Genomic DNA, 115,343 nt, shown 5'->3' with positions numbered 1-115,343 from the left:
CATCCCTTTCCTCGTAGAGTTACATAACGCCGACACATAATTTACGGTATATTATTGCCAAACAACCGACTCCCGCTCAGTCTTCCCGCACGCGGTACACGCCCTTCGTTTCGCACACAAAGCGTTCTTCGAGCAAACGAAGGGCGGCTTTTTCCAAGCGTGAAAGAGAGATGCCCTCCGAGCGCGCGATTTCCGAAAGCGTGGCCGATTTTTTTTCGGTAAGTTGCCGAACGATGGCGCCGCGCGCTTCGCGGAGAGAGCCGCGAAAAGGAGACTGCCGCACGTAGTGCGTACTTTTTTGCGACGGATTTTGCACGCGTTTTTTAAGCTCGGCTCCGTAATCCATGAGAGCGTAATACCATTCGCGTACATTCGTTTTGTCGAGCGTCAGTTCGACGAGAGGAAGAATTTCCGCATCGGATACTTTTTCGTTTGTGTTTCCGAAAAAGAAAAAAATAAACACGGAGCGGATATTCGTTTCGATAAAGACTTCGGCTTTGTTAAACGCAAAGGCCGCTACGGCGCCCGCCGTATACGGTCCGATCCCGGGAAGAGATTCGAGGAGTTTTCTCTCGCGCGGAAATTTTCCGCCGTAAGAATCACACACTTCCCTGCACGTTTCCTGCAGATACTTCGCCCGCCTGTTGTAGCCGAGTCCGTTCCAATACGCAAGCACATCCGAAAAAGGCGCCGAAGCGAGAGAGGGCGCATCGGGAAAGGCTTCGATCCACGCTTCGTATTTCGGAACGACGCGAAGCGTCTGTGTCTGCTGCAGCATCATTTCCGAAACGAGTATTTTGTACGCGTCGCGCGTTTTCCGCCACGGAAAAACCCTCGCACGCTCTTTATAGTTTTTAATAATCGCCGCTCGAAAATCGTCGACCGCGTCTTGAGTTAATGTCATGCGTTTTTCGTCCCGCAGCCGCTCAATCGATTTTTTCGACAAAGCCGCGCGATACCAGCTCTAAAAGGATATCGTCCGCGATCTCTTCAGGAGTTTTACGTTCGGTGTCGATAACGATATCGGCTACTTTTTCGTAGGCGTCGTTGTCGATACCGTAGATTTTTTTATAGCGCTTCGTATCTTCTCTGTCGCGCATCGCGGTAAAATCGGCGATGCTCTGCAAATCGCCTCCTTCGCGTTTGAAGATGCGCCGAGAACGCGCGAGGTCGCTCGCTTTGAGATAGACTTTTATGTCGGCTTTTTCGAGCATCCAAATCGCAAGGCGAGAGCCGAGTACGCAGGATTCTTTTTCGGCGAGTTCCACTTGATGCGTGTCGATATATCTGTCATAGCCGTCGTCGCTTTTCGCGTTTTCGATAACTTGTTCGAGCGTAAGCCCTCTTTCTTCGGCGAGCTGACGGAACGTATAATTGACAAGTTTGATGCCGAGAGAACGCGCAAGGAGCGAGCTCACCGTCGTATTGCCGCAGCCGGATTTTCCCGAAACTGCAATGCGGAGTTCCCTGCCGTCTTTAATTTTATACCGTGCCATACATTTTCCTTATATTTTCCTTTTGTCGATTATTAATTTATTCGACGTTTCGCGCCTGCTCGCGTATGTTTTCGAGGGCGTCTTTTGCGGCGATCACTTGGGCGCTGACGTCGGCAAATTGGCTTTTGCTGCCGATCGTATTGATTTCCCGGTTTATTTCCTGACACAAAAAATCGATTTTTTTGCCGGGAGCGGCGTTCGTCAGCATTTCATTTTTAAGCGCTTCGAGATGGCTTTGCAGGCGGACGACTTCTTCGTTTATCGTATACTTTACGATCATGGCGGCCGTTTCGGTCATGATGCGCTGCTCGTCGGCAGCGTCTCCCAAAAGCTCGTTGAATTTTTGCGCAATTTGCTTTTTAAAAAGAAACTCCATTTCCGACTGTCGGTTTTTAAAAAAATCCGCGGCTTGGAAAAGCGTTTCGAGTTTTTCTTTTATGTCGCAGGCAAGGTTTTCTCCTTCCCGCTTTCGGTCATTGCAAAAGGATTCGAGAGCGTCGGTAAAGACCGGAAAAATCATGTTCCGATATTTTTCCATGTCATAGGTCATTTCGATTTTGAGTACGCCTGGCTGCGAGGCGACGATGGAAAGGATGTCATTCTTTTGCGCACCGACAGCCGATGCAATATCTAAAATCGCACGGGCATAAAACTTTGCGGCGGGAATATCGGCGGTAACGATGCAATCGGGATCCGTTTCTTTTACGCGGATAAAGACATCGACTTTTCCGCGCACGACTTTTTCGGCGATCGCTTCCCGAAAACACTTTTCAAGCCGATTCAAATACGGCGGGAGGTTTATCGTCACATCCAAAAATCGCGCGTTTACGGATTTTATTTCGACCGAAACGGAAGAGTCTTTATTTTCCGCTTCACTGTAAGCATAGCCGGTCATGCTCGTCATAGCGCATCCTTGCACGCGGCAAAAAGAGCGGTACCGAGTTTCCAGTTGTCGCCCGCGCCCATCGTTACGAAAAGACAGCCGTTCGGAAAATCGACTGAAAGCGGTTTTGCCAATTCTGAAAGCGCAAAGTCTTTCGCGTCGAGCACTTCTTCAAAATAATGAACGTTTCCGTGATGCGCTTTTGTTTTTTCGAAAAGCGTTTTTCCGGTAACGCTCCTTCCTTCGGCGCTTTCGCGCGCGGAAGCGTATATTTTATGCAGGATCACTTCATCGGCATCGGAAAAAGCCGAAGCGAATTCTTCGAGGAGAGATGCAGTGCGCGTATAGGTATGCGACATAAAATCGACGATGATTTTTCTGCCGCCGTAAAATTCGCGGAAACCTTTGAGCGTCGTTTTGATCGCCGTCGGGTGATGACCGTAATCGTCGATAAAGACGACGGAGTTTTTACCTGCGAACGCTTTTCCGATAACTTCGCTCCGCCGCTTTCCGCCTCTGAAATTTGCAAGGCCGCGTACGATCCGTTCGCGATAGAGATCGGGATCTTTTCCGTCGCTTTTAATAATTTCCCGCACGAGGGCGGAAGCCGCGCACGCGTCGAGCACTTCGTGTTTTCCGGGAACGTAAAGTGAAGCCTCTCCCAAAAAGCCGATCGAAAAATGCTGCGCTTCGTTTTCGGTTTTACCGATCGTCAAGCGGTAATCGCCCTCTGCGCTTTCCCCATAAGGGATCATTTCGATGTCGCCCCTCTTTTTATATGCCGCTTCGGCCGCTTCGACGGCGCCCCTGTCGTCCGCGCAGTATATGAGGGTGCCGCATGAGGGCAGCTTGCAGATAAAATCGATAAAGGCGTTTTTTATGTCTTCATAGGTCGGATAATAATCCTGATGATCGCTTTCGACGCTCGTCAAAATTATCTTTTGAGGATGGAAGGACATAAAGTGGCGCCGGTATTCGCAAGTTTCCGCGACAAAATAATTGCGAGATTTTTTTATGTCGTAAGTTTTCGTCGTCATCGTGCAGCTTTCGCCGAACGACGCGATAGACGAGCCCGCAAGCACTTGCACGGGGATATCCGTTTCTTCGAAAATCGTTCCGACGATTCCGGTCGTACTCGTTTTACCGTGCACGCCCGAAATCGCGGCGCTGTAAGACTGCGCGGAAACTTCTCCGAGCGCTTCGGTGTATAAAAGGCAGGGGATGCCGTGCGAGCGCGCTTCGATCAAGTCGGGATTTTTTTCAGGATCGTATGCCGACGAATAGATGACGTAATCGATATCGCCTGTGATGTTACTTTCCGAAAACGCTTGGGCGCGTATGCCGAGCTTTTCGAGGACGGCGTCGGTGTAAAACCTTTCCGCAACATCGCTCCCGGTTATAAGGGCGCCGCGTTTTTTGAGGATTTCGACGAGGGCCGCCATACCGGTGCCTTTTATGCCGACGAAGTGAACGCGAACGCCGGTAAAATCTTTCGGAAGAAAAATCGATGACATGGCGCTATTTTAGCACAAGCGCAAAAAACGCACAATGCGGAGAAAATGCGAAGATGCGAATAGAATAAAATATATGTACAATAACGCTTGCCCCTCAGCGCAAAATCTTCATATCCATGCATGAACATTATAAATAGTTTTTTATGTCTTATTTTATATTATTTCTTATATCTTTTATTAAGTTTGACAAAGGACGAACATAATCTTTTGTTCCTTCATTTTTTGAATACTTTATATATGCTTGACTGTCATCTAAAAGATAAAATCTTTGTCGTTGACTACCAAGCGTAACAATTTTGTCGTCAGATAAGTCATTATCTAAGGTAATCAAATGCCATATTTCTTTTATTTTCTTTTTAGACAAAATATCAGTGCTTAATGAAATTTGCTTCCACCGTTCTCGCAATGTCCTTTTGCAGCTAATCCCTATAGTCCAGCCGTCCTTACATTTAAACCATTTATCGACTTCAAAATCAAAATCCAAATGTTTAGGTCCTTCTGAAGACTTAAATTTATAAAAATCAAACAAAAAACTTGTTACATCCTCTAATGACTTCCCTCCGCGAGATTTTCTTTTTTGCCCTAATCTCCTTTCAAATTCCTGAACAAAAGCTGTCATAATAATACTATCGTCTACGCTGTCATGCTCAATTTCAAGCAAATTAATCTTATCAATCAAATTACAAAAAGTTTCAACGACCTCTTTTCTTTCAATATCAAGACAGCCTTTTATACCCAAATCATCCCATACTGAAATAATTAATCCAACTTTTTTCTCTCCTTGTTTTTTTAGCAAAGACGACGCTATTGCTTGAGAAAATTCTTTATCATCAGACGGGATATTCTCCAAAGATCTATTAATTGGGCTTATGACATATTTAATAGTCATACAAAAAACGATCAAATCATCCGTTGTTTTAAGTTCTTCCTGTATTTTCGATATAAAATTCTCATACAACAAATACCTCTTTGAATTTTGCGAAGAAAAAGACTTTATTTGTTCAAAACAATAGGAGGTCGCCATCAAAACTTTATCATCATTTGCCAACGTTGAAGTTTTAAGAAGATTCTCGATATATTCGGCTATTTTTATTAACTCTTTTTCTTTATTTTTACCAATTCCACCGTATTTATCCGTATCTATTAAGTAACGAGCAAACCAATAAATATTTCTAAAAGGAGATTTCTGAATTTTTTCATCAAAGGTAATCAGTATGTTATCATTTAACATTTCTCCAATCTTCTCCTTCAATGCGAGCTTTAGCCATACGGCAATATAATTCCGATTTTTCGATTAAAATAAATTTTCGAGTGAATTTTTTTGCACAAACACCGGTGGTTCCAGAACCACCAAAAGGGTCTAATATTATTTGTGCATCAATACTTGAAATTATCCTATCAATAAGAGCCTCTGGGAAAGGAGCTGGATGAGGATTTTTCATCTCTTGAGTTATTTCCCATACATCTGTAAATTTATTTGCCCCTTTTGCTAATTTAAATTTCTTATTACAGATCATATATATCTGTTCTGTTGTCGGCAGGAAATACCCTTGATTAAAATTGATTGCTCCACTTCTTTTCCATGTAATTATTTGTCTAAGAGGAAAGTCTTTCACAATAATGCTTCTATCTTGAAGCAATCCGGCTTGAACGCGATTTTTATTATTGTAAAAAATTACCCCATCATCTTTTATTAGCCGATACATTTCAGAAATGCATTCTTTTTGCCAATTAATATATTCATCATACGGCATATTGTCGTCATAATCTTTATATCCGTCTTTTATTGCTGCATTAACCCACTTTCCTGTACGAGTGTTTTTTTTGAAACCATTACCGGTACTATTAAGTAAATTATACGGAGGAGAAGTAATAATGGCATCTATAGATTTAGCGGGTAATTTTTTCATTATTTCTAAGCAGTCACCATTAATAATGGTATCAAGAATCGCCGTAAGATTCAAATTATTAATACTATACAGTATATCCATATCTCATCCCACCTCGAGTAAATATTTCTTTAAATGTTGATCTATTTATATCATTTTTCCGGATTTTTGACTATTAGTAATTATCAGTATGCGGAAATTAGATTTTGAAAAATTATATTATTGGTAAATAGCTTTTATATAACTACAGTATCTTATAATTAACTGTATGACAATTTAATTGCGCTTACGCCTGCACGTTGAGCTGCAAGTACACTTGATCCGCCAAACCGAAACCAGCGTTTTTCGTAAGCTGTGTCGCGTATTCGTCGTACATCATGTCTTCGTACATTTGAGAAGCAAAGCTGTCGCCGCCGAAAAGAGAGGTTTTCGTAACGGTGCTGCGCATCGACGATACCATGATTTTAACGATATAGGATTCGAGTTCGAGCGATTTTTCGTAGAGTTTGCTTGTCCTGTCGATCGTCTCGCTTTTTGCGTGAACACCCGCGCCGTTTGCCGCAGCTCCTACGGGAAGCGCTTTTTTATCGCTTTCGTTCGTAAACGTATTTGCAAAACCCGAAGCGAAGTCTCCGTTCAACCGCCCTTCTTCGACAACTTTTTCGGATGCGACGGATGCGCTGTGAAAAGGAGCGGAGGAGCGTATGCGTTTTACCAAATCGGAAAAAGAAGCGCCCTCGCCCGCTTCCCGCGCTTTTTGCATCGTTTCCGTTCCGTTCAATAACGACGAGTTGACGCTGCTTATTTTCATTTTCCCTCCAAAAAACTTTTGCAGAAAACTTCAGTTTTCGAAAAAGTTTTTTGACGTGCGCATAAGCGCACACGTCGAATAATCGAGTTTGCCTTGCAAACTCGAGATAAAAAGCGGCGGCGATATCTTAGACACCGCTTTTTATCGTTCCTCCAAAAAACTTTTGCAGAAAACTTCAAGTGCACGGTTTAGCGCTTTAAGCTCACCGCAGTGCCGAGCATGGTGTCGGACGTTTGGATCGCTTTGCTGTTGAACTCGTACGCTCTCTGCGCGACGATCATCGCGACCATTTCGTTGACGACGGATACGTTGCTCATTTCAAGGAATTTGTGTTCGAGTTTTCCCATGCCCTCAAAGCCCGGGCGGCTTGCGATCGGAGCGCCGGACGCGTTCGATACTTTAAAGAGGTTGTCGCCGTCGGCTTCGAGTCCGATTTCATTCGGAAAGCGGTAGAGTTCGAGCTGTCCCACTTCCGTCGGTTCCGTCTCTCCGTTTATCTTTACGCCGACCCTTCCGTCCTGGCTGATGACGAGGGTCTGCACATCGTAGCCTTCCGGTAAAATGATCTCCGGCATAACGCGGTTACCGTCGGATGTGAGGAGCTGGCCGGTCGAATCGACTTGAAACGAACCGTCTCTCGTATAGGCGTAGCTGCCGTCGTATTTTTGTACGCGGAAAAATCCGTCTCCGACGATGGCGACGTCTGTGGAAACTCCGGTGTGCTGGAGCGATCCCTGGTGCATGATGCGCTGCGTCGCGCCGACTCTGACGCCGTGTCCCTGCTGGATGCCGACGGGTGTCACCGTGTCTTCGGTCGCGGGCGTACCTGCGAGCTTTGCCGTTTGATATATCAAATCTTCGAATTCGACGCGCTGCTGTTTGTAGCCGGTCGTATTGACGTTTGAAAGGTTGTGAGAAATCGCATCGATATTCGTCTGCTGACCGTTCATACCCGTCGCAGCCGTCCATAAACTTCTGACCATATCGTCCTCGCTTTTTTTGCTCAAGGCTTTTACTTTTACACGCCGGAAACCTGCAGTACCGGCAAAATCGATATTTACGAACTTCTAAAAACAGTAGTTTTCAGCAGCCCCTTATCCGTGCTGATAGAGCGCGACGCGCGACCACAGCGTTTCCATCATCGAGTCTTCGCTTTGAATCGTCTTTTGATTCGCTTCGTACGCGCGGTTCACTTCGATCATCCGCACCATTTCGTTGACGACGTTTACGTTCGACGTTTCAACGTATTCCTGCAAAACGCGAGGGCGTTCGTTTCCTTCGGCGATATAGGCACGACCTGCGATATCGTTCGTGTTGTACAGGCTTTCTCCCATCTTTTTCAAATAGCGCTCATTGTCGAAGCGCACGATTTTCAGCCTGTCGATTTCATTGCCCTCTTCGTCGATTATCTTTCCGTCTTCCCGCACGGTAAACCGATCGTTTTCAAGCGTGATGATGCCTTTTTCGCCCATAACGGGATAGCCGTCTTTCGTTTCGAGGATGCGCTCTTTCCCGATAAAAAAGTTTCCGTTGCGCGTATAGCGTTCGCCGATCGGCGTCTGCACGGTAAAAAATCCCTTGCCGCCGAGCGCAAAATCGGTTTTCGTACCCGTCGTTTTAAATGAACCCTGCTCGAAATCGGTAAACTGTTCGTTCGTTTCGATACCGAGTCCGAGTTTCCCGATAATCGGAGCGGCGTCCGCACTGCCGAAGGGCGTTTCGTAAACGCCGTCAGCGTTCGTCCGCCGTAAAAGGAGTTCCGAAAACGATTTGCTCACGCGGACATCACGTTTATAGCCCGTCGTATCCACGTTTGCAAGATTGTTCGAAATCGCATCGAGTCTGTTCTGCTCGCCGTTCATGCCGCTTGCGCCTATATACCAACCGCGTATCATAAATATCCTCTCATAAAAACTTTTTTGGAAGTTGCAACTTCCGAAAAAGTTTTTGGCCGTGCGCGAGAGCGCACATGTTAAATAATCGAGTTTGCAAAATAAAGTGTATCGTATTCATATAATTTGTATCAAAACGATATATACACGTTTTCTGCAAACATCCGCGCAAACTCGAGATAAAAAGCGACGGCGATATTTCAGACGGTGCTTTTTATCATTCCTCTCTTATTGTATCGGCGGGGAAAAAGGCCGTGTTTAGCAAAAATAATTTGCCAAATAGACATTCATGCTTTATACTGATAAAAAAGCAAAAGGGGAATACCATGTCGGATAACAAAAAAGATTTATGCGTTCTTTCGATTATTCTGGGAGGCGGAAAGGGAACGCGGCTTTTCCCGCTCACAAAAGTCCGCTCGAAGCCGGCCGTTCCGTTCGGCGGAAAATTCCGTATCGTCGACGTGCCGATCTCGAACTGCATCAATTCGGATTATAAAAAAATATACCTGCTCACGCAGTTCAATTCGTTTTCGCTGCACATGCACATAAGCAATTCGTACAACTTCGACCGCTTTTCGCACGGCTTTGTCGAAATACTGGCCGCCGAACAGACGCTCGAACACACCGGCTGGTACGAAGGAACCGCCGATGCGGTGCGGAAAAATTTCCCGCACTTTAAGCCGCAAAATCCGACGCACTATATCATCCTTTCAGGCGATCAGCTGTACCGCATGGACTTGCGCGCCTTTATGGCGTCTCACCTCGAAAGCGGTGCCGACGTGACGATTGCGACGACGGCGGTAAACAGGAGCGACGCGTCGGGCTTCGGCATTATGAAGATCGACGGCGGAAACCGCATCACTGAATTCATGGAAAAGCCTGCACGGGATATGAATATCGACGATTGGAAAATTCCGGAAAACTCGCGCGGCAATCTGCCGCCGGAAAAAGAATACCTCGCGTCGATGGGTATCTATATATTCAACGCTCCCGTCATGGATGAAATGCTCGACAACGATATGACCGATTTCGGAAAAGAGATAATTCCCGCAGCGATAAAAACGAAAAAAATCAATTCGTATATCTTCGACGGTTATTGGGAAGATATCGGAACTATCGGCAGTTTTTACGAAGCGAATATCAATTTGACCGAAACGACTCCGCAGTTCAACATCTACGACGAAAACGAGCCGATCTATACGCACATTCCGAATCTCCCGCCGTCGAAAATCAATAAAGCCGATATAAACGCTTCGATCACTGCGGAAGGATGTATCATCACCGAAAGCAGCCTCAATCACTGCGTCATCGGCATCCGTTCGATCATCGAAAAAGGAAGCACGCTCGACGGAGTAGTCACGATGGGCGCCGATGCCTACGAAACCGAAGCGTCCAAACGCTGGAATGCCGAACACAATATACCGGATCTCGGCATCGGAAAAAATTGCCGCATCGCGCGCACTATAATCGATAAAGACGTGCACATCGGCGACAACTGCTCCATCAACGTCAGCGGAAAGCAATACGAAGAAGGCGACCACGGATTATTCCATTGCGCAGACGGCATCATCGTCATCAGAAAGGGCGCGGTCATCCCTTCGGGTACGGTGATTTAAGGCGGCTCGTTTTCGTGACGGATTCGATGTACGATAAGCTCGGCGATTTGCTCAAAGCCGCGCTCGAAAAGGGGGATATCCCGAAAAGCGGTGAAAAAAAAGCCGAAACGAATGCAGCTACGGACGAGCGTTCGTACACTTTCAAAACGAGGAGCAAAGCCGGCGCGGAGGATATGCTTCGTGCGTCAAACGGCAGCGCGCAGACAAAAAACAAAACGGAAGCGCGGCGTAAGACAATGCACAGCGGGCAAAGAGGCGGCACAAAGGTCAAGCTCGAAAATATTTTACGTACAAAAGATAAAAAAAATATCGGCGAAGTGTTCAAAAGCGGAAACGGAGCCGAGAGGGCGCGTCCGTTCGAAGTGCTGCCGGATCACATCAAAAAAGCCTGTGAAACGCTCGGCGTAAAAGCGGGTGCGGATGAAAACGAAATACGGAGCGCGTATCGTAAAAAGCTCAAGCTTTTTCATCCCGATTCGAATACCGAAAACGAAACGGTGCAGCGCGTCGCGCACAAAAAGACCGAAGAAATCGTCGAAGCGTATAAAGCGATACTCGCGTATAAAAATTCGATCCGTTAAACGCGACGCACGAACGACGCAGCCCCTTGAACCGCTTAGTTTTTCGACAGCCGCGTCCCGTTAAACGCACCGCACGAACGACGAGCCGCTTAGATTTCGCTTTCCCCTATGCCGTATTCCTGCAATTTGCGATGCAGCGTTTTCCGGCCTATGCCGAGAATGTCGGCCGTTTTGCTTTTGTTTCCCTTGTTCGCCGCGAGGTTTTCGCAGATGATCGCTTTTTCCGCATCGTCGAGCGTCGTACCGACCGGTATCGTAATCGAAGGCGCGGCGATCGATGCGCTCACCGTCGGCGGTAAATCTTCCGGAGTGATTTCGTTTCCGCCGCACATAACGACGGCGCTTTCGATACAGTTGCGAAGCTCTCGGATATTGCCCGGCCAATCGTATTTGTATAAAAGCGCTCGGGCGCGGTTGTCGATGCCCGTGACGTTTTTGCCGTTTTCCTTCGCGTATTCTTTTAAAAACGCATTCAATAAAAGCGGAATATCGTCACGTCGTTCGCGAAGCGGAGGCACGGCGATGTGCACGACGTTGAGCCGGTAATACAAATCTTCGCGGAATCTTCCTTCTTTTACTTCTTTTTCCATATCGCGGTTCGTCGCGGCGATGACGCGCACGTCGATGTCGATCGTTTTTTCTCCGCCGACACGGATGATTTTATGATCCTGCAGAACGCGCAAAAGTTTTACCTGCACGTTCGCGTTGACTTCGCCTATTTCATCGAGAAAGATCGTGCTTTCGTGCGCGAGTTCGAAACGCCCCTTTTGCATTTTTTCGGCTCCGGTGTACGCGCCTTTTTCGTGACCGAACAGTTCGCTTTCGAGCAGCGTTTCGCTCAAAGCCGCACAGTGCACTTTTATCATTTCGTGAGCGCTTCTCGGAGAGAGATTGTGGATCGCGTCTGCGACGAGCTCTTTTCCCACGCCGCTTTCGCCCGTTATCAAAACGGACGCTTTCGTCGGTGCGACTTTTTTAATAAGCGTAAACACTTTTTGCATTTCGCCGCTTTTACCGATCATATTGTCGAGCGTATGGGCGCTTGAAACTTCGGCTTTCAGCTGCGTGTGCTGAAGCGAAAGCTCTCTCCGTTCGAGCGCGCGCTTGACGAGGATCGAAAGGCGATCGAGGTTGAGCGGCTTTGTTAAAAAATCGTAAGCGCCGTTTCTCATCGCATCGACGGCCGCATCGATACTTCCGTGTCCCGTAAGCACGATGACCGGTATGCCGGGCGTTTCCGTCGTCACGCGGCGGAGCACTTCTTCGCCTGAAATACCGTCCATGCGGAGATCGGTGATGACCAAATCGATGTCGCCCTTTGCAATAAGGTCGAGCCCTTCTTTTCCGTTTGCCGCGAGTCGCACTTCATAGCCTTCCATTTCGAAGGCGGCGCCGAGACCTTCGCGGATATTTTTTTCATCGTCGATGATAAGGATCGTGAATTTCATTTTTTCGCCATCTTGTCCGCAATCTTTGCCGAATCGTCTTCGATCCGTTTCGTTTTATGTTCGCCGAGCAGTTTTCTGTCCGTCTGCGGCACGGGAAGCGTTATCGTAAAAACGGTACCTTCGCCCGCGACGGATGAAACTTGAATATCGCCTGAAAATTCCTTAATAATTTTATACGTGATCGTCATGCCGAGCCCCGTCCCCTTCGCTTTCGTCGTAAAATAGGGTTCGAAGATGTGAGAAGCGGTTTCTTCGCTCATGCCGATCCCGTTGTCCGAAATCGTTATGATATAAGCGTCGTCTTTTACAAAGGTTTCGACGGCAAAGAGTCCCGGACATTGAGCATCCGATCTTGCCGATGTACAGTCGGAATATTTTTCCCGTATCGCCGAAAGAGCGTTTTGCGCCATATTGATAAACACGTCTTTAAAAAGTTTTTCGTCGATAAGAAGGCGCACCGTTTTCTCACTTACGCGGACGCTCACCGTAATGCAGCTGTCGTGAAATTCCGGCGCGATAAAAGCGGACACTTCTTTAACAAGTTTTCCGATATCGATAAGTTCGAGCTTTGCGTTCACCGGACGGACTGCCATGAGAAAGTCGGTCACTTTTTTATTGAGGTTGTCGATTTCTTCGTTTACGATATCGAGGTGCGCTTCGAGGAATTTTTTATCGGGCAGCATGCCGCTTCCCTCTCTCTCTCTTTTTACCGCTTTTTGCACGAGCTGTACGTGAATGCCGATGGCGCCGAGCGGGTTTTTGATTTCATGCGCCATGCCCGCCGCAAGGTTCGTCAAGCCGGCAAGATTTTCCATGCGGCGAAGCAGTATTTCCCGATTGCGTTTTTCGGTGATATCGCGCACGGTAACGATGGAACCGGACACTTCTCTCTTTTTAACAAGAGGCAAAACAGTAAGCGTTATAAAACGCACGCTGCCGCCCGCCGTCTCGGTCGTAAATTCGTCGGAAACGTTCGAGCGGTTGTGTTCTCTGCAGTCATTTAAAAAATCGGCGATTTCGGCGTTGTCGACGAGGCGCGGGAGCGGAATGCTTTCCGCTTTCGGATCGTCCGGGCGGATCGAAAAGGGCACGTAGCGTTCGGCCGCTTTATTCGTCAAGATCAATTTCCAATCTTTATCGACGATGACGAGTCCCGTCGAAAGAGACTCCAAAACCGAATCGAAAATTTCGTTTTCGCTGCATACGTCTTTTAAGAATTCTTTTACCTGCTCGGAAGGAAGCTTTGCGATTTTTTCGCTGACGCGCCTGAAATAATCACTCATAGGCGGCCTTGAAGACGAAATCGTGCGTTTTGTTAATTTTAAAAAACGTCCGCGTGAGGTTTTCCAATGCGGCAAGAGGAGACTCGTTGTAGACGGAAACGGCGAGCCAGCACTCCCTGAGAGATGCCATACATTCGGCAGAACTTTCGGCGCCCGAAGCGCTTTTTACAAGCGGTCTTTGCGTCCGCGCGATGCCGTCGAGGAAGATGCGGAACATGAGACGCACTTCGAATGAAGCGCAGTCTTTTAATATCTTTGCGCAGTCGGGAATCGCGTTCGATGCAACGCTCTTAAAAAAAGATGCCGCACAGTCTCTGATTTTTTCGGGAGCGACGGGAAGAAAAGTTTCAAAGTATTCGCCGAGAGTTCCGTTCCACGCATCGTCGTGAAAAATACGGCGCACGACTTCAAGCTGTTCGGCTTTCGTCCGCTCGCGGAATCGATACGGTCTTACGCGGGAGAGGATCGTCGGCATAACGGACGAACGTTTTTCCGTCGTCAAAATAAAAACCGCGTCTTCCGGCGGCTCTTCGAGAATTTTCAACAGCGCGTTCCGCGCGCTTTCGTTCATGCGCTCGGCGTTTTCCAAAACGATCGTCTTTTTTCCTTCGGACGATTTTATATGCGCCCATGCGGATACGGCGCGTATGTGTTTGATCGGAATCGCGTCCGGCAAAAAATCGGATTCGAGTTTTCGGCACAGCTTTTGTATTTCTCCGCACGTCTTTTCAAGCGTTTCGGCGTCCGGTAATTCGTGCGGAAAATCGATCGTCTCCATGTATTCGTCTATGGAAGCGATGATGGGCGCGATTTTCGAAAGCTTGTCATCATCCTGCAGCACGACGGGATTAAATCGCATAGTCAATTTTCTCACGCTGCGCAAAAAAAGATAGCGGGCGCTTCGTTCATAGGGTGCGCTCTTTTTGTGCGCCGAAAGGAAAACCGAAAGGCACGAAGCGATTTCAAGCGTGCAGTCGCGCGGGCCTGCGAGTATCGTATTTTGATGAACGAGGGCTTTATGACGGAGACACGAAGGACACGTACACTGCCACGCGCCTTTTTCTTCTCCCGTGCACGAAAGAACGCGGGCACACTCAAGCGCGCACGAAAGTTTTCCCGACGACGAGGGACCGTAAAAAAGAAGGGCACCCGGAAGGGACGATGAACGTATGTCGTTTTCAAGAAGCGAAGATGCTTCCTGTCGGATAATGTTTTCAAACATCAGGCAGGCAGCTCCTGAAGCTTCGTTTCCGAAACTCTGATAATGCCGTCGAGCAGCCGGTAAAAGATACTCGACTCGAAAAGCGGACGGATGTTGAACCACGGCTGCACTTTGAGTGCGACGATGATGAGGGAGATGACTGCGAGCCCTTCGACGATGCCGAACACGAATCCGAGCGCGCGGTCGAGTCCCTGCAAAATTTCACCGGAAAAAATACGGCTGACGATTTCCTGAACGATCTTTACGATGAGGAATGCGATGATAAAAATCAATAAAAACGAAACGACTTTTGCCAAAAGCGCGTTACGGATGCCGTCGCGGACAAAGGGCTCGAGAAGCGGCGTACACAAAACCGCAGCGACGATGCCTGCGACAAAGGCGGCTTTATCGAAAAATTCTTTTATCAAACCGCGGGAAGCCGCCGTTATGACGAAAAAAAGCAAAATCAATAAAAAAACGATATCGACCGGCGCATAGGAATACGGCATCGCTCATGATCCTCCGAACATCGCAGTATACACGATTTCGGCAATATTTTCACCAGGCTTTCCGCATCCGGCAAGAGCGGCGCAGTTTTCGCTCATGAGACGCCGCTCTTCGCTCGACAAAAGTTTTTCAAGAGCACGCAAAAGTTCTTCCGAATTCGCTTTCTCCCGTGAAAGCACGACCGCCGCTCCCCTCTCCGCAAAATAGCGCGCGTTGTCTTCCTGGTCGCCTCTCGTACCGGAACCCGTAAGCGGGATGAGCACGAGCGGCTTTTTTAAAACGGCGCATTCCCAAATCGAATTCGCTCCCGCGCGAGAAAGCACGATATCGCTTGCAGCGATGACGTCGCTCATTTCGGAATACAAAAACGGATACTGCACGTAGTCCGCGTGCCGGACAGTGTCGGCGTTTTTTACTCCCGTCTGATGTACGACGAAAAATGACGCACACAAGCGGTCGAGATTTTCTCTGACAAGTTCGTTTATCTGCACGGCTCCGGAACTTCCGCCGAGTACGAGGAGAACGGGCTTTGTATTGCCGGAGCTATTTAAAAACGCGCGGCCGCGTTCGGAAGAAGCGCGGTAAAAAGCTTCCCTGACGGGATTCCCCGTTACGATTATCTTTTTGCGATATGCCACTTTAAAAAATTTTTCGGTTTCTTTATACGACACGAGGATGCGCTTTGCCGCGATGCTGTTGATTTTCGTCGCAAGCCCCGGCGTAAAATCGCATTCGTGCGTATACACGGGAATGCCGAGCAGCTTTGCAGCCGCGCACGGCGGGACGCTCACAAAACCGCCTTTGGAAAAGAGGACGGCGGGTTTTAATTTTATTAAAATCGCAAGAGAAGCAAAAAATCCTCCGACGACTTTAAACATATCGGAAACGGTTTTCAGAGAAAAATAGCGGCGAAGTTTTCCCGCAGGAATTCCGTAAAACGCGTCCGCACTTTTCCGCCCCGCTTCGTCGACGTTTTTTTCGACGACAGTTTTATCCATGCCGGAAGAAGATCCGATCCAGCAGATGGTAAGGGCAGCTCCTCGCGCCGCAGCCTTTTTGCGCAGCTCGTCCGCGACTGCAAGTCCCGGATAGATGTGTCCGCCCGTACCGCCGCCCGTAAATACCGCTGTAATCGATTTATCGTTTTTCATATAGTTTTAAGCGAGCGTATGCATAAGATCGCGAGATAACCCTCCGCACGAATAAAAAAAACGGCAGCCGTGCTGCCGTTCGTATGCCACCAGTTGGAATCGGACCAACGACACATGGATTTTCAGTCCATTGCTCTACCAACTGAGCTATAGCGGCATATCGACTACTTTACTCGATTTGCATTTTTATGTCAAGCGCATTGTTGACGATCCCCATGCAATCGATTATTATCGTAGCAATGAATATCTCAAAAAAACTTTCGGCGTTGCCGCTCGTTTTTGCGCTTGCATACGGCAGCATATCCGCACAAGAGACGTTAAAATCGATCGAAGAAAACTATTACGATTTTCTCTCGCTGCAGGGTCTCGTCGAGCGCCCTACCCTAAACTACAGAACTTTAAGCGATTCGGTATGGGAACTTTCCGAAGAAGCGCAAAACGATGCGCGCAATATATGGCAAAACAACAATCTCGGGACAACTCGCTTTATCAACGGAAATAAAAACCTTTCGTGGAAAATCTACGGTCCCGAATGGTACCAGAGTGTCAATACGGCCGCTCCTTACGGGCAAAACGACGGCGCACTGTGGCAAGGGCGCGGCTATAATACATCGTTGACCGGCGGTGCGCGATTGCAAGCGTACGGTGTCGAGCTCACGCTAAAGCCGCAGCTTTCTTTTTCGCAAAATGCGGCGTTTGAACTCAAAAATCGTGAAGTTACCGATCCGAATGCCAGTGAATACGGCTATTTTTGGGGATATAAATTATCCGACGGAAGCTATGCCGGCATAGATGCGCCACAGCGGTTCGGAGACGCACCGTTTTTTACGTTCGATTGGGGAGATACGGAAATCCGCTATACGTGGAAAACCCTAACCGTAGGCTTCGGGACGCAGTCGCCGTGGCTCGGCCCCGCCCTCCTCAATCCCATGCTCGGCAGCAACAATGCCGCAAGCTATCCGAAAATCGATTTCGGTGTGCGCCGCACGAGCATACGGCTGCCGTGGCTCAAATGGTACGTCGGCGATATCGAAGCGCGTATGTGGACCGGGATGCTGACCGAATCGGATTATTTCGATAAAGATGCTTCGAACGATCATACGATGATAAACGGTATTTCATTGAGCTATGCGCCGTCGTTTATACCGGGTCTTACGGTCGGACTCAACAGAATTTTTTTGACAAAATGGAATTGGAAAAATCTCAAATATATCGGCAGACTGTTTACGACATCACACGCAAACGACGTAAGCGGTGACGGAGAAGATCAAAAGATCGCGTTTAATGCTGCGTGGCGTTTTCCGCAAATCGGTTTTACAGTCTACGGTGAACTCGGCATTGACGATTATACAACAAGTGAAACAAGAAATCCCTTCCACACGGCTGTCTATACCGTCGGGCTTCATCAATATATTCCATTGCCGCTCTATAAACTGTTTCCGAACAAACTCGCGGGCGTAAATCTGCACAGCGAGCTTTTGTTCGAATGGAACAATTTCGAAATGTCGCAGGATTTTCAACTGCAATGGGAATACATGGGCTATTATGCACATCACCAGATGAAGCACGGGTATACGAACCGCGGACAGTCGCTCGGCGCAGGATCCGGGTACTTCGGGAACAGTCAATTTTTAGGATACCGGGTATATTATCCGCGCGGAAGCACGATGGTGTTTTTTCACCGCTACTGCCCCGATATAAATTACATTCTCAATAAAGCCGTATATAAGAGTGCCAAACCCGGTGACAGCACAATAAAAAAAGATTATTGGGCAAATTACGAAGCCTATCTCACGTGGGGTGCCGAAACGTCGTTTTTCTTTTTCAAATCGCTGTGTCTCACCGGTACCATCGGGTATACGTATATTTCCAATCGGAACTATATACGGAAAAACTACGTATACGGCTTTGAATTTTCGCTGAGAGCGAAATACAATTTTTAATTACCGTTCTCCTGAAGTATTTCAAGCGTTCGGGATACGCCGTCTTTTAGACTAAAGCGCGGTTTCCAGCCAAGCGCTTCCAATTTTGTCGAATCGAGGGACGAATTTTCCATAAGATTATAGCTTTTTTTCTCCGCATCCGTCGCATTTTGAAAGATGATTTTTGTTCCCGACGCATCGGCGAATTCCTGCGCGAGACGCCGAACGGTAACCGTTGAATTCGGATTTGCGATATTATATGCGTTTCCCGTTTTCCCCGCCAATAAAACCGTCAATAGAGCCGATGCACAATCCATTACATAGCAATACGAACGCAACTGCGCTCCTCCGCTTTTCATTACGATATCTTTTTTTGCAAGCGCATCCCGGGTAAACTGTGCCGAAGCGCGGCTGTCGGTTTCAGTGATAGTCGGACCGTAAATATGTCCGGGTCGTACAATGACCGTATCAACGGCATATTCTTTTGTATATGAAATACATAAATTTTCAGCGGCACGCTTTGAGCACGGATAACATGCACGCGCATTTAAAACATCGATATAACCGTAATCGTCTTCTCGATACGGCTCGCCGTTATTTTTTATCCCGTAAATTTCGCCGGAAGAAATATACAGCAAACGTTTTATTTTTTTTTCAAACGAGTATTTCAAAAGCGAATGCAATCCGATAATATTTGTTAAAACCGTTTCCACGGGATATCTATTAAGTGAAACCGGATCGGCATTGCTTGCACCGTAAATGATATAATCCGTAGCGGTATCAAGAGAAACATCCATCGTCGCATCAAATCGAATGAATTCGAAATCGGTACTGCATTTAAACGGTGCAAATCGCTTTACTATACGCTCTCGATTTCTTCCTGCAATATGAATCTTTATGTGAGCATCGTATTTTTTATTCAACGCAAATAATATATCTATCACCGGCGAACAGATCATACCGGAACTGCCGGTGATCAATATGCTTCGGTGAAACAATTTTTCTTTGCAATTTATTGCAGAAATCGCCGTATCGATATCGTTCAAATATGATGCAGTATAGTTCATGTGTCTTTTAACCGTGCGGCGCTCTGTTCATTTAACAGCGCTTTAAAGATATCGATATCTTCCAATGTCGTCAGTTTTATATTTTTTTCCGATCCTTTTGAAAAAAATATTCTCTTTCCCATTTCAATCATCAAAGTACACGATGCAATACTGTCGGTAATTCCTTTTTTTTGCGCGAGTCTATGTACGGCACAGATAGTTTCCAAATAAAAACCTTGCGGCGTCTGTGTCCGTTTTAATTTATCTCTCGGATAACTTGCGTCCGAAACCAATCCGTCTTCCGTTACAAGCATTGCTTCGGCACAGGGAATAACGGCAACAGCACACCCATATTCTTTTGTCTTTGCTATACAGTCTGAAATTATCTCACTTGAAACCAACGGACGAATAGCGTCGTGAATTAAAACAACGGTATCTCCTGCATAATGGCGCTCAAGTTCAAAAACGCCGTTTTTTATCGATTCATGTCCGCAATTGCCTCCCGATACAATATGGTACAATTTCGTAATATTGAATTGCTTTGCATACTCTTCGAGTGTATGTTCCCACCCTTTAATGCAGACTACCGCAATCGCATCGACACCGTTGTGATTTTGAAACGTTTCAAGCGTATATACAATTACCGGCTTTCCGTTTACGACGATAAATTGTTTCGGAATACTTTGTCCCATCCGCTGTCCGGATCCGCCGGCTATGATTAGCGCCACTACACCCATTACATCCTCACTCTAATTTTATTTATACCATGCTTTAAATTGATGGCGTAAAACTCGTTTATCTTCAGGCGGCAATTGCATATAATTGCCATAAAGGCTGCAAAGATACTCATCGTATCCTGAAAAAGATTTAAATAATTCGCCTTCAAACGGAACATCGATGTACGAATCAAAAACTGTTCTCCTGATTTGTTCCTTTATTCCATAACCCGCTACGGAACAGGCGACATATTCGGATGTCGCAAAAGGGTTTTGCATCGCCAAGTTGTTGATTTTTTTTGCAAGCGAAGATTTTGATTTGAATCGATATAAAAAGAAAACCGATTTGCGAAGCAGACGTTTCGGCAATGATTCGCCATCCACCGTTCTCTGATATACCATAGTATTAAGCCGTTTCCAAATACGGATTACATTCCAATACGCGTTACGTTTTTTTTCATCGTTCGGGAGCCCGTCACAGGGAAACAGATCGACATATATACCCAACCCGTCAAAAAGCCTGTCACAGCGTTCTTCCAGAATCGTCGTCGTATCTACAAGTTTGGCAAACGGGTAATAGTAATCAGGCTTATTAAAACATGTATATACCGCAAGATTATCCGGCAAACGCTTTTCAGCAATTTCAATAAATTGTTCATAATCACCGCGCGGGAAAATAACATCAATATCATCATCCCACGGTATATATCCCTTATGACGAATCGCACCGATAAGCGTTCCGCCGCACAGAGAATAGTGTAAATTATTCTCAACACAAATAGTGTTTATACATTTGAGAAGCCGCAACTGTATCTGTCGTAATGTTTCGATAGGTATCTCTTTCATTTTCTGTTCAAATAGTATACCAACTAAATTTGGCTTTGTACATACTCCGCATTGCGTACTGTGTATATATTCGGAGGTTTCTTATCGCGCTATAAGACCGACCGATTTTTACCGAGTAAATTTCAGCCGTAAAGCTGTCAAGCGTAAACTTGTCGGCTCACGCAAAATCTGTTATCATAAAATACTATGACGCAAAAATCGTTGAAAAAGAATGCGTTTTATAATTTCATACGTTCGTTTATGAATCTCGCATTTCCGATTATTTCATTTCCGTATGCATCGCGCATATTGATGCCGGATGGAATCGGTAAAATAAATTTTGCGAACTCCGTCATCGATTATCTCGTCATGCTCGCGGGACTCGGCATCAGCTCCTATGCGGCACGGGAAGCGGCAAAAATACGGGACGATCCTTTCAAGCTGAATAAATTCTCGCGTGAAATTCTCCTCATAAACGGCGTTTCAACGATCATCGCCTATATTTTGTTCGCGGTAAGCCTTTTGTGCATCCGGAAATTTCATGACTATCAAATTTTGCTTATCGTCTGTTCTTCCAAAATACTGTTTATCACCATGGGTTTGGAGTGGCTGTATGCCGTTGAAGAAGAATACCGATATATAACACTCCGCTCCGCTTTTTTTCAAATAGTGAGCTTAGCCTTTTTATTTATCTTCGTGCGCAGCAAAAACGATTATGTAGCGTATGCGGTTATGGGCATCATTTCAAACGCCGGCATGAATGTCTGTAATATTGTATATGCAAGAAAATTTATCAATATTTTTGAAAAAACGACGCTTGAAATAAAAAAACATATTAAACCAATATCGGTTTTTTTCGGTATGGTATGTGCAGTAAAAATTCATTCGGCTATGGATACCGTTATGCTCGGCTTTATGATGGACGACAGCTCCGTCGGCTATTATACCGCAGCAAGTAAAATACGCAGATTGGTCGTGCAGATGATCACCGCGATTACCGGCACGCTGCTTCCGCGCAGCTCCTACTATATAGAACTGGGGCAAATGCAAAAATACGACGATATGGTAAAAAAAGCTATAGGCGTCGTATCGTTTTTTTCGTTTCCGGCGACCGCAGGTCTTATCGTCATCGGAAAACCGCTTATAACAGTGTTCAGCGGTGTACAGTATTTGCCGGCGCTCCCTGTTTTGTATTGCATGGCGCCGATAATCATCGCCGTTTCGTTTGCGTCTTTTTTAAATAATGTAATCCTAACGCCGAACCGCAAAGAGCGTTTTATTTTATATTCGCAGATTTTCGGTACCATTCTCAACATCGTCTTGAATTATATCTTTATTCCGCTCTGGGGCGTTTTCGGTGCGGGCATCTCAACGCTGATCGTTGAATTCTCGATCACCGTCATTCAATTATTCTGCTCATTTTCTCATTTAAAAAAACTTCTTTCATATTTAGGGAAACAGATCCTTCAAAGCGCTATCGGAACAATCGCTATGTACGTTTCCGTCTGTTTTTTAATTAAGATAATTCCAAGCGCACTGCTTCAGATAGCAGCCGGTCTTGCAACAGGCTCGGCAATATATGCTGCAGTGGAAATTCTACTGCAAAACGACACGGCAAAACTTTTGCTCGCATCCGTCTCTCGAAGGATACATAAAAGATAATAAAAATATAAAAAAATTTCGGCTACTTGACATCAATAATATGCAACTATTATGATAAATAATATGATTCCATTTAATATTCCTCCGGTAGTTGGAACTGAAATAAAATATATTCAAGCGGCGATACATAATCGTAAACTTTGCGGCGACGGCCCGTTTACTAAACGATGTACCGAATACCTTCAAAAAAAATTTAACAGAAAAATATTACTCACAACATCCTGTACTTCCGCGCTTGAAATGGCGGCTCTGCTTTGTCATGTTAAAAACGGCGATGAAGTGATCCTTCCCTCTTACACATTCTGTTCGACAGCCGATGCATTTGTACAACGCGGAGCGAAGCTCGTTTTCGTTGATATCCGCCCCGACACGTTGAATATCGATGAAAATAAAATCGAAAAAGCAATTACGCCAAAGACAAAAGCTATCGTAGTCGTACATTACGCCGGTGTCGTCTGCGAAATGGATACTATTATGGATATAGCGCGCCGACACAACATTTTTGTTATTGAAGATGCGGCACAGGCAATATTTTCCACATATAAAAACCGGCTTGCAGGCACGATCGGTGATTTCGGCTGTCTATCGTTTCACGAAACAAAAAACCTTAGTATGGGCGAAGGCGGTGCTCTCATCATCAATCATGACAAAGATTCGGAAGAAGCGGAAATGATCCGTGAAAAAGGAACAGATAGAAGTAAATTTATCCGCGGTGAAGTAGATAAATACACGTGGCGCACTTACGGGTCTTCTTATTTACCGAGTGATTTAAATGCCGCTTATTTATGGGGCCAACTAGAAAGTGCAGAGATAATACAAAATTATCGCATGAACGTATGGAATACCTATTTTAATGCGTTTACAGGTGACGCCGTAGAGTCCGTACTCCGCTTGCCCTTAGTGCCCTCTGAATGTAAACATAATGCGCATATCTTTTACCTCATCGCAAAAGATCCTGTAATGCGAAATGACCTCATAGCATATCTTAGGAAAAAAGAAATTCAATCTGTTTTTCATTATATTCCGTTGCACAGTGCTCCTGCAGGGATAATTTACGGTCGTTTTGACGGGAAAGACATCTATACGACACAATACAGCGAACGGCTTATACGCTTACCCTTATATTACGGTATCCGTCCTGAAGAACAGGACGCGGTTATTACAGCAATACGACAATACGGCAGCAACCGATAAAGGTATTATAATATGGCAGAAGAAATGTTCCAAAAAGAAATCAGTATTGTTATTCCCGTTTATAACAGCAAAGATTGTATTGCAGAACTCACCTCACAAATTGCAGACGCGTTAAAAGGAATCGATTACGAGCAGATTATGGTCAACGACTGCAGTCACGATAACAGCTGGGATGAGATAAAAAAAATAATAAAAACAAACCCCGTAATGATCGGTATCAATTTAAGAAAAAACGCAGGACAGGACAGTGCCATTCTGGCAGGTCTCAATTATGCAAGCGGCAAATGGATCATTGTCATGGATGATGATCTGCAGCATTCGCCGTATGATATTTTAAAATTATATAATGAAGCGAAAAAGGGCTATGACGTCTGCTATGCAAACTTCTCTGTAAAAGAACAAAAACTTTGGAAAAACATCGGCAGCTGGCTTAACGGAAAAATAAGCGAAATTACGATTCAAAAACCGAAAGATATCTATCTTTCACCTTTTAAAATAATTCATTCATCAGTCGTAAAAGAAATAATAAAATTTAACAATCTATTTCCGTACATCGACGGCCTTATCTTTCAAATAACGAGAAATATTACACAGATATCGATTAAACATCACAAGCGTACAACAGGAAAAAGCAATTACAATTTAATAAAGTCCATACAAGTATTTTTCCGTATGCTATTCGGATTCTCTACCGTCCCGCTCAACATAGCATCTTGTTTGGGATTTATTTCTGCATTTATCGGATTGATTTTGGCTGTCTATTATGCGGTCGTATATCTACGCGGTAAAGCCGATGTTGCCGGCTGGACAACGATTGTCATCCTTTTACTTATACTTGGAGGAATGATACTTGTTTCGTTGGGTATAATCGGAACATACGTCGGCCGGATATATTTGACTGTAAATGCTACTCCGAAATTTACTATAAAAGAAATAAAATCGGAAAATACCCATGCAGCATCAAAAGAATAATATAATTTACATCTTATTGATGCACTTTGCTTTCCTCATATACAGTCTCTATGCCGTTATCGGAAAATTCGCCGTACGGGAAACTTTTCTTTCAACAAAATTTATTTTGTTATATTGCCTTATATTTTTTATTTTATGTGTCTATGCGATTATCTGGCAGCAAGTATTGAAAGCGATCCCCCTGTCGATTGCGACGGCAAATAAAACGGCGACGATCATTTGGGGAATCGTCTTCGGCTCCTTGATCTTCAAAGAAAAGATTTCCTATACGATGATCATCGGCGCCGTTATGATACTGTGCGGCATCGTAGTCTTATGCATGGAAAAAAACGATGCATGACATGATCTTTTATATAGCCCTGCTTTTTATATCGGTTTTCATTTCGGCGTGTTCTCAAATTATTTTAAAAAAAGCCGCCGGGAAAAAATACGGTTCCGTATTTGCCGAATATTTTAACGTTCCCGTCATTTCCGCATATACGATTTATTTTATTGCCGTTTGCATCGATTTAATCGCACTGAAAAAGGTACCCGTCTCGTATATTCCCATCGTTGAAGCGTCAAGTTATATATTTGTCATTCTGCTCGGTAAACTTTTTTTAAAAGAACACTTGAGCAAACGAAAACTGATCGCAATGAGCATAATCTTTGCGGGTGTTGTAATCTATTTTTTATAATGGAATAAATATGAATTTAATTACGAAATCGAAGATACTGTTTCAACAAAAGAACTACAAAGATCTGATTCAAAAAATAATCGCTTATCTGCGTTTTCTTTGTTTAAAATGCTGGTTTATATTCACCGGCAAATCGCTCGATCCCGATTTGAAAAAAACCAATAAAGATTGGATTATATTCACCTATCTTAAGTATAAATATAAAAATTTTACCGTAAACTCTCCTGTTCCCGGCACAGGTACTGAGCAAAATAATATAATTTGGTGGTGTTGGCTGCAAGGAATTGAAAATGCGCCGCCGCTTTGTAAATGTTGTCTAAAATCGTTACATAAAAATATGCCGAATAATAAAATTATTATAATTACCTATAAGAACATATACGACTACGTCGATTTTCCGGAATATATAAAAGAAAAATATCGAAAGGGGGTTATATCCGATACTCATTTTTCAGACCTTTTACGATTACAGTTATTGATAACCTACGGCGGAACATGGATCGATGCAACCGTATTTTGTACAAAATATCCTGAATATGCATTTAATGTACCGCTTTTTGTATTTCAAACACGAGAGCGAAATGATCCCGGTATTGCAGCACAGAACTGGTTTATCCATTCTGAAAAAAACAACCCTATCTTAACGTTGACCAGAGACTATCTATTCGATTATTGGAAAAGTCATAATTTTTTACTGCATTATTTTGTCTTTTATTTCTTTTTCAAACTGGCAACCGAACGATATCCGAAAAACTGGAAAGCCGTTCCGTGGTTTCCCGATTTGCCGCCGCATATCCTTCAAAGAGAACTGAGTACGCCGTATTCGGAAACACGTTTTAATCAAATACAAAGAATGTCGGACATACATAAACTTTCATATAAACTGTCTGAAAAAAAATCTGCCGAAAAAACGTTTTTTGACCATATTATGTGTATGTATGAAAACCCGAATTGACAACAATATAATTCCAAATTAAAATTATACGTTATGACGGTAAAACATAAAACCGTGTTATTTGCGTACGCCGTAATCGCTATAACCGCTTTGCTGCTTTTTAACAATCTGTTTTACAGTTTTTGCTGGTCTGACGAAGGGTTTTACCTGTCTACGGTAAACCGTATGATGACCGGCGAACGGCTGTTCATCGACGATTGGTCGCCGACGCAAAGCTATGAACCGCTTTTATATCCGCTGTATGCGCTTTTTATTAAAATCGTCGGAAGTACGGACGGAATATATCTTTTTTTTAGAATCGCAACGTTGTTCTTTCAAGCGTTGACGGCAGTCGCGGCGTATTGTATTTTTTCAAAAAAAATGCGCCGTTCGGCTTCATTGACTTTAGCGCTTGTCGCTTTGATCTTTGCACGCGCGTGTATAAACGGACCGTCGTATTATGTGATCGGCTGCGAAACCTATCTTTTGGGTATCGTCGCGTTATACGCATTCTTTGAGCTGCACCGGCATAGGTTGTTTCTTTTTATATCCGGCATTTTTTTTGCGCTGGCGGTACTGTGCAATCCTTACCTTGCGCTCGTATACATTACAGTATCGGCTGCGCTGCTGATCTTTTCTGCGACGAGAAAAAGATGGAAACTCTGGCTTTGTATTTGGGCAGGTACGGTTTTCGTAGCCGTGATATATATCGCTGCGGTACTGTACAAAACGGATCCTGTAAGCATTTTGAAATCTTTAAAATATATTTTCAACGATCCGGCATACGGACGAAAGCCGATCCACACGATAAAGCGCCTCTATAAATGTCCGCGTCTCATTCTCTTTCCGTATGTAATCACGAATCTGCCGATAATCGCCGCATATATTGCCGTTTTAAAAAAACGTATCGCGCTGACGCCGAAGACAAAACCGCTTTTATTTTTACTTAATACCATCCTGCTCGTCGTAAACGGTATCGTAATCGAAAAAGATTGCGGAGCTTTTATCATGGCATTTTTTCATTACGGTATCTTTACGGCGTTGCTGTTTTCTCCGTATACCCTAAAAAAAGCCGCCGTCGAATACAAAAGAGAATTACTGTACTTTATCATCCCCGGATTAATTTTATCGTATTTTTTTTGTTACGCATCCGATACGAGTTTCGGTGTCTGTTCCATAGGAATGGTTGTAGTTTCCGGCGGCATAGCATCCGTTTATATACAATCGTTCGAAAATGCTTTTCCGTCTGAAAAACTTTCCAATCGATTATTAAAATATCTTCCGCTTGCGATTATCGTGTGCGGTACTTTTTTTTATCGAGTCAATCTGACGTATAGAGATATCCGCCTTTTTCCGCATATTGCGTTTATTCCCTCACGCCATCCGGCAACAGAAAAAATAACACAGGGGCCGGCAAGTGGGCTCTATACCGGCAGTATATACAAACGGCAATACGACAGCATCCTGCATACGCTTGAACGTATCGATACCGAAAAAGGCGATACAATTTTTATTTCGCAGCTTGCGCCGTGGGCGTATCTGGTCGATAAGAATCTTGCATGCGGCGCACCGACAACGTGGCGGCTGCCGCCGAGCGACTACAGAATCGAGCCGTATTACGAAGATTTCGCCGGTCACAGACTGCCGGATTACATCCTCTTTCTCGACAAATCGATACGCGATAACGATAACGAGATATCGGGAAACGAATGGATTATTCGGCGATTAAACGAATGCGGTTACGTACAGACATCGGTCGCCTGCGGTATTTTATATGCGGCGAAACGCAAAGGATATGCCGAATGAAGTATGTATACGTTTTGGTATCGAGTCCGAACGATCTCTATTACGAACAGGCGCTTATGTCCGTCTATTCGCTCAGGCGTCACATGAAAGATGCCGACGTCGTTTTTCTTGTCGACGATACAACGGCCGCTTCTTTTTTCGGCAAGCGTTCCGAGCTCAAATCCTACGCAGCGTCGGTCATCCCCGTTTCATTCGACGATACCGTGAACGGCGTCGCCCGCTCGCGTATATTGAAGACGACGATTCCCGATTATATTCACGACGATTTTTTATATATCGATTGCGATACCGTAATAACCGGCGAACTATCTTCAGTTGAAAAGCATACAGCCGATATAGCCGGCGTACTCGACGGTCACGTTATGCTGGGCGACCATGTGCACAAAGATTATTTTTTAAAACGCGATAAAAAACTCGGCTTTTGCGGAACGAAAAAAAACGGTTTCCATATAAACAGCGGCGTATTCTTCGTTAAAAATACCGAAACGAGTAAGCAATTTTTTAAATTATGGCACGAACTGTGGAAATACGGCTATACGGTAAAAAAAGATCATCACGACCAAAGCGCATTTAATGAAGCATGGTATCGGATGCGATTCGGAAATGCGTTTTTGGACGGCGAATGGAACTGCCAGCTGAGCCACGGGGGGCTCGCGTATCTGAAAGACGCAAAAATCATTCACTACTATTCGTCCGAATTCGGCGGAAAAAATTACGTTCCCTACTACAAACTTGCGGACGCATCTCTTCTCAAAAGAATAAAAGAGGCGGGAACGATTCCTGACGATATAAAAACCATGATCGAATCTCCGAAGTTTCAATTTAATAAAGTGCATCTCGTAAACGACAAGCGCATCGTAAGCATCATGCAGTCGCCGCTTTTGTTTACCATCGCCGATATGAAAGCCCACGCACCGCACGTCTTTAAATTCTTCGAAATGCTGGCAGGGGGCATTCGTGCATTGGCAAAAAAAGTAAAACGACTCAAACGATAATGTGTATGCTGTTGCAAAGCGGCGCCGAGCAGGATATTTTTATCCGTATTTTTTGAAAGATTTTTTTACGGGAGGTTTTTGCTATGAAAATAGCTGTTGCAGGAACTGGATATGTAGGGCTTTCAAACGCGATACTTTTGGCCGAACACAACGACGTATATGCCGTCGACATCGTTCGGGAAAAGATCGATATGCTCAATAACAAAAAATCTCCGATCGTCGATAAAGAAATCGAAACCTATCTTGCAAAAGGGAATCTTTCGCTCACGGCGACGCTCGATGCCCGACTCGCATACGAAGGAGCCGACTTTGTCATTGTTTCGACGCCGACAAATTACGATCCCGAAAAAAATTATTTCGATACGTCGTCCGTCGAAGCCGTCATCGACCTTGTAAAAAAAATAAATCCCGACACGGTGATCGTCATAAAATCGACGGTTCCCGTCGGCTACACGGAAAAAATCAGAAAAGAAAAAGAATTCCCGAACATACTCTTTTCTCCTGAATTTTTACGCGAAGGTCATGCGCTCTACGACAACCTCTACCCGTCGCGTATCGTCGTAAGCTATCCCAAAGACTGTGAAGCGCTCAAAGAAAAAGCTGAAACCTTCGCTTCGCTTTTAAAAGCGGGCGCAATTAAAAAGGATATTCCCGTGCTTTATCCGCACTGTACCGAAGCGGAAGCAATTAAACTGTTTGCAAACACTTTTCTTGCGTTGCGTGTCGCGTATTTCAACGAACTCGACACGTACGCGGAAGTCCGCGGGCTTGACACGCGATCGATTATACGCGGCGTATGTCTCGATCCCCGCGTCGGCGACTTTTACAACAATCCGTCGTTCGGTTACGGCGGATATTGTTTGCCGAAAGATACGAAGCAGCTGCTCGCAAATTACGACCGCGTTCCGAACAATTTAATCGGCGCGATCGTCGAATCGAACAGGACGCGCAAAGATTTTATCGCCGATCGGATAATCGCAAAAAAGCCGAAAACGGTCGGCGTGTACCGTCTGACGATGAAAGCGGACAGCGATAATTTCCGTCAATCGTCGATTCAAGGCGTTATGAAGCGCATCAAAGCGAAGGGCATACGGGTCGTCGTCTACGAACCGACGTACAGCGGAGGCGATTTTTTTAATTCGGAAATAATTAAAGACCTCGACGAATTTAAAAAGCAATGCGACATCATAATCGCAAACCGATCGGCGCACGATTTGGACGATGTAAAAGAAAAAGTCTATACGCGCGATTTATTTTCGAGGGATTGATGATAAAGCCGCAATTGAATTTTGACCGATGTATATATTATACTTGAATGGCACATTATGATCTTTTAGTTCGGCGCTTTGCCGGTAAAACAATCGCCGACCGGTCGCAACTTACCGGTTCAATTCAAATGGAAATATAAAGGAGCAAATAGAAATGAACGCTTTTTCAAAAAAAACGGATATAACCCTTTTAATTGTATCTACAGCAGCTCTTGCAGTGAGCGTAGCTTTGATCGCATATTCCGCACAGATTTTCACATATATTCAAACCGTTGTCGAAACACAAATGTTACATCGTCCTATAAATCCTGCAAAGGTTCGGCAGACAATTGCTCCGCTTATCGGATTTCCGATTTTTACGGTTATTTTTTTTGACGCTTTGTTTTTTCTTAAATTTTCAAAAAAAACGAAGATAATTTTGATCGTGCAGTTTTTTATCGCAGCTGTGATTTTGACAGAATTCTGTGCTTTTGCGCGCTGCATACAAAACATGGACAGCGATATGGCATCTGAACTCATGCTTGCCAAAGAATGCTTTACGCATAAAACATTTTGGCCGCGCTCATGGCATTATTCGACGGAATTGCGCCTTTTAAACACGCAGCTTGTTACATCGTTCCTCTTTGCATTTACGTCGAGTTGGCTTACGGTAAAAGCCGTCTCTGCGATTATTTTGTGTTTCGCGTTGCCGCTCTCGTTGTGGTTTTTGCTCGGAACTCTCGGTGTAAAAAACCGATGGATAAAGCTTCTGTGTGCACTGTTTATTTTTATACCTTGGTCGCGTACGATGTGGAATATTGTGCAATTCGGAAATTATTATATTCCGCACATCACGATAAGTTTTATATATACGGGGCTTTTTCTGTCACTCGCATATTCGGAGCTTTCGGCAAAAAAAAGAAAAACGTTTGCGATAGTTTTTTTCACGCTTGCCTTTATTTCAGGAGCGTCGGGTATACGATACATTTTGAATTTTCAGTTTCCTATTGCACTTGCAATTGTCGCTTTTTCCGTTTATCGTCTTGTAAACCGAAAAGAAGCATTTGATTTTTCCCATTTTTTTATAAAAGACAGGCCGACGTTCTATGCCGTGATGAATATTTTTTTAAGCGGTTTCGGATATATTGTAAATTCATTGGTGCTGAAGAGGCTTTTTTCATTTTCAACATGGAACGATATACGATTCAATACTATCGGAGACGTCAGTTTTTCAGATGTTCATCGATCGATATTTGAGATATTCGGTTATCATAACGGTGTGCTTGTTTTCGGACCTGCAGGGATAAACAACGTTATGCTATATAGCGCGTTTATATTTTTTATCGTGTGTTTTGTCGTATGCATAAAAAAACATGAATCGGAACATAAACGATTTTTCTTTATCATAGCTGCAGTTATGATTGTTTTAAATTCATTTGCAATAATTCATACAGAATACAAGGATCGATATTTTATTCCGTCTCTTGTTTATTGTGTCCCATGCTTTGCGCTGTTTCTAGAAAGCCCAAATCTTTCCGTGCTGAAAAAATACCTTGTCGGCGTGTCGTTTTCTGTTGCCCTCATTTTAGGGGCATTTACCACTTATATCGATGTTTTAACTTCAGATGGGAATCTTGATAAGCGCGCCGTATGCCGCTTTCTCGACGACAACTACGATTTCGGTTATGCGACGTTTTGGAATGCAAATGTTTTTACGATGATGACGGACGGCAGAGTTGAATTCGGAAATCTTTATTATGATACGATAGACGGCGTCAAATATATTCCAACTAAATTTAAATGCGATTTATGGCTGACACCCGAGCGTTTTTATCGCGATGATTACAAAGCGAATGAGCCGATTTTTTTCCTTGTAACTCAAAAACAATACAACGATGCTTCCCAGCGTGCCGTATTTAAAAACGGGACTCAGGTCTATTCGGACAATTTTTATCGTGTGTTCGAATTCAAAAACAAAAAAGCGTTTATCGATGCGTTTTAATAAGTCTGATAAAAAAGCTTCGGAATTAGGATGAGCGATATTTTCTGCCGCGCAACAGTTCGCAGTTGAAAACCGTACGCGCGATTTATTTTCGAGGGATTGACGGCGAGGATTTTCAGCAACGAAGCGAATGCGACGCTCATGCGAACGTTGACTTGCGCGGCACATTGCTCAAACAACATAAAATCGCTACAATCGTACGCATGAAACCGACGCTCATAAAAGATCTGCTTGCATCAAAGCCCGACGGAAAAGCCGTCACCGTGTGCGGCTGGGTGAGAACCGTGCGCGATTCGAAAAATCTCGTATTCATTCAAGTAAACGACGGCAGCTCGTTTGCATCGATCCAGCTGACTTTCGACCGTACGTCCCCTTCCGCCGGAGCCGACGTCAAAGCGATAGAAGAAAATATTGCAAAAGCGAATACCGGCGCTTCGGTGCGCGCCGAAGGGCTCCTCGTCCCTTCGCCCGCGTCGGGACAGGCCGTCGAAGTGACGCTCGAAAAGCTTATCGTTCTCGGAGAATGTCCAAGCGACGCTTATCCGCTTCAAAAAAACAAGATGTCGATGGAATATCTCCGCGAAAACGCTCACCTCAGAGCGCGGACAAATACTTTCGGTGCGGTATTCCGTATGCGCAATCAGATGGCCTTCGCCGTTCACTCATTTTTTCAGGAAAACGGCTTCCAATATATCAACGCACCGATCATCACGTGCAGCGACGCCGAAGGCGCGGGCGAAATGTTTCAAGTGACAACGCTGTCTCTCGAAAAGATCGCGGAGATCGGTGTCAAAGCGGGGAATGCCGGCAAAAAGGCCGAAAGCGCTTCATCCCTCGTCGATTATTCGAAAGACTTTTTCGGCAAAAAAGCGAGCCTCACGGTGAGCGGACAGCTCGAAGCGGAAACGCTTGCGACCGCCCTTTCGCGCGTGTACACATTCGGACCGACGTTTCGCGCAGAAAATTCGAATACTCCGCGCCACTTGTCCGAATTTTGGATGATAGAACCCGAAATGGCCTTTTTCGATTTGGACGACGATATGGATTTGGCCGAAAGCTTTATCCAATACCTTTTGCGCTGGGCGCTCGAAAAGTGCCGGAGCGATTTGGAATTCTTCGACAAACGTATTCAAAACGGTCTCATCGCAATGCTCGAACACGTCGCCGAAACGCCGTTTAAGCGGATTTCGTACACCGAAGCGATCGAAGCGCTCGAAAAACACGCCGATAAATTCGAATACAAGCCGTTTTGGGGCTGCGATATTCAAACCGAACACGAGCGCTACCTCACCGAGCAAATCTACAAATGCCCCGTCATGGTTTACAATTATCCAAAAGCGATCAAAGCGTTTTATATGAAACAAAACGACGACGGCAAAACGGTAAAAGCCCTCGACGTCCTCGTTCCGGGCATCGGCGAAATAATCGGCGGAAGCGAGCGCGAAGAAAATTACGACAAACTGCTGGCTGCATGTAACGAGCGCAATATGGATATGTCGAATTATACGTGGTATCTCGACTTGCGCAGGTTCGGCACGGTACCGCATTCGGGTTTCGGCCTCGGATTCGAGCGCCTCCTCCGCTACGTTACCGGTATGTCGAACCTCCGCGACGTCATCCCCTATCCGCGCGCGCCGAAGCTGGCGGATTTTTAAAAAGCGCGCTATAATAAGCCGTTCATGAAAAGACGGCATAAAAAACGCTCGGCAAAAAATACGGTCGGTCAGCTCATCTATTTGACGGCGTCGTTTTACGCGCGGAACAATCTCTACACGTGCGCGGCTTCCTGTGCGTTCGGTTTTCTCTTTTCGTTTATCCCGATCGTGATGACGGTACTCGCCGTCCTCGTGCGCATCACCCATGCCTCGCCGGAAATCATCGATTCGGTTTTATCGCGTATTTCCGAATACAAAACGATGTTCGACGCCGAATCCTTTATCGACGGTATACTGAAAGTAAAAACCTTCGGCCGGATCGAATTCGTACTCGCCCTTTTTATCGTGCTGATGTCGAGAAAATCATTCGCAGCGGTCATGCAGGGCATGCGCCGCATTTTTCATAAAAAAATAAAATCCCGCGCGATCTTCAACCATGCGCTCATCGTCACCGGAGAGCTTGCGCTCGTCGTCATCGCGACGATCATCGTACTTGCGGTTTTTGCGTTCAGAAATTTTTTTATGCTTTCCCCTCTTGCATCGCTGTCTGAAACGCTTCATCCCTTTTTCGGAGTCGCGCCCGGCACATTCATCACCGCAGCCGAGTTCGCACTCATCTTTATCATCGTGCTGCTCGCCTACCGCTATGCGTCGGAAACGAAACCCCGTGCAAAACTCTGCGCAGCCTGCTCCGCGCTGTGCACGCTTTCGTTTTTTGCAGCGGCAAAATTGACGAATGAATTTTTAAACATAGCGAATTACAATATCATTTACGGCGTTTTGAGCGGGGTTATGATTTTTTTATTTCAAACGTATATTTTCTTTACGCTGTTTTTTATCTTCGCGCAAGTGGTATATATAGTACAATTTTTTGATCCGCTGCTTTTAAGCGAATTATATCTTCTGCCCGACCGCGACGACACGAAACTCAATTCGATCGTAAAGCGCACCCTCTTTATCACGCCGTCGGCGATTATGAACAAGAATAACGTCGAAAATTATAAAGCGGGTTCGATCATCTATGCAAAGAACGACCGCTCCGACGATTCGTATTACGTCGTCAGCGGCGCAGTGCGAATCAACAGAAACGGAAACCTTTCCTACTGCGATACGGGATCTTTTTTCGGAGAAGAGACGTGCATACTCGATCAGGTGCGCACATCGGAAGCAAAAGCGGAAACCGACTGCAAACTGATGAAGATTTCGGCCGAAGAGTTTCGGAGCCTTCTCGAAATAAATCACAAAACGGCCGAAAAAGCGCTGTCGCACATATCCGAATATGTTTCGCGAGTTTATGGACGAACGGAAACTTTCCTGCTATAATAATAAAAATGGCTAAGTATATATTCATCACCGGCGGAGTCGTTTCGGGACTCGGCAAAGGCATCGCTGCGGCATCTATCGGGCTCATCTTAAAAAGCCGAGGCTACAAAGTCGTCAATCAAAAATTCGACCCGTACTTGAACATCGATCCGGGAACGATGAATCCCTACCAGCACGGCGAAGTTTTCGTCACCGACGACGGAGCCGAAACCGACCTCGACTTGGGGCACTACGAGCGCTTTACCGACGCTTCTCTTTCCCAATCATCGAATACGACCGCAGGTCGCGTCTACCTCGCCGTTTTAAACAAAGAGCGCGAAGGCGGATTTCACGGCGGCACGGTGCAGGTCATTCCGAATATCACCGAAGAGATCCTCCGCCGCATGATGCTTTCGACGGAAGAGACGAAAGCGGACGTCATCATCACGGAAATAGGCGGTACCGTCGGCGACATAGAATCGCTGCCGTTTATGGAAGCGATCCGCCAGATGAAATATAAAGTCGGCGAAGAAAACTGCTGCTACATTCACTTGACGCTCGTGCCTTACATGAAAAAATCGCATGAGCTCAAAACAAAGCCGACGCAGCACTCGGTAAAAGAGCTGCAGGAGCTCGGCATCCAGCCCGACATCATTATGCTCCGAACCGAAGAGCCGATCGATACGGCGACCCGCGAACGGCTCGCATCTTTTTGCAACGTCGACACGAATCACGTCATACAAAATCTTACCGCGCGATCCATCTACGAAGTGCCGCTTCAAATGGAAAACGAAGGACTCGGCAAAGCGGTATGCGAAGCGCTCTCCCTTAAAAACCCGGTACCCGATCTCGCCGATTGGCAAAAGATGGTCGACAAATTCAACAACCCGAAACGCAAAGTGACCGTAGCGCTCGTCGGAAAATACGTCGAACTCCACGACGCATACCTTTCGGTTGCCGAATCGCTCGTGCACGGCGGCATCCACAACGAAGCGGACGTAACGATCGATTGGATCGGATCCGAAACGCTCCCCGACGATAAAGCCGCCCTCGCGCGTTTAAAGGCCGCCGACGGCATCATCCTTCCGGGCGGCTTCGGCGGACGCGGTATCGAAGGTATGGTCTACGCCGCGAAGTACGCGAGAACTCACAAAGTGCCCTACTTCGGCATATGCCTCGGCATGCAGATTCAAGTCATTGAATACGCGAGAAACGTGCTCGGCTTAAAAGACGCGAACTCTTCGGAGATGGATAAATCGACGAGCGATCCCGTCATCGATTTGATGCCCGATCAAAACGGAAAGATTCTCGGAGGTACGCTGCGTCTCGGAAAATACGAATGCAAAGTAATGCCGGGTACGCTTGCCGAAAAAGCGTACGGGGCTGAAACGATTTGGGAGCGCCACCGCCATCGCTACGAATTCAACAATGCCTACCGCGACAGATTGATACAAGCGGGTCTCGTCGTCTCGGGCGTAAATCCCGAGCGCGATTTAGTGGAAATATGCGAAGCTCCCGATCACCCGTGGATGGTCGGCGTGCAGTTTCATCCGGAATTCAAAAGCCGCCCGAACCGCGCGGGTCCGCTCTTTCGCGAATTTATTAAAGCCGCGTGCGAGTATTCGGCAAAAAAATAGATCGTAAAAACAAGTCTGATCGAATATGTTCATTTCATAAAAAAAATCCGTTCTCACATCGGAGGCGCTATCCGTGCTGTGTATGGCATATGTATAAGCGGCGACGATCGCGTAAACAGTTTATTAATTAATAATAAACAATGAAAAACAATTTTAAAATCAATACGATATTGTATATAACCTTCGCGATCAAATGTTGTTATAAAACGTACGGAATTTTGTAACCTATACTGCAAAAATAGAATTTCGCAAATATTGACTTAGTTACAGCCGTATGCTATCCTTTATTTGATTTGCCCGTAATGTACATCGTATTTCAAGCGATGTACAGGTGCACACGGCAAAACGGAATTATTTATTATTAAATTTATTACGATAACGGATAATAAATTTTGGGAGATGAAGTATGAGTACAATGAAACGAAATCGCATTGCGATCCTTTCGGTTTCCGTTTTTTTTGTTTTAACAAACTGGTCGGCTTTTGCCAAAAAGGCGGAACCCGAACTGGTAAAACAGGAAGAAGGTTATTACTACGGCTACGGTAAAGGAGCTACCGCGGCGGAAGCGGAGTTTGCGGGAAAACGCGACCTCGTCGAAAGCGCGCTGACAGCCGCGCTTCGCTCCGTAAATCCGAAAGCGCCGAGGGTACAGGTAAGCGACGCATCGGTCAATGCCCGCATTACCGACATCAAGCCCTATTCTCAATCGAAAAAAAATGAGCCGCCTGCTGTCACCTATCGAATGAAAATAGTCGATTGGGATAAAAAGGAAAAGCTCTATACCGATGCGCTTCGCACCGATTTGAGTGCACGCCTCGCCGCGAGCAAGAACAAGAAAAATCCCGCCGATCAGCTTGCAGGCGCGATCGCGATCCTTGCAAAACTGGTCGATGAAGGTGAAACGGAGCTGCTTTCGGCCGTGCCCGACGGCACGGAACTGCTTTCGCGCAGAGCGGAAACGCTGTGTACCGATGTCGCCAAAAATCTGGGCTTTACGTTTTCGGTAAAAGACGGCATCGTGAACGCATCCACGAAATTTTCGGTAAAAGTCGCCGATGCTTCCGGCAACGCGGCAGGAGGACTTCCGGTTGCCGTCACGTGGGAAGCTGCAGACCTTCCGACGGATGCAGGGGAAGTCGCAGACGTTCGCGTACTGACCAAAGCAGACGCGCTCGGAAATATTGCGATCGATTTCCCTTCCGATGAAAATTTCCGAAGCCGTCCGGTAACGCTTACGGTACAGACCGCATTGGCAAAGTCCGTCCCGTCATCGGTCGTTTTGAAAAAGCTCGACTCGCAGATAACCGCCGACGCGCGCTATGTGCGATTTGACGACATCGACGCGGCATTTCCGTCGGTCGTCGTTCCCGAAGGCGAGTTCAATGCGGGAGCCGTTCCTCAGGACACCCGCGCACAGAAAACAGAAGCCGCTCACACGGCTTCGACCCTTTCATTCGCCATATGCTTAACACCAGTGACGAATGCCCAGTATGCCTCTTTTATTCACACGACGAGAGCCGAAAACGCCCCCGATTATTTCGACAATTCCGATTACAATCAGGGAAAACAGCCGGTCGTCGCCGTCAGCTACAGCGATGCCGAAGCATACGCCGCATGGCTTTCAGAACAGACGGGTTCGACCTATCGCCTTCCGACTGAAGAAGAGTGGGAAAAAGCCGCCCGCGCGGGTGCCGATATCATCTATCCGTGGGGTGATGAAAATCCGACGGACGGAAAGCGGGCGAATTACAAAGGCAACGGTAAATTTACAAAGACTTCTCCCGTAGGTTCGTTTGAAAACGGCAACAACGCATGGGGTCTTGTCGATATGTCCGGCAACGTCGCCGAATGGACATCGTCGAATCACGGTATCGAAGGCGAAACGAATCTTCGTACCGTCAAAGGCGGATCGTGGATGGACGGTCCGACGGAATTACGCATTTCCAATTACCGCAATATCAACAGCAAAAACGGATATGCCGACGTCGGCTTCCGTTTAGTTAAGGAGGTTTCAGAATGAAAAAATACGCTCTTATCGTTTCGGCAATTTTAGCCGTTATGCTCGTCTCCTGCGCCACGGGAAGTAAAGAAAATCCCGATGACAGGGCTATCGCTGCCGGTGTCAAAGCGTGGAACGATCGCGAGCCCGAAGCGGCAGCTCCGTATTGGAACGAAATTAAAGACGAAAAAGTAAAAAAGCAATATCAGAACTATGTCGCCGCATACAAAGCCGGATCGGATGCTCTTGAAAGTACCGATTCGACGAAAAACGAAGCGAAACTGCTTGCAGCCTGCAATACGGCTCTCGACAAATTCGGCTCGCTCGATCCCGCGCTGAAACTTCCGTCGGACGTCGCCGAAAAAGGCGCTTCGCTTTCGGCAAAACGTATCGACGCTTTGGTTGCAGGAGGAAAAATCACCGCTGCGAAAAAACTCTATGCGTCCGCAGTAAAAGTATACGGAAGTACGGACGAACTCACGCAGGCGAACAAAGAAGCCGATGTCGTAAGCTCACTCTTTGCAAAGAGTTCCGCGCTCAACAGTGAAATCGAAAAAGTCCGTGCTATTCCGACTTTTGAAGAAAAAGTTGCAGCTTACGATTCCGTATTGGCTTCTTATGCGAGTGCCGAAAAAGAAATCGACGCTGCGGCGAACAATGCGGGCGTCGCAAAAACACAAGGCGTTTCCGCAAACGTTCGCTCTTTCAAAAAGACGCGCCAGGATTTGGCGATCGAACGCGCTTCGGTTATCCGCGATCGCGCATACGAATACAAAACGCAAATCAACGAAGAATTCGCGCGCACTCCCGAAAACGCGGGCGAAAACGGTAAGATGCCGCTTGAAGCGATCCTCGCTCACTATCAGTCGGTTCAAAAAAATATCGACGGTATATATCAAAACCTGCTCGGCTTCGCCGCAAAATATCCGAACGATATCGGACAGGATATTCTTGACGATATAAACGCGCAGAAAAAAGACCTCGAAGCGAAGATCGCACAGGTCAACTCGGAAATCCGCACTGCACAGGAAATCGCGAGCCGCGGCAAAGTCGTCTTCCCGCTCATGATCGGTCTGTTCAACCCCGATCCGCGTTCGACGGCGGAAAGCAAAAGGAGCCGCCCTGCGAAATTCAGCGCGAAGAACGCAAAAGGTAACGAATACTGGTGGGGTATGGTTTCCATTCCGAAAGGACAGATGAACGACCTCGTCGTCACGCTGAAGGATAACCGCACCGTCCGCGTTTTCGCCGAAAACACGAAGAGCGGAAAACTCATCGAAAAAAACAATATGAAAGACCTCGTCAACCGCAGCGCCAAAATCGGAAACTCATGGCCGGTTCTCAACGCGGGCGGACAGCTGACGAGCAACAAATATTTCTTTGAAATACAAAAGGGCAAAACGCCCGACTATGAAGGCGAAGTGGTCGTCTACAGTTCATTCATTGTGAGGATGCGTTAATGAAGGTCAACAAAAAAGGCATTATTGCTATTATTATCATCGCGCTTATCGTACTCATATCGGCGGGCGCGTTTATCGTGTGGAGAGCTCAGCCGAAGGGCGCGGTCATCGCCGTGTCTACGCTGCCGGATTCTTTGAACCCCGTGCTTGAGCAGAATACGTCGGGATTGAACGCCGCCGAACTCCTGTTCGACGGTTTGGTCAACTTTGAAGTCGATAAAGCCAGCGGTTCGCTTTACTCAGATCTCGCGCTTGCCGAAAGTATCGTGCAGAATCCGGGAGACAAAAAAACGTATACGGTTACCCTCAACGATGTAAAATGGCACGACGGTAATCCCGTCACGTCGGACGACGTCGTGTATTCGTTTGAAGCGTATACGGACGAAGCGAACAATTCTCCGAAGCGTGACTACCTCATGTCGTTTATCAAAAGTGTTACCGCCGAAGACGACAGAACGGTAAAGATCGAATTTGTCAATCCGATACCGGAATTCCGCGCCTATCCCGTACTCACGTTTAAGATCGTTCCGTCGAAATACAACGGACAGAAAATGCAGGTCAATATGCGTTCGGGCGAAAACGAGCGTAAATTCGCAACCGCACCTGTCGGAACGGGCCCCTTTAAACTCGCTTCGTGGGAAATCGGCAAATGGGTCACCTTCGATGCGAACGGCACTTATTTCAAATCGAAGCCCCAGACATCGAGCCTCGTCATGAAGCGCATCATCGACCCGATCATCCGCATGAACGAAATGCGCAAAGGTCGCGTCAACGTCATCCTCGAAACGAACCCGATGGACAGAGCCGAAGTTGCAAAGATTCCGAACGTCGACATCAATTCGTACATTCCGTACGCATTCTATGAAGTCGCGATCAATACGAAGTTGTTTCCGAATGCCGAAGGACGCCAGGCTATGGCAATGGCGCTCGACCGCGAAGTGCTCATTCCGTCGATCACCGATCAAAAATCGGGCGTCATTTTAAACTACGGTCCGTTCCCGTCGAATCTCTTTTCGGCGAATATCCCCGAATATGTCGACAAACCCATGCCGACATTCCTTGCATACGATATTAAAAAGGCAAAGAGCCTCGCTTCTTCGGGCGGTATTTCCGGACAAAACGCGATCCTCCTCTACCCCGACTCCATGGGCGAATTCGGTACCAAAATGGCGGAAGGTATCGTCAAACAGCTTGCGGAAATCGGCTTGAACGTTGAAGCCAAGCGTACCGGCGACAGGGTCTTCGACCGCATGGTACATACCGAAAAATCGTTCGAACTCGCGCTCATGTATTGCGAAGGCTTCGACAACCTCTATTCAAGCTTGGGCGATTGGTACCGATCGAACGGTTCGAAAAATGTCACCGGGATCGCGGACAGCAAATTGAACAGCCTCTTCGACGCATGGGAAAAAGAGATCGTCACCGCAAATTGGATCGATCTCACGCTCCAAATCGATAAGCGCATCTGCGAACTTTCGCCCGCGCTGTATCTGTGTTCTCTGGAAAAAGACGTTTACTCCCGCAGTTTGGATAACGTTGCGATCGCTACGGACAATCCGTTCCTTTCAGCGGAAAATTGGAAAATTAAATAGGGAGTGCTATGCGTTTTCTGCGCTTTTTAATTCGAGAATTCATCATCCACGGCATCGTATTTGCCGTGGCGGGAACACTCGTGCTTTCGGCATTTTACCTGCTTTCGATCGGTGCCTCACCTGAAAGCTATGCCGAAGCCGCACGGTCGTTCTTACTGCTTATTTCGGGATCGGAAGATTTTTCCATAGCGCATCCGGGTTTCAGCTCAGGTCAGATTATCGCGTCGGGAGCGGCCGTCACCTTACCGCTGACTCTGCTCGCGCTCTTTATTTTGACCGTCATCGCCCTCGCCTCTTCCGCGTACGCCGTAACGGGACAGTACATGGCCGAGCACCACGAATATGCCGGAGCCGAACGCTTCAGCGGATTTTTGGGCTTGGTCACGTCCGTTCTCGCAGCGGTACCGCTGTTCGTCGGCTTTTGGGTTTTGGCAAATGCTTTCGGAAGCGACGCCCCGTTTATCATCATCGCGCTTATCACGGTCGTGCTCGGCGGGCTTTCATGGGATGCAACGAACTTCCTCAAAGCCGACATGCTTAGGCAGGTCAATTCCACACACGCGGTCGTGTTTTCAACGCTCGGCCGCAATTTGGGACGATTTTTTCCGCTGCCGGAAACCTATTCGGGCTACCTCTTCTCTTCGAGTCTGCCGCGTTTTATCCCCTACCTTGCGGGTAAAGTGCCGGCGATCATCGGAGGAGTTACGATCGCGGAAATCGTATTTTCATTCCCGGGACTCGGCAGTACGCTGCTCGACGCGCTGCTCGCGACGAATACCGATTTGCTCGTAGCGTCGGTGTTTATCCTTTTGTGCGTCAACGCGGTCGTAGCCTTTTTGGTAAAGACCGTTCTATTCCTGATTTATCCGAGGTGGTATGAAAAAGCTATTTAATATCCTCAAAATACTGTGCATCGTTGTTTTGATATCGCCTCTCGCACTTTCATGGCTTCCGTCGTCGTATTTTGCAGGTCTCGCGCCCCAAAGGATTGTCGACTCCGGTTATTTTACGTCTCTCGTCTCGTCGTTCAAAGAGCTTTCGATTACCCTTGCGGCGACCGTGCTTTTCGCGATGTTGCTGAGCTTTATACTCGGCTACATAAGCGTGCTTAATATGCACGTCGGACGAAGTTTTGCAAATATCCTCAACGCTGTGGAATCGATTCCGGCGATCCTCGTAGCGCTCTTTTGCTACGCTCCGGTATCGGGTTACCTTGCGCGGCACACGAGTGCGGCATCGACGATGATGTCGCTCGTCGTATTCGTGCTCGCCGCCACGGTGACGACGCTGCCGGAAGCCGTGCGGAGCATCGCGATCCCGCTCATCGATCTGTACAACCGAAAATACAGCTTGTCGTTCCGTTCATACGGATTTCCGAAGATGCGTATTCTCGCCATTTTGATGACGACCGATCTGATGCGCAGTACGTTCCGCCGCGTTGCCGCGGGCATTTTGCTGAAAACGCTCGTCCTCGACTGTTCGTTCGGTTTTATCATTCAGCTCGGCTTCGGCAGCTACGGTACCCCTGCTCACTTGAGCCCGGGCGCTTTGATTGCCGCGCACCGAGATGCGCTATTTGAAGGAGGCGACCCGATCCTCTTTTGGATCCCGTCCGTCGTGCTCATCGCGATCAGCGTCGCCTTTTTGATCGTGCTGAACGAAAAAGAGGGAGGAAACGCATGACACCCATTTCGCTTGATAATTTTTCGATCCGTCTCGGTGAGCGCGTGCTCCTCAAAAATTGCAACTTTTCACTTGAAGCGCATGCTTCGGCCGTCATCATGGGGCCGACGGGCACCGGCAAATCGGTATTTTTGAAATCCGTTGCGGGCATTCTCTCTACGAAGATTTTTACGTTCGAAGGAGGCATGAAAGTAAACGGGATCCCCGCGTATTTCAACCACAAGCTCGGCTTCAGCGAATGGTCGCAGATCGCACAGTCGGGGCTGATGTTCATACCCGCGGAAACCGCACAGGTTATGAACCCTGCTTTGACGCTTGATCAAAACCTCGCCCTGCTCGCTCCCGGTCAGCGGCCGGTCATCGTCGAGCGCCTGACAAAATATTTTTCACTCGATTTTGAAGCGTTTGCGCGCCTCTACCCCGACGAAATTTCGGGCGGCGAAATGCAGCGCATCACGCTCATGATCCTCCTGTCGAGAAAAGGGAATCTCATCCTTTTGGACGAGCCGACCGTAAACCTCGATCGAAACCTCAGAAAGCATTTCGTAACGTTTTTGAACAACGAAATACTCGGCCCGAAAGATAAAACCTTTCTCATGGTCAGCCACGACCTCGACTTCATAAAGCGCCTGACGCTCGATAAAGCCTTTATGCTCAAAGACGGCGTTATCGAACAGATGAAAGAGCTTCCCGAAATGGAAGGCTACGAAAAACCCGAAGCGAAAAAAGGTGCGTCGGGGACTGCGATCGAATTGAAAAACGTGTCGCAAACGTATTTCAAGCGCGGTATCTTCGGAGAACGCACTTTCACCGCATTCAAAGGATTGAATCTCAAATTCGAACGCTCGACCGTATACGGACTCACCGGTCCTTCAGGCTGCGGAAAGTCCACAACGATCAAAGCGATCCTCCGTCTGCTCGACAGCACCAAGGGACAGATCCTCATGGAAGGTTCCGATTTGGTCGCCTTAAAGCCGAAAGAAACGGGAAGAGATCCGAAAGCGTTTAAGCCGTTCCGCCGCCGCATGACGGTCGTACAGCAGGACTCGCGCTTTTCGTTTTTCCCCGACTTGAGCATCCGCGATTCGTTCAAACAGATTTCCGCGTCAAGTGAAGGCGGCACGATCGAAGAGCTCGAAAAGAACCTCGAAAAGGTCGGCCTCACGAGTGCAAACCTCGACGAGCGACCTCAGCAGCTGTCGTCAGGAGAGATGAAGCGCATGGACATCGCGCGCGCGCTGACCGCAAAGCCGGATATCCTCCTTCTCGACGAACCCTTCGCGCACATCGACTTCGAAACGCGCCTCAAAGTCATGCAGGCGATTTCCGAATACCTCGCCGAACATGCGACGATTTTGGTTATCGTTACGCACGAGGATTTCGACCTCCGCTACTTTGTAGAAAAGAGCTTCGATTTCCCCGAACTGGTCGGTCAGTTTACCGGAAATTAAACAACTCGTATGCGTTCCGCGCTTTGATAAAAACGCGGGCGCGTTAAGCGTTGCAGTAAAACGTCCCGCCTCCCGCGGGGCGTTTGTTTTTTTATTGCCGGACGGAAGATATGATGAAAACCGCATATGCGCCGTCTTACAAAAAAGCGATAATATGATATAATAAGCGAACGGTCGGCGCATTTTTGAAAAATCGATATTTTTTGCAATGCCGTATTTTAAACACTATTTTTTATAGACAGGAAACACTATGCCTCTCTCAAAAATCATCGTTCTCGATTTCGGAAGTCAATACGCGCACTTGATCGCAAAGCGTTTCCGCGCTCTCGGCTATTATTCCGAAATCGCCCTCCCCTCCGCTTCTCTTTCGGAAATCGAAGGGGCAAAGGGGATCGTTTTAAGCGGGGGTCCCGCTTCGGTATACGACGCGAATGTCCCCGCCTTCAACAAATCGATTTTGGATACCGATATTCCGATTTTGGGACTCTGCTACGGACACCAGCTCATGGCGCAGCATTACGGCGGAAAAGTGGAAAAAGGCGAGGCGGGAGAGTTCGGAATCGCGCACCTTGCGATCGACCCAAGCACCGCGTCCCCGCTTTTTTCGGGTATCGCATCTCCTATGCAAGTGTGGATGAGCCATCAGGATGAAGTGACGAAGATCGCCGACGGATTTGAAAAAACGGGCAGCACCGAAAACTGCAACTACGCAGCTTTGCAGAACCTTGCAAAAAAGCGTTTCAGTCTGCAGTTCCACTGCGAAGTTGCCGACACGCCGTGCGGCAACGAAGTGTTCGAAAACTTCGCTCGATTTTGCGGTATGGAAAAAAATTGGGACGAAAAAGCGGTTTTGGAAATGATCATAGACGACATACAACGCGAAGCTGAAGATAAAAACGTGCTGCTTTTTTTAAGCGGAGGCGTCGACAGCAGCGTTACCTTTGCGCTTTTAAATAAAGCGCTCGGACAGGATCGCGTGCTCGGACTGCATATCGATAACGGCTTTATGCGTAAAGACGAAAGCAAAGCCGTTGCAGAACACTACCGTGCGGCGGGCTTTACCAATTTTATCGTCGAAGACGCGAGTGAGCGTTTTTTGAAAGCCGTGAGCGGACTTACGGATCCGCAAAAAAAACGCGTTGCGGTCGGAGAAACCTTTGTTGAAGTCCGAAACGCTATCGTCGCCGAACGCCATTTGGACGGGGAATCATGGATGCTCGCGCAAGGAACGCTCTATCCCGACATCATCGAATCGGGCGGCACGAAAAATTCGAAGGTCATTAAAACGCACCATAACCGCGTCGAAGGAATCCAAGCGCTCATCGAAAAAGGCTTGATCGTCGAACCGCTGAAAAATCTTTACAAAGACGAAGTGCGGAACATCGGAAAAAAGCTCGGCCTCGCCCCATCCCTCATCCGCCGCCATCCCTTCCCCGGCCCCGGTCTTTCGATCAACGTGTTGTGCTCTGACGGCTCTATGAGCGAAAAAGACAAGTGCGATTTTACAAGCGCGGAAAAAGAAATAGAAGCGATGAGCATTCCGCATCTTATACAAAACATAGAAGCGCGATATGCGCTTCCGGTGCGTTCGGTCGGCGTGCAGGGAGATTTCCGTACCTACCGATTTCCGGCAGTGCTTTCATTCGAAACGCTTGCAGACGGTTTTTACCGCACACCCGAAGATTGGGATGCGCTCGAAGCGGCATCGTCTCACATCACGAATAAGGCTTCTTTTATAAACCGCACGCTCGTCCGTCTCTACCAAAGGCCGGGCGCAACGCTCGATCTGCAAAAAGGCTATTGCGACAAAGGAAGGCTCGATGAGCTTCGCGAAGCGGATGCTATCGCTCTCGAAGCGCTTCACGAATCGGGATGGTACGATAAAGTGTTCCAGCATTTGACGATCGACTTGCCCTATGCGTCCTCTCCCGACCGCGCGAGCTTCGTGCTCCGTCCCGTGTGCAGCGAAGACGTAATGACCGCGCGCTTTGCGCATTTGCCGCAGCATATCCTCGACGACATCGTACGAAAAATCGCCGCCCTCCCCTTTGTCGATGCGGTCTACTACGATGCGACGAATAAGCCGCCTGCGACCTTCGGCTGGGAATGATCGGTAAGCGCATGCCCAGTCAACAGCCGCGAAAGGCGGCTGTTTGAAAAGAAGCGCTCAAAGCGGTTAGCCTACGGCTGAAACGTTATCATAAAAGTGCAGACCTAAAAACCCGAAAAATAAAGAAAGGGAAACTATGGTCAAGTATTATAAATCCTTATACCTTCTGCAATATACAAGTGGTCTTTCAATATGTACAGTTCTTCATAATCCTTATATCCATTTCAAAATTTAAAACCAATATTCTGATATTTGCCCAACAGATAAAGTGGACAATAAGTTTTCCAAATCATCAATAAATTCCGGTGGCAAGTCTGTATCATGTATAGTTCTAGCAAAATACTTATCGTCAATATTCCAACCAAACTTGTTGCCATTAATTATAAAATTCGCCCATTTTTCATTAAACGTAACTGTAATAGAATAATCTTCTTTTGAATAAGTATTTTTAAAACTTTACATTTTCTGCTTTTATTTTCTTTTTCATCTTTTTGCGGATTAAATTTTTTTGTTTGTAAAATTTCTAAAAATTTCCAAAATTCAATTACTTCTTTTTCATCATTCATAAGATTTCAGTCCGGCAATTATTTTTTTTGCGCCCCGGTACGGGTGTCCGCCCAACAACCGGTGTACCGTACGCAGTTTGTCCGCGTGTCGACTTTGAAAACGGTGTTATGCGTTTTAATTTTTCATTTATTACATCTGTACAGTTACAACAATAATACATAGAAAAATTACAATTACATATAAGATACTTTTATATCTATATTAGGCGGATATATTCACCATATTCAGAATACTCTTTTTTGCAGGTTTTCTCGTATTGCGAATTGAGCCTTTCTAAAACCGCACCAAGCGAATAAGACTTTCGTAAGCCGTATTCTTCGCCATAAAATTCTTTATACCCAATATAGGACATAGTTTCTGCATCGCCTTCCAAACGACAAAAATCAATGAAAGTTTTGTATCTATTACTCCATAAGATCAAACTCCGAATAAGTGTAATAAAAAAGTATACTGCACACAATCCACTAAAAATTTTTAATACAATCATTTTTCTCCCAGCGGCGCAAAGTCGTGTTCTACGGCTGCCTTGTTTTGCCTAAAGTTTAATACCATTTCAGAAAGCAAGTTGAACTTGCTTTCTGAAATATTCTTCTTTTCCTACAACCGCTTCTTTTGCTTAAACCCTAAAGTCCAATTTCATATTTTCATCGGGCTTGACTCGATAAGAATATATTCTTAACTTTTTTTTAATTAGAGTATCTTATTCGATATAATTGAATATCCTCCCATAAAAATTAATACTCCAACAACTACAAAGACAAAAAACCATTTTATTTTACTACTTATTTTATCAAAAAAAGGATCAATATATACAACTTTTATACTACCTATAATAGAAGGAATAATGAAAAAAACTAGTATTCGTAATGCTGCTGATTTAAAGTAAACTTCAATATTAAAGAATTTTTTTAAAACCAAACCTATATCTATTAATAATCCAAATACAATCCATGAATGGATTGCATTTATTTTAAATTCTCGATACTGTTCGTTATAATTATCTTCATTATTCATTTTTTATATCCAAACAAGCAGACCTCCGGCCTGTTCGCCTATAACATTTGCTTGTCTGCGTGTCGGTTATGAACCTTTGTTACCGCAAAAATATTTCCTATTCTTTTTTAAGAAGCTACGTTTCTATTATTAAGGTTTTTCCAAACAGTGTAAAGCCGTGTACTACAGCTTTCTTTTCAAGAAAACACCGTCAATTATGTCTAAGCAAAAAATGAATGCCAAAATACTATGTATAACGATAAATTTTTTAGAGATTTCTTTTTGTCTATATTTTTCTATCAATGCAAATGTCATTGGTAAGCCTGTAAAAAATATACTCCAACAGTCTGCAATAAAACAACATATGGTAATAATAAAACCAAGCGGAAGGGTAAGCATTGCAAACCCAAGAACAAAAATAAAAACATAAGCCGGTATATGAAGAAATTTTACATAAAGTATATTTTTTATAAAATCGGTGTTACAGTTATTGTTAAAAGTTTCCACTCCAATGTTTATTAAACACTTTACGGCAAAAAATAATTCCATTATGTTTGCGACGAGAAAGAAAAAACAAATTAATAAATTGAGAAGATTCGGAAGTTCCGACAAATAACCAGAAAACAAAAACACGAATATATTTATTGTTGCAAAATACGGAAACAAAATTAATGTTATATATTTTTTCATTTTTTCCTCTTACCAAGCAAGAAGGGGAACTGTTGCGCCATGACCATTCGCTTAAGCTGCATTTGCGGCTTATCCGCAATATCAGGTTGAAGCGGGTGTTAAGACTTTTTTCTTTTTTGTTCCGGCAGTTCCTCATACATACCCAAAATCAAATCCCGAAGAAATTCACGGTTATCTATCTCATCAACTAAAATCATTTCTTTTGCACCATCATACGGCACTTCAAATGCATCAGGTATTTTTTTCATCACTGATTTTGTAGGCTTTACGAGAAAACGATCATCATATATCCCGCCGATGATTTTACCCTTATAATAAATTATATACTCTCCCATCATCTGTCGAAACCTTATATCTTCCAAATCAGAAAGCTGGTCAAGTACAAAATCTAAGTACTCTTTAGTAGACGCCATTACTTATTACTCTCCTTTTTGAGGTATAAAGCAACTTGCTATTTATATATTTTTCATTTCTGTAAGAAAATACTTTTTAATTTCCTAAAAGTTAAAATACAACAGCCTTATCTTCACCTAAAAGTTCAATTTACTTTTTTAGTAATATGATCTTGATAAAAATACACCTTATTCTTTCACGAAAGAACCGATTTCTACAAGATTCCCTTCAGGGGCGGCAATGTAGCAAGTTCGCTGTCCCCAAGGCTCTGTTGTAGGCGGCATTACAGATTCTCCACCCTTTGCGACTATTTCATTATATGCTTTATCCACTGCCGCAAAATTTTCTACACCTAAGGCAATTTCAAAATGCCCATTTATCTTTTCTGCATAATTGAATTTTGTAGAAGTCATCTTTTCAAAATCTGAGCGTCTGTAAAATAGAAACAGAGTGCCGTCCTTTTCAAGAAATACATTCGATGCATCTTCCGCCTCTTTGATTTCAAATCCCAATATATCCCTGTAAAAACGCACCATCGTCGGCATATCTTTTACAAAAACACCAAATCCATCTAATTTCATAGATTTCCTCCAAAACATCGCACGCCAACGGCGTGTGGTCATAACAATGTTTTAAACCGCAACGCAGCTTAACTGAGTTGTCGGCTTTGAAAACGGTGTTATGTGTTTATTCATGCGGAGGGGTTAATACCCCGGCACTCTGCACCGTAACTAGGGGTATTAAAGCCTGACAGCAACCACCTTATAAGAACAACATACCCTGCCCTGCGTCGGGATTGTTGATCTCTTCGATTTTAGTAAATACATCTTTTACTAAATATTTACTTCTATAAATATCTCGACCAATTTTTTTTAATGACACATTATGTTTAATACATAAACTTTTTATCATATCTATTTGTTTTTGATCAATTTCATAATAATCATTCTCCTCAATTATACCAAAATTTTCTCCAATAATTACACATTCAATAACTTTATCCATTTCAATTTTTACTATTTCTGCTTCTGTATTTTCATTACCTTTTTTATTTATAATTATCACTCGGTATTCGTTTTCCCCTTTCCAATCAGTATCCTTCACAAAATAATAATCATGAATATTTTTTATGATATTTTTATCATACCTCGTTTATTGGCATTCTTATGTCTAAAAACCTCTTTTTTTCTATTCTTTATAATTTTTCTAATGATAATGAATATGTTTCCTCAGTAATATCTCTATATTCAATAGGACCATCGAAAAAATAATACCGATTATCCAATTTTGCTTTTAATTGTCCTAATAATTTTACTTTATCAAAAACGAAACAAACGCCTTTTGAATTATTTCCATATTGAGCCCACATTCTTGGTAAAAAATACCCAGGACGATTTTTTTCATTTAAAATATTAAAATTATAAACTCCTTTAGAAAGAGATAATGATCTAACAATTCTGTTTTTTATACGATTTAATTGATTAAAGAACCATCTTCTTTCATCATCAGTTTCATAAGACTTCTCATCTTCCCTAATTTCAGTTATATCAAAAAAATCAAACTTTTTATTTTCGTAGGGGTCATTTGTTTTGTGAATATTATTAAATAATAAAGTTTGCTCATCTAATATTTTTCTGTAATTTTCTGAACGTGTATAATGAAACAAATATTCCTTATCCAATTTTAACCTCAATGCTACTCAGAGAGCAGTCCACATAACACCCCTTCTCGGTATCCGCCGTAATCCTCCTATCCGGCAAAATCGTCGTATAAAAATCATACGACATATAACGTTATTTACTATACCACAACATCGCCCGAAAATACAGTATCGATACGGTTCTCCCTGAAATTACAGAAACAACCATTTCGTCCAATACATGCAAAAACCGCGCGCTTTCCCAATCGCGAACCGGAATATTCACCGCCCCCTGCCCTTCGCCGGTTTTTCGCGGTATTTTTCGTCAATTTTTTTACGTCAATTTTTTCGCTTTACATTTTCGGAATAATGCTTTATTATTTTTCTTGTGGATGTGCCGTCGGCACAAGAGGGAGCAATCCCCATACAAGACTTGCTGTAGCAAAGTAGCAGTGCAGAGGAACAAAAATTGGCATTCAAAGTCACAATCATCGGGGCCGGTCAAGTCGGCTCTACGATCGCGTATGCGCTCACCGTAAAAGGCATAGCTTCTGAAATCGTGATGATCGATATCAACACGCAAAAAGCCTTGGGCGAAGCGCTCGACATCAGTCAGGGTACGCCGTTCTGTGATCCCGTAACCATCTATGCAGGGACATACGCCGATGCAAAAGATTCCGATATCGTCGTTCTGACATCGGGCGTCGCACGGAAACCGGGACAAACGCGGCTGGATTTGGCGCAGACGAACGTCGACATCACGAAGAGCATCATCCCCGAAATCGTCAAGTACGCTTCGACGGCGATCTACGTCATCGTTTCGAATCCCGTCGATATTCTGACATATCAATTTTACAAAATGTCGGGACTGCCGCAAAATCAAATTTTCGGTTCCGGAACGATCCTCGATACCGCCCGCCTTCGCTCCTGCATTGCCGAATACTATCACATCGCACAGCAAAACGTACACGCCTACGTTTTCGGAGAACACGGCGATTCATCGTTTATTCCGTGGTCGCTCGCAAATATCGCAACGATTCCCGTCGACGAATACAAATCCTGCCGTGAAGACAGCGACAAACCCATTTCTCCTCTCGTCCACGACGAAGTCGAATCCTATATTCGAAGTTCCGGCGGGAAGATCATCGAGCGTAAAGGGGCGACCTTTTACGCGGTGGCGATTTCGGTCGCGCACATTGTCGACTGCATCAATAACGCCGCCGATACGACGCTCACCGTTTCCGCCATGGCGAACGGCGAATACGGCATTAAAGACGTCTGCCTTTCCATGCTTTCCGTTGTCGGCCGCACGGGTTTTCACGGGCACTTGCTCGCACCCCTTTCCGATATGGAAATCGTACAGATGCGGCGCAGCGCGGACTGTTTAAAAGACGCGATCAAGCAAATTCGGTTTTAGTATCGGTGCTTTGATGTGATTGCGGACGATCGTTCGCAGGATCGGAAAATGCGCCGAATACGAAGATCCCGTTTTTACTGAGAACGGGATTTTAATAACCTGTCTGTACAACTTGCGCCGCTGCCCGATTATCGGTTTCTTTTTCCGAATACTACCCTCACCCGCAATCATTTCAGATCATTGATTGGTAAGCGAAACGAACGGTCAATTTCGATTTTAATAAAATTTGAAATTGAATTATTAATTTTCGATAATAATTATACGGGGAAAAGCGATGGGCGATTTCAGAATTGAACACGATTCGATGGGAGAAGTAAAAGTTCCTGCCGACAAATATTGGGGAGCGCAAACCGAGCGCAGCCATGAAAATTTCCGTATCGGTGTCGGCATTGAAACGATGCCGCGCGAGATCACAAAAGCGTTCGGGCATTTGAAAAAAGCCGCCGCGCGTGCGAACTGTGCGCTGAAGCCTGAAAAGATGACGGCGGAAAAACTTTCGTGCATAGAAAAAGCCTGCGACGAAGTGATCGAAGGAAAGCTCGACAAACACTTTCCGCTCGTCGTATGGCAGACGGGAAGCGGCACGCAGTCGAATATGAACGCGAACGAAGTGATCGCAAACCGCGCAAACGAAATCGCGGGTAAAAAGCTCTGTCATCCGAACGACGACGTCAATATGAGTCAGTCGAGCAACGACACTTTTCCGACGGCGATGCACATCGCAGCCGTCGTCGAAATCGAAGATAAACTCTTTCCGGCGATCGACTTGCTTGTATCGACGTTTAAAAAGCTCGAAGCGGTAAACGAAAACGTCGTCAAAAGCGGGCGCACGCACTTGCAGGATGCCGTCCCGATTTCGTTCGCACAGGAGATAAGCGGCTGGCGGACGTCCCTCGAAAAAGACAAAACCCTCATTTCACTCGCGCTTCCCGAATTGAAAGAGCTCGCACTCGGCGGTACAGCCGTCGGTACGGGACTCAACGCGCCTCGAGGCTTCGACGTAAAAGTTGCCGAAGAACTGTCTTCTCTCACCGGAAAGCGCTTTATCACGGCTCCTAATAAATTTCACGCGCTCACGAGTAAAGATGAAATCGTCTTTGCGCACGGAGGAGTAAAAGCGCTCGCGGCGGATTTATTAAAAATCGCAAACGATGTTCGCTGGCTCGCTTCGGGGCCGCGCTGCGGTCTCGGCGAAATACACATTCCCGAAAACGAGCCGGGCTCTTCTATCATGCCGGGAAAAGTCAATCCGACGCAGTGCGAAGCGGTGACGATGGTCGCGGTGCAAGTGATGGGAAACGACGTTGCCGTCGGTATCGGCGCGAGCCAGGGCAATTTCGAACTCAACGTATTTATGCCGGTTATCGCGTATAATTTTTTGCAGTCGGTACGCCTGCTTTCCGAAGCGATCGTGTCGTTCAACGACAACTGCGCGTCGGGCATTACGGCGAACAAAGAAAAGATGCACTTCAACCTCTACAATTCGCTCATGCTCGTCACCGCGCTGAACCCGTACATCGGCTACGAAAACGCGGCAAAGACGAGTCACAAAGCGTATGAAGAAAACATTTCGCTGAAAGACGCATGCGTATCGCTCGGTTTTTTGACTGCGGAAAAATTCGACGAAGTTTTTCATCCCGAAGAAATGGCGGGCGTAAAGCGTTGAAGCGCGGTGCCGGATGCGACGGGCTTTGCAAAGAGCACGACGCGCTCGGAGAAAAGTTTTATTGAGGGGTTTTTGAGTATGGACGATCACCGTATATATTCGTATTTTCCGGGATGCACGCTTCGAAACAAAGCGATCGATTTGGATCGCTATGCCCGTTCATCGGCTGAAGCGCTCGGGTTTACGCTCGAAGAGATTCCCGATTGGCAGTGCTGCGGCGGAACCTATCCGCTGGCAAAAGACGAAATCGCGACGAAGCTTTCATCGGTGCGCGCACTTGCGGCCGCCCGCGATGCGAAGAGGGAACTCGTTACGATATGCTCGGCGTGTCACAACGTCATAAAGCAGGTAAACGACGATATGAGGCGGGACGACAATGTCATCGTAAAAGTCAACAACTATTTTAAAAATGACGGCATCTCCTATCACGGGGAAACGAAGGTGCTGCACTATCTCGAAGTGCTGCGCGACGCGGTCGGCTGGGAAAACGTCAAAGCGAAAGTGACGAAGCCGCTTGCGGGCAAAAAAATCGGAGCGTACTACGGCTGTCTCCTTTTGCGGCCGGGACGCGTTATGAAGATGGACGATCCGGAAAATCCGAGCATCCTCGAAGATTTTATATCGGCGATCGGAGCGACACCTGTGCGCTATTCGCTTCGGAACGAATGCTGCGGCGCGTACACGATGTTCGACGGCGGAGACATTCCCGAAAAACGGTGCAAAAAGATTTTGGATAACGCCGAATCGCAGGGAGCCGAGCTGCTCGTCACCGCCTGCCCGCTTTGCCGTTATAATCTCGTAAAAAATCGGAGCGCTGAAAACGTAAGCGTTCTGTATTTTACCGAACTGCTCGCCGAAGCGCTCGGCGTCAAGGAGCAATGCCGTGCTGCAGTCTGAACTCAATAAAATCCGCGATGAAATACTTTCGGTCAGCGGAGTAAACGTGCGCAAGTGTATGCAGTGCGGAAAGTGTTCGGGTACTTGCCCGTCCTACGACGATATGGAATATCACCCGCACGAATTCGTACACATGGTCGAAACCGGCGATATCGAAGCGCTTTTGAAAACGGAATCGACGTACCGTTGTCTGTCGTGTTTTGCGTGCATGGAAAGATGTCCGCGCCAAGTCGAACCTGCGAAGATCGTAGAAGCGGTGCGCACCGTCGTCGAACGAGAGCGGGGTGCGGAACGCCTCGCCGCGGAAAAAGTGCCGCTTTATATCGACGGCGATATGCCGCAGCAAGCGATCGTCAGCGCATTCAGAAAGTATAGGAAGTGAGTATGCGGAAAATCGGAGTTTTTGTGTGCCACTGCGGCACGAATATAGCGGGCACGGTCGATGTAAAAGCCGTCGCGGACGCGCTCGGAAAAGAAGCGGGCGTCGTCTTTTCGACGGACTACACCTATATGTGCTCGCAGACGGGTCAGGATCTCATCGCCGACACGATAAAAAAACATGAGCTCGGCGGAGTTGTCGTGTGTTCCTGTTCGCCTCGTATGCACGAAGCGACATTCCGAAAGTGTGCGGAAAAAGCGGGTATCAATCCCTATCTGCTCGAAGTAGCGAACATCCGAGAGCAGGATTCGTGGATATGCAAAGATATGCCGACGGCAACGGCAAAGGCGATTTCGCTCGGAAAAGCTGCGATCGCAAAAGTGCTGTTGAACGAACCGCTCACTGCGGGCGAAACGCCGGTCACCAAGCGCGCTCTCGTCATCGGCGGAGGTATCGCGGGCATTCAGACGGCGATCGACATCGCGGACGCGGGGTTTCCGGTAGACATCGTCGAAGCGAAGCCGACGATCGGCGGCAAAATGGCGCAGCTCGACAAAACCTTTCCGACGCTCGACTGTGCGGCCTGTATCCTCACGCCGCGCATGGTCGAATGCGGGCAAAATGAAAATATCAGAATCCTCTCGTACAGCGAAGTGACGGATATCAAAGGATTCGTCGGAAACTTTACGGTGACGATAAAACGCAAAGCGCGCTACGTCGACGAAACGAAATGTACGGGCTGCGGCGAATGCGTGCAAAAGTGTCCGCAAAAAAAAGTGCCGAACGAATTCAATATGAATCTCGACAAGCGCTCCGCGATCTATATTCCCTTTGCACAAGCCGTTCCGAAAATCGCGACGATCGATGCCGCACACTGCATGAAGCTCACGTCGGGAAAATGCGGCGTCTGTTCGATGGTGTGTCAGGCGAAGGCGATCGACTACGGTGCGAAAGATACGTTCATTGAAGAAAAATACGGAGCCATCGTCGCCGCGACCGGCTACAATCCGATCGACTTGTCGAAGTTCGACGAGTTCGCGTATTCGCAGAGCAAAGACGTCGTATCATCCCTCGAATTCGAACGCCTCATGAATGCGGCGGGGCCTACCGGCGGCACCCTGCTCCGCCCTTCCGACGGCAGGCATCCCAAAACGATCGTATTCGTCCAATGCGTCGGAAGCCGCTGTTCGGCGGATGCGGAAAAGGGTCACGAATACTGTTCGAAAATATGCTGTATGTACACGGCAAAGCACGCGATCCTCACGAGAGACCACTACCCCGATACGGAGTGTTACGTGTTTTATATCGACGTGCGTACACCGGGAAAAAACTTCGACGAATTCTACCGGAGAGCGGTTGAACAGTACGGCGTGCACTATATCAAAGGCATGGTCGGAAAAGTATCCGTCGAAGAAGACGGTACTCTCGACGTGCAAGGCTCGGATCTGCTCATGGATAAACAAGTGCATATCAAAGCCGACATGGTCGTACTCGCCGCTTCCATCGAAGCGGATAAGTCCGCGCGCTCATTGGCGACGATGCTCACTGCGAGTATGGACACGAACGACTTTTTTACCGAAGCGCATCCGAAACTCCGCCCCGTCGAAAGCCCGACTGCCGGCGTCTATCTTTCAGGCTGTGCGCAGGGGCCGAAGGATATACCCGAAACGGTTTCGCAGGCAAGCGCGGCGGCGAGCAAAGTTATCGGATTGCTTGTAAAGGATAAACTGAAAAACAATCCCTGCGTCGCCGAATCCGACGAAGCGATGTGTAACGGCTGCTCGCAGTGCGAAAACGTGTGTCCCTACGGTGCGATCACGTATATCGATAAAGATTTCCGAGGCATAAACCGCACGACGGTGACGCGCCGAGTCGCGCAGGTAAACCCCGCCGTCTGTCAAGGCTGCGGCGCGTGTACAGTCGCCTGTCCCTCGGGAGCGATGGATCTCAAAGGATTTACGAATAAAGAAATCATGGCGGAGGTCGATGCTTTATGTCTGTAAAAAACGATATGCAGCCGAAGACTGTCGATGCGGCTGCCGGAAACGATGTTCTCGAAAAAAAAGGTGCATTCAAACCGAAGATCGTAGCCTTTTGCTGCAACTGGTGTTCGTACGCGGGAGCGGATTTGGCCGGCAGCAATCGCCTCGAATATCCGGCCGACGTCAAAATCATCCGTATTCCCTGTTCGTGCCGCCTGAACCCGATCTTTATCCTGCGCGCGTTTCAGCGGGGAGCCGACGGCGTCATCCTCTGCGGCTGTCACCCGGGAGACTGTCACTATACGAGCGGCAACTATTTTGCGAGACGGCGCATGACGCTCCTCTTTTCCATGCTCGAATTTCTCGGCATCGAAAAAGGGAGAACGAGAGTCGAATGGGTGTCCGCGGCGGAAGGCGCTAAATTTGCCAAAACGATGCATGAGTTCGTCGAAACGGTAACGGCGCTCGGAGAAAACAAACGGCTGGAGGATTTACGATGCAAAGCGAAATGACCGGCGAATTGGTAAGCCGCACAAAAGCGCTGCTTGCGGATAAAACCGTACAGCTCGTGCTCGGCTGGAGAAGAGGCCTTTTCGATTACGATGTAACGCCTTCGCTTTTTACGTCGGCGGACGATGTCGAAAAAAACTTCGTATACAACGAATACAGCGCGGCGAACCTGTCGAAATACCTCGTCAAAGAAACGCGCAAAATCGAAACGGCGAAAAATACCGTGCGTGCGAACAACGCGCTTGCAAAACAAAAAGACGCAAACGCCGAAACACAGGCGGAACCCGAAGCGAAAATACTCATGTTTTTAAAACCCTGCGATACCTACAGCTTTACCGAATTGCTGAAAGAACACCGCATTTTCAGAAGCGACGTATACGCGATCGGCGTTCCGTGCGACGGCATGAAAGACCCCGAAAAAAAAGAGTTGTCCGAACGCTGCGCCGTGTGCAAAAGCAAAAAACACATCGGCTGCGACGAACTTATCGGAGAAGACGGAGACGTCCGGGATTCCGCGCGCTTCGACGAAGTTGCAAAGCTCGAAGCGATGACGGAAGAAGAGCGCTTTGCGTTTTGGCAAAACGAACTTTCGCGCTGTATCCGCTGCAATGCGTGCCGCGACGTCTGTCCCGCCTGTACTTGTACGACGTGCGTATTCGACAACCCCGCATCCGGCGCTGCACAAAAAGTCGCCGCTTCGAGTTTCGAAGAGAGCATGTACCATATCATCCGCGCGTGGCACGTTGCAGGCCGTTGTACCGACTGCGGCGAATGCTCTCGCGTGTGTCCCCAGCATATCCCGTTGCACCTCATCAATCGAAAATTTATTAAAGACATCGACGAACTCTACGGTTCTTATACGGCGGGAAGCGATATGGAGACAAAGCCGCCGATGCTCACGTATAGGACGGGCGATGCCGAACCCGGCATCATTTATTCGCGTTCGGGAGGTACCTTATGAGAACTTTCGTATCGCTGCCGTTTGAAAAACTCGACGAGCTCTTTGCCCTCATCGCACAAAAGGAAGCGCTGTATATTCCCGTAGACGACGCATCGGGTAAAGCCGATTTTAAACGCTGGGAAAAAGGCGACGTCCTTTCGTCCGAGCTTAAAACGGTGAGATCGGCAAAAGATTTTTTCTTTCCGAAAATCGAAAACCTCGTACACTACAAGCTTTCGGGCAAAAAAATCGAAGTCGAAGATCCGCGTACCGAATCGGAAGATTTTATCGTTTTCGGCGTACGCGCGTGCGACGCTGCAAGTTTTGCGATCGTCGACGACGTGTACATCAATATGCAGCCGGTCGACACCTACTACAAAACGCGGCGTGAACACGGCACCGTCGTCACGCTCGCCTGCTCGGAACCGAAAGAAACCTGTTTTTGTAAACTCTACGGCATCGATGCTGCCGAGCCGCAAGGAGATGCGAGCGCGTGGATCGCAGACGGAAAGGTCTTTTTTCGCGCAAACACCGAAAAGGGAGACGCGTTTATCGAAATCATCAAAAGCATGACGAGCGAGAGCGGCGCGGATATCGTCGAAAAACAGCAAAAGGCGACGCGGGAAAAAATCGACAAACTGCCTTTCGTCGATATCGACCTTTCGAAATTTCGCGGCGAAAACATGCTTTCGATTTTCAATCTGCCGGTGTGGGAAAACCTTTCGGAAGCGTGCTTGGGCTGCGGCACTTGTACATACGTGTGTCCGACGTGTATGTGTTTTGACATCAGGAGTTTCGATACCGGATGCGGCATACGGCAGTTTCGCTGCTGGGACAGCTGTATGTTTTCGGACTTTACGAAGATGGCGGCGGAAAATCCGCGGCACACGCAAAAGGAGCGCTTCCGTCAGCGCTTTATGCACAAGCTCGTGTATTATCCGATGGATCACGGCGGCGTTTACAGCTGCGTCGGCTGCGGAAGATGCCTCGAAAGCTGCCCCATCCGCATGAACATCGTAAAAGTTATGAAAACGATAAACGACGACACCCGAATCGAAAAGCCGGAGGTACACGATGGAAAATGACATGTTGATTCCGTACATCGGCGTAATCACCGACATACGCGATGAAACGGGAGACGTAAAGACTTTCCGCGTGGTCGGACGCGACGGAAAAAAATTGTTTTACCACAAGCCCGGTCAGTGCGCGATACTCTCCGTTCCGGGCGTCGGGGATTCAATGATTTCGATAACGTCCTCTCCGACGGTCGAAGCATATCAGGAGTTCAGCATAAAAAAATGCGGATGCGTCACGTCGTGGCTGCATGCGGCCGAAGAAGGACAGGAGATAGGCGTGAGAGGTCCGCTCGGAAACGGCTTTCCCGTCGACACCGTTTTTAAAGGCAAAGACTTGCTCTTTGTCGCAGGCGGTATAGGTCTCGCTCCGCTTCGAAGCGTTATCAACTACGTCCGTTCTCACCGAAGCGATTACGGCAAAGTGACGATCGTTTACGGTTCGCGCTCGAAACAGGATCTTGTCGCGTACAAAGAGATCACCGAAGAGTGGATGAAAGCTCCGGACTTTACCGTATATTTGACGATCGATAAAGCTCAAGACGATTGGGACGGTCACGTCGGTTTTGTGCCGCCCTATGTCAAAGAGCTCAACCCCGACACGAGTATGACGGCGATCATGTGCGGTCCGCCCATCCTCATCCACTTGACGCTCGCCGGACTCAAAGAGCTCGGCTTTAAAGATACGCAGATATTTACGACGATGGAGATGCGTATGAAATGCGGCATCGGAAAATGCGGCAGGTGCAATATCGGCGACAAATACGTATGTAAAGACGGGCCGGTGTTTTCGTTCGACGAACTCGGAGCCCTTCCGCCCGAATATTGACGGACGATATGTCGATTGGTAAGCGAAACGGATTGAATCTAATAATTTAAAGAGGACTGTGCCATGTCGGAAAAATTGATAAACATTTACCTGTTCGGGAAACGATACGAAGTGCCCGAACATCTGACGATCATGAATGCGATGGAATACGCCGGTTACGAACTCGTGCGCGGCTGCGGGTGCAGAAACGGTTTTTGCGGCGCATGCGCAACGGTGTACCGCATCAAAGGACAAAACCACCTGTACACGTGCTTGGCGTGCCAGACAAAAGTCGTCGACAATATGTACATCGCGACGCTGCCGTTTTTTCCGCTCGTAAAGCAAGTGTACGACATCGATGCGGTCACGGCCGAACAGCGGATCATGATGGAGCTCTATCCCGAAATCTACGCATGTGTCGGCTGCAATGCCTGTACGCGCGCGTGCCCGCAGAACTTGCACGTCATGCAGTACATCGCCTATGCGCAGCGCGGCGAATTTCAAAACTGCGCGGACGAATCTTTCGACTGCGTTATGTGCGGCATCTGCTCGTCGCGCTGTCCGGCAGAAATCAGCCATCCGCAAGTGGCCGAACTCGCGCGCCGCTTAAACGGCAAATACATCCAGCCGGAAGCCAAGCATTTGACCGAACGCGTCGGAGAGATCAAAGACGGAAAATTCGAAAGTCTGATTCAAAATCTTATGGCAAAGCCGATCGATCAAATCAAAGAGCTGTACAACAGCCGCGACATCGAAGCGTGACGAAAAGGAGCGTGAACACATGTATACGGGCATTATGAAAGAGTCGGCGGAAAAGGTCGCCGCAAAGAGAAAGGAAAACGCCGCATTTGAACCGCACCGCATGAGTGCTGAAGAAAAAGAGGCGGTACTGCGGGAATATCATCCCGATCATATAACGGAGCAGTTTACCGAACTTAAAATCGGGCCGAATAAGGGTGAAAAAGCGCCGCTTGAGCTTGCGGAAATTTTACAAGGCATGCCGCGCATAGAACCTGAAAAAATCGATTTGACGAAAGCCGATTACGAAACCGACGTACTCATTATCGGAGGAGGTGGTGCGGGAACGGCGGCGGCGATAGAAGCGGACAACGCGGGCGCAAAAGTGCTCCTCGTCACAAAACTCCGCGTCGGAGATGCGAACACGATGATGGCCGAAGGCGGCATTCAAGCGGCCGACAAAGCGAACGATTCGCCCGAACGGCATTTTCTCGACGCTTTCGGCGGCGGTCACTTCGACGCAAAAAAGGAACTCGTCTACGAACTCGTCACCCGTGCGCCCGAAACGATTCAGTGGCTCAACACGCTCGGCGTCGAATTCGACAAAGAAAAAGACGGCACGATGATTACGACGCACGGAGGCGGTACGAGCAGAAAACGCATGCACGCGTGTAAAGATTATTCGGGCGCCGAAATCATGCGCACGCTCCGCGACGAAGTTTTAAATCGCGCCGAGCGGATTACCGTCGTCGATTTTACGAGCGCGGTGGAATTATTAAAAGATGAAAAAGGAAACTGTGCCGGTGCCGTGCTCATGAACATAGAAACGAAAGAGCTGCTCGTCGCAAAGGCAAAAGCCGTCATCATCGCGACAGGGGGAGCCGGACGTATGCACTATCAGGGCTTTCCGACGTCGAATCACTACGGCGCGACGGCGGACGGACTCGTGCTCGCGTATCGCGCGGGCGCAAAACTCCTCTATCAGTATTCGCTCCAATACCATCCGACCGGCGTCGCCTATCCGCAGCAAGTGTTCGGCGCGCTCGTTACGGAAAAAGTGCGCTCACTCGGCGCAAAAGTGTGCAATATCGACGGGGATGCTTTTATCCATCCGCTTGAAACGCGCGACGTGGAAGCGGCCGGCATCATCCGCGAAGTAAAAAAAGGCAAGGGCATTCCGACGGGTATGGGAGAAGGCGTATGGCTCGACACGCCGATGATCGAGTTGAAAAACGGAGAAGGCACGATCGAAAAGCGCATACCCGCGATGCTGCGCATGTTCGAAAAATACGACATCGATATCAGGCGCGATCCGATCCTCGTCTACCCCACCCTGCACTATCAAAACGGCGGCGTCGAAATCGACAGGGAGTGCAAAACGAATATCGGAAACCTCTTCGTCGCAGGTGAAGCATCCGGCGGCATTCACGGGACGAACCGTCTCATGGGAAACTCGCTTTTGGACGTTGTCGTCTTCGGACGCATCGCGGGAACGGCGGGCGCACGAGAGGCGCAAAAAAACGCGATGCCTCAAAAACTTTCGCTCGAACACGTAAAGGATTTCGAAAAAGAGAGGGTGGCGGCAGGCATAAAAACGCAATCGCGCTCACCCCGCCTTTTGCCGCATTATACGCATAGAGACGGCGAACTCTAAAAACGATATATTTGTACAGGGAGGAATGATAAAAACTATGGAACATCAGGTACTTGAATTTCTCGGAATCTTAAAGGGCGGCGTATTTTACCCCGCGAGCATTCTCGAATCGATTATGATTTTATGCTTCGGTCTTTCATGGCCGATGTCGATCGCCCGCTCGCTGAAATCGAAATCGACAAAGGGCAAAAGCCTTTTGTTTATGTGTTTTATCGCGTTCGGCTATATCTGCGGCATAAGCGCAAAGCTCCTCGAGCACAAATACAACCTCGCCTTTTGGTTTTATATTCCGAACATCATCATGGTGACGACGGATATATGCCTTTACTTTCGGAATAAACGCATCGAAAATTCGGTGAGTGAAGCGATTATCATCGAAGCGTAAGCGCTCATGCGCCCGTCCGCTTCGATAAGGTCGCGAAAGCGGGCGAGCCGGATTTTTTTCCGCTATTTCGTCGTCATATTCATCACGCCGTCCCAATCGTCGGGGATACCCTGTTTGAGGTAATCTTTACAGCGTTCGGCGAACACGAGAGACGCTCCGTCGGCAGGGTTCAGTTTATTCGCGTTCATAAACATCTTCCCCGCTTTTTTAAAATCGCGGGCGAGGTATTTGTCGAGCGCTTCGTGGAATTCATCGAGGGACGCAAGTTCGTTCTGCGGCATTTCGCTTCTAAAGCCGAGTATATTGTACAGCTGTACGGGCTTATTGATTCCGACGACGCGCACTCTGTCGAGCCTGCGGGAAACGAGTTCGCCTTTGTGTTCGCCCGAATCGGCTTCGTTCCACGTCGTCTCGGAAACGAGGATCCACGACTTGTAGATTTTATTAACGCCTTCAAGACGGCTCGCAAGGTTGACATCGTTACCCATAATCGTGTAATTCATCTTCATATTCGTGCCCATGTTTCCGACGACCATATTGCCCGTGTTGATGCCGATCCGCGTTTCGAGTTCGCGCGGAATATCCTTATGTGCGAGGTGCTGTTCGTTGTACAGTTTTTCCGCCTGCTTCATGCGCACAGCCGCGGCACAGGCGCGATATGCATGATCGGGCAAATCGATCGGTGCACCGAAAAACGAAACGATCGCGTCTCCGATGTATTTATCGATCGTGCCGTTATAGTTCAAAATCGTATCGCTGAGCAAGCCGAGGTATTCGTTTAAAATCGATACGAGCTGCGTCGGCGTGACGAGTTCGCTGAACGACGAAAATCCTTTGATGTCGGAAAAGAGAGCGGTCATGTGTTTGTCTTCTCCGCCGAGCGAAAGTTTTTCGGGATCTTCGACGATCGCATTGACGACGTCTTTCGAAAGATAGGTCGAAAACGCGCGGCGCAAAAATCGCTTTTCCCTGTCGCTGTGCACAAAGCGCAAAATAATCCCCGCGATATATACGAACAGCGTAAAAAGTCCGGGTATAACTGCAGGAATATAATAACCGGGTAGAACCATGAAAAGGATAAAGGCGCTCAGGATGAGGAAGACTGCGATGCCGATTACGGTATTTTGCATCGCATCGGATCTGCCGTACGTCATAAACATGACGAAAAGCATTAAAACAAAGGCTGCGATCATGCCGTAATACCACGGCAACGGCGTGATAAAATCTCGCTGCAAAATCGTGTTCATAACGTTCGCATGCGTGCCGACATTCGGATAGCTTCGCGTAAAGGGGTTCGTTCCGAGATCGGTCGTGCTCGATGCGGTGTTTCCGATGATGCAGTACGACGCCCGGTATACGTCTTTCATATCGTGTACGTACTGCAGATAGGTTTTATAATTGTCGGAAAGGAGGTCGAATTGCTCTTTCATGACGTCGATAAAACTCTCGGCTTGCTCTTGCTGCAGCCCCGCTTTTAAAAGTTCTTTCATACGATCATCGATCGTTTTCATATAGCCCGCATCGATAAACAAACCGATATCGTTGTAAAAGGCTTCCCTCGCGGCAAAATAGTTTTCGTATTCGCCTGCGCTTATCCCGTCGATGAGCTCTCCGTCCTCGTTGAAACCTGCGCACTTGGCAAGCAGCGCCTGCTTTTTTTCGTCGATCGCTTTATATTGTTTTAATAATTTTTCCGCAGCACCCGTATAGGCAAGCGCGCTTCCGTCGGGAGCAAGCAGTTCGTTGCCGCGTATATTGCCGAGCGTTGCGACGACGGCCTCTTCGATAAAATCGAGATCTTTTAAAAAGACGAGCGATTCGTTTCGAAACGATTTTCCCTGCTCACGGTGCAGCCAGTTGATAAGCATGCGCCCGCGGCTGTCGAGCGGTATCTTTACGGTCGTTCTTTCCGTCTCTCCCGGAAAAAGCGCGTTGAATACGATGAGCGAGTTCCGCGTACGCTCCATACGTTCGGCATCGAGCGTACGCAAGAGCGGGGCAAACGAAAGCTGAGCCGCGTATTTTCCGTCGTAATCGTAGAGCAGTTCGATTCTCCGCCGCGTGCCGTCGCTGTCGATGACGACGTTCGTAAACCCCGCGCCTGATGCGCGAGCGATAAGCGTGTGGAGCGCGGGAGCGAATCCCGTTTTTTGTCCGTTATACTGTTCGTCCGACGTATGCTGATTGTCGCGCAAAATAAAACCGCCGGTATCGGTGACGTTCGACAGCAAAATGCGTTTTTGCGCGTACGTCCTTTCTTCATCGGAAAGCGTGATCGCCACATCGCGCGTATTTACGGTAAGCCATGTATTGCCGAAAAATTGAATCGCCCGTGCAAAATAATCGTCGTTATCGCGGTATATTTTCGATGCGATATCGGCCTGCATATTTGAAAGCGCAGGCTCGATGTAATTTGCGATCATATCTTTCGTCACTGCCGGAAGCTCCGCGCGGGAAACGAAGCCGCGGCTCACCGATTCGGAAAGCTCGTTGATGACATCGGTGATGTCGCTCCTGCCTGCCGAAATCGCCGCATCCATATTTTCTTCGGCGTTCGGCGCCACTCCCCGCGGAGAAGGCGAAAGATATTCTACATCGAAAACGATGCTTTCCGCCCCGAGCTCGCGTATGCGCAAAAGACAATCGGCGATGATGTCGCGGCTCCACGGCCATTCGCCGAGCGCTTGAATCGAGTCGTCATCGATGTTGACGAATAAAATCCTCTCCGATTGTTTCGGCTCTTTTCGCAGTCCGAGCAAAAGGTCGTACATACGGTAATCGAGTTTTTGAAAAAAACCGAAAACACCGAGCAGCGAAAAAACGGCGGCAGTCGCAATGAGAACGATAAAACCGAGTGATGTAAAAAAAGACGAGCTTTTTTTTGTTTTCTTTTCCTGTGCCATACTGCCTTTCAGTATAGCACACATTTACGCATCTGTCAGAGGGTCTGTTTCAAAAGTCAGAACCGTATACGCTTTTTTTGCAGCCTTTTGTTCGGCTTCTTTTTTACTTTTACCGCTTTCGGGACCGTATGCGGCATCTCCGAGGTGCACCGCAACGGAAAACGTTCGATCGTGATCGGGGCCGGTGACACTCACCGTTTCGTAGCGAGGACATTCTTTTGTCTTTTTTTGATACAATTCCTGGAGCAGGGTTTTATAATCTTTCGAACCGCGGTCGTCGTGGACTTTTTCGATTTCAGGGACGAGAAACGAAAGCACGTATTTTTCGGCGGCCGCATACCCCGAATCGAGAAAGTACGCACCTATGATCGATTCCATACAGTCCGCGAGTATGGCGGGCTTTTGTCTGCCGCCGCTCAGCTCCTCCCCGTGTCCCAAAACGAGCATTTTGTCGATGCCGAATCGGAGCGCGATCGGTGCGAGCGTTTTTTCCGAAACGACGACGGCTTTGATCCGCGCCAAATCCCCTTCGGGATTATCCTCGAAAGTTTCGTACAGATATGCCGCAGCAGCAAGACCCAGCACCGAATCGCCCAAAAACTCGAGGCGTTCGTTGTTCAGGGGATGTTTATCGTCGCTTTCGTTTGAATACGAACGATGACGAAACGCGAGTTCGAGAAGTGCAAGGTCGCGGAAGCGTAAGCCGAGCGGCTTACAAAAGGCAACGAGTTGTTTTTTGCGTTCGGATGAAAAGTTTTTCCGTTTTATGTACATAAGCCTGCAAACCTACATCATAAAAAAAACACAAGCGTTCACGGCTTGTGTTTTATCATAGGACATCCGAACGGCTGCGTTATTTTTTTGCCTGTTCGGCTTTGATGAATTCGTACGCGTCGCGGACGGTTTCGAATTCATTCGCTTTGTCATCGGGAATGCTCACACCCAATTCTTCTTCGATCGCGTAGACAAGCTCGTAGGTATCGAGACTGTCCGCACCGAGATCCCCTCTGAAAGAAGAATCGAGGGTGATTTTGCTTTCATCGATTTCCAGCTTCTCGGCAATGAGTTTCTGGATTTTGCTGAATAATTCGTCCATGTTTACGCTCCCTGCATCAGCCGTTTGATTCCGGCGTAATTACCTGACGTCCGCGGTAAAATCCGCATTTCGGACAAACACGATGCGGCTGCACAAGGTTCCCGCAGTTGTTGCACGGAACAAGCTGCGGTGCCACAAGATGCATATTCACACCCTGCCGTCTTTTCGTCACGGCTTTTGAAGTTTTTGATCTGGGTACTGCCATTATACTTAAACCTCGCTTTTTTCTGAATAACTGCGGTCAATAGTACAACAGTTTCCAGCCTAATGTCAATCTATTATAACATTTTTCCGCTTTTAGTCAACGCTCCGTAACACGCTTATCGAGAACACGCTTTATGGAGCAACGGCTGAGGACACTCCGTTCGGCATCTGTGTATACGGCAGCGGACTCGCATCTCACTCGGGGAATTTCGCTTTCAGCGCCGCTTCGACGATCGGCGGCACCATCGACGAAATATCTCCGTGATACTGCGCCAACTCTTTTATCGAACTCGATTTGACGATGACGTAGCGCTGCTCCGTCGGTATGAACAGCGTTTCGATGTCGGGGTTCAGCATATGATTCATGAGCGACAGATCGAATTCGTATGCAAAATCGTTCGTGTTGCGGATGCCGCGCAGCAGCACATTTGCGCCCGTCTTTTTCGCATACTGCGCGACGAGCTCGCTGCACAGATGGAGCGTCACGTTCGCATACGGCTTGATGATTTCTTTCATCATGCGGTAGCGCTCCTCTTCCGTAAAGAGGTACTGTTTGTTCGAGTTTACCGCAATGACGACATCGACCGTATCGAAGAGCTTGCTCGCTCTTTTGATAATGCTTAAATGCCCGTTTGTCGGCGGATCGAACGAACCCGGAAATACTGCTGTTGTCATACGATCATATTAACGCGGGATCGGAAATTGTACAAGGCGAAGACACATTACCCTATAGCCGCTTTATTTGCAGATGAGTTATACTGCTCATGAGGTAAAATGATGAAAAAGACGATTATAATGCTGCTGCTGTCCGTAAGCGCGATCGGCGTCGGATTTGCCGATGACGGCGGTACAAAGTACCTTGAAAATTGGTCGTACGGCAACATTTACGTTACGGAGCCGAATAAAGAAATCGCATTGGAAAGCGAGTTTTTATATGTCAACCAAAAGCGGCATACGGTGCGCGCGCTTTTCGATTTTAAAAATCTTACGGCTCAAAAACGGAAGGTGCCGTGCGCGTTCCCCGTCGTCATTACAATTCCGTATGAGTTTGACGGCACACAAATCGTTACAAGCGATTTTAGAGCCTTTTACAATTTGACGGTTTTAAACCTTGCATTTGGCAGGCAAACGCAGCCGATACGAGACGAAGGGCGGGCGTTCAAAACAATTCCCGTCAATCCTTTGGAAGCCGATAAAAAATTGCGCGTTATTCCCTATGCCGAATATAAAAAGCAGCTTGATGAGTTCTACAGTGAAAACGTTTTTCATAAGGATAAAAATAAAACCGTTTACGAGGGTGTAAACATCCTCTTAAACGGCAAAAAAGTTCCGATTACGCACGTCGGCATCGAAACAAGCGTCGTTCAGGAAAGTCAAATGAAAGTCCCCGAAAAATGGGGCGGCCAGCCGGTTTATAACGGCGAAATCACGCTTAAACTGCACTTTTACCACGAACTGGAGTTCCCCGCTTCTTCATCCTCCGTCGTCGATATTACCTACGCAACGGATACCGACAAAGGTGCCAAACGCGGAGAGGTTTACAAAAGCGTTTACGACATTTCGACCGGCGGTACGTGGGCAGGGAGCATTAAGAACTTCGTCTTGCTGACCGATGACGAGGTTACGGTGCACAATTCCGTCGCACAATTTGAGCAAAAGAGTCTTTTCGGCTTCGGCAGTTATTCCGATGACCGCGGCACTATCCTTGCAGCGCGGAATTACAAGCCTACCGCACGCGAATATTTTGAATTCACCGGGTACACGTATGGCGATGAAATGGGATGGGCTTTTATGCAAAACCGCGAAAAGCAAGACTTTGTCCGAAATATCAGCGCTTCCTCTTTTCTCGACGGAAGCTTTAAAATCACCGATGAAAAATCTTCTTCGTACAAACCCGAATGCTCTTTTGACGGGGAGTTTTTGAACGGCTGGGTCGAGGGCGCAAAAGGCGACGGTATCGGAGAATGGATCGAGTTTACGCTGACATCGACAGTCTTCGGTCCGTTTATGACCAACGGTTTGACACGGAATTATACGTCCAAACAAGAGTCGTGGGTCGAAGATTCCGTAGTGCTTTCCGATATTCACGATCGGAAAGAGTTGACGTGGACAAAGAACAATCGGATAAAAACGATGACGCTTGAAAACGTCAAAACGCATGAAAAACGGAAATTAAACCTCGTCGACTTATATGCGGGCTTCCGGCTTGACGACCGGGAAAGCGAAACAAGATGGCTCTCTGCCAATGCGAACAAAAATCCCTGCATATTGCTTCCGGGCACCTACCGTCTCTCTATCGACAGCGTGTATAAGGGCACAAAATGGAGCGACACGGTTTTGGGCGAAGTATGGTTTTACGATTTGGGAAAGACGTTCGGCGCCATCGCTGCGGACGAACTGAAATCAGGCAAACCCTTTATCACCGCCAAAGTCGAAAAACTGTTGTTCCGCTTCAGCGATTATACTGAGGGAAATGTAAAAAACATGGAGGAAGAGTTCATCAACTTGGCGCGGTAAAGAAAACAGCGGGCACCGTCAATATTTTTTCCCATTTGACGAAACGGACAATCGATTGTATATTTAGGACATTATGAAAAAGATAAAAAGAATTGCGACCCTTGTCGGCTGTGTTTTTTCTCTGCTCTCAATTCTGGCGTGCGCGTCTACAGGCCCCGCTCGGAATTCGTCCTCATCGTCGGCCGGAAAAGCGCCGGCGGAAAAGAGGGGCGCCGGACAAAAAACGGATGCGAAGACGACCGGCGAAAACGAAGAATACCTTCGTTCGATCAATAATATCGATATCACGAAAAAAACATTTGAAGACGATAAAGCCGCGATCATGGCGACCATCGACGAACTTTCGTCCATCATGGCAGGCGGCCGCTATGAAGCGTGGCTCAAATTTATCGATGACGAATCGATCCGCTATTGGTCGAATCCTAAAAACCTTGAGCGCGCGTCGAAGATGCTTCCGGTCAAAGGGCTTCGTATGAACAGCCTGCGCGATTATTTTACGTACATCTTCGTTCCCTCGCGGAAGGGGCGCAAAGTCGATGAAATCAGATACGATTCGAAGACGGACGTCAAAGCCGTCCAAGTGAGTAAAGATACCGATATCATCTATTATTATTTTAATAAAGTCGGCGACAAGTGGCTCGTTCGTATTCCGCCGATCGATTGAGCAGCCCGATTCGAACATTGATTTTTTTTTTGCTTTTTTATAGAATGGGGCAAAGGTTAAAAACTTTTTCGGAAGCGGTCGCTTTATTCAGAAGTTTTACAGGAGATCGGGCAAATGAAATTTGATAAAACTACGTTTTGTGCAGCCGTACTGATTGCGGCATCTTCAGCGCTCTTTGCGCAGGAACAGCAAGTCCAGAAAAAAAACGATTCCGCGAAACGAAGCGAAACGTCGGTTGAAAACGAATATTTGAGCGACATCGACGGCACTGTCGTGCTGACCCTCGCCCGATCCGATTCGTACGACAACAAGCTCGTCGCCCTCGAATATCTCGAAGGTATCGTCAAAGGCGGCAACGTATCCGAAGATGTCGCGGCAGCCCTCGATCAGCTTGCAGGCGAAGGTCTTTTGACGCAGGCGAGAACGGGCGGTCGCCTCTCAAACAATTACCCCGATGTTCGGCGGCGAGCCTGCCTGCTCCTCGCAAAAGTCGGCGGCGAGCATTCGAAAAACACGCTCATCAATATCGCTATCGCGGATAACGAACCGATGGTACAGGCCGCCGCGATCCGCGCGCTCGGGGAGATGGGCTTAAACGAAAACGACGAAGCCGCCGATGCGATCGCGTTTGCAAATCACCGAAACCGCGTATTGAATCCTACAAGCAGCATGGCGATCGAAGCGCTCGACGCGTTTGAAAAGCTTGCAGGCAGTACGGAAAACAAACGCACGATGGTCGACGAGATTTCGCGAATCGCATCGGACTATCACTATACGAGTGCGGTGCGAAAGCGTGCCCTCGAAGTGCTCAAAGGCATTAAATCCGACGGATCGTCTTCGGGAAGCGGAAAATAAATCGACAATCAAACATATCGTTTCGCAGTGTTCCGTGAGGCGACTCGGAAATTTGCAGGCGATTTTTTGATTTTTTGATTGATGTGTGCGGTAAAACAGCGGCTGTCAAAACGGACTAAGCGATTTTGAGACGGCGCCTGCACGCAAGAGAGATTAGCTCATCTGGATAGAGCGTCAGCCTCCGGAGCTGAAGGCGGTGGGTTCGAATCCCATATCTCTCATTTTTTAAAGATAAAGGATGTAAAAAAAATTATGGAACCCGTTATTTTAGCATCGTCGTCGCCGCGCCGTCAGGACATATTGAAACTCTTGCACATTCCGTATCAAGTGATCATGCCGAACATCGACGAAACCGTATCCTCTTCTCTTCCGGCAGAAGACGTGCCGGAAATTTTTGCACGGGAAAAAGTCGCAGCCGTTGTGCGTTCGCTCGCTGCCGACAGGGAGATTCCGTGGGTGCTGGCCGCAGATACGGTCATCATCTTCAACAATAAAATCTACGGCAAGCCTTCCGATCAGGAAGAAGCGGCGGCCTTTCTTCGCGAATTGAGCGGAAAAACGCACACGGTCAAAACGGTTATCGCGCTCTACAGCGGCAAAACGAAGACGACGGTCGTCCGCGAAAGCGTTACGGAAGTGACGTTCAAAGAGATGAGCGAGCGCGAAATCGAATGGTACATCGAAACGGGAGAATGGCACGGGGCTGCAGGCGGCTACCGCATTCAAAGCCTCGCTTCGTGTTTTATTAAAAAGATAAAGGGCACGACAAGCGGCGTGGAGGGCTTGCCCATCTCCGAGCTTTATGATATTCTTGCGTCGCAGGGGTATTCGATTATCGAATAGCTTTGCCGTAAACCCTGTGCCGTAGGCTTAAGGGGCAAGCGATCTTCCGTACGTTTCATCTCTTTAATAAAAATTATTAAGAGACGGCGCATCGAGAAACAGAGTTCGGGGTATCATACGATACCGGTGAAGGAGTACGTCATGGCAGTTGTAACCATGAAAAACCTGCTTGAATCGGGAGTTCATTTCGGTCATCAGGTAAAGCGGTGGGATCCCCGCATGAAGAAATATATCTTCGCGGAGCGGAACGGGATTCACATTATCGATTTGCAAAAGACGATTGCAGCTATAAAAGAAAGCTACGAAGTCGTACGCAAAGCGACGACGGCGGGAAAATCGATCCTCTTCGTCGGAACGAAAAAACAGGCCCAGCAGGCGATCCAAAAAGAAGCCGAGCGCTGCGGTCAATTCTACGTCAACAACCGCTGGCTCGGCGGTATGCTCACAAACTTTTCAACGATCAAAAAATCGCTGCAGCGGCTTAAAAAAATCGAAAAAATGGAAGTCGACGGCACTTTCGACAATCTGACAAAAAAAGAAGTTTCCGCGCTGCAAAAAGAAAAAGCAAAGCTTGAAAAAAACCTCGCAGGCATCAAAGAGATGAAAGAGCTGCCGGGCGTCGTATTCATCATCGACACGCACAAAGAGCAGATCGCCGTCGCCGAAGCACGCCGCATGGGCATTCCCATCATCGCCGTCGTCGACACGAACTGCAATCCGGAAGGCATCAACTACCCCATTCCCGGCAACGACGACGCCATCCGCGCCATTTCGCTGTTTACGTCGATCATCGCAAATGCGGTCATCGAAGCGGACAACGAACAGGGCTTGAAGATTCTCGAAAATTTGAACGATGAAGACGAAAACGTGCAGACGGATGCCGCCGTCAAAGACAACGACGTCGAAATCGAAGACTATTCGAATTACCAGCCGACGGAGCCGAAAAAAGAAGAGGACGCCGACAGCGACCAAAAAGAAGCGGATCAGCTTATCGACGAAGATAAAATCTACCGCGACAAATAATTAATGTAAAGGAGCTGTCCGAAAACGAAAATCTTCGGACGACTCGACAATTTTGGAGTTAAATAATGAATATTAAAGCATCGGATATCAAAACGCTGCGTGAAACGACGGGCGCAGGCATGATGGACTGCAAGCGCGCGCTTGAAGACACGAACGGCGACATCGACAAAGCGGCAAAACTTTTAAAAGAAAAAGGACTCGCCGCCGTCGCCAAACGTGCGGATCGCGCGACTGCCGAAGGTCGCATCTACATTCAAAGGAAGGGAAACAAAATCGCCGTCGTCGAACTCGTGTGCGAAACGGACTTCGTTTCCAAAAACGAAGAATTCATAGCGCTCGGACAAAAGCTTGTCGATTTGACGCTTGAAAAGGGCTACACGAAAGTCGAAAGCGAGCATTCCGATATGCTCACCGTTTTTGCGACGAAGGTCCGCGAAAATATGTCCGTGCGACATGTATCGCTCATCGATGTGCCGGAAAACGCGGTTGCGGGAACTTACGTCCACAGCGATTTCAAAACGGGAGCCCTCTGCATAGTCAAGGGATCGACGGATCCGAAAGTGCAGGAATTCGCAAACGACTGCTGTCTGCACATGGCGGCTTTTACACCCGCCTATATCACGCAAAAAGACGTTCCCCAGTCCTATATGGACGAGCAGATGGAAATATTTACAAAGCAGCTCGACCAGGACGAAAAGATGGCGTCAAAGCCGCAAAACGTCAAAGACGGCATCTTAAAGGGCAAATTGAAAAAGCATCTCGAAGAAGTGTGCTTTGTCGACCAGATGTTCGTCAAAGACGACAAAGTAAGCGTCGCCGCAAAACTCGCGGAAGTATCGAAAGATGTCGGCGCCCCGCTCGAATTCGGAGAAGTGCATCTTTACATTCTCGGAAAATAGACGCACGGTGCAAAGCGTTCGCGAACCTCTCGCGTGCGCTTTGTCTTGCGTTTGTTGTAACGCAACTTTCTAAAACCGTATTTTCTACCGGAGGATGCAATGGCAGACAGTGAAGAGAAAATGCAAAAAGCGATACATTCGCTTACCGATACTTTCGCCGCAATCAGAACCGGAAGGGCGAGTGCGGCTCTTTTCGATAAAGTGCGCGTCGACTGCTACGGTCAAAAATCGCCGCTCAACCAAGTTGCGACGATCGCGATTCCCGAAGCGAGGACAGTCGTCATTCAGCCCTTCGACAAAGGGCTCATCGGCGATATCGAAAAAGGGATTCAAGCCGCCGACCTCGGTTTGAATCCGTCGAACGACGGCAAAGTGATCCGCATCGCGATTCCGCCGCTCACGGCCGACAGGCGCAAAGAGCTCGTCAAACAGGCGAAAGCCGACGCGGAAAATTACCGCACGCAGATACGCAATATCCGCCGCGACGGAAACGACGCGCTCAAAAAGCAGCAAAAATCGGGTGAACTTACCGAAGACGGTTTGAAAGCCGAAACGGACAAATTGCAAAAGCTCACCGACAAGTATATCGCGGAGATACAAAAGCTCTACGATGCGAAAGAAAAGGAAATACTCGAAGGTTGACTTCTCTCGATACGACTCGCCTGCCCCGCCACGTTGCTATCATCATGGACGGCAACGGCAGATGGGCGGAAAGACAGCATAAAAACCGCAGCGCAGGACATTATGCGGGCGCCGAGCAGGCGAAAAAGATCGTCGGAGCCGCTTCCGCTCTCGGCATCGAATACGTGACGCTCTATATTTTTTCAACGGAAAACTGGAAGCGCACCGCCGAAGAGACCGGCTATCTTATGAGTCTCATCAAAAATCACTTGAGGGCGGAGTTCGCATTTTATAAAAAAAATAAAATACGGCTTTTGCACTTGGGCGATATAGCGGGTCTTCCCGAAGATATCCGCAAAGAGATACGGAGCGCGACGGCGGAAACGGCGCACTTTACCGGAACGACGCTCGTCATGGCGATCAATTACGGAGGAAGGGACGAAATCGTGCGCGGTATCAAAAAGCTTGCCGCCTGTCAAACGCCGGCGGATGCGATCGACGAAGAAGTACTCGCTTCTTCGTTCGACATACCGGATCTGCCCGATGTCGATTTATTGATCAGAACGGGCGGTGAAAAACGGCTCAGCAATTTTCTTTTGTGGCACGCCTCTTATGCGGAGCTCGTGTTTACGGATACGCTGTGGCCGGACTACGGCGAAGACGAATTTTACGGTCATATCGAGCAGTTTCAAAAGAGGACGAGACGGTTCGGCGCGGTACCCGTCTGAAATGACGCTGCGTGACTTCGCTGTAAGCGAGCGCATTTTTTTATGGAGGACGGTACGATGCCAAAACTCGTACAACGGCTTTTGATTTTTTTTATCGGCATACCGCTCGTGATCGGTCTTGTCTTTCTTCCGTTTTTTCATCAATTGCCCTTTCACATCGCCGTGTGCGTATTTTCGTTTATCGGTGCTTTGGAACTCTACGATATGTTTTCAAAAAACAGCCCGCTGTTGCCGAAGCCCCTCGTCGCGTTTTTAAACCTTTTGATTCCCGTTGCGGTCTACGTCTGCGTATGCCTTTCTCTTCCTCTCGCGATCGTAACCGGAGTCTTCGTCGCAGGCGTATGTATACTCATGGCATACAATGCGCTTACGGCAACATCCTTCGAACATTCGAACACCGCCGTTTCTCTTTCCGTATCGATTTTATTGTATACGGGCTACCTCATCACTTTTATTTCGAGGATGACGGTCTACGAATACGGAAGTTTTTACATCGCCGCATTTTTGTGGATGACCTTTATCTGCGATTCGCTCGCATGGCTTTTCGGTATGCTGCTGGGAAAAAACAATCGAGGCGTCATCGCCGCAAGTCCGAATAAAAGCGTCGCGGGTTTTGCAGGCGGCTATGTCGGCTGCATCCTCGCTTCGCTCATCGCGCAGAAAGCCCTGCCGCATATATTTCCGGGTTCCCTTTGGAAATCGGTTTTGTTCGGCATCCTCGTCGCAAGCGCCGCTATCGTCGGCGACCTTGCCGAATCGGTATTTAAGCGGAGTGCAAACGTAAAAGATTCGGGCGGCATTATGCCCGGCCGCGGCGGCGTTTTGGATTCGATCGATTCGCTTTTGTTTGCCGCTCCCGTATTTTATCTTTCGCTCGGCATACTTTACGGCCTTCCGATATTCGCACGATGAAAAAAGTTTTCGTTTTGGGCTGTACCGGCTCCATCGGTACGAATACGCTCGACATCATTAAAAATATGCCCGCCCTCTTTTGCGCCTGCGCCCTCGCCTCTCATACGAGCCGCGAAAAAACCGAAAAGCTCGCTTCCTTTTTCGGCTGCGATTTTACGCTTACGGCAGACGATCCGCACGGCATCGAGCGGCTCATAAGGCAAACGCGCCCCGACATCGCGGTAAACGGAATAGCCGGAAGCGCGGGTCTCCTTCCGTCGAAGGCGGTGCTCGAAGCGGGAGTCGATCTGGCGCTTGCAAACAAAGAAACCGTCGTCATGGCGTGGCATCTCATACAAGCTCTCGCACAAAAGTCGGGCGCTCGCATCATCCCCGTCGATTCGGAGCATTCTGCGATTTTCAGCCTCATCGAAAAAATCGGCAAAGAAAATATTGCAGAAATTCTCATAACCGCAAGCGGAGGTCCTTTCCGTACATACGCAAAAGAAGATCTTGCGCGCGTTTCCGTAAAAGACGCTCTCGCCCACCCGACGTGGAAAATGGGCAAAAAAATTACGATCGATTCTGCGACGCTTGCAAACAAGGGACTCGAAGTGATCGAAGCGTGCCGCCTCTTCGACGTATCGCCCGAAATCGTAAAAGTCGTCGTCCATCCCGAAAGCATCGTGCATTCGCTCGTGCGCACAAAGGACGGCATGCTCTACGCCCAGCTTTCCGATCCCGATATGAAACACCCGATTCTTTCGGCGCTTACGTGGCCCGAAACGGCGAAAAATTATCTGGAACCTTTCGACCTCTTCGATAAAACGCTTTCGTTTTTCCGTCCGCGCACCGAAGACTTTCCGCTCCTTGCATACGCGTACGAAGCGGCAAAACGGGGGGCATCCTATACGATTGCATACAATGCCGCCGACGAAGTTGCAGCCCTCGCATTTCTCGACGGAAAACTTTCGTTTACCGACATCGCCCGCGTCGTTCGAAGCGTGCTTGACGAAGATTGGACAATGTTACCCGAAAGCTTCGAAGACGTTTTTAAAGCGGATGCAAAAGCGAGATCTCTTGCAAAAACTCTGATATGAAATGGATTTACGGCATCGTCTGCCTCGGTTTTTTGGTTTTTTTTCACGAACTCGGACACTTTCTCGCAGCGAAATTATTCGGCGTAAAAGTCGAATCTTTTTCGCTCGGCTTCGGTCCCACCCTGCTGCATAAAACGATCGGCGGTACCGACTACCGTTTATCGCTTTTGCCCCTCGGCGGATACTGCGGCATGAAAGGAGAGCGCGATTTTCAGGCAGCGCTCGACTCCTCTTCTCCGCGCATCGAAGCCACCCGCGATTCGCTCTACGGTATTGCCCCGCTCGGACGCGCTCTCATCGGATTCGCAGGTCCCTTTTTCAACGCGCTCTTTGCCTTTGCCGCCTTTTCCGTGATCGCGATGACAGGTTATACGTATTATTCGTATACGGCGAAGATCGCTCTTGCCGACGAAGCTTATCCCGAACTGCATTCGGCAGCGAGGGATGCGGGATTGAAAACGGGAGATACGATCCTGTCGATCGAAGGAAAACCCGTCGAAGATTTTTCCGATATAATTATGGAAGTCGCGTCGAACCCCGATAAGGATTTGCGTATCGCCGTATTGCGCGACGACGAGGAAATTTCCTACATCGTTCACAGCGATTTCGACAAATCGACCGGAAGCGGAAAGATCGGGGTCACGCCTTTTTCGAACGAACCGGTAATGCGCGAAGCGAAACGCTATCCGTTTTTTAAAGCGCTCGTTGAGGGAATAAAGCGGACGGGCGAAACTCTTTCGCTTACCGTAAAAAGCATAGCGCTTTTGTTCAAAGGAGCCGACGTGCAAAATGCGATTTCAGGCCCCGTCGGCGTTGCGGGTATGCTCGGAAACACCGTCGAAGACGGATTCGGCGCAGGCTTCAGGCAGGGCATTACGGCGATTTTGGAACTCATGGCCTTTATCAGCATTTCGCTTTTTATCATGAACCTGCTTCCGATACCGGTACTCGACGGCGCTTTGATTTTTTTCGCGTTCGTCGAATTCATTTTCCGCCGTCCGATCAATCCGAAAATACAATATTACGCGCAGTACGCGGGGATCGCGATCATCGCAGCCCTTTTCGTACTCGGCATAACAAGCGATATACGGCACTTCACTGCGGCGCTGCAATCGCACTAGGGTAACTGTTATGAAAAAATTATTAAAAGGTTCAATTTCGACTTTTCGAAAGCTCGGATTTTTTCAATCGTCTTGCGCATTTGCAGCTCCTTTCAAAGTGCGGCATACCGTATTTTTTGCAGCAGTCCTTTTAAGCGCGCTGCCCCTTGCATCGGAGTCTCACATTTCGACGCAAAAGCATGAAGGAGAAATCAGGGCTGTTTCGGTTTCCCGCGACGGAAGCGCATTTTTCACGGCGGGCGACGACGGATTTTTAATAAAATGGACGGGCGACGATCAGGGCGAACATTATCAAATTTCGGATATGAGCGTAAAACTCTGCGCCCTCTCCCCCGACGGCAAAACGATCGCCGCATACGAAACGGACGGAGGACTGGTGAACCGCGTGAGCCTGTGGGATTTCGATACGCAGCAGCGGAAATACGCACGGCGCTTTTCGGACGCGGTGACGTCTTTGTCGTTTTCGGCAAAGGGTACCTATGTCATCGTCGGAACGGCTTCCGTCGAAGGGGCGATCTTTTTACGCGCTTCGGATGGACGGGTCGCCGACGTCTTAAAAGATTCGACGGGAATCATTTCGTACGCTGTGACGAGCGCATCTGAAAAAACGCTGTGCACGTATTCGCCTGTCGGCTTTATCTCGTATTACAATATGATCGACGGAAAACTGAAGCGGCGTTTGAGCTGCGAAGCGAATCTTTCGGATATCACGTCCTTCGACGGCGATATGTTTTTTGCAGGCACCAAAAACGATAGTCTGTACGTCGTGTCGGCGCTTTCCGGAAAGACGTCCGCTTCCGTTTCCGCACGAGATCCCGTGCTCCTGACGAGAGCCGACGATAAAGACGTGTACTATATCGCAAGTACTGCATCCCGAACGTACTCTCTTTCGATGCTTGAAAATCGAGGAGACAAAACGTTTTCATCTCCCCGCATTTTGAAAAACTTCAAATCGCTTCCGAACGGAGAAGCGATCCGAGCGGGTGCAAAAGCGGGAGACGAAATTGTTCTTGCCTCTTCCGGCGGAAACGTGTATCGAACGACGCCTTCTCCTGATACGGCGCTTCTTGCGCTCGTTCCGTTCACCGAAGATATCTACGAAAAGATTTCCGATGCGGCGAGCGCTGAAGACGGTTTTTATTTTTTGACGCGCGACGCGCTCTATGCGTCATCCTACGATACCGGCACCGTCGATAAACGCACATCGAATGACGCGCACACGAATATGAGCATCTGCGAAGGGGGCGTCATCCTCTGGTCGCGCGGCACGAAGCGGGCGATCGAATTTTTCGACTTCACGGAAAATAAAACGGTTCCGCTTTTTACGCCCGAAAGCAGCGTTCAATCCGTCCGCGCATTCGGAAATGTGATTTTGGAAATGGAAAGCAACGCCGTCGTCCGCGCCTATTACAGCGACACGGGTGAAATCGAAGAGCTCTATGCGGGTACAGGACTGCAGGATGCGCTCATCTCGGACGGTACTCTCTACGTTGCAAAGTCGTCTGCGACAAATCCTCCGTCCGCTCTTCTCAGCGTCGATATGCGTACAAAGGAAATCGTACCACTGAACATCGCCTCAGACGTCGTCTACGCGCTTTCCGCTTCCGACGACGAATTGTACGGCATCGCCGTGCAGTCAAGTGAAAATGAAAAAACGACGAATCTTTTTTCGTATACACCTGCATCTTCAAAAACGACGATGCTTTTAAAACTGAACGACGAAGATACGCGCGCTTTTACGTACTTTTATGACGGAAATATTTTGACGGATATCGGAAGCGAAAAAGTGTATTCGTACGATCTTTCGCGAAAAAAAAGCAGATATTACGGACGCTCCGCATCGCTGCCGGTAAAAGCCGTACAAAACGGAGAGCGCATCGCGGTATTGAATCGCGACGGGAGCATTTCCTGGTACGATACGAGAAAGACCGAAGTGCTCGCAGATTGGTATTTGACAAAAGACGGAACTTGGTACGAGTTTTAAAAAAATCGGGACAGCTCGCATTCAAATCGATTTTATATTTTCCCGTTCGGCTTACTTGACAGTTGTTGTATTCCCCGTAGTATTGCAGTGCATGCGCTTGCCGCGGAAGCGCAATCGCATTACAAAACTTTTACAGGGGGATACGTATGTGTACTGAATGCTACGCCGACGAAGACAGAGTAACGCCGCTTTTGAATCCGGAAGAATGTTTAAAAAACCACACGCAATACATCTGCGGAACGTGCGGACGGTGTATCTGCATCGACCGCACAAAAAACGGTTTGCAGCGCTGGAACTTTCCGTTTAAATCTGCGGCGATCGCAAAATTGTATGTGCGGACGGCCGATTACACTATGAAAAAAAGCTGCGGCATATATGAAATCAAAAACGCTTCGGGAAGAATTTTTTATAAAATATTTTCGGATGAAGCGGAATTGCAAACCTATTTGCAAAACAACAAAGATAAAACGTGCAGCGGAAAGAAGCCTCTTTTTTCTCAGAGCCGCTACTGCGAATTTCCGAACACGCAAGTGCGGCGCTTGAGAGAAGATGAAGCGTTACGCTATATGAGCGAGCGAGAGACGAGGCGAAGCCGGCGCTGAAACCGTTGTCGCCGCTTGCGTTTTCGTGGTATCATAAAGCGATGATTACGGAAGAGATTAAACGGATAACGGAAAAAATCAAAGAAGCCCTCGATCCCGAACGCATCTATCTTTTCGGTTCTTATGCGCGCAACGAAGAAACCGAAAAGAGCGATTATGATTTTTATGTCGTTGTCGATGAGGAAAAAGGAAATCCTTTGCTTTTGTGTGATAAAGCTTATTCGGCGATTTTCGATATACAAGAAAAACCGTGCGATGTTATCGTAAATCATAAGTCGAAATTCGATATACGAAAATATCGTCCGACACTCGAAAAAACAGTTGCAAATGAAGGTGTATTGCTTTATGAAAAACGATCTTAAGCAAGACGTAGCTCAATGGCTTCACGTAGTCGATATGGACAGGAATACCGCCTATCACCTTTTTAAAACCATGCATCCCAAACCTCTGGAAATCATCTGCTTTCACTGTCAACAGGCTGCAGAAAAAGCGATAAAAACTCTGTTCATAGTATACGAAATTGAAATTATTAAAATACACGATTTGGGAATGCTTATTAAAACAATACAACCAAAAACAGCGTTTCCCGAAACAGTGAAACTTTCTGCTATCAGTTTAACAAAATTTGCCGCGACTTTTCGATACCCTGACTATCCTCATATCGATGAAGAGCTTACAAAAAAGGCGCTCGCCGATATGGATGTCGTAGTCGATTGGTGCAAAGGACAAATCGAAGCTTAAAATACGCACTGCTGCGGCATTTTCGAAAATTGATATTTTCTCAAAGCCGCTACCGCGAATTTCCGAACACGCAAGTGCGGCGCTTGAGAGAAGATGAAGCGTTACGCTATATGGACGAACGCAAAACGCGGCGAAGCCGGCGCTGAAACCGTTAGCGGCAGTTCGTTTGCGTTTTCACGTTCCCGCGCCGCGCGCAAGGGCTTCTTTATAGACGGCGATATATTGCTCGGCCGATTTTTTCCAGCTGAAATCTTTTTTCATGCCGCGCTTTCGCATTTCGGCGATGTGCTCTTTTTTGTTGTAATACGCGTAGATCGCCCAACCGCAAGTGTCGAACACGGCGGAAGGCGTCAAGTTGTCGAACATAAAGCCCGTACCCTCTCCCGTCTCTTCATCGTACTGTTCGACCGTATCTGCAAGCCCGCCCGTACGGCGCACGATCGGAAGCGTACCGTACAAAAGCGAATACATTTGATTCAATCCGCACGGCTCGTATTTCGACGGCATCAAAAAGAAATCGCTGCCCGCTTCGATAAGATGGCTCAAACTTTCATCGTAGCCGATATACGCGCGCATATTCGGAAGCTTCGACTGAAGCGCGAGTATTTCATTTTCGCACCACTTTTCCCCGCTTCCGAGGACTGCGACCTGCACGTCGATTTCACTGCACAGGCGGTACATACAGCCGTATGTCGGCGCAAAGAGTTCGGCGATACCTTTTTGATCGGCGAGGCGCGTTACGATACCGATGACGGGAACGGCATCGTCTTCGGGAAGCTTCATGCGTTTTTGCAGCTCGCGTTTACATGCCGCTTTTTTTTCAAGAGACGTTTCGTCGTAATTTACGGGAATGAGCGGATCGGTTTTCGGATCCCACACGTCCTCATCGATCCCGTTTAGGATACCGCGAACAACGTCGCCCCTTACACGCAAAAGCCCGTCCATACCGAAGCCGCCTTCTGCCATTTGAATTTCTTTTGCATAAGTCGGGGATACCGTCGTAATCATATCGGCGGAAGATATGCCGCCCTGCAAAAAATTGATACCACCGTTGTGTTCGAGTCCCGCGCCGTAATACAATCCCCAATGAATACCGAGTGAAGGAAACCAATCTTTAGCGTATTGTCCCTGGTAACCTAAATTGTGAATCGTCAAAACGCTCGCCGTCTTTGCAAACGGTTCGTGGCGGACAACGTGCTTTAATATGATCGGAGCGAGGGATGCCGACCAATCGTGCGCGTGCACGATATCGGGATACCATCCGAGCTTTCGGCACAACTGAAAAGCGCCGTGACACAAAAGCGAAAAGCGGTACGGATTGTCGTGAAAATCGGTTTCGGTCTTTGTGCCGTACACGCCGTCACGCCCGAATGCGCCTTCGTGGTCGAGAAAATAAACGCCGACCTTTGACGAAGGCAGCACGCTTTCATAAACGCCGACCCACGATTCCGAAGTTCCCGCAGCGACGGCGAGCGGACCGGGGATCGCCTGCAATTTTTTCCGGTCGATTTTATAATAGCGCGGCATGACGATTTTTACGTCGTGTCCGAGCTTTGCAAGGGATGCCGCCAAAGCGGACACCATATCGGCAAGTCCGCCCGTCTTTGCAAAGGGTACCGCTTCCGCCGTTACCATAAGGATTTTCATATCGCCTCCAAAAATCGCTATCGTAAAATCGTCCGCGCTTCCGCATGGCTTTTTAAGCGCGATTGTTCGCTGCGTACCGCCTCGCAGCTCTTAAACTCCGTCGTGTACCGCCTTGTAAAAAGCATCGCGCGAATCGATAATCGTCCGCTCGCTCACGCAGTACGCAATTCGAAACCAGCCCTCCCCTCCGAAACCGCTTCCCGGCGCGCACAGGATATTGTATTTTTTTAAATGATTCGTAAACGCAAGATCATCACCATTCCACGCATCGGGCACTTTCACAAAAAGGTAAAATGCCCCGTCGGGTTTCGCATACTCAAGTCCCGCGTAATCCATATTTTCTTTTAAAAGCGCGCACCGCTTTTCATACGGCGAATAATCGCACGGTGCGTTCCACGAAGAAGCGACAACTTTTTGAAAAAAAGCAGGAGCGTTGACGTAACCTAAAATACGTGTCGAAAAAATCGCTGCGGCGATAAAGGCATCCGCTTCCGTACATGCGGGATTCAGGGCAAGATATCCGATACGCTCTCCCGGCAAACTCAAATTTTTTGCAAAAGATGTAACGATGACGGCGTTTTCGTACAGCGGAAATACGGGCGGAACTTTTTTGCCGCCGTAGGTGATCGCGCGATACGGTTCGTCGCAGATGAGGTAAGGCATGCGTCCGCATTTTTTTCCGTGTTTGCGAAGTGCATTCGAAAGAGACGCGATGTCTTCCGCCGAATAGATGCGTCCCGTCGGATTGTTCGGAGAATTGATCAAAACGGCGGCGGTCTTTTCGGTGAGCGCCGCCGAGATCGCATTGCAGTCGAGGGAAAAATCGTCTTTCGTCTTTACGCGCACGATAGCTCCCGCATGATTTCTGATATAGTGATCGTATTCGGCAAAATAAGGAGCCGGCACGATCACTTCGTCGCCCGCATTTAAAAGCGATTTTAAAACGACGTTGAGCGCGCCCGCAGCTCCGCACGACATAACGACGTGAGTTGCCGGAACAGACACTCCCTGTTCGGCTTCCGTTTTTTTCGCCATCGCTTCGCGCACAAAAAGATAGCCGGCATTCGGCATATAGCCGTGTGCGCCGTGAGAGTTATCCGAAGCGATCCGCTCTATAGCCGACCACACGCTCTCCGGCGGATCCAAATCCGGATTTCCGAGACTGAAATCGTAGACGTTTTCGGCTCCGTATTTTTTTTTGAGCAGAGCTCCTTCTTCGAACATTTTGCGAATGACGCCCGCTTTCGGACTTTCAAGCAAATCCCGTATATATGCCGCTATCATGCGTCCAGTATAGCACACATATAAGATTTTGCGTAACTCCTTTTCCGAGTTTGTATTCAAAGGGAAAAAGTAACCGACTTTTGCGACAGTACCGTCTTTCCTCGATACCGTCTGTCCGTACCTTGTGCCGAATTTCCGTTTTCGATAGAATAACCCTCATGGCAAAAAGTTCTGCCGAAAAAAAAGAGCCTGCCCTGCGGCCGATCGATTCTTACGGCGCCTTTCTTCCGTATTTGATTATTCCCTTCCGGCTAAAAAGCGCAAAAGTGCTTTTCCGTTTTTTGCGTACCGTCGTGCGCGATTTTTTTTGGCTGCAGTTTTCGGTAAAGTGGCGCTTCAAAACAATTCCCGTTTTGGACGTATCACACCCGTTGGACGAACTGATTCCCTTTACGCCCGACAAAGTAAAAATCTATTTGAACTTTACAAACTTTTGGATCCGGCCGATGACTTTTTTATTTCGCAGACTCGGCGTAAAAAAGGCACTGCCGTACTGCATCGAATATCTTTCGCTTATCGAAACGGCGTATGCAAATGCCGCAAAAGTGTACCGCTTTTGCATGACGACGACAAAGCGTCCCGATTATAAAACGGACGCGGCATTCAAAATGATTCACGCTTTCGATCCGCATCTTCTCTGTGTTCCGAGCCTGCACGTTGCGATCGTTATTCTCGCGTCTGTATATTACGCGGACGTTTTTAAAAACGACGATTTTACCGAAGAGGAACGCGAAACGTATACGGCCGAACTGTGTGAAGGTGCGCGGCGCATTATCGAAAGCGTGTTGTATGTAAAGCAGCACAGCGTAAACTGCATTCCCGCGGCGATGTATATGATGCTATATGTGCTTAAAAATCGATTTACGATAAGCGCGGGCATCGATATTATCAACAGTCTGTTTGCGGACGACGAAACGCTTTCCGATTCCGATAAAAAGAAAATAAGCGCCCACATTCACTTTATGTTCGAACGCCTGCTTTTGGAAGGTGCAAACGAAAACGATTGGACAGTTCCGGTTAAGCGCTGGCTTAAAAGTTACGCGCGCTCGAAAAATATCGTTTTACCGCTCGACCGCCGATAGAGGCATAGAATTTTGTGCAGTTCGTTTTTCCGGTAACTGGCTTGCCGCAGAACTGTTTACTTTGTATAATGCAAAGCACTCGTATGAAAAAGACAGTATCGATTTCGTTTTTTGTGGTCGTACTCTGCGCGTTTTCCGCATTCGCGCTTCCGTTCAACGATAAGCTTTCGAAAGCCGAACTCGCCGACCTTGAAAGCGGTAAAGTCATCGTGCGCAATATCAGCCGTGCGTCGAATATGTGCCTTGAAGCGTCGGGCGAAAGCGCACAAAAAATCATACGCGACATACATGACCTCAATCCGTCGTATCTCGCAGAAGTGATCCAAGTCAAGCCCTACGCCGGCAACGAAGATTTGCCTGCACGGCTCGAAGATACTCTGATGAACATATCCGATTACGTCGGAATTCCGTATTATTCGGAACGACATGAACGCTACTATGATCTTTATTCGGAAGCGAAAATCAAAGACAATTTTATCGGAGATGACGGTCTCACCCGGAAAGTAAAAGCCGATTTGACGATGGAACCCTTCGGCATCATCGAAACGTCCATATCGATAAGCTCCGGCGCCGACTTCGTATACTACGTTTCGACAAACGATAATACGCTCGTATACGAAGAACGATTCAAATGTGCCAAACCGAAAAATATGAAATCCGCGATTCTGCTCTTCCGCGACGGCGACAATTGGATTTTATACGGCGCGGGCGGCGTCAAAGCGATGAAAATTATTTTTTTCGAAAAGCGCATCGAAACGTCGTTTATAAATCGCATAAAAACGTTTTGCAATTTTATTTTTGAAAAACTCTGAGCGAAAGGACGCGTCTCATGTTGTGGCTCATCGGCTCTACCGGAATGCTCGGACGGGAATTCTCGCATAGACTTTCAAAGGAAGGCATACCCTTCGTCGGTACGGGAAGCGACGTCAATATCGCCGATGCCGAAAAGCTCGACGCTTTTATCAACAAAACCGAAAGCGCATCGTATTACGCATCGCGCGATGTAAAAAAAGACAATAAAATCGATTGGATCATAAACTGCGCGGCTTATACGGCAGTCGATAAAGCCGAAGACGAAGCCGAAAAAGCATACCGCGCAAACTGTACCGGCGCCCTCAATATCGCGCGCACGGCGCGTTCTCACGGCGCAAAGCTCATTCACATTTCGACCGACTACGTATTCGACGGAAGCTCGGGAATTCCCTATACGGAAGACGCGCCGAAATCTCCGATAAACGTATACGGCAAAACGAAAGCTGAAAGCGAGGACCTCATCGCTCAGTCGATGACGCAGTATTACATCATCCGAACTTCGTGGCTCTACGGATTTACCGGTCGCAATTTCGTATATACGATGACGCGCGCGATGAACGAGCGGGAATCGGTCGGCGTCGTAAACGATCAAAAGGGAACGCCGACTTTTTGCGGAGATCTCGCAGCTGCCGCCGTAAAATTAATAAAAAAAGAAACAAGCGCTACGAGCCTCTTCGGGAAAAAAAGCGCAGCTCCCTACGGCATCTATCACTTTTCGAATTCGGGGGAGGCGACGTGGTTCGATTTCGCGTGCGCGATCTATGACTTCGGAAAAAAATACGGCAGGATCGGGCACGAGTGCGCCGTACGTCCGTGTTCGTCCGACGAATACAAAACGAAAGCGGCGCGACCGGCTTATTCCGTTCTCGACTGCACAAAGATCGAAACGGCGCTCGGTATCAAAATCCCTTCGTGGAGAGCGAGCCTTGAGCGCTTTATAAAAAGCGGCAGATTCGAAAGCTAGGGTTCAGGCAGGGTCGATCGTACCGGAAGTTTACAAAACAAACTTGTGGGCACCTCTAAAAACTGTAGTCCAGAGGTAACTTTAAAAAGGCGATATATGTGTACGCTTCGCTCGATACTTCGAACCGGCGTGCTTGTCGCAAGATACGCATACGAGCGCAGAGCGCGAAGTTCCCCGCGCAGAAGGCTTTATCCGCCGTACAAAACCCATAAAATCGATAGGTAATTAAGAAAAACTTGACTTTTGGAATTGACGATGTATACTTGTAGTATCATTCAAAAACGGAGAAGCCATGAACACACTTACAGTGCTGCTCGAAAACACGCAGGCGGAACTGAAATCGGTTTCAGTCGAACACGGCCTTTCTCTTTTGCTCCGCGTCGACGATAAAGCCTTTTTATTCGACACGGGCGCAACGGGCATCTTTACCGACAATGCCCGCCTCATGAACGTCCCGCTCGACGATATGGAGTGCGTCGTCATAAGTCACGCGCACTACGATCACGCGGGCGGCTTTGCGTCTTTTGCCGAAACATATCGCGTGCGCGAACTCGTAACCGGTCCCGATTTTTTTCTTCCGAAATACAATTTTCTCAACGGTGCGTTTACGTACCTCGGTGCGAGTTTCGATAAAGCGTTTCTCGCTTCCCACGGTATCGCGTACAGAGAATGCTGCGGCTGCCTGCAACTGACCGATTCGCTGTATGCGTTTTCGGGATTTGCGCGCACGCATGCGTTCGAAACGATTCCCGAACGCTTCGTAAAAGGACTCGCAGGCAATACCGTCCGCGATTTTTTCGACGACGAAGTCTGCCTCGTATACGACGGAGGTGAGTCTCTCACGATTATCGTCGGCTGCTCGCATCCGGGCATCCTCAACATGACGACGTCTGTCGCCGCGCACTTCGGTAAACCCGTATCCGCCGTTTACGGGGGATCGCATTTGGTCGAAGCCGACGACGAACGCATCCGAAAAACGATCGAAGCGCTGCAAAAGACAGGTGTACAAAAGACGGGATTCTGCCACTGCAGCGGAAACCGCGTCCACGAAATTATCGCAGAGACAAACACCGTAACCGACTGCCGTCTTGCGACCGGCAGCGTCGTCGTGCTCTAATCACGTGCGTTATCAAAATTATTAAACCGTATCGCATTTAATAATTTTGAAATTATTTAACAAGCAGGAGGCTTTAAATGTCAGGTGCGTACATGTTGGCGGTTATTATCGTTGCGGTAGTAGCCATGATTCTCGCGATCAGCAAATTGAAAATTCATCCGTTTATCGTGATGACGGTCATTGCGATCGCCGTCGGTTTGCTGTGCGGAATGAACACGGAAGATGTTATCAACAAAGTGAAAGCCGGTTTCGGCAACATCTTGGCGAGCATCGGTATCGTAATCCTCGCAGGTACGATCATCGGCACGATCCTCGAAAAGACGGGCGCGGCGCTCACGATGGCGAACACTATCCTAAAACTCGTCGGCAAAGAGCGGTCGGTTCTCACAATGGGATTGACCGGCTATGTAACGGGCATTCCCGTATTTTGCGATTCGGGCTTCGTCATCCTCTCGCCGATCAGCCGCGCACTTGCGGCGCAGTCGAACAAATCGCTTGCGGTTATGGCGACGGCGCTCAGCGCGGGTTTGTATGCGACACACTGTCTCGTCCCTCCAACGCCGGGTCCCATCGCAATGGCCGGTACGCTCAACGCGAACCTCGGCTTGGTTATCGGAATCGGTCTTTTGATTTCGCTGCCGGCGACGTTTATGGGAATCCTGTATGCAAACAAAGTCGCAGGTAAAATCGACATTCCTGCGAACCCCGAATATACGGTAGAAGAGCTGGTAGAAAAATACGGAAAACTGCCGGGACCGCTGCACTCCTTCGCTCCGATCCTCGTGCCGATTATCCTCATCGCGCTGAAGAGCATCGGCGATTTCCCGTCGCATCCCTTCGGCACCGGCGCCGTAAAAATGTTTTTTTCATTTATAGGAAATCCCGTCGTTGCGCTGCTGTTGGGTATCGGTCTTGCGACGACGCTCATTCCGAAATCCGAAAAAAAGAGCACGCTTTCGTGGGTCACCGACGGAGTAACGAATTCGGCGGGCATTCTCGCGATCACCGGCGCGGGCGGCGCATTCGGCGAAATATTAAAATCGCTTCCGCTTGCGGATGCGCTGAGCTCCTCTCTTTTGCAGATGCATGTCGGCGTTTTCCTGCCGTTTATCATCGCGGCGATTTTAAAATCCGCAATGGGCGCGTCCACGGTCGCGATGATTTTGACGTCGGCGATGGTCGCTCCTCTCATGCCGGCTCTCGGCTTTACGTCGGAAATCGGCAAAGTGCTCGTGATCATGGCGATCGGCGCAGGTTCGATGACGGTGAGCCACGCAAACGATTCGTACTTTTGGGTCGTTTCGCAGTTTTCCGACATGAATACGCAGCAGGCCTATAAATGCCAAACGGGTGTAACGCTCGTACAAGGCATTACGACGATCATCGTCGTATTTATCGTTTCCTTGTTTGTACATTAATAATTGTTACGATGAAGGGGCTGTCGAAAAAGTAACCGACTTTGAGACTGCCCCTTCCATGCAGATTTTATCGCAATGAATCGATGTTCGCTTTGCCCGGTAAAACGAAGGGCAGCACGTCTTCGGCAGAATCGATTTCGATGCGCACTAAAAACGGCTTTCGCTCCCGCTTCGGGGAAAACGCTTTTTCATACCACTTTTCATCTTTTGCCGCATCGATCGCCTCTATGCCGAAGCCTTCGGCAATTTTAACAAAATCGACGCGACGGGAAAATTCGCTCGCGGCGTAGCTTCCGTTAAACAGATATTTTTGCTGCTGATATACCATGCCGAGCGTGCCGTTGTCGAAAACAATCACCGTCACGGCAAGATTCTGTTCGGAAAGAGTCGCAAGTTCCTGAATATTCATGAGAATGGAACCGTCACCCGAAAGACACACGACGCGGCATTCAGGATGCGAAAGAGAAGCTCCGATCGCGGCGGGTAAACCGAATCCCATCGTACCGAGCGAACCCGACGTGAGAAATGTCCTCGGCTTTTCCACGGGATAATACTGAGCCGCCCACATCTGGTGCTGTCCGACATCGGTCGTAACGATGAGCTTATCGCGCCGCATTCCCGCTTTTTCGGCGAGGAGCGGAATCGACGCGATACACTCGCGGGGATTGTCGTAGGACGATTTTTTCGCCGCACCGCAGAGGGTCGAAAACGTTTCCGTTTTAAGCCGAATGATTTTTTCAAGCCACACGGCGCGCGCTTCCGCGTTTTGCCAATTCGACGCGAAAAGCTCCTGCTTTCGGGACGCAAGCTGTACAAGGATCGGAAAGACGGATCCGACATCGGCGACGACGGAAATATCGGCATCGACGATTTTATCGACTTCCGCCGCATCGATGTCGATGTGAACGATGCGCGCTTTCGGACAAAATTTCGACACGACGCCGGTCGCCCTGTCGTCGAAGCGGACGCCCGCGGCGATGACGAGATCGGCATCGTGCATAGCGACGTTTGCCGCATAGGAGCCGTGCATACCGACCATGCCGACAAACATTTCAAAAGAGGAAGGTACGCAGCCGATTCCCATAAGACTCGTCACTACCGGTAGACGATAACTTTTCAAAAATTTTTGCAGTTCTTTTGCAGCCGCTTCCGAATTGCAGCCGCCTCCGCAAAAAAGGACGGGTCGCCGAGCTTCGGCAAGCGCATCGGTTATACGATCCATGCTCGAAGCGTATTCGGAGGGCGGCGTGTGAAAGCGTATATCGTGTATGGTGACGGACGCGATATCCGGCCACGAATCGAATTCGCACGAAGAAGTCTGTACGTCGCGGGGAACATCGACGAGCACCGGACCCGGCCGGCCGTTCACAGCGATCGCAAACGCTTCGGGAATCGCGGTAAGCAGCTCTTCGGGAGATTTTACCATGATGCTGTGCTTAGCGATCGGAAAGGAAAGGCCGAAGGTGTCCGCCTCCTGAAACGCGTCGGTGCCGATAAGAGAAGTGTTCACCTGCCCCGTAATCGCAACGATGGGTACGGAATCGCTTCGAGCGTCGGCAACGGCGGTGAGCAGATTCATCGCACCCGGCCCGCTCGTCGCAAAGCACACGGCGACCTTTCCGGTACTGCGCGCCATGCCCTGCGCAATAAAGCCCGCAGCCTGTTCGTGCCGGACGAGTACGTGGCGGATCGAACTCTTTGCAAGCGCGTCGTACAACGGCAAAATCGAACCGCCGGGGATGCCTGAGACGACGGAGATACCTTCCATTTCAAGCAGCTTGACGATTATTTCGCTTCCCGTCTTTTTCATACGCGATCCCGCTACAACTCGAACTGATCGATCTGCGATCCGATTTTTTGTATGGCTTCTTTCATCCTCGCCGAGATATTTTCCAATGCGGAACCGGTTTCGTTTATACGACGTGCGCCCGTCGACATTTCGCCTATGCCGTCTTTCATGCCGGACGCACTGTTTTGCAATTTATTGATTTCGGTAAGAATCGATTTATTGCCCGCAGCCATTTCGCGCGATGCGTTCTGCACGCTCGCCGTATTATCGTTTACGACGCGCAGCGACGCATCTATCTGTTTCGAACCTTCATTCTGCTCCGCCATAGCCTGCTTGATGGACAGCACGAATTTATTGGTGACATTCAATTCGTCGGAAACCGATTTGAATACTTCGCTCAATTGGGCGGATGCGCCGACGACGCTTTGGATCGACTGATTGACATTGCCCAGCTCTTCTCCGATGCGCTTCGACTGAGTCGCGGACGATTTCGACAATTTACGGATTTCATCGGCAACGACGGCAAACCCTTTTCCCGCTTTTCCGGCATGGGCGGCTTCAATGGACGCGTTCATCGCAAGCAGGTTCGTTCTCGTTGCAATGTCCGCGATTATCGTATTCGCGTCCTGGAGCATATTGGATTGACTTTCGATCTGCTCGATGCGCGCGTTGACGTCGCTCTGTTTCACAAAACCGTCCTGCGCTTTGTCGCGCAGCATAGAAAAGGATGTGACCATCTTGTCGACGGATTGATTGACCGATGCGATACTGACGATCATCTCTTCGATCGCAGCCGACGCCTCGGTCATGCTGCTCGATTGATTTTGAATCATCCGTTCAAGTGAATCGATATTCGCAGCGATTTCGTTGACGGCGCCGACAGTCTGCGATACACTCGCCTCCTGGTCGTCCATCTGAGCGTGTATGCTTTCGATATTCGCAATGATCTCCGTGATGGCGCTCGACGTATCGCCGGCGCTGCCGCTCATATCTTCACCCGCCGTGACAAGGGTCGCTTTGCTCTCTTTTACATCTCTAACAATCGTATGCAGCTTTTCAATAAATTTATTAAATCCTGCAACGAGCATACCGATTTCGTCGTTCGACGGCGCGTCGATTTTGACGGCGAGATTTGCATTACCTTCCGACAGCGCAATAAACGCCTGCGATACTTTTTGAAGCGGCCGCATAACCAAACCGAACACGCGGTTTGCGATAACCGAAACAAGGATGACGAGCAATAGGACGATCGCCCCAAGTATCTCAAGCATTTTGATACCGATACTTTTTCCGAGTTCCGCACGCGCTGCCGAAAAATTGCTTGCGAGCGCCCACATACCTGCAGGCTTACCCGAAAAATCGAAAACCGGCCAATAGACGACGTAGTACCTGTCCTTTCCTATCGTATCCATTTCGGCATAACTTTCGCCTCGCGTGAGCACCGCTTCGGCACAATCGCTGCTGACCGAGGCGGCGAGCATTTCATTTTTTTCATCCGCGACAGTCGAAGCTACAGCTTTCGTTCCGTCGTAAAGCATGACATCGCAGCCGAAGGTTTTGCGCGTCTTTTCCAAAAAAGCGACCGACGATACGTTGAATCCCGAAACGAGGGCTCCGATAATCCGCCGCTCGCTGTCGTATACGGGGCATCCCGCTCTGATTGCAAAACGGACAAGCACCGCTTTTTCATACGAACACGTCGCGCGTCCTCTGACGGCTTCACTGACTGCTTTTTGATTGATGATATTATCGCCGAAGCGCTCCGAATGCCCCCTTGCGATGATATTGCCGCTCGTGTCGGTTAAGACGATAAAATCGACACTCATCTGTTTGTTGAGTTCGGAAAGGATTTTATACGCATCGGTGTGACTGCGGCTGAGAGCGGCTTGAACGACATCGGGACGACCTGCGATCGATGCTGCAGCTCCCTCCGCACGCGAAGCGAAGTCTTCAAGCGAAAGCTGAAATCCCGCCACGCTCGCTTTTGTCGACTGCTCGTGCTGAGCTGTCAGTATGCGGTAAAAGAAAACGGCAAGCGCAAGCCCGCAGACGATCACCGTAAAAAGCACCGTGATTCTGTTGACGCTGCTCAATTTCCGAACGAGAGACGACCGCTTAGTCTGCGTAGAAAGTTGTTCGGAAAAAGTCTTTTGTTCCATTACGTTTTCTCCTTTTTCACATATTCACGCATTGCGCCGCTTTTGTCAATCAAGAAAACAACAAAACCGAAGTATCGGGGACAATCTCTACGCAGCAGCAACTCCGATACGGAACGTCGGATTATTAAATCTCCCCACGAATAAAAAGCGCTGACGAGCAGCACTTTCCATCCCTTGACAATATACATAAAAAAATTATACCGTAATCCGAGAAAGCACATACGGGTACATCAGTTTTTAGGAGTATGAATATTTATGGAAGCAAAACTCATCGCAGAGGAAATACGATCGGGCAAAGCAATTCTCGGTATCGAACTCGGTTCAACGAGGATAAAATCGGTGCTTATCAATACGAAAAACGTCCCCGTCGCACAGGGCGCTTTCGATTGGGAAAACTCCTTTATCGACGGCATCTGGACCTATCCGCTCGATAAAGTGTACGAGGGTATTGCGGAAAGCTACGCTCGAATGAAAGAAGATGTCATGCAAAAGTACGGCGTAGAACTCACAAAGCTGCGAGCGCTCGGCATCAGCGCGATGATGCACGGCTACCTCGCCTTCGACAAGTCCGGCAATCTGCTCGTCCCGTTCCGTACTTGGCGCAATACGATCACGACGGAAGCGGCGGCAAAGCTTTCGGCGCTCTTCGATTACCCCGTTCCCGAACGATGGAGCATATCCCATCTGTATCAGGCTGTTTTAAACGACGAAAAGCATGTCGGAGACGTCGCGTTTATGACGACGCTCTCAGGCTACGTGCATTGGAAGCTGACAGGGAAAAAAGTGCTCGGTGTAGGAGATGCGTCGGGTATGTTCCCGATCGACATCGCAACAAAAAATTACAATAAAAAAATGCTCGCACAGTTTTCATCGCTCGTCGCGGAAAAAAACTACGGCTGGAATATCGAAAGCGTTTTGCCCGAAGTGCTCGTTGCGGGAGACGACGCGGGTTCTCTTACGAAAGAAGGCGCCGCTCTGCTCGACAAAGACGGTACGCTCGAAAGCGGCATTCCGCTCTGCCCGCCCGAAGGAGATGCGGGCACCGGCATGGTCGCAACGAATTCGGTCGCAAAGCGCACGGGCAACGTTTCGGCAGGCACATCCGTATTTGCGATGGTCGTGCTCGAAAAAGAGCTTTCAAAAACGTACAGCCGCAAAATCGATTTGGTGACGACGCCCGACGGTTCGCTTACGGCGATGGCACACGCGAACAACTGTACAGGCGAATACGACAGCTGGATCAAAATATTCGGCGAAGCGGCGGCGGCTCTCGGCGCTCGCTTCGACAAGGGTACGCTCTACGATGCGCTGCTCGGCCTCGCGTTGAAAGGGGACAAAGACTGCGGCGGTCTCATGCCGTACAACTATATTTCAGGCGAATCGATGACGGGCCTCGAATCCGGTCGACCGCTTTTTGTGCGAACGCAAAGTGCCGGCTTTAGCCTTGCCAATTTTATGCGCGCCCAACTCTTTACCGCACTCGGCGCGCTGCGTGCCGGCATGGACATTCTGTTCGACAAAGAGCACGTCGCCCTCGATACCCTCGTCTGCCACGGAGGATTTTTCAAAACGGCGGAAACCGGTCTTCGCGTTATGGCGGCGGCAATGCACACCAAAGTCGCCGCTCTTGAGACGGCGGGCGAAGGCGGCCCGTGGGGAATCGCCCTCCTCGCTTCATATATGGTACATAAAAACGGACGCAGCCTCGCGCAATTTTTAAACGAAGACGTATTTGCATCGAGCGAATCGAAAACCGTCGTACCCGATCCCGCCGACGTCGAAGGATTCAATACATTCTTTGCGCGCTATACGAAGGGATTGCCCGTCGTAAAAGCCGCGACGGAGTACATCGATTGGTAAGAACGGCAATTTTTTACGGGAGACAAATATGGCAGGTGCATATCAAAGTTTAAAAGAAGAAGCATACGAAGCGAATATGGAAATCCCCAAACACGATCTCGCCGTGTACACGTGGGGCAACGTTTCCGCATTCGATGCGGGAAAAAGCGTGTTTGCGATAAAGCCGTCGGGCGTCCCTTATTCCGAATTGACGAGCGACGCTATGGTCGTCGTCGATTTGGACGGAAAAATCGTCGAAGGGAAACTGCGCCCGTCTTCGGATACGCAGACGCACATCGTTTTGTATAAAGAATTCGCTGTAAAAGGCGGCTGCAAAGTCGGCGGAATCATCCACACGCATTCGCCGGCTGCAGTCGGTTGGGCACAGGCGATGCGCGCCGTTCCGCTTTTCGGTACGACGCACGCCGATCACATCCAAACGGAAATCCCGTGTACGCCCTATCTTTCAAAAGAAGCCGTCGAACGCGATTACGAAAAAGAGACGGGTACGCTCATCGTCGAACATTTTAAACAGCACGGCTACAATCCGGCCGAAACGAATATGGTACTCGTCGGCGGACACGGCCCCTTTGCGTGGGGAAGCGATGCGGCAAAAGCGGTGTACAACGGTGTCGTCCTCGAAGAAGTGTGCAAGATGGCGCTCAATACGATACTCGTCAATCCGGGCGCGATGCAGCTTCCCGACTACATCGTCAACAAGCACTATATGCGAAAGCACGGTCCCGGCGCATACTACGGACAGCAAAACAGATAGCGGCAATTTAAATTGTTCGACAGTCCGCCGAACAATCCGTCTATCGTTTCGATGCTTTCGCCCGCTCGGGCACGTACGTTTCGTCGCGGATACGCACGAGAGAAGAGCTTTCAAGCGCCGTCGAACTGTAGAGCACGCACGGATGTCCGTCGAATGCCCATGAACGAAGCGTGCCCGTTTCGGGATCGATGAGGAGCCACTCGCCCGCTTCCGCTTTTCGAAGCGCGCATCCGGGCGAAATGATTTCAAGCGTATCGGCCGTATCGATTTTATTAAAAGGCGTAAACTCATACATATGCCAGCCGTCTTTTTTTTCGGCTGCGGCGGGTATTTTTTCGGGATGATTTTTCAAATCGCGTTCGCGCGCAAAGCGCGCTTCGTTACACAGGAGTGCAAGCGATTTTTGAAAATCGCACACCGTTTTTTTCCCGCGCAAAAAGATCACACTTTGCTCCGCTTCGCTCACTTCGTTTCCGATTTCCGCCGCAAGCGCATAGGGACTGTCGGACGCGCCGCTTGTCGTCACGTCGGCGTCTTCGCGGCTGTAGTAAAATCCCGTCGTCGATTCCCGATGCGGTACATTGTCGAGCTCCGCGATAAAAGGAGCAGCCTCTTCGGAAGAAATTTTGCCGTCGAGTGCGTCGAGCGCTTTACGGTACGCCCTCGTTACGAGCGCAACGTAATACACGCTTTTCATCCGCCCTTCGATTTTTATCGCGTCGATACCCGCGTCTTTCATATCCGAAAGCTTATCGATCATATTGAGATCTTTACTCGAAAGGACTGCGGTAAAATTATCGCCTTCAAAAATCGGAAAATATTCACCTGCTCTTTTTTCTTCCGAAAGCCGCAATACACCCGATGAGGCGAGGCGCTTCGCAGCATCCGCATCGAAAAACCGATTTTCGTCCGCGCTCACGCTGAAATTCCAACGGCACGTATGAGAGCAAAAACCGCTCTGAGCGCTCCTGCCTGTAAGATAGGCGCTCATAAGACAGCGCCCGGAATAGGCGATGCACATGGCGCCGTGACAAAAGGCTTCGAGCTCCATATCGGGAACGGCGTCTTTAATTTCTCGGATCTCTTTAAGCGAAGCTTCCCGTCCGAGCACGATACGTTTAAATCCGATCCGCTTATAAAACAAAGCGGCGGAAGCGTTGATGCAGCTTGCCTGCGTGCTCAAGTGAAGCGCCGCGTCGGGGAACTCTTTTTGCAAAATCGGCACGATGCCCAAATCCTGCACGATAAACGCATCGATCGGATAGCGCTTAAAATAATCGATATTGTTTTGAAAAGAAGCGATATCGTCATTGTGAAAGGCGATGTTGAGCGCACAGTAAAGTTTTTTTCCGGGAAAGCGTTTTTTGAGTTCGCATACTTGCTCGTATTCGTCGTCGTAAAAATTGTCGGCTTTGACGCGCAGCGAAAAATGCTTGAGACCGATGTACGCGGCATCCGCTCCGTACGCGTATGCACAGTATAATTTTTTTACATTGCCTGCAGGCGAAAGAAGTTCCATCGCAAATCGCCGCGCGCGCTACGCGTCCGCCTGCAAAGAGTTTTCGAGACGCGGCTTATTGTGAAAGGATGTCCCCGCATCCGTATCGCCTTCTCCGGATATGACGCTGCCCGCCTTTCCGATCGCGAGGTGCGTTTCCCACAGGTGATCGTCGGCAAACTGAAAAAACGGCATCATCTTCGGCCACACATCGAGTTCGCACTGCCCGCCGTTCGATACGAGCAAATTCGAAAACCGTTCGGTATCGCCGAGTAAAAGCTCCTTTTCGCCGCACTGTATATACACAGGCGGAAAATCGGAAAGCTGTTCCTTTGCCGCATACAGAGGAGAGACGAGCGGATTCGTTAAATTGGAAACAAAGGTATATATCTCCCCGCAGCGCAAAAGCGTTTCTCCGTTTATCAATTCGTCCGAAGCTTTTTTACCCTTTGAAGCGGCAGCCTCTTCGGAAAAATCAAACCACGGAGAGAAAAAGACGAGACGGGAAACGCCCGTACGGTATTTTTCGCGGAGACTGAACAGGAGCGCGCAAGCGATGGAAGCGCCCGAGCCGTCGGCAGCGATGACGATCTCGGGATGAGCGGCAGCTTTTTCCGCAGAAGCGTCGAGCGAACAGGCCACCTGCAATTCCGTGTACACCGTACGGAACACCGCCTGCACGTCTTCGAGCGCAGCCGGATAAGGATGAGCGGGCGCGAGGCGAAATTCCGGCACGACGACGCGACTGAAAGATTTTGCCGCAAGGCGCGCGCAAAAACCTCGCCACGAAGCGCGGGAGCCTGCGATAAAGGAGCCGCCGTGAATATAGATGACGATGCGCCTCGAAGAATATATTTCCGGCGAAAGGACGTCACAGGAAACTCCTCCGTAATTGTAATCGGCGCAGTCGACGTGATTGGGCAAAACGGGACAGGCAAAACCTTCTTCCATCCTGCTTCGGAACGAGTCGACGTTTAATTTCGGAGCGTAGACGAGAAGCTTGAGCCGTTTGAGCGCCGCGCGTCTGTCCTGCTGTACTGCCATTGGAGCAGTATAGCAAATTTAAAGAACTTCCGCTATACTTATTCATTATGCCAATTAAGATTCAATCGGATTTGCCGGCACGCAGTATCCTCGAGCGCGAAAACGTATTCGTCATGACCGACACGCGGGCTAAAGCGCAGGATATCCGTCCGCTGAAAATCGCGATCGTCAATCTTATGCCGGTAAAAGAAATAACGGAAACGCAGCTTTTGCGCGTTTTGGCAAATACGCCGCTGCAGGTCGAAATATCGCTCGTGCGCATGGAAAATCACGTGTCGCGCCATACGAGCCGTCATTACCTCGAAAAATTTTACATCACAACGAGCGCGCTTTTAAAACACAAATTCGACGGCATGATCATAACCGGTGCACCCGTCGAACAGCTCCCTTTCGAACAGGTCGATTACTGGGACGAACTGTGCGCCATCATGGACTACGCGAGGACGAACGTATTTTCGACGCTGTACGTGTGCTGGGGCGCGTTCGCGGGATTGTATCACCTCTACGGTATCGATAAACATCCGCTCGATAAAAAAATGTTCGGCGTATTTATGAACACGCGCCTCACGAACGCCGATCCGCTTTTGCGCGGTTTCGACGACAGTTTTCCGATTCCGCAGTCGCGTCACACAACGATCCGAGCCGAAGACGTCGCTTCTTGCAAAGCCCTCGTCGCCCTCGCTTCTTCACAGGAAGCGGGAACGACGCTCATCAAATCGAAAGACAACCGCGAAATCTTTATGACCGGTCACCTCGAATACGATACCGACACGCTTGCCGATGAATATATCCGCGACAAAAAAAAGAATCTTCCCATCGCAATCCCCGAGCACTATTTTCCGAACGACGATCCGCAAAAAACGCCCTCTTCAACGTGGAGAAGTACGGCTCATTTATTTTATTCGAACTGGCTCAACTATTACGTCTATCAGGAAACACCGTTCAATTTCGTATAATTAACAATTTCGAGCACGAGGCGGGATTATGAAAAATTATTTATTTATTTTCGATATGGGCGGCGTACTCGTCGAAAACGACGAGCCGTGGCCCGAAGCGATGGAAGCGATCGGGCTACCCGGCGCTCCGAGAGAAAACTCTCCGTATATGCACATATACCGCGCGGCCTCACGAGGCGACATCACATCCATGGAATTTTCGCTTCTCGTCGCCGAACGCGCACACCTTCCCCGTCCGACGGAAAATTACTGGAAAAAATTTTTCCGTCCGACGCTCAAAACGGAAACGGCGAAACTCATCAAAGCGATAAAAAAATCGGGCGCGCGCATCGTATGCGGAACGAACACATTCGACGTGTATTACGATTATCTTTCGGAAGCGGGCTTTTATGCCGATTTCGATAAAGTGTACGCATCCTGTTTTATGCACACGCGAAAGCCCGACGCATCCTTTTGGCAGTATATCCGCAACGAAGAAAAAACATACGATTTTTCCGATATGCTCTTTTTCGACGACTCCGAAGCAAATGTGCGCGCCGCGGAAAGACTCGGCATACACGCTCACCGCTTTACGGGCGCCGATAAAGCGAAAGCATTTATTCGATCGGTTTTGGGAAATGACTGCAAAATCGATTTTAATAAATTTTAAAATGGTTGCAGTCGGCTTTAATACCCTTTGTTACGACGCAAGCGTCGGGGTATTAAACCCTCCGCACGAACAAAAGAGATAAATGGTGCTCGGTGTACAGGTTGTAAACGATGCGCGCGGTAAAACATAAAAAAAACAGTTTTCATAATGCGATGCTCCGCATCGTCGCCGTATCTTCTCTTTTGCCGCTTTTTTCGGCGGCGGTCGCGTTTTGTATTTTCGCATACATTTATTTCAATGCAGGCATCCTCGCGGAAAATAAAAACGACAACGAAGCGGCATCCCGCGAACTGAGAGCGATTTTTCAAACCTATGCGCAGGAATTGAACTCCCCTGCTTTCGACTTTGAAGCGAAACTGCCGCGAGATAAAAACGGCAATACCTTTTTGACGCTCGAAATTCAATTTATGAACCGGCAGGGACATTCGGCCGATTTTTACCTCTTCGACGACGCTTCGCGCCTGATCCTTTCTTCGACTTCCATGCCGCTCTCCTTTATGCCGCCCGATGTCGGACGGAACTGGGGTTTATACAAGCGGATGACGGATCGGCCGGGCACCGTTCAGTGTGCATTTTTCCGCGGCAATCTCCTCATCGGGAAAAAGCTCGCCGAAAGCTCTGCGGTGTTTGTTATCCCCGCATTCTATTTTGCAAACCACACACTCGAGCACGTTTCAAATATCGTCGTCGCAAACCGTTACGGAGAAATCGCACTTGCATCGACGGCGATGTTTACCGGTAATTTTAACCGCTTGAATCCTCAGACCGCAAAAGCATCGTCTTTTTTTTCTTTTAAGAACAACCGCTATTTTAAAACGGAGCGCCGCATACGTCTTGCAGATGAAGCGCTTATCGTCTACGCCTTTTCCGCCGTAAAACGGAGTTTCGCGATGCTCGTCTTAGGCGGTTCGATATTGCTGTGCATCATCGCGCTTTCAGGCGTCATCACCTATGCGGCCGTCGCGCGCTCGGTCACAAAGCGGACGGAATCGATCGACAAAATAACGGCGTGTTTCGACGAAGTGCAAAAAGGCAATTTAACAAAGCGGATGACGCTCGAAGAAAACGACGAATTCGGCGTCATCGCGGATTCGTACAATACGATGATTCAAAGCATCGACGAGCTGCTGCGGAAGAATAAGGAGATAAACGAAGAGACGACGAGGGCGCAGATCAAACAACTTGAAAGCCAATTCAATCCGCATTTTCTGTCGAACACGCTGCAGGTTATCAAATACATGGTAGCCCTCGAACCGGACGCCGTCCCTGCGATCATCGACCATCTTTCAAAACTGCTCCGCTACAGCATAAACGCTTCGGAAGCTCGGTGTACGCTTGCCGAAGATTTGGAATACACGAAAAACTACATCGCGATCCAGCGCTTCCGTTTTACCGATACGCTCGACTGCATACTCGATATTGCTCAAGAGGCGCAAAACTGCATCGTGCCGAAACTCCTCGTGCAGCCGCTCATCGAAAACGCGATTCAATACGGTTTTGCCGTCGAAAAAAGAAAATTATTAATTATTATACGCGCTCATATCGAAGGTGAAAACCTCGTTATCACCGTCACAGACGACGGCTGCGGCATGGATGAAAAAAAAGTTTCCGAACTGCACGAGATGCTTTCCGAGCGGGCGAGGACGACGAATCACTTCGGCCTGTACAATATCGCAAAGCGCATACGCTTGCTCTACGGAGAAAAATCGGATATGATTATTAAAAGCGGCTTGCATCGCGGAACTTCAATAACGATATCTTTTCCCGCTGTGTTTTAACTATGTATAAAGTGCTTATCGCAGAAGATGAAGAATTGATCCGCCGAGGACTGGTCTACACGATAGATTGGCTTTCACTCGGCTGCACCGTCATAGAAGAAGCGGCGGACGGTCTTGAAGGTTTGCAAAAGATCAAAGACACGCACCCCGACATCGTCATCGCGGATATCCGTATGCCGGGTTTGAGCGGTCTCGAAATGATTGAAAAAGCAAAAGGATCGGAAGAACGCTTTTACGCGATCATCCTGTCGAGCTACAGCGAATTCGATTATGCGAGACAAGCGATCCTCCTCGACGTCGGCGAATACTTGGTTAAACCGATCGTCGACGACGAACTCGAAGAAGCGATCGAAAGAGCAAAAGATAAAATCGCGCACGCGGGAATGCAGGGCGGCGATGCGGCAAAAATCGACAGCGAAGGGGTGCCAAAGGGTGATGCGGAACAGAGCAATCCCTCGCTTCGGTTTTTCAACGGCAGCGTACAAAGCGGCAATTTTTACGTTGCGGAAACGATCAAACACATTAAAGACGACTACCGAACAAAGATTACTATAGAAGATATAGCGGCCTCTCTCGGCGTTTCCGTAAGCTATTTGAGCAGGAAAATCAAGCAGGAAACGAATATGACCTTTGTCGATCTGCTCAACGGCTTGCGTATCGCAAAGGCAGCCGAATTGCTGAATACGGGAAAATACCGCATGTACGAAATCGCCGAAATGACGGGTTTTACGAATTACAAATATTTTTGCACGGTTTTTAAACGCTACACGGGTTACGCACCGTCAAAGCTCGTCCGATAAAAGTCTCGGCGCAGAGGATTCGCACGGCAAACGAAGACGCAGGCACAAGCGTGCGAAGTTCATTTTTCCGAACCTTTTTACCGAATTTTAGGATTGTGTTATTAATAAAGGGGAATTAAAATTAATAAATAAGAGGTATTAACTATGAAACGAAGCATTATTTTAACGGCGGCTCTTGCGGCCGCCGTGCTCGCAGGCTGCTCGAAAAAATCGGGAAGCGGCGCGGAAAGTGCAGCTTCGAGCTGGAAGCCGGAAAAAGACGTAACGGTTATCGTCGCATACAAAGCCGGAAGCGGTACGGATACGGGAGCGCGTATTCTGTGCTCGGTCGCCGAAAAATACGTCGGCAAAACGCTCATCGTCACGAACAAAGAGGGCGCCGACGGAAAAATCGGATATACGACGCTCGCAACTTCAAAGCCCGACGGCTATACGATCGGCTTTATCAATCTGCCGACCTTCAGTTCGCTTTCCATCCAGCCGAACAGCCCCTTTACGAAAGATTCGATCGTTCCGATCTGCAATCACCTGTTCGAACCCTCGGTCGTCGTCGTACGCAAAAACGCGCCGTGGAACACGATCGAAGAATTGATCGAATACTGCAAAGCGCACAAAAACGAAGTAAAATGTTCGACGAACGGCGTCAAAGCGTCGAACCACATCGGCGCGCAGCTTTTGGCAAAAGCGGCCGGTTTTGAAATCAGCTGCATCCCCTACGGCGGAACCGCCGACCAGCTTCTCGCGCTTCGACAGGGTGAAGTCGACATGTCCGTTCCGAAATCGGCCGACGTTGCGCCGCTCATCGGAGATAACGGAGAGCTCAAAGTGCTCGCGACCTACACGGAAAACCGTCTCGCGGAAATGCCGGACGTTCCGACGCTGAAAGAAAAAGGCTACAACCTCGTCTACGGTTCGGCACGCGCGCTTGTCGCCCCGAAAGGTACTCCGCAGGCTGCAATCGATTTCTACGTCGATGCGTTCGAAAAGACGATAAACGATCCCGACAATATCGAAAAGAGCAAAAACGCGGGTCTCGCTCTCGACTTTATGTCGCCGGATGCGCTCGGTCAGTTTATGGACGCGCAGGAGGACTTCGTCAAAAACACGCTTCCCACACTGTTCAACTGACGAAGCGACCATCAAGCGCCGATCGATCCGCAGATGCGTCGATCGGCGTTTTCGAAAAGCTGCGGCCGGCTGTTTTATGCCGACGCGGCTTTACTCTCTCCTTCTTCGGAGGTTATATGAAAAAAAGCGACATCATTTTAGTTGCGGCGGTCTATGCGATTACCGCTTTTTTCTTTGTTATGGTGCTGCAGTATCCGAGCGACGTGCGCATCTATCCGATCTTTATCATGACAGTGCTCGTCGTATTGACGACGATGCATTTGGTCGGCTGTCTTGTAAAATTCGCCCGGGAGAAAAAAATCGAAAACGATATGCCCCTTCTCTTCGAGCATTTTAAAGCGAAGCAATTTTTTACCGTTTTTGCAATGCTGTCCGCATACGTCGTTTTAATAAGCATACTCGGTTTTTACATTTCAAGTCTTTTGTTTATTGCGGGAACGCTTATATTTTTTAAGATCAAACCGCTGTACATCGTCATAACGACCGCCGTGTTTCTCGTTTTGATTTACGGCGGATTTTCAACGTTCCTGCATGTTCCGCTTCCGCGCGGTCTGCTGCTCTAAAAGGCGGGAGGTACTTTATGGATTTTTCATTAATCGGCGCGGGATTTATCAACGCCGTCATGCCGCTCAATTTGCTTGCAATGTTGTTAAGCACGACGATCGGCATCATCATCGGAGCGCTTCCCGGTCTTTCGGCCGCTATGGGTGTCGCGCTCATCATTCCGATCACATTCGGCATGCCGCCTTCGACCGGTCTCATCGTGCTTGCGGGCATTTACTGCGGTGCGATTTTCGGCGGATCGATTTCAGCCATATTGATTCACACGCCGGGCACCCCCGCTTCCGCAGCGACCGCGATCGACGGCTACCAGCTGACGCTCCAAGGCAAGGCGGGCAAAGCGCTCGGAACTGCGGTTATCTCGTCGTTTTTCGGCGGGCTTTTAAGCTGTATTTCGCTGTACTTTTTTTCGCCGCCGCTTGCAAAACTCGCGATGGCATTCGGAAGCCCCGAATATTTTTGGCTTTCGATTTTCGGTTTGACGATTATCGCCGGCGTCAGCTCCGACTCCATGATAAAGGGGCTTATCTCGGGCGCGTTCGGTCTTTTGCTTTCGACGATCGGCATGGATACGATGAACGGCGTGTTCCGCTTTACCTTCGGACAGGCCGCTCTTTATGAAGGACTCCCCTTTACCGCAACGCTCATCGGTCTCTTTTCGATGTCGCAAGTCCTCGTACTCGCCGATCACAAAATCCGCAAAGCCGGAGAATTGGTCGACTTCGACGACCGCGTCCTCCTCAACAGAAAAGAGATGAAGCAGATCGCCCCGACCATCATCCGTTCATGGATTATCGGCAACGTCATCGGCATTCTTCCGGGAGCGGGGGCATCGATCGCATCGTTCCTCGGCTACAACGAAGCGCGGCGCGCATCGAAGCATAAAGAAGAATTCGGGCACGGAAGCATCGAAGGAGTTGCGGGCTCCGAAGCGGCGAACAACGCGGTTACCGGAGGCTCTCTCATTCCGACGCTCACGCTCGGCATTCCCGGCGAAAGCGTTACGGCGGTTCTCATGGGCGGTCTTTTGATCCACAATATGCAGCCCGGTCCGGATCTCTTCAACAAATACGCCGCCGTCACCTATACCTTTTTTGCGGGATTCGTATTCGTGCAGTTTTTTATGCTCGCACTCGGACTGTGGGGCAGCAAGTGGTTTGCAAAGATTTCACGCGTATCCGACGCGATCTTGATCCCGATCATATTCGCGCTGAGCGTCGTCGGCTCTTATGCGATCCGCAACAGCATGGCCGACGTCGTCATCATGTTCGTATTCGGCGTCATCGGCTATTTCGTAAAGCTCTTCGGATTGAACTCCGCAGCCATCGTCTTAGCTCTCATCCTCGGCCCGATCGGAGAACGGGGACTCCGCCGCTCGCTCTTGCTTTCGAAGGGAAATCCTGCTATCCTGTTTTCAACACCGGTGTGCTGGGTATTGATAGCTTTGTGCGTATTCAGTATATTCTCTCCGATGCTCATGCAAAAGCTGGAAAATAAATACAAGGAGCGCGATCCGAACGCGGATATGCCGAAAGACTGACGATGAGGAATGCTGTTTTTGATTTGCCGGAAATACTGACTTCGCTGAATACCGTTTCGGTATGTGCACGCCTCGCGCTCGCCGTAGCGTTCGGAGGCATACTGGGACTCGAACGGGGCAGAAAGCATCGGCCTGCGGGCTTCCGCACGTATATGATCGTCTGCCTCTCTTCGGCTCTCGTCATGATCACCGACTTATACCTCGTCGAATTCTACGGCACGGGAGATCCCGCAAGGCTCGGCGCGCAGGTTATCAGCGGTATCGGATTTCTCGGAGCCGGCAGCATTATGATAAGCAATATGCGCGTCAAAGGCATTACGACCGCCGCCGGTCTTTGGGGATCGGCGGGATTGGGTCTTGCGATCGGCGCGGGATTTTACATCGGCGCGCTCATTACCGGACTCTTTTTGCTCATCATTCTGACGATTATGAGCAGGATCGACGCACGGATGAACGCGACGAGCCGTTCGATGATCGTCTTCGCCGAATTCAAATCGATGGAAGCGCTTACCTTGTTCGTAAAAGAGGCGCGCAAAAAGAACTGTACGCTGTCCGACATCGAAATGAAAAAATCGCTGCTCGACAGCGATTACGTCGGCGTCAATATCGCCATTTCGCTTCCGAAGCGGCGAAATCACGCCGAAGTCATCCAGGAGTTCGGAACGCTCAAAGGCGTAAAATACATCGAAGAATTATAACGCGTCGGTAAACGCACCCCGTTTCAAACCAAGACGATCCGTGCTATACTGATGCCATGCGTACTCTTTATCGCGCCTTTTTGTTTTTCGTTGCGTTTTTCGTTTTTACGGGCTGTTTTAAAAAGGCTAAAGGCGGAGACGATTCTAACACTCTTGTCGTCGCAAGCCCTCACCCGCTCGTGCTCATCGTTCCCGTCATAGAAAATTTCGAAAACGAAACCGGGATCGACGTCGAACTCGTGCAGGGCGGCACAAAAGAAATACTTAAAACTCTTCAAATGCACCCCGACTCATCTCCGTACGATGTGCTGTGGGGCGGTTCGTACGCGTCCGTGCTTCCCGCCTCTTCCCTCTTCGATTCCTATACGAGTGAGAACGAACCGTACATCAAGGGCGAATACAAAAACGTCGAAGGCATGCTGAACCGATTTTCCGACGTACCGAGCGTTTTAATGATAAACAAAAAGCGGCTCGGCGATGTCGCACTCTCAGGCTACGGCGATCTCCTCAATCCGAAATTAAAAGGCGCGATCGCGTTCGGAAACCCGGAAACCTCATCGTCCGCATGGGAACATTTGATAAATATGCTTTACGCCGCAGGCAAAGGAAATCCCGACGACGGCTGGGACTACGTGAAGAGGCTGTGCGGAAATCTCGACGGCATTCTTTTAAACTCTTCAAGCGCGGTATACAACGGAGTTGCGGACGGACGCTTCGCAGTCGGTTTGACATTCGAAGAAGGAGGCGCCAATTTTGCCGAAAAAGACGACAACATAGCCCTCGTCTACATGAACGAAGGTGTCGTCTTCACTCCCGACGGCGTCTATATGCCTAAAAAAATCCGGCACAAAGACAACGCCGTCAGATTTATCGATTACGTGACGGGTAAAAACGTACAAAGCTATATCGCAAAGCAAATGAACCGCCGCTCCGTGCGAAACGACGTCGAAACAAAAAGTCTGCTTCCCGCAAAGAGCGGCATCAACAGCATCTCCGTCGATTACGCATATACGACATCGCATCAAAGCGAATGGGTCGAACGCTTTTTCGATATCTTCGAAAACGCGAGGCAAAGCGATGAATAACAATGTGCACTTCAAAGAAGAAATACGCCGCTCGTTTATAGTGCATTCGCTCATCCCGTCGGTCGCCTTCGCAAGCATCGTCATCATCACTTCCGCATTGCTGTGGAACGTCAATCTCTACCGCACGCTTGCGCGCGAAAACAAAAAGCTCTCCTCCGTTTTGGGCACAGCCGTGGCCTCATACGACGCTTTTATCGAAGAGCAAAGCCGCTCGCCCGAAAGAATAATCTTTGACGATGCGACTTCCGTTTCCGGAGCATATACCGCGCTGAAAGAATTTATCCATGCGCAAAAGATCGCTGCGGATTTTACGCTGCTTTCCCCGTCGTACGCCGTCGTACTCAAGGGAAGCGCGGATGACGATTTTATCGTTCCCGAATGGCAAAATCAATTTACATGGGGAGCACTCGGCCGAATGCGCGAAAGACCGAATCGAACGGTGATGGAACTCTCGTCCGAGTATAACGCGGGCGGCAAAAGCGAAATCGTCATCGGACGCGCGCTCGACACAAAAGACAGGATCGGCGGTTACATCGTCTTTACGATAGATGAAAAAGACATACGCGCATATTTCAATCCGCTTCTTCCCTTTGCGATCACCGACAGAAAGGGTACGCTTCTTACGGCTTCTTTTCCGTATGCGGCGAACGTATTCGGAAAACTCGCGGACAACTATCGAAGCGATAAGCGATATTATTTTACGGAAAACGAAGCGGTGTTCCGCACGTCGACGGCAGACGGCGCCTTCGACGTCTATACCTTTCAAAATACGCAGCAGATGAGGAGCGCTTTTTTAATAATCGCATTGACGACGCTTTCGGTTCTCGCGCTTGTCATCGGCGGTCTTTTCGTCAGCGCCGCTAAAATCGCTGAGAAAGAATCGAGTGCGCTTACGCAGATTGCACAGTCGTGCGGAAAAGTCGAACGCGGCAATCTCGCAGAGCGCCTTTCGGCTTCCGGCACTGTCGAATTTCAAAAAATCGCAAACGCGTACAACGACATGCTCGACACCGTCCAGCGCCTCATCGACGAAAACCAAAAGGAAACGCACGAACGCTATGTCGCAGAAATCAAACAGCTGGAAATGCAGTTCAATCCGCACTTTTTATACAACACGCTTGAAAACATTAAATTTCTGATAAAACTTGATCCCGATAAAGCGCAAAAAACGATCCTGCGCCTTTCGGAGCTCTTGCGCTACAGCATCGACAACGATGCGCCGACCGCTCGAATCGGCGAAGATATGGGCCGTATCGAACATTATTTATACATCTTAAAACTTCGCTTCGGCAAAAAATTCGCATACGAAATCGACGTGCCGGACGACATACAAAACTGTGTCGTGCCGAAGCTCATCATCCAGCCGCTCATCGACAATGCCGTCAAACACGGCTTCGGCGATAAAGAGCGCATGAAAGTTTCCATCGGTGCGCACGCGGTCGGGAAAAAACTGCATATCGTCGTGAGCGATGACGGAGCCGGCATGGACGAAACGGAACTGAAAGCGATGCGAAAACTCATTCGTTCACAGAACAATAAAACGAATCACATCGGCTTATACAACGTCGAGCGGCGCATCGAACTTTTGTACGGAAGCACATACGGCATAACGATCGACAGCGTTGCAGGCAAGGGAACGACCGTGCGCATAAGCCTGCCGGTCATTCGGAGTAAACTATGATACGAATACTGATCGCCGAAGATGAAGAGATCATCCGCTCGGGGCTTTTATATACGATCGACTGGCTTTCCATGAACGCTGTCGTCGTCGCCTCTGCGGCAACGGGTGCCGAAGGACTCGAAAAGATCAAAAGCCTGCAACCGGACATCGTGATCGCCGATATAAAGATGCCCGGCATGAGCGGACTCGATATGATAGAGGCGGCGCAAAAAGCAAAAATCGATTTTATCCCGATCGTGCTTACCAGCTATTCCGATTTCAATTATGCCAAAAGTGCCATCGCCCTCCGCGTCTTCGATTATCTTTTGAAACCCGTCGACGAAGCGAAGATCAAAGAAGTCGTTTCGCGCGCACAAGAGCAGCTTACAAAAAACCGCATCGTGCAAAAAGCCGAACGCGCAGAAAGCGCCGGCGCCGCTCCCTCTCCTTTCCTTCCACCGATGGTTTCCGACAATCCGTATATCGCAGCCTGCCTCCGTGCGATCGAGCAAAACTACTCAGGCCATCCGAACATCGAGTCGCTCGCCGAAACGCTCAAAGTGAGCGCAAGTTATTTAAGCAGATTATTTAAAAAACAGACATCCATGACCTTCCTCGATTTTTTGAACACGTACCGAATTCAAAAAGCCGTAAGCCTCCTTGCCGATCAAAAATACCGCGTCTATGAAGTCGCATCGATGACGGGCTTTTCGTCGTACAAGCGATTTTATGAAGTGTTCAAATCCTATGCGGGTTTTCCGCCGACGGAACTCGCAAAACCGGACGGAAAACGGAAAGCTGAACGATAGTACGCGAGAGTGCAGCCGAAGCTGTTTTCAGAAAAGAGAGCTTCGGACGCAGTTGTCCGATCGGCTGCAGTCCGTACTTCGCCGGCATCGTCCGTATGGCCGCACTTTGTCCGCATCGTTCACATCTTGTATCACACGGTTCATTATCATCCCCGCCCCTGCGCACGTCAGTTCATTTTTCGGGATATTTTTATATAAAATCGGCATTGCGGATATGGAATTCCGGTCTTACAATTTTCTTAAAGATATTCAATATCCGGAGGATTTTCATTATGAAAAAGATTTGTGCAGTGATCGGCTCGCTTTTGCTCGCCGGCAGCATGCTCTTTGCCGCCAGCAACAAAAACGCAGGTTCCCTCGTCGTCTACGGCTCTTGCGAAGAAGAATACGTCAGCGCCGTATGTGCAAAATTCGAAAAGCTCACCGGCATCAAAACGAGCTACCAGCGCCTTTCTACGGGCGAAGTGCTCACGAAAATTGCCGAAGAAAACGGTAAGCCGTCGGCGGACGTATGGTTCGGCGGTACGACCGATCCGTACAATGAAGCTGCTGCAAAAGGGCTTTTGCTCCCGTACGATGCGAAAAATGCAAAACACATCATCGCTCCCCAGTTTAAAGATGCGAACAACAACTGGTTCGGAATCTACCGCGGCATTCTCGGCTTTTTCTGGAATACGGAAGAGATCAAGCGACTCGGCATTCAGCCGCCGAAAGATTGGGACGATTTGACAAAAGCGCAATACAAGGGCTTGATTTCGTTTGCAAACCCGAATACGGCGGGAACGGGAAAACTCATCGTCAACACGATGGTACAGATGAAAGGCCACGACAAAGCGATGGAGTACTTTAAAGCCCTCGATAAAAACATCGTTCAGTATACGAAATCCGGTTCCGGCCCGTCAAAGCTCGTTCCGACCGGCGAAATCGTCATCGGTATCGGCTTTTTGCACGACGTCGTCTATCAGATCGTCGACAACGGATACGACAATTTGGGCATGACCGCACCTGCATCCGGCACGAGCTACGAAATCGGAGCGACGGCTATTTTCAAAGGCGCGAAAAACGTCGAAAACGCGCAGAAATTCATCGAATTCGCGCTTTCGCCCGACTGCGTAAACCTCGCTCAACAAAACGGTTCGTATCAGTTCCTCGTCATCGACAACGCGAAGCCCGTCAAAGCTGCAGTCAAAGCGGGTCTCGATAAAATCAAAACGATCAACTACGATTTCGAAGACGCGAAATATCACACGTCGCAGTACGTGCAGGATTTCTTTAAAGTCATCGCAAGCGACGACCGCGTCAAAACAAAATAAACAACATACCCCCGACGCAAGCGTCGGGTACAGTGCTCAACGTTTCGCACTGTATGTTCTTATAAGGTGGTTGCAGTCGGCTTTAATACCCTTTGTTACGACGCAAGCGTCGAGGTATTAAACCCTCTGCACGAATAATTATTAATTTATCTGCTGCGGTGCGATCCGTGCCGCAGCAAATCATCTTTTTTTGTGGATTTTTATTATGACAAAACCATACAGTGCCGGAACGCAAAGCAAAACGCTCGACAGAAAAAAACTGTTTGCCGATCCGATTCTCATAACCGCAATATTTGCAATATTTTTATTTTTAGTTTTATTTATCGTCTATCCCCTGTCGATTCTGCTCGTCGACAGCGTGTACGAAGAAAATCAAATCACGCTTTCCGTATTCGTCCGCATCTTCGGGATGTCGGGTTTCAGAAAGGCGATTTCAAATACGCTGCATCTCGGCTTTATCTCAGGCATCCTCGCCACTCTTATCGGATTTTTGTTCGCGTACGTCGACATGTACGTCAACGTCGGAAACAAATTCGTAAAGGGCTTGTTTAAAATCGTTTCCGTACTGCCGGTCGTCTCTCCGCCCTTTGTCCTCTCGCTTTCGGCGATTATGCTTTTCGGCCGCACGGGTATCATCACGCGAAGCCTCTTCAATTTAAGTACGACAAAATTATACGGCCTTCCGGGTATCTGCCTGGTACAGACGCTTACTTTTTTTCCCGTCTGCTACCTCATGCTCAAAGGCTTGCTTAAAAACATAGATCCGTCTCTCGAAGAAGCCGCGCGAAATATCGGCGCTTCACGGTGGAAAGTGTTTACGTCGGTAACGCTTCCGCTTTTGCTCCCCGGTCTCGGCAACGCTTTTCTCGTAACCTTTATCGAATCGGTTGCGGACTTCGCAAACCCGATGATCATCGGCGGAAACTTCGATACGCTCGCAACTTCGATTTACCTGCAGCTCACCGGCGCATACGATAAAAGCGGAGCCACGGCAATGGCAGTCGTACTGCTCTTTATTTCGATGGGTTTATTCATCGTCGAAAAATATTGGCTCGAGCGGAAATCGGTTGCCACCCTTACGGGCAAAGCCTCTCGGGAGCGTATGCGTATAAAAGACAAAAGCGTGCGCGTTCCGCTTGTCACAATCAGCATCGTCATTTCGCTGTTCGTCATCGTGCTCTACGTTCTCGTCGTATTCGGCTCGCTCTTTAAAATCTGGGGACGGAACTACAGCCTGTCGCTCAAATGGTATCAATACGTGTTTAAAAATAACGGATACAAAGTATTCCTCGATTCGATTTGGCTTTCGCTCATCGCATCTCCCATCACCGCATTCATATCGATGATAATCGCCTACCTCGTCGTAAAGCGGAAATTCGTAGGCAAGGGTTTCATGGAATTCATCGCGATGCTCGCGATGGCGGTTCCGGGAACGGTTCTCGGCGTCGGCTTTATACGAGGATTCAACAGCGGCCTCTTTCATTCGGGCTTTATGCAGGGGCTTTACGGCACCGGAGCGATCCTCGTCATCGTGTTTATCGTGCGCTCGCTTCCGATCGGAACTCGAAGCGGCATCGCGGCTCTCAGACAGATCGACAAATCGATCGAAGAGTCCGCCTACGATTTGGGTGCGGACAGTCTCGTCGTATTTACGACGGTAACGCTTCCGCTCATTAAGGATTCGTTTTTCAGCGGACTCGTCACGACTTTCGTTCGTTCCATCACCGCGATTTCCGCCATCATTCTGCTCGTCACTCCGCAGTTCGTGCTCATCACCGTGCGCATCAACGAACATGCGGAAAAAGGCAACTACGGAATCGCATGCGCATACGCGACGATATTGATCATCATCACGTACACGGCGATCACACTGATGAATCTGTTTACCGGAAGATTCGGCACGAGCCGCAAACAAAAATAACAAGGGGAATTACCATGACAAAAGAACAAAAAGGCGTACGCCTCGATCACATAACGAAGATCTACAAAGATTATAAAACGGATAAAGATTTCGCCGCTGTGGACGACATTTCGCTCGACATCAAACCGGGCAGCTTCGTCACCCTGCTCGGCCCTTCCGGCTGCGGAAAAACGACGACGCTGCGCATGGTTGCAGGCTTTGAAAGCCCCGACAAAGGCGAAATCTACATCGGCGATCAGGCGATCAACGAACTCACGCCGAATAAGCGCGATACGGCTATGGTGTTCCAAAGCTACGCGCTTTTGCCGCACTACAACGTCTTCGACAATATCGC

General features: G+C 48.4%; 108 protein-coding genes and 2 tRNA genes (1 of these 110 running past the window's edge). 72 read left to right on the top strand and 38 right to left on the bottom strand.

Translation table 11 applies throughout. From position 1 onward, the window contains the following. The 10 genes from H9I36_RS02380 to flgF form a co-directional block, all read right to left on the bottom strand. Positions 1-3 carry the 5' portion of a tetratricopeptide repeat protein gene (locus H9I36_RS02380; protein WP_187383795.1) on the bottom strand. Its footprint begins 1,146 nt before the window's first position, so the window shows 3 of its 1,149 coding nt (coding positions 1-3); its start codon is at positions 1-3; its stop codon lies beyond the left edge, outside the window. Between the two features lie 73 nt (positions 4-76). Then, positions 77-904 carry an HhH-GPD family protein gene (locus tag H9I36_RS02375; RefSeq protein ID WP_187383794.1) on the bottom strand — a complete coding sequence of 276 codons (828 nt, stop codon included), beginning with the start codon at positions 902-904 and terminating at the stop codon, positions 77-79. Positions 905-926: 22 nt separating this feature from the next. After that, positions 927-1,496, bottom strand: coding sequence for a (d)CMP kinase (gene cmk, locus H9I36_RS02370; protein ID WP_187383793.1), 570 nt, complete (start codon positions 1,494-1,496; stop codon positions 927-929). Positions 1,497-1,533: 37 nt separating this feature from the next. Then, positions 1,534-2,400 carry a YicC/YloC family endoribonuclease gene (locus H9I36_RS02365; RefSeq protein ID WP_187383792.1) on the bottom strand — a complete coding sequence of 289 codons (867 nt, stop codon included), beginning with the start codon at positions 2,398-2,400 and terminating at the stop codon, positions 1,534-1,536. Continuing rightward, positions 2,397-3,893 (bottom strand): UDP-N-acetylmuramate--L-alanine ligase, encoded by a 1,497-nt coding sequence (gene murC, locus H9I36_RS02360; protein WP_187383791.1) that lies wholly within the window; start codon positions 3,891-3,893, stop codon positions 2,397-2,399. The genes H9I36_RS02365 and murC overlap by 4 nt, the downstream gene beginning before the upstream one ends. Before the next feature lie 148 nt (positions 3,894-4,041). Continuing rightward, positions 4,042-5,124 carry a PDDEXK family nuclease gene (locus H9I36_RS02355; protein WP_187383790.1) on the bottom strand — a complete coding sequence of 361 codons (1,083 nt, stop codon included), beginning with the start codon at positions 5,122-5,124 and terminating at the stop codon, positions 4,042-4,044. Continuing rightward, positions 5,114-5,884: a DNA-methyltransferase gene (locus tag H9I36_RS02350; protein ID WP_187383789.1), complete on the bottom strand. Its 771-nt coding sequence runs from the start codon at positions 5,882-5,884 to the stop codon at positions 5,114-5,116. Before H9I36_RS02350 ends, H9I36_RS02355 begins: the two co-directional genes overlap by 11 nt. A gap of 184 nt (positions 5,885-6,068) precedes the next feature. Next, positions 6,069-6,593, bottom strand: coding sequence for a rod-binding protein (locus tag H9I36_RS02345; RefSeq protein ID WP_187383788.1), 525 nt, complete (start codon positions 6,591-6,593; stop codon positions 6,069-6,071). 188 nt (positions 6,594-6,781) lie between these two features. Continuing rightward, positions 6,782-7,576, bottom strand: coding sequence for a flagellar basal-body rod protein FlgG (flgG, locus tag H9I36_RS02340; protein ID WP_016520395.1), 795 nt, complete (start codon positions 7,574-7,576; stop codon positions 6,782-6,784). A 111-nt stretch (positions 7,577-7,687) separates the two neighbouring features. After that, entirely contained in the window at positions 7,688-8,488 is an 801-nt protein-coding gene (flgF, locus tag H9I36_RS02335; RefSeq protein WP_187383787.1) for a flagellar basal-body rod protein FlgF, read from the bottom strand. Positions 8,489-8,811: 323 nt separating this feature from the next. Between flgF and H9I36_RS02330 the strand changes: the two genes are divergently transcribed. Continuing rightward, positions 8,812-10,101 carry a glucose-1-phosphate adenylyltransferase gene (locus tag H9I36_RS02330; RefSeq protein ID WP_187383786.1) on the top strand — a complete coding sequence of 430 codons (1,290 nt, stop codon included), beginning with the start codon at positions 8,812-8,814 and terminating at the stop codon, positions 10,099-10,101. Positions 10,102-10,115: 14 nt separating this feature from the next. Then, positions 10,116-10,682: a DnaJ domain-containing protein gene (locus H9I36_RS13010; RefSeq protein ID WP_187383785.1), complete on the top strand. Its 567-nt coding sequence runs from the start codon at positions 10,116-10,118 to the stop codon at positions 10,680-10,682. Between the two features lie 89 nt (positions 10,683-10,771). Here the strand turns inward: H9I36_RS13010 and H9I36_RS02320 are convergent, their stop codons facing one another. From H9I36_RS02320 to H9I36_RS02295, 6 genes are all read right to left on the bottom strand, one after another. Then, positions 10,772-12,130: a sigma-54-dependent transcriptional regulator gene (locus tag H9I36_RS02320; protein ID WP_187383784.1), complete on the bottom strand. Its 1,359-nt coding sequence runs from the start codon at positions 12,128-12,130 to the stop codon at positions 10,772-10,774. Then, complete coding sequence (locus H9I36_RS02315) at positions 12,127-13,413, bottom strand: two-component system sensor histidine kinase NtrB (protein WP_187383783.1); 1,287 nt, start codon at positions 13,411-13,413, stop codon at positions 12,127-12,129. The genes H9I36_RS02320 and H9I36_RS02315 overlap by 4 nt, the downstream gene beginning before the upstream one ends. Next, entirely contained in the window at positions 13,406-14,635 is a 1,230-nt protein-coding gene (locus H9I36_RS02310) for a DNA polymerase III (protein WP_187383782.1), read from the bottom strand. The genes H9I36_RS02315 and H9I36_RS02310 overlap by 8 nt, the downstream gene beginning before the upstream one ends. Then, on the bottom strand, positions 14,635-15,123 hold the full coding sequence (locus H9I36_RS02305; protein ID WP_187383781.1) for a CvpA family protein: 489 nt from the start codon (positions 15,121-15,123) through the stop codon (positions 14,635-14,637). The genes H9I36_RS02310 and H9I36_RS02305 overlap by 1 nt, the downstream gene beginning before the upstream one ends. A gap of 3 nt (positions 15,124-15,126) precedes the next feature. Further along, on the bottom strand, positions 15,127-16,272 hold the full coding sequence (gene murG, locus H9I36_RS02300) for an undecaprenyldiphospho-muramoylpentapeptide beta-N-acetylglucosaminyltransferase (RefSeq protein WP_187383780.1): 1,146 nt from the start codon (positions 16,270-16,272) through the stop codon (positions 15,127-15,129). A gap of 84 nt (positions 16,273-16,356) precedes the next feature. After that, positions 16,357-16,429, bottom strand: a tRNA-Phe gene (locus H9I36_RS02295). An 82-nt stretch (positions 16,430-16,511) separates the two neighbouring features. On the opposite strand from H9I36_RS02295, the gene H9I36_RS02290 reads away from it, so the two are divergent. Continuing rightward, the gene (locus H9I36_RS02290) at positions 16,512-18,215 is read left to right on the top strand and encodes a capsule assembly Wzi family protein (RefSeq protein ID WP_187383779.1); all 1,704 of its coding nucleotides are present in this window, start codon (positions 16,512-16,514) and stop codon (positions 18,213-18,215) included. On the opposite strand, the gene H9I36_RS02285 is transcribed toward H9I36_RS02290, so the two are convergent. From H9I36_RS02285 to H9I36_RS02275, 3 genes are read right to left on the bottom strand one after another with little or no spacing between them, the layout of a single operon-like run. Then, a complete protein-coding gene (locus H9I36_RS02285) occupies positions 18,212-19,240 on the bottom strand; it encodes an NAD-dependent epimerase/dehydratase family protein (RefSeq protein WP_222864624.1) in 1,029 nt (342 codons plus the stop codon). The genes H9I36_RS02290 and H9I36_RS02285 overlap by 4 nt on opposite strands. 17 nt (positions 19,241-19,257) lie before the next feature. Further along, positions 19,258-19,977 carry an IspD/TarI family cytidylyltransferase gene (locus tag H9I36_RS02280; RefSeq protein WP_187383777.1) on the bottom strand — a complete coding sequence of 240 codons (720 nt, stop codon included), beginning with the start codon at positions 19,975-19,977 and terminating at the stop codon, positions 19,258-19,260. Positions 19,978-19,995: 18 nt separating this feature from the next. Next, the gene (locus H9I36_RS02275) at positions 19,996-20,802 is read right to left on the bottom strand and encodes a LicD family protein (protein WP_187383776.1); all 807 of its coding nucleotides are present in this window, start codon (positions 20,800-20,802) and stop codon (positions 19,996-19,998) included. Positions 20,803-20,988: 186 nt separating this feature from the next. Between H9I36_RS02275 and H9I36_RS02270 the strand changes: the two genes are divergently transcribed. The 20 genes from H9I36_RS02270 to guaA all read left to right on the top strand — a co-directional run bounded on the left by H9I36_RS02270 (position 20,989) and on the right by guaA (position 47,159). After that, positions 20,989-22,443 carry an oligosaccharide flippase family protein gene (locus H9I36_RS02270; RefSeq protein ID WP_187383775.1) on the top strand — a complete coding sequence of 485 codons (1,455 nt, stop codon included), beginning with the start codon at positions 20,989-20,991 and terminating at the stop codon, positions 22,441-22,443. Between the two features lie 63 nt (positions 22,444-22,506). Beyond that, positions 22,507-23,637 (top strand): dTDP-4-amino-4,6-dideoxygalactose transaminase, encoded by a 1,131-nt coding sequence (rffA, locus tag H9I36_RS02265; RefSeq protein WP_187383774.1) that lies wholly within the window; start codon positions 22,507-22,509, stop codon positions 23,635-23,637. A 12-nt stretch (positions 23,638-23,649) separates the two neighbouring features. Continuing rightward, complete coding sequence (locus tag H9I36_RS02260) at positions 23,650-24,609, top strand: glycosyltransferase family 2 protein (RefSeq protein WP_255422633.1); 960 nt, start codon at positions 23,650-23,652, stop codon at positions 24,607-24,609. Positions 24,610-24,628: 19 nt separating this feature from the next. Further along, the gene (locus H9I36_RS02255; protein ID WP_255422632.1) at positions 24,629-24,949 is read left to right on the top strand and encodes an EamA family transporter; all 321 of its coding nucleotides are present in this window, start codon (positions 24,629-24,631) and stop codon (positions 24,947-24,949) included. Next, complete coding sequence (locus tag H9I36_RS02250; RefSeq protein ID WP_255422631.1) at positions 24,942-25,286, top strand: EamA family transporter; 345 nt, start codon at positions 24,942-24,944, stop codon at positions 25,284-25,286. The genes H9I36_RS02255 and H9I36_RS02250 overlap by 8 nt, the downstream gene beginning before the upstream one ends. Positions 25,287-25,296: 10 nt before the next feature. Beyond that, positions 25,297-26,241 (top strand): capsular polysaccharide synthesis protein, encoded by a 945-nt coding sequence (locus H9I36_RS02245; protein WP_187383772.1) that lies wholly within the window; start codon positions 25,297-25,299, stop codon positions 26,239-26,241. 33 nt (positions 26,242-26,274) lie between these two features. Beyond that, positions 26,275-28,026, top strand: coding sequence for an ArnT family glycosyltransferase (locus H9I36_RS02240; protein ID WP_187383771.1), 1,752 nt, complete (start codon positions 26,275-26,277; stop codon positions 28,024-28,026). Beyond that, entirely contained in the window at positions 28,023-29,021 is a 999-nt protein-coding gene (locus tag H9I36_RS02235) for a glycosyltransferase (RefSeq protein WP_187383770.1), read from the top strand. The genes H9I36_RS02240 and H9I36_RS02235 overlap by 4 nt, the downstream gene beginning before the upstream one ends. An 83-nt stretch (positions 29,022-29,104) precedes the next feature. Then, the gene (locus tag H9I36_RS02230) at positions 29,105-30,289 is read left to right on the top strand and encodes a nucleotide sugar dehydrogenase (RefSeq protein WP_187383769.1); all 1,185 of its coding nucleotides are present in this window, start codon (positions 29,105-29,107) and stop codon (positions 30,287-30,289) included. A 379-nt stretch (positions 30,290-30,668) separates the two neighbouring features. Further along, complete coding sequence (locus tag H9I36_RS02225) at positions 30,669-32,270, top strand: hypothetical protein (protein WP_255422630.1); 1,602 nt, start codon at positions 30,669-30,671, stop codon at positions 32,268-32,270. Positions 32,271-32,473: 203 nt separating this feature from the next. Then, complete coding sequence (asnS, locus tag H9I36_RS02220; RefSeq protein WP_038081876.1) at positions 32,474-33,925, top strand: asparagine--tRNA ligase; 1,452 nt, start codon at positions 32,474-32,476, stop codon at positions 33,923-33,925. Between the two features lie 24 nt (positions 33,926-33,949). After that, on the top strand, positions 33,950-35,248 hold the full coding sequence (locus tag H9I36_RS02215) for a YhjD/YihY/BrkB family envelope integrity protein (RefSeq protein ID WP_187383767.1): 1,299 nt from the start codon (positions 33,950-33,952) through the stop codon (positions 35,246-35,248). An 8-nt stretch (positions 35,249-35,256) separates the two neighbouring features. Continuing rightward, positions 35,257-36,864 (top strand): CTP synthase, encoded by a 1,608-nt coding sequence (gene pyrG / locus H9I36_RS02210; RefSeq protein WP_187383766.1) that lies wholly within the window; start codon positions 35,257-35,259, stop codon positions 36,862-36,864. Positions 36,865-37,270: 406 nt separating this feature from the next. Beyond that, the gene (locus H9I36_RS02205) at positions 37,271-38,884 is read left to right on the top strand and encodes a formylglycine-generating enzyme family protein (protein ID WP_187383765.1); all 1,614 of its coding nucleotides are present in this window, start codon (positions 37,271-37,273) and stop codon (positions 38,882-38,884) included. Further along, positions 38,881-40,323 (top strand): hypothetical protein, encoded by a 1,443-nt coding sequence (locus tag H9I36_RS02200; protein ID WP_187383764.1) that lies wholly within the window; start codon positions 38,881-38,883, stop codon positions 40,321-40,323. Before H9I36_RS02205 ends, H9I36_RS02200 begins: the two co-directional genes overlap by 4 nt. Beyond that, complete coding sequence (locus tag H9I36_RS02195; protein ID WP_187383763.1) at positions 40,323-41,915, top strand: ABC transporter substrate-binding protein; 1,593 nt, start codon at positions 40,323-40,325, stop codon at positions 41,913-41,915. Before H9I36_RS02200 ends, H9I36_RS02195 begins: the two co-directional genes overlap by 1 nt. 8 nt (positions 41,916-41,923) lie before the next feature. Further along, positions 41,924-42,808: an ABC transporter permease subunit gene (locus tag H9I36_RS02190; RefSeq protein ID WP_187383762.1), complete on the top strand. Its 885-nt coding sequence runs from the start codon at positions 41,924-41,926 to the stop codon at positions 42,806-42,808. Then, entirely contained in the window at positions 42,792-43,598 is an 807-nt protein-coding gene (locus H9I36_RS02185; protein ID WP_187383761.1) for a hypothetical protein, read from the top strand. The genes H9I36_RS02190 and H9I36_RS02185 overlap by 17 nt, the downstream gene beginning before the upstream one ends. Then, positions 43,595-45,049, top strand: a complete 1,455-nt coding sequence (locus tag H9I36_RS02180; RefSeq protein WP_187383760.1) for an ATP-binding cassette domain-containing protein — start codon at positions 43,595-43,597, stop codon at positions 45,047-45,049. The genes H9I36_RS02185 and H9I36_RS02180 overlap by 4 nt, the downstream gene beginning before the upstream one ends. Before the next feature lie 250 nt (positions 45,050-45,299). Beyond that, on the top strand, positions 45,300-47,159 hold the full coding sequence (gene guaA / locus H9I36_RS02175; RefSeq protein ID WP_187383759.1) for a glutamine-hydrolyzing GMP synthase: 1,860 nt from the start codon (positions 45,300-45,302) through the stop codon (positions 47,157-47,159). Positions 47,160-47,539: 380 nt separating this feature from the next. Here the strand turns inward: guaA and H9I36_RS02170 are convergent, their stop codons facing one another. The 8 genes from H9I36_RS02170 to H9I36_RS02140 all read right to left on the bottom strand — a co-directional run bounded on the left by H9I36_RS02170 (position 47,540) and on the right by H9I36_RS02140 (position 51,483). After that, on the bottom strand, positions 47,540-47,725 hold the full coding sequence (locus H9I36_RS02170; RefSeq protein WP_187383758.1) for a hypothetical protein: 186 nt from the start codon (positions 47,723-47,725) through the stop codon (positions 47,540-47,542). A gap of 197 nt (positions 47,726-47,922) precedes the next feature. After that, positions 47,923-48,099 (bottom strand): hypothetical protein, encoded by a 177-nt coding sequence (locus H9I36_RS02165; protein WP_187383757.1) that lies wholly within the window; start codon positions 48,097-48,099, stop codon positions 47,923-47,925. Between the two features lie 317 nt (positions 48,100-48,416). Continuing rightward, complete coding sequence (locus H9I36_RS02160) at positions 48,417-48,740, bottom strand: hypothetical protein (RefSeq protein WP_187383756.1); 324 nt, start codon at positions 48,738-48,740, stop codon at positions 48,417-48,419. A 162-nt stretch (positions 48,741-48,902) separates the two neighbouring features. Continuing rightward, entirely contained in the window at positions 48,903-49,409 is a 507-nt protein-coding gene (locus H9I36_RS13105) for a DUF6652 family protein (protein ID WP_486389537.1), read from the bottom strand. Between the two features lie 98 nt (positions 49,410-49,507). Beyond that, on the bottom strand, positions 49,508-49,822 hold the full coding sequence (locus H9I36_RS02155) for a TfoX/Sxy family protein (protein WP_187383755.1): 315 nt from the start codon (positions 49,820-49,822) through the stop codon (positions 49,508-49,510). 168 nt (positions 49,823-49,990) lie between these two features. After that, positions 49,991-50,383 (bottom strand): VOC family protein, encoded by a 393-nt coding sequence (locus tag H9I36_RS02150; protein WP_187383754.1) that lies wholly within the window; start codon positions 50,381-50,383, stop codon positions 49,991-49,993. A gap of 181 nt (positions 50,384-50,564) precedes the next feature. Continuing rightward, positions 50,565-50,906: a hypothetical protein gene (locus H9I36_RS02145; RefSeq protein WP_187383753.1), complete on the bottom strand. Its 342-nt coding sequence runs from the start codon at positions 50,904-50,906 to the stop codon at positions 50,565-50,567. A gap of 91 nt (positions 50,907-50,997) precedes the next feature. After that, positions 50,998-51,483 carry a DUF2971 domain-containing protein gene (locus tag H9I36_RS02140; RefSeq protein ID WP_187383752.1) on the bottom strand — a complete coding sequence of 162 codons (486 nt, stop codon included), beginning with the start codon at positions 51,481-51,483 and terminating at the stop codon, positions 50,998-51,000. Positions 51,484-51,910: 427 nt separating this feature from the next. Between H9I36_RS02140 and H9I36_RS02135 the strand changes: the two genes are divergently transcribed. The 12 genes from H9I36_RS02135 to H9I36_RS02080 all read left to right on the top strand — a co-directional run bounded on the left by H9I36_RS02135 (position 51,911) and on the right by H9I36_RS02080 (position 63,890). Next, positions 51,911-52,858, top strand: a complete 948-nt coding sequence (locus H9I36_RS02135) for an L-lactate dehydrogenase (protein ID WP_187383751.1) — start codon at positions 51,911-51,913, stop codon at positions 52,856-52,858. Between the two features lie 274 nt (positions 52,859-53,132). After that, positions 53,133-54,524 carry a class II fumarate hydratase gene (gene fumC, locus H9I36_RS02130; protein ID WP_187383750.1) on the top strand — a complete coding sequence of 464 codons (1,392 nt, stop codon included), beginning with the start codon at positions 53,133-53,135 and terminating at the stop codon, positions 54,522-54,524. A gap of 78 nt (positions 54,525-54,602) precedes the next feature. Next, positions 54,603-55,421 carry a CoB--CoM heterodisulfide reductase iron-sulfur subunit B family protein gene (locus H9I36_RS02125; RefSeq protein WP_187383749.1) on the top strand — a complete coding sequence of 273 codons (819 nt, stop codon included), beginning with the start codon at positions 54,603-54,605 and terminating at the stop codon, positions 55,419-55,421. Continuing rightward, positions 55,408-55,803 carry a 4Fe-4S dicluster domain-containing protein gene (locus tag H9I36_RS02120; RefSeq protein WP_187383748.1) on the top strand — a complete coding sequence of 132 codons (396 nt, stop codon included), beginning with the start codon at positions 55,408-55,410 and terminating at the stop codon, positions 55,801-55,803. The genes H9I36_RS02125 and H9I36_RS02120 overlap by 14 nt, the downstream gene beginning before the upstream one ends. Positions 55,804-55,805: 2 nt before the next feature. Next, positions 55,806-57,803 carry a CoB--CoM heterodisulfide reductase iron-sulfur subunit A family protein gene (locus H9I36_RS02115; protein ID WP_187383747.1) on the top strand — a complete coding sequence of 666 codons (1,998 nt, stop codon included), beginning with the start codon at positions 55,806-55,808 and terminating at the stop codon, positions 57,801-57,803. Continuing rightward, positions 57,794-58,294, top strand: coding sequence for a hydrogenase iron-sulfur subunit (locus H9I36_RS02110; RefSeq protein WP_486389536.1), 501 nt, complete (start codon positions 57,794-57,796; stop codon positions 58,292-58,294). Before H9I36_RS02115 ends, H9I36_RS02110 begins: the two co-directional genes overlap by 10 nt. After that, positions 58,279-59,253 carry a 4Fe-4S dicluster domain-containing protein gene (locus tag H9I36_RS02105; protein WP_187383746.1) on the top strand — a complete coding sequence of 325 codons (975 nt, stop codon included), beginning with the start codon at positions 58,279-58,281 and terminating at the stop codon, positions 59,251-59,253. Before H9I36_RS02110 ends, H9I36_RS02105 begins: the two co-directional genes overlap by 16 nt. Then, complete coding sequence (locus H9I36_RS02100) at positions 59,250-60,317, top strand: 4Fe-4S dicluster domain-containing protein (RefSeq protein WP_187383745.1); 1,068 nt, start codon at positions 59,250-59,252, stop codon at positions 60,315-60,317. Before H9I36_RS02105 ends, H9I36_RS02100 begins: the two co-directional genes overlap by 4 nt. After that, complete coding sequence (locus H9I36_RS02095) at positions 60,307-61,134, top strand: FAD/NAD(P)-binding protein (protein ID WP_180486260.1); 828 nt, start codon at positions 60,307-60,309, stop codon at positions 61,132-61,134. The genes H9I36_RS02100 and H9I36_RS02095 overlap by 11 nt, the downstream gene beginning before the upstream one ends. A 63-nt stretch (positions 61,135-61,197) precedes the next feature. Next, positions 61,198-61,875 (top strand): 4Fe-4S dicluster domain-containing protein, encoded by a 678-nt coding sequence (locus H9I36_RS02090; RefSeq protein ID WP_187383744.1) that lies wholly within the window; start codon positions 61,198-61,200, stop codon positions 61,873-61,875. A 19-nt stretch (positions 61,876-61,894) separates the two neighbouring features. Next, a complete protein-coding gene (locus tag H9I36_RS02085; RefSeq protein ID WP_187383743.1) occupies positions 61,895-63,505 on the top strand; it encodes an FAD-dependent oxidoreductase in 1,611 nt (536 codons plus the stop codon). A gap of 37 nt (positions 63,506-63,542) precedes the next feature. Further along, positions 63,543-63,890: a hypothetical protein gene (locus H9I36_RS02080; RefSeq protein WP_187383742.1), complete on the top strand. Its 348-nt coding sequence runs from the start codon at positions 63,543-63,545 to the stop codon at positions 63,888-63,890. A gap of 62 nt (positions 63,891-63,952) precedes the next feature. Here H9I36_RS02080 and H9I36_RS02075 read toward each other — a convergent pair whose 3' ends face one another. The 5 genes from H9I36_RS02075 to coaD form a co-directional block, all read right to left on the bottom strand. Next, positions 63,953-66,793, bottom strand: a complete 2,841-nt coding sequence (locus tag H9I36_RS02075) for an adenylate/guanylate cyclase domain-containing protein (protein WP_187383741.1) — start codon at positions 66,791-66,793, stop codon at positions 63,953-63,955. Positions 66,794-66,817: 24 nt separating this feature from the next. Next, positions 66,818-67,567, bottom strand: a complete 750-nt coding sequence (gene rnc / locus H9I36_RS02070; protein WP_187383740.1) for a ribonuclease III — start codon at positions 67,565-67,567, stop codon at positions 66,818-66,820. Between the two features lie 79 nt (positions 67,568-67,646). Further along, entirely contained in the window at positions 67,647-67,889 is a 243-nt protein-coding gene (gene acpP, locus H9I36_RS02065; protein ID WP_187383739.1) for an acyl carrier protein, read from the bottom strand. Positions 67,890-67,905: 16 nt separating this feature from the next. Then, entirely contained in the window at positions 67,906-68,094 is a 189-nt protein-coding gene (rpmF, locus tag H9I36_RS02060; RefSeq protein WP_180486266.1) for a 50S ribosomal protein L32, read from the bottom strand. 194 nt (positions 68,095-68,288) lie between these two features. Next, positions 68,289-68,768: a pantetheine-phosphate adenylyltransferase gene (coaD, locus tag H9I36_RS02055; RefSeq protein WP_187383738.1), complete on the bottom strand. Its 480-nt coding sequence runs from the start codon at positions 68,766-68,768 to the stop codon at positions 68,289-68,291. A 102-nt stretch (positions 68,769-68,870) separates the two neighbouring features. Between coaD and H9I36_RS02050 the strand changes: the two genes are divergently transcribed. From H9I36_RS02050 to H9I36_RS01975, 16 genes are all read left to right on the top strand, one after another. After that, complete coding sequence (locus H9I36_RS02050; RefSeq protein ID WP_187383737.1) at positions 68,871-70,610, top strand: hypothetical protein; 1,740 nt, start codon at positions 68,871-68,873, stop codon at positions 70,608-70,610. A 73-nt stretch (positions 70,611-70,683) separates the two neighbouring features. Further along, complete coding sequence (locus tag H9I36_RS02045) at positions 70,684-71,274, top strand: hypothetical protein (RefSeq protein ID WP_187383736.1); 591 nt, start codon at positions 70,684-70,686, stop codon at positions 71,272-71,274. Positions 71,275-71,388: 114 nt separating this feature from the next. Further along, complete coding sequence (locus H9I36_RS02040) at positions 71,389-72,129, top strand: HEAT repeat domain-containing protein (protein WP_187383735.1); 741 nt, start codon at positions 71,389-71,391, stop codon at positions 72,127-72,129. A 147-nt stretch (positions 72,130-72,276) separates the two neighbouring features. Then, positions 72,277-72,350 (top strand) — tRNA-Arg (locus H9I36_RS02035). 31 nt (positions 72,351-72,381) lie between these two features. Continuing rightward, positions 72,382-72,972, top strand: a complete 591-nt coding sequence (locus tag H9I36_RS02030; protein ID WP_187383734.1) for a Maf family protein — start codon at positions 72,382-72,384, stop codon at positions 72,970-72,972. Between the two features lie 141 nt (positions 72,973-73,113). Continuing rightward, the gene (rpsB, locus tag H9I36_RS02025; RefSeq protein WP_187383733.1) at positions 73,114-73,995 is read left to right on the top strand and encodes a 30S ribosomal protein S2; all 882 of its coding nucleotides are present in this window, start codon (positions 73,114-73,116) and stop codon (positions 73,993-73,995) included. 65 nt (positions 73,996-74,060) lie between these two features. Next, positions 74,061-74,894 carry a translation elongation factor Ts gene (gene tsf / locus H9I36_RS02020; protein ID WP_187383732.1) on the top strand — a complete coding sequence of 278 codons (834 nt, stop codon included), beginning with the start codon at positions 74,061-74,063 and terminating at the stop codon, positions 74,892-74,894. A 99-nt stretch (positions 74,895-74,993) separates the two neighbouring features. Beyond that, positions 74,994-75,536, top strand: coding sequence for a ribosome recycling factor (frr, locus tag H9I36_RS02015; protein WP_187383731.1), 543 nt, complete (start codon positions 74,994-74,996; stop codon positions 75,534-75,536). Beyond that, positions 75,533-76,243 (top strand): polyprenyl diphosphate synthase, encoded by a 711-nt coding sequence (uppS, locus tag H9I36_RS02010; protein WP_187383730.1) that lies wholly within the window; start codon positions 75,533-75,535, stop codon positions 76,241-76,243. The genes frr and uppS overlap by 4 nt, the downstream gene beginning before the upstream one ends. A 57-nt stretch (positions 76,244-76,300) precedes the next feature. After that, on the top strand, positions 76,301-77,155 hold the full coding sequence (locus tag H9I36_RS02005; RefSeq protein WP_187383729.1) for a phosphatidate cytidylyltransferase: 855 nt from the start codon (positions 76,301-76,303) through the stop codon (positions 77,153-77,155). Beyond that, a complete protein-coding gene (locus tag H9I36_RS02000; protein WP_187383728.1) occupies positions 77,152-78,234 on the top strand; it encodes a 1-deoxy-D-xylulose-5-phosphate reductoisomerase in 1,083 nt (360 codons plus the stop codon). The genes H9I36_RS02005 and H9I36_RS02000 overlap by 4 nt, the downstream gene beginning before the upstream one ends. After that, a complete protein-coding gene (locus H9I36_RS01995; protein ID WP_187383727.1) occupies positions 78,231-79,355 on the top strand; it encodes a M50 family metallopeptidase in 1,125 nt (374 codons plus the stop codon). Before H9I36_RS02000 ends, H9I36_RS01995 begins: the two co-directional genes overlap by 4 nt. Before the next feature lie 10 nt (positions 79,356-79,365). Next, positions 79,366-81,339 (top strand): WD40 repeat domain-containing protein, encoded by a 1,974-nt coding sequence (locus tag H9I36_RS01990; RefSeq protein WP_187383726.1) that lies wholly within the window; start codon positions 79,366-79,368, stop codon positions 81,337-81,339. 146 nt (positions 81,340-81,485) lie between these two features. After that, positions 81,486-81,941, top strand: a complete 456-nt coding sequence (locus H9I36_RS01985) for a hypothetical protein (RefSeq protein WP_187383725.1) — start codon at positions 81,486-81,488, stop codon at positions 81,939-81,941. Between the two features lie 41 nt (positions 81,942-81,982). Further along, positions 81,983-82,303, top strand: a complete 321-nt coding sequence (locus H9I36_RS01980; RefSeq protein WP_016520121.1) for a nucleotidyltransferase family protein — start codon at positions 81,983-81,985, stop codon at positions 82,301-82,303. Beyond that, positions 82,287-82,682 carry a HEPN domain-containing protein gene (locus H9I36_RS01975; RefSeq protein WP_187383724.1) on the top strand — a complete coding sequence of 132 codons (396 nt, stop codon included), beginning with the start codon at positions 82,287-82,289 and terminating at the stop codon, positions 82,680-82,682. Before H9I36_RS01980 ends, H9I36_RS01975 begins: the two co-directional genes overlap by 17 nt. Before the next feature lie 174 nt (positions 82,683-82,856). On the opposite strand, the gene glgA is transcribed toward H9I36_RS01975, so the two are convergent. After that, positions 82,857-84,329 (bottom strand): glycogen synthase GlgA, encoded by a 1,473-nt coding sequence (gene glgA, locus H9I36_RS01970; protein ID WP_187383723.1) that lies wholly within the window; start codon positions 84,327-84,329, stop codon positions 82,857-82,859. Positions 84,330-84,419: 90 nt separating this feature from the next. Beyond that, a complete protein-coding gene (locus H9I36_RS01965; RefSeq protein ID WP_187383722.1) occupies positions 84,420-85,613 on the bottom strand; it encodes a pyridoxal phosphate-dependent aminotransferase in 1,194 nt (397 codons plus the stop codon). A 158-nt stretch (positions 85,614-85,771) separates the two neighbouring features. On the opposite strand from H9I36_RS01965, the gene H9I36_RS01960 reads away from it, so the two are divergent. The 5 genes from H9I36_RS01960 to H9I36_RS01940 all read left to right on the top strand — a co-directional run bounded on the left by H9I36_RS01960 (position 85,772) and on the right by H9I36_RS01940 (position 91,007). After that, positions 85,772-86,695 (top strand): hypothetical protein, encoded by a 924-nt coding sequence (locus H9I36_RS01960; RefSeq protein ID WP_187383721.1) that lies wholly within the window; start codon positions 85,772-85,774, stop codon positions 86,693-86,695. 83 nt (positions 86,696-86,778) lie between these two features. Next, positions 86,779-87,507 (top strand): DUF6675 family protein, encoded by a 729-nt coding sequence (locus H9I36_RS01955; protein ID WP_187383720.1) that lies wholly within the window; start codon positions 86,779-86,781, stop codon positions 87,505-87,507. Between the two features lie 17 nt (positions 87,508-87,524). Continuing rightward, complete coding sequence (gene rfbD / locus H9I36_RS01950) at positions 87,525-88,472, top strand: dTDP-4-dehydrorhamnose reductase (RefSeq protein ID WP_187383719.1); 948 nt, start codon at positions 87,525-87,527, stop codon at positions 88,470-88,472. Positions 88,473-88,764: 292 nt separating this feature from the next. Further along, the gene (locus H9I36_RS01945; protein WP_187383718.1) at positions 88,765-89,589 is read left to right on the top strand and encodes an MBL fold metallo-hydrolase; all 825 of its coding nucleotides are present in this window, start codon (positions 88,765-88,767) and stop codon (positions 89,587-89,589) included. Positions 89,590-89,666: 77 nt separating this feature from the next. Continuing rightward, positions 89,667-91,007, top strand: a complete 1,341-nt coding sequence (locus H9I36_RS01940) for a GntP family permease (RefSeq protein ID WP_187383717.1) — start codon at positions 89,667-89,669, stop codon at positions 91,005-91,007. Between the two features lie 67 nt (positions 91,008-91,074). On the opposite strand, the gene ilvB is transcribed toward H9I36_RS01940, so the two are convergent. Together ilvB and H9I36_RS01930 are read right to left on the bottom strand one after the other, a co-directional pair. Beyond that, positions 91,075-92,817 (bottom strand): biosynthetic-type acetolactate synthase large subunit, encoded by a 1,743-nt coding sequence (gene ilvB / locus H9I36_RS01935; RefSeq protein WP_187383716.1) that lies wholly within the window; start codon positions 92,815-92,817, stop codon positions 91,075-91,077. An 11-nt stretch (positions 92,818-92,828) separates the two neighbouring features. After that, positions 92,829-94,955, bottom strand: coding sequence for a methyl-accepting chemotaxis protein (locus tag H9I36_RS01930; protein WP_187383715.1), 2,127 nt, complete (start codon positions 94,953-94,955; stop codon positions 92,829-92,831). Between the two features lie 255 nt (positions 94,956-95,210). On the opposite strand from H9I36_RS01930, the gene H9I36_RS01925 reads away from it, so the two are divergent. Together H9I36_RS01925 and araD are read left to right on the top strand one after the other, a co-directional pair. Then, the gene (locus H9I36_RS01925; RefSeq protein ID WP_187383714.1) at positions 95,211-96,815 is read left to right on the top strand and encodes a xylulokinase; all 1,605 of its coding nucleotides are present in this window, start codon (positions 95,211-95,213) and stop codon (positions 96,813-96,815) included. 28 nt (positions 96,816-96,843) lie between these two features. Beyond that, entirely contained in the window at positions 96,844-97,569 is a 726-nt protein-coding gene (gene araD, locus H9I36_RS01920) for an L-ribulose-5-phosphate 4-epimerase AraD (RefSeq protein ID WP_187383713.1), read from the top strand. Between the two features lie 40 nt (positions 97,570-97,609). Here araD and H9I36_RS01915 read toward each other — a convergent pair whose 3' ends face one another. Further along, the gene (locus tag H9I36_RS01915) at positions 97,610-99,088 is read right to left on the bottom strand and encodes a peptidase U32 family protein (protein WP_187383712.1); all 1,479 of its coding nucleotides are present in this window, start codon (positions 99,086-99,088) and stop codon (positions 97,610-97,612) included. 18 nt (positions 99,089-99,106) lie between these two features. Beyond that, positions 99,107-100,111: an alpha/beta hydrolase fold domain-containing protein gene (locus H9I36_RS01910; protein WP_187383711.1), complete on the bottom strand. Its 1,005-nt coding sequence runs from the start codon at positions 100,109-100,111 to the stop codon at positions 99,107-99,109. Positions 100,112-100,158: 47 nt separating this feature from the next. On the opposite strand from H9I36_RS01910, the gene metA reads away from it, so the two are divergent. The 14 genes from metA to H9I36_RS01840 form a co-directional block, all read left to right on the top strand. Beyond that, positions 100,159-101,067: a homoserine O-acetyltransferase MetA gene (metA, locus tag H9I36_RS01905; RefSeq protein ID WP_187383710.1), complete on the top strand. Its 909-nt coding sequence runs from the start codon at positions 100,159-100,161 to the stop codon at positions 101,065-101,067. Positions 101,068-101,095: 28 nt separating this feature from the next. After that, positions 101,096-101,716, top strand: a complete 621-nt coding sequence (locus H9I36_RS01900) for an HAD-IA family hydrolase (RefSeq protein ID WP_187383709.1) — start codon at positions 101,096-101,098, stop codon at positions 101,714-101,716. Positions 101,717-101,826: 110 nt separating this feature from the next. Beyond that, positions 101,827-103,494: a sensor histidine kinase gene (locus H9I36_RS01895; protein ID WP_187383708.1), complete on the top strand. Its 1,668-nt coding sequence runs from the start codon at positions 101,827-101,829 to the stop codon at positions 103,492-103,494. Between the two features lie 2 nt (positions 103,495-103,496). Then, positions 103,497-104,294, top strand: coding sequence for a response regulator transcription factor (locus H9I36_RS01890; protein ID WP_187383707.1), 798 nt, complete (start codon positions 103,497-103,499; stop codon positions 104,292-104,294). A 144-nt stretch (positions 104,295-104,438) separates the two neighbouring features. Next, positions 104,439-105,422 (top strand): tripartite tricarboxylate transporter substrate binding protein, encoded by a 984-nt coding sequence (locus H9I36_RS01885; RefSeq protein WP_021329840.1) that lies wholly within the window; start codon positions 104,439-104,441, stop codon positions 105,420-105,422. Between the two features lie 116 nt (positions 105,423-105,538). Further along, complete coding sequence (locus tag H9I36_RS01880; RefSeq protein ID WP_187383706.1) at positions 105,539-105,985, top strand: tripartite tricarboxylate transporter TctB family protein; 447 nt, start codon at positions 105,539-105,541, stop codon at positions 105,983-105,985. Positions 105,986-106,002: 17 nt separating this feature from the next. Beyond that, the gene (locus H9I36_RS01875; protein WP_187383705.1) at positions 106,003-107,523 is read left to right on the top strand and encodes a tripartite tricarboxylate transporter permease; all 1,521 of its coding nucleotides are present in this window, start codon (positions 106,003-106,005) and stop codon (positions 107,521-107,523) included. A gap of 2 nt (positions 107,524-107,525) precedes the next feature. Continuing rightward, a complete protein-coding gene (locus tag H9I36_RS01870) occupies positions 107,526-108,221 on the top strand; it encodes an MgtC/SapB family protein (protein ID WP_255422629.1) in 696 nt (231 codons plus the stop codon). A 56-nt stretch (positions 108,222-108,277) separates the two neighbouring features. Next, positions 108,278-109,306: an extracellular solute-binding protein gene (locus H9I36_RS01865; RefSeq protein ID WP_187383704.1), complete on the top strand. Its 1,029-nt coding sequence runs from the start codon at positions 108,278-108,280 to the stop codon at positions 109,304-109,306. Next, positions 109,299-110,987 (top strand): sensor histidine kinase, encoded by a 1,689-nt coding sequence (locus tag H9I36_RS01860; protein WP_187383703.1) that lies wholly within the window; start codon positions 109,299-109,301, stop codon positions 110,985-110,987. Before H9I36_RS01865 ends, H9I36_RS01860 begins: the two co-directional genes overlap by 8 nt. Further along, the gene (locus H9I36_RS01855; protein WP_187383702.1) at positions 110,984-111,775 is read left to right on the top strand and encodes a response regulator; all 792 of its coding nucleotides are present in this window, start codon (positions 110,984-110,986) and stop codon (positions 111,773-111,775) included. Before H9I36_RS01860 ends, H9I36_RS01855 begins: the two co-directional genes overlap by 4 nt. Positions 111,776-112,047: 272 nt before the next feature. Beyond that, on the top strand, positions 112,048-113,088 hold the full coding sequence (locus H9I36_RS01850) for an ABC transporter substrate-binding protein (protein WP_187383701.1): 1,041 nt from the start codon (positions 112,048-112,050) through the stop codon (positions 113,086-113,088). A gap of 205 nt (positions 113,089-113,293) precedes the next feature. After that, complete coding sequence (locus H9I36_RS01845) at positions 113,294-115,009, top strand: ABC transporter permease (protein WP_187383700.1); 1,716 nt, start codon at positions 113,294-113,296, stop codon at positions 115,007-115,009. Between the two features lie 14 nt (positions 115,010-115,023). Beyond that, positions 115,024-115,343: ATP-binding cassette domain-containing protein (locus H9I36_RS01840; protein ID WP_187383699.1), on the top strand; the 320-nt coding region annotated here is incomplete at its 3' end.

The sequence above is a fragment of the Treponema sp. Marseille-Q4130 genome (assembly GCF_014334325.1).
Taxonomy (GTDB): Bacteria; Spirochaetota; Spirochaetia; order Treponematales; family Treponemataceae; genus Treponema_D.
The sequence above is the reverse complement of the archived record's forward strand: the minus strand, read 5'-3'. Positions and strand labels throughout refer to the sequence as shown.

Bases quoted from the DNA above. Each gene is read 5' to 3' on its own strand.
- H9I36_RS02170 (WP_187383758.1), bottom strand. From the start codon at position 47,725: ATGAATGATGAAAAAGAAGTAATTGAATTTTGGAAATTTTTAGAAATT.
- H9I36_RS01995 (WP_187383727.1), top strand. From the start codon at position 78,231: ATGAAATGGATTTACGGCATCGTCTGCCTCGGTTTTTTGGTTTTTTTT.
- H9I36_RS01990 (WP_187383726.1), top strand. From the start codon at position 79,366: ATGAAAAAATTATTAAAAGGTTCAATTTCGACTTTTCGAAAGCTCGGA.
- pyrG (WP_187383766.1), top strand. From the start codon at position 35,257: ATGGCTAAGTATATATTCATCACCGGCGGAGTCGTTTCGGGACTCGGC.
- H9I36_RS02115 (WP_187383747.1), top strand. From the start codon at position 55,806: ATGCGGAAAATCGGAGTTTTTGTGTGCCACTGCGGCACGAATATAGCG.
- rnc (WP_187383740.1), bottom strand. From the start codon at position 67,567: ATGTACATAAAACGGAAAAACTTTTCATCCGAACGCAAAAAACAACTC.
- flgG (WP_016520395.1), bottom strand. From the start codon at position 7,576: ATGGTCAGAAGTTTATGGACGGCTGCGACGGGTATGAACGGTCAGCAG.
- H9I36_RS01975 (WP_187383724.1), top strand. From the start codon at position 82,287: ATGAAAAACGATCTTAAGCAAGACGTAGCTCAATGGCTTCACGTAGTC.
- rffA (WP_187383774.1), top strand. From the start codon at position 22,507: ATGATTCCATTTAATATTCCTCCGGTAGTTGGAACTGAAATAAAATAT.
- araD (WP_187383713.1), top strand. From the start codon at position 96,844: ATGGCAGGTGCATATCAAAGTTTAAAAGAAGAAGCATACGAAGCGAAT.
- H9I36_RS01915 (WP_187383712.1), bottom strand. From the start codon at position 99,088: ATGGAACTTCTTTCGCCTGCAGGCAATGTAAAAAAATTATACTGTGCA.
- H9I36_RS01945 (WP_187383718.1), top strand. From the start codon at position 88,765: ATGAACACACTTACAGTGCTGCTCGAAAACACGCAGGCGGAACTGAAA.
- rfbD (WP_187383719.1), top strand. From the start codon at position 87,525: ATGTTGTGGCTCATCGGCTCTACCGGAATGCTCGGACGGGAATTCTCG.
- H9I36_RS01955 (WP_187383720.1), top strand. From the start codon at position 86,779: ATGAAAAAGACAGTATCGATTTCGTTTTTTGTGGTCGTACTCTGCGCG.
- H9I36_RS02085 (WP_187383743.1), top strand. From the start codon at position 61,895: ATGTATACGGGCATTATGAAAGAGTCGGCGGAAAAGGTCGCCGCAAAG.
- H9I36_RS02190 (WP_187383762.1), top strand. From the start codon at position 41,924: ATGCGTTTTCTGCGCTTTTTAATTCGAGAATTCATCATCCACGGCATC.
- H9I36_RS01895 (WP_187383708.1), top strand. From the start codon at position 101,827: ATGCGCGCGGTAAAACATAAAAAAAACAGTTTTCATAATGCGATGCTC.
- H9I36_RS02275 (WP_187383776.1), bottom strand. From the start codon at position 20,802: ATGAAAGAGATACCTATCGAAACATTACGACAGATACAGTTGCGGCTT.
- rpmF (WP_180486266.1), bottom strand. From the start codon at position 68,094: ATGGCAGTACCCAGATCAAAAACTTCAAAAGCCGTGACGAAAAGACGG.
- H9I36_RS01885 (WP_021329840.1), top strand. From the start codon at position 104,439: ATGAAACGAAGCATTATTTTAACGGCGGCTCTTGCGGCCGCCGTGCTC.
- H9I36_RS01865 (WP_187383704.1), top strand. From the start codon at position 108,278: ATGCGTACTCTTTATCGCGCCTTTTTGTTTTTCGTTGCGTTTTTCGTT.
- guaA (WP_187383759.1), top strand. From the start codon at position 45,300: ATGCCTCTCTCAAAAATCATCGTTCTCGATTTCGGAAGTCAATACGCG.
- glgA (WP_187383723.1), bottom strand. From the start codon at position 84,329: ATGAAAATCCTTATGGTAACGGCGGAAGCGGTACCCTTTGCAAAGACG.
- H9I36_RS02215 (WP_187383767.1), top strand. From the start codon at position 33,950: ATGAAAAGACGGCATAAAAAACGCTCGGCAAAAAATACGGTCGGTCAG.
- H9I36_RS02125 (WP_187383749.1), top strand. From the start codon at position 54,603: ATGGACGATCACCGTATATATTCGTATTTTCCGGGATGCACGCTTCGA.
- H9I36_RS02195 (WP_187383763.1), top strand. From the start codon at position 40,323: ATGAAGGTCAACAAAAAAGGCATTATTGCTATTATTATCATCGCGCTT.
- H9I36_RS02255 (WP_255422632.1), top strand. From the start codon at position 24,629: ATGCACTTTGCTTTCCTCATATACAGTCTCTATGCCGTTATCGGAAAA.
- H9I36_RS02280 (WP_187383777.1), bottom strand. From the start codon at position 19,977: ATGGGTGTAGTGGCGCTAATCATAGCCGGCGGATCCGGACAGCGGATG.
- frr (WP_187383731.1), top strand. From the start codon at position 74,994: ATGGCAGACAGTGAAGAGAAAATGCAAAAAGCGATACATTCGCTTACC.
- H9I36_RS02080 (WP_187383742.1), top strand. From the start codon at position 63,543: ATGGAACATCAGGTACTTGAATTTCTCGGAATCTTAAAGGGCGGCGTA.
- H9I36_RS01910 (WP_187383711.1), bottom strand. From the start codon at position 100,111: ATGGCAGTACAGCAGGACAGACGCGCGGCGCTCAAACGGCTCAAGCTT.
- H9I36_RS02330 (WP_187383786.1), top strand. From the start codon at position 8,812: ATGTCGGATAACAAAAAAGATTTATGCGTTCTTTCGATTATTCTGGGA.
- H9I36_RS02000 (WP_187383728.1), top strand. From the start codon at position 77,152: ATGAAAAAAGTTTTCGTTTTGGGCTGTACCGGCTCCATCGGTACGAAT.
- H9I36_RS01860 (WP_187383703.1), top strand. From the start codon at position 109,299: ATGAATAACAATGTGCACTTCAAAGAAGAAATACGCCGCTCGTTTATA.
- H9I36_RS01900 (WP_187383709.1), top strand. From the start codon at position 101,096: ATGAAAAATTATTTATTTATTTTCGATATGGGCGGCGTACTCGTCGAA.
- H9I36_RS02350 (WP_187383789.1), bottom strand. From the start codon at position 5,884: ATGGATATACTGTATAGTATTAATAATTTGAATCTTACGGCGATTCTT.
- H9I36_RS01855 (WP_187383702.1), top strand. From the start codon at position 110,984: ATGATACGAATACTGATCGCCGAAGATGAAGAGATCATCCGCTCGGGG.
- H9I36_RS01850 (WP_187383701.1), top strand. From the start codon at position 112,048: ATGAAAAAGATTTGTGCAGTGATCGGCTCGCTTTTGCTCGCCGGCAGC.
- H9I36_RS02320 (WP_187383784.1), bottom strand. From the start codon at position 12,130: ATGAAATTCACGATCCTTATCATCGACGATGAAAAAAATATCCGCGAA.
- H9I36_RS02105 (WP_187383746.1), top strand. From the start codon at position 58,279: ATGCAAAGCGAAATGACCGGCGAATTGGTAAGCCGCACAAAAGCGCTG.
- H9I36_RS01880 (WP_187383706.1), top strand. From the start codon at position 105,539: ATGAAAAAAAGCGACATCATTTTAGTTGCGGCGGTCTATGCGATTACC.
- acpP (WP_187383739.1), bottom strand. From the start codon at position 67,889: ATGGACGAATTATTCAGCAAAATCCAGAAACTCATTGCCGAGAAGCTG.
- H9I36_RS02150 (WP_187383754.1), bottom strand. From the start codon at position 50,383: ATGAAATTAGATGGATTTGGTGTTTTTGTAAAAGATATGCCGACGATG.
- H9I36_RS02230 (WP_187383769.1), top strand. From the start codon at position 29,105: ATGAAAATAGCTGTTGCAGGAACTGGATATGTAGGGCTTTCAAACGCG.
- H9I36_RS01980 (WP_016520121.1), top strand. From the start codon at position 81,983: ATGATTACGGAAGAGATTAAACGGATAACGGAAAAAATCAAAGAAGCC.
- H9I36_RS02235 (WP_187383770.1), top strand. From the start codon at position 28,023: ATGAAGTATGTATACGTTTTGGTATCGAGTCCGAACGATCTCTATTAC.
- H9I36_RS01985 (WP_187383725.1), top strand. From the start codon at position 81,486: ATGTGTACTGAATGCTACGCCGACGAAGACAGAGTAACGCCGCTTTTG.
- H9I36_RS01845 (WP_187383700.1), top strand. From the start codon at position 113,294: ATGACAAAACCATACAGTGCCGGAACGCAAAGCAAAACGCTCGACAGA.
- H9I36_RS01890 (WP_187383707.1), top strand. From the start codon at position 103,497: ATGTATAAAGTGCTTATCGCAGAAGATGAAGAATTGATCCGCCGAGGA.
- H9I36_RS02290 (WP_187383779.1), top strand. From the start codon at position 16,512: ATGAATATCTCAAAAAAACTTTCGGCGTTGCCGCTCGTTTTTGCGCTT.
- H9I36_RS02100 (WP_187383745.1), top strand. From the start codon at position 59,250: ATGAGAACTTTCGTATCGCTGCCGTTTGAAAAACTCGACGAGCTCTTT.
- H9I36_RS01930 (WP_187383715.1), bottom strand. From the start codon at position 94,955: ATGGAACAAAAGACTTTTTCCGAACAACTTTCTACGCAGACTAAGCGG.
- H9I36_RS02365 (WP_187383792.1), bottom strand. From the start codon at position 2,400: ATGACGAGCATGACCGGCTATGCTTACAGTGAAGCGGAAAATAAAGAC.
- cmk (WP_187383793.1), bottom strand. From the start codon at position 1,496: ATGGCACGGTATAAAATTAAAGACGGCAGGGAACTCCGCATTGCAGTT.
- H9I36_RS02180 (WP_187383760.1), top strand. From the start codon at position 43,595: ATGACACCCATTTCGCTTGATAATTTTTCGATCCGTCTCGGTGAGCGC.
- H9I36_RS01960 (WP_187383721.1), top strand. From the start codon at position 85,772: ATGGCAAAAAGTTCTGCCGAAAAAAAAGAGCCTGCCCTGCGGCCGATC.
- H9I36_RS02355 (WP_187383790.1), bottom strand. From the start codon at position 5,124: ATGTTAAATGATAACATACTGATTACCTTTGATGAAAAAATTCAGAAA.
- H9I36_RS02090 (WP_187383744.1), top strand. From the start codon at position 61,198: ATGTCGGAAAAATTGATAAACATTTACCTGTTCGGGAAACGATACGAA.
- H9I36_RS02050 (WP_187383737.1), top strand. From the start codon at position 68,871: ATGAAAAAGACGATTATAATGCTGCTGCTGTCCGTAAGCGCGATCGGC.
- H9I36_RS02375 (WP_187383794.1), bottom strand. From the start codon at position 904: ATGACATTAACTCAAGACGCGGTCGACGATTTTCGAGCGGCGATTATT.
- H9I36_RS13105 (WP_486389537.1), bottom strand. From the start codon at position 49,409: ATGAAAAAATATATAACATTAATTTTGTTTCCGTATTTTGCAACAATA.
- H9I36_RS02030 (WP_187383734.1), top strand. From the start codon at position 72,382: ATGGAACCCGTTATTTTAGCATCGTCGTCGCCGCGCCGTCAGGACATA.
- H9I36_RS02345 (WP_187383788.1), bottom strand. From the start codon at position 6,593: ATGAAAATAAGCAGCGTCAACTCGTCGTTATTGAACGGAACGGAAACG.
- H9I36_RS02160 (WP_187383756.1), bottom strand. From the start codon at position 48,740: ATGAATAATGAAGATAATTATAACGAACAGTATCGAGAATTTAAAATA.
- H9I36_RS02040 (WP_187383735.1), top strand. From the start codon at position 71,389: ATGAAATTTGATAAAACTACGTTTTGTGCAGCCGTACTGATTGCGGCA.
- H9I36_RS02260 (WP_255422633.1), top strand. From the start codon at position 23,650: ATGGCAGAAGAAATGTTCCAAAAAGAAATCAGTATTGTTATTCCCGTT.
- H9I36_RS02005 (WP_187383729.1), top strand. From the start codon at position 76,301: ATGCCAAAACTCGTACAACGGCTTTTGATTTTTTTTATCGGCATACCG.
- asnS (WP_038081876.1), top strand. From the start codon at position 32,474: ATGAAACCGACGCTCATAAAAGATCTGCTTGCATCAAAGCCCGACGGA.
- H9I36_RS02045 (WP_187383736.1), top strand. From the start codon at position 70,684: ATGAAAAAGATAAAAAGAATTGCGACCCTTGTCGGCTGTGTTTTTTCT.
- murG (WP_187383780.1), bottom strand. From the start codon at position 16,272: ATGAAAAACGATAAATCGATTACAGCGGTATTTACGGGCGGCGGTACG.
- H9I36_RS02245 (WP_187383772.1), top strand. From the start codon at position 25,297: ATGAATTTAATTACGAAATCGAAGATACTGTTTCAACAAAAGAACTAC.
- H9I36_RS02205 (WP_187383765.1), top strand. From the start codon at position 37,271: ATGAGTACAATGAAACGAAATCGCATTGCGATCCTTTCGGTTTCCGTT.
- H9I36_RS02110 (WP_486389536.1), top strand. From the start codon at position 57,794: ATGTCTGTAAAAAACGATATGCAGCCGAAGACTGTCGATGCGGCTGCC.
- H9I36_RS02270 (WP_187383775.1), top strand. From the start codon at position 20,989: ATGACGCAAAAATCGTTGAAAAAGAATGCGTTTTATAATTTCATACGT.
- H9I36_RS02310 (WP_187383782.1), bottom strand. From the start codon at position 14,635: ATGTTTGAAAACATTATCCGACAGGAAGCATCTTCGCTTCTTGAAAAC.
- rpsB (WP_187383733.1), top strand. From the start codon at position 73,114: ATGGCAGTTGTAACCATGAAAAACCTGCTTGAATCGGGAGTTCATTTC.
- H9I36_RS02200 (WP_187383764.1), top strand. From the start codon at position 38,881: ATGAAAAAATACGCTCTTATCGTTTCGGCAATTTTAGCCGTTATGCTC.
- H9I36_RS01940 (WP_187383717.1), top strand. From the start codon at position 89,667: ATGTCAGGTGCGTACATGTTGGCGGTTATTATCGTTGCGGTAGTAGCC.
- H9I36_RS01965 (WP_187383722.1), bottom strand. From the start codon at position 85,613: ATGATAGCGGCATATATACGGGATTTGCTTGAAAGTCCGAAAGCGGGC.
- tsf (WP_187383732.1), top strand. From the start codon at position 74,061: ATGAATATTAAAGCATCGGATATCAAAACGCTGCGTGAAACGACGGGC.
- H9I36_RS02095 (WP_180486260.1), top strand. From the start codon at position 60,307: ATGGAAAATGACATGTTGATTCCGTACATCGGCGTAATCACCGACATA.
- metA (WP_187383710.1), top strand. From the start codon at position 100,159: ATGCCAATTAAGATTCAATCGGATTTGCCGGCACGCAGTATCCTCGAG.
- H9I36_RS02250 (WP_255422631.1), top strand. From the start codon at position 24,942: ATGCATGACATGATCTTTTATATAGCCCTGCTTTTTATATCGGTTTTC.
- H9I36_RS02155 (WP_187383755.1), bottom strand. From the start codon at position 49,822: ATGGCGTCTACTAAAGAGTACTTAGATTTTGTACTTGACCAGCTTTCT.
- H9I36_RS02305 (WP_187383781.1), bottom strand. From the start codon at position 15,123: ATGCCGTATTCCTATGCGCCGGTCGATATCGTTTTTTTATTGATTTTG.
- H9I36_RS01925 (WP_187383714.1), top strand. From the start codon at position 95,211: ATGGAAGCAAAACTCATCGCAGAGGAAATACGATCGGGCAAAGCAATT.
- H9I36_RS02185 (WP_187383761.1), top strand. From the start codon at position 42,792: ATGAAAAAGCTATTTAATATCCTCAAAATACTGTGCATCGTTGTTTTG.
- H9I36_RS02315 (WP_187383783.1), bottom strand. From the start codon at position 13,413: ATGAGTGATTATTTCAGGCGCGTCAGCGAAAAAATCGCAAAGCTTCCT.
- fumC (WP_187383750.1), top strand. From the start codon at position 53,133: ATGGGCGATTTCAGAATTGAACACGATTCGATGGGAGAAGTAAAAGTT.
- murC (WP_187383791.1), bottom strand. From the start codon at position 3,893: ATGTCATCGATTTTTCTTCCGAAAGATTTTACCGGCGTTCGCGTTCAC.
- H9I36_RS01870 (WP_255422629.1), top strand. From the start codon at position 107,526: ATGAGGAATGCTGTTTTTGATTTGCCGGAAATACTGACTTCGCTGAAT.
- ilvB (WP_187383716.1), bottom strand. From the start codon at position 92,817: ATGAAAAAGACGGGAAGCGAAATAATCGTCAAGCTGCTTGAAATGGAA.
- H9I36_RS02075 (WP_187383741.1), bottom strand. From the start codon at position 66,793: ATGGCACAGGAAAAGAAAACAAAAAAAAGCTCGTCTTTTTTTACATCA.
- H9I36_RS01875 (WP_187383705.1), top strand. From the start codon at position 106,003: ATGGATTTTTCATTAATCGGCGCGGGATTTATCAACGCCGTCATGCCG.
- H9I36_RS02240 (WP_187383771.1), top strand. From the start codon at position 26,275: ATGACGGTAAAACATAAAACCGTGTTATTTGCGTACGCCGTAATCGCT.
- coaD (WP_187383738.1), bottom strand. From the start codon at position 68,768: ATGACAACAGCAGTATTTCCGGGTTCGTTCGATCCGCCGACAAACGGG.
- flgF (WP_187383787.1), bottom strand. From the start codon at position 8,488: ATGATACGCGGTTGGTATATAGGCGCAAGCGGCATGAACGGCGAGCAG.